General features: G+C 70.4%; 86 protein-coding genes, 1 tRNA gene and 2 pseudogenes (1 of these 89 running past the window's edge). 64 read left to right on the forward strand and 25 right to left on the reverse strand.

Annotated elements, in window-relative coordinates; translation table 11 throughout:
* The first annotated feature begins 186 nt into the window (after positions 1 to 186).
* Positions 187 to 259: transfer RNA gene (locus ACFU9P_RS29045), tRNA-Thr, on the forward strand.
* A gap of 81 nt (positions 260 to 340) precedes the next feature.
* Here ACFU9P_RS29045 and ACFU9P_RS29050 read toward each other — a convergent pair.
* On the reverse strand, positions 341 to 2,992 hold the full coding sequence (locus ACFU9P_RS29050; RefSeq protein ID WP_384086428.1) for a SpoIIE family protein phosphatase: 2,652 nt from the start codon (positions 2,990 to 2,992) through the stop codon (positions 341 to 343).
* Between the two features lie 345 nt (positions 2,993 to 3,337).
* Between ACFU9P_RS29050 and ACFU9P_RS29055 the strand changes: the two genes are divergently transcribed.
* From ACFU9P_RS29055 to ACFU9P_RS29100, 10 genes are all read left to right on the forward strand, one after another.
* On the forward strand, positions 3,338 to 8,776 hold the full coding sequence (locus ACFU9P_RS29055) for a HAMP domain-containing protein (protein ID WP_384086431.1): 5,439 nt from the start codon (positions 3,338 to 3,340) through the stop codon (positions 8,774 to 8,776).
* A 277-nt stretch (positions 8,777 to 9,053) separates the two neighbouring features.
* Positions 9,054 to 9,722, forward strand: coding sequence for a two-component system response regulator (locus ACFU9P_RS29060; RefSeq protein WP_046497340.1), 669 nt, complete (start codon positions 9,054 to 9,056; stop codon positions 9,720 to 9,722).
* Between the two features lie 178 nt (positions 9,723 to 9,900).
* Positions 9,901 to 12,774 carry a DNA translocase FtsK gene (locus tag ACFU9P_RS29065; RefSeq protein WP_384086434.1) on the forward strand — a complete coding sequence of 958 codons (2,874 nt, stop codon included), beginning with the start codon at positions 9,901 to 9,903 and terminating at the stop codon, positions 12,772 to 12,774.
* A gap of 444 nt (positions 12,775 to 13,218) precedes the next feature.
* Complete coding sequence (locus ACFU9P_RS29070; protein ID WP_376385499.1) at positions 13,219 to 14,004, forward strand: helix-turn-helix domain-containing protein; 786 nt, start codon at positions 13,219 to 13,221, stop codon at positions 14,002 to 14,004.
* Between the two features lie 49 nt (positions 14,005 to 14,053).
* Entirely contained in the window at positions 14,054 to 15,616 is a 1,563-nt protein-coding gene (gene rimO / locus ACFU9P_RS29075; RefSeq protein WP_384086437.1) for a 30S ribosomal protein S12 methylthiotransferase RimO, read from the forward strand.
* Positions 15,613 to 16,437 carry a CDP-diacylglycerol--glycerol-3-phosphate 3-phosphatidyltransferase gene (gene pgsA / locus ACFU9P_RS29080; RefSeq protein WP_384086440.1) on the forward strand — a complete coding sequence of 275 codons (825 nt, stop codon included), beginning with the start codon at positions 15,613 to 15,615 and terminating at the stop codon, positions 16,435 to 16,437. The genes rimO and pgsA overlap by 4 nt, the downstream gene beginning before the upstream one ends.
* Entirely contained in the window at positions 16,434 to 16,982 is a 549-nt protein-coding gene (locus tag ACFU9P_RS29085; RefSeq protein ID WP_384086443.1) for a CinA family protein, read from the forward strand. Before pgsA ends, ACFU9P_RS29085 begins: the two co-directional genes overlap by 4 nt.
* A 109-nt stretch (positions 16,983 to 17,091) precedes the next feature.
* On the forward strand, positions 17,092 to 17,475 hold the full coding sequence (locus tag ACFU9P_RS29090) for a helix-turn-helix domain-containing protein (protein WP_046497329.1): 384 nt from the start codon (positions 17,092 to 17,094) through the stop codon (positions 17,473 to 17,475).
* Between the two features lie 177 nt (positions 17,476 to 17,652).
* Positions 17,653 to 18,123, forward strand: a complete 471-nt coding sequence (locus ACFU9P_RS29095) for a Dps family protein (RefSeq protein WP_376385444.1) — start codon at positions 17,653 to 17,655, stop codon at positions 18,121 to 18,123.
* Positions 18,124 to 18,253: 130 nt separating this feature from the next.
* Complete coding sequence (locus ACFU9P_RS29100) at positions 18,254 to 18,478, forward strand: hypothetical protein (protein WP_384086447.1); 225 nt, start codon at positions 18,254 to 18,256, stop codon at positions 18,476 to 18,478.
* Positions 18,479 to 18,536: 58 nt separating this feature from the next.
* Here ACFU9P_RS29100 and ACFU9P_RS29105 read toward each other — a convergent pair whose 3' ends face one another.
* Both ACFU9P_RS29105 and ACFU9P_RS29110 read right to left on the reverse strand, forming a co-directional pair.
* Positions 18,537 to 19,295 carry an Fpg/Nei family DNA glycosylase gene (locus ACFU9P_RS29105; protein ID WP_384086450.1) on the reverse strand — a complete coding sequence of 253 codons (759 nt, stop codon included), beginning with the start codon at positions 19,293 to 19,295 and terminating at the stop codon, positions 18,537 to 18,539.
* An 89-nt stretch (positions 19,296 to 19,384) separates the two neighbouring features.
* A complete protein-coding gene (locus tag ACFU9P_RS29110; RefSeq protein ID WP_384086453.1) occupies positions 19,385 to 24,031 on the reverse strand; it encodes an ATP-dependent helicase in 4,647 nt (1,548 codons plus the stop codon).
* 132 nt (positions 24,032 to 24,163) lie between these two features.
* On the opposite strand from ACFU9P_RS29110, the gene ACFU9P_RS29115 reads away from it, so the two are divergent.
* Positions 24,164 to 25,000, forward strand: coding sequence for an AraC family transcriptional regulator (locus tag ACFU9P_RS29115; RefSeq protein WP_384086456.1), 837 nt, complete (start codon positions 24,164 to 24,166; stop codon positions 24,998 to 25,000).
* An 11-nt stretch (positions 25,001 to 25,011) separates the two neighbouring features.
* Here the strand turns inward: ACFU9P_RS29115 and ACFU9P_RS29120 are convergent, their stop codons facing one another.
* Positions 25,012 to 26,142 (reverse strand): aldo/keto reductase, encoded by a 1,131-nt coding sequence (locus ACFU9P_RS29120; protein ID WP_384086459.1) that lies wholly within the window; start codon positions 26,140 to 26,142, stop codon positions 25,012 to 25,014.
* A gap of 232 nt (positions 26,143 to 26,374) precedes the next feature.
* Here ACFU9P_RS29120 and ACFU9P_RS29125 point away from each other — a divergent pair, with 232 nt between their 5' ends.
* Genes ACFU9P_RS29125 through ACFU9P_RS29135 form a run of 3 tightly spaced genes read left to right on the forward strand, consistent with a single transcriptional unit; the run spans position 26,375 to position 28,483 of the window.
* A complete protein-coding gene (locus ACFU9P_RS29125) occupies positions 26,375 to 27,331 on the forward strand; it encodes a LysR family transcriptional regulator (protein WP_384086462.1) in 957 nt (318 codons plus the stop codon).
* 10 nt (positions 27,332 to 27,341) lie between these two features.
* The gene (locus ACFU9P_RS29130) at positions 27,342 to 28,178 is read left to right on the forward strand and encodes an AzlC family ABC transporter permease (RefSeq protein ID WP_376385465.1); all 837 of its coding nucleotides are present in this window, start codon (positions 27,342 to 27,344) and stop codon (positions 28,176 to 28,178) included.
* Positions 28,175 to 28,483: an AzlD domain-containing protein gene (locus ACFU9P_RS29135; RefSeq protein ID WP_376385468.1), complete on the forward strand. Its 309-nt coding sequence runs from the start codon at positions 28,175 to 28,177 to the stop codon at positions 28,481 to 28,483. Before ACFU9P_RS29130 ends, ACFU9P_RS29135 begins: the two co-directional genes overlap by 4 nt.
* A gap of 30 nt (positions 28,484 to 28,513) precedes the next feature.
* Here the strand turns inward: ACFU9P_RS29135 and ACFU9P_RS29140 are convergent, their stop codons facing one another.
* A complete protein-coding gene (locus ACFU9P_RS29140) occupies positions 28,514 to 29,464 on the reverse strand; it encodes a hypothetical protein (RefSeq protein ID WP_384086467.1) in 951 nt (316 codons plus the stop codon).
* Between the two features lie 273 nt (positions 29,465 to 29,737).
* Between ACFU9P_RS29140 and ACFU9P_RS29145 the strand changes: the two genes are divergently transcribed.
* From ACFU9P_RS29145 to recX, 4 genes and pseudogenes are all read left to right on the forward strand, one after another.
* Positions 29,738 to 29,932 carry a DUF3046 domain-containing protein gene (locus tag ACFU9P_RS29145; RefSeq protein ID WP_384086470.1) on the forward strand — a complete coding sequence of 65 codons (195 nt, stop codon included), beginning with the start codon at positions 29,738 to 29,740 and terminating at the stop codon, positions 29,930 to 29,932.
* Between the two features lie 299 nt (positions 29,933 to 30,231).
* Positions 30,232 to 31,383: an AI-2E family transporter gene (locus ACFU9P_RS29150; RefSeq protein WP_376385501.1), complete on the forward strand. Its 1,152-nt coding sequence runs from the start codon at positions 30,232 to 30,234 to the stop codon at positions 31,381 to 31,383.
* Positions 31,384 to 31,607: 224 nt separating this feature from the next.
* On the forward strand, positions 31,608 to 32,744 hold the full coding sequence (gene recA / locus ACFU9P_RS29155; RefSeq protein WP_376385475.1) for a recombinase RecA: 1,137 nt from the start codon (positions 31,608 to 31,610) through the stop codon (positions 32,742 to 32,744).
* Positions 32,648 to 33,334, forward strand: a pseudogene (recX, locus tag ACFU9P_RS29160) (recombination regulator RecX); the annotation flags it as partial. The gene recA and the pseudogene recX, both read left to right, overlap by 97 nt.
* 273 nt (positions 33,335 to 33,607) lie before the next feature.
* Here the strand turns inward: recX and ACFU9P_RS29165 are convergent.
* The 8 genes from ACFU9P_RS29165 to ACFU9P_RS29200 form a co-directional block, all read right to left on the reverse strand.
* Complete coding sequence (locus ACFU9P_RS29165) at positions 33,608 to 34,024, reverse strand: rhodanese-like domain-containing protein (protein ID WP_376385478.1); 417 nt, start codon at positions 34,022 to 34,024, stop codon at positions 33,608 to 33,610.
* Positions 34,021 to 34,587 (reverse strand): cysteine dioxygenase, encoded by a 567-nt coding sequence (locus ACFU9P_RS29170; RefSeq protein WP_376385481.1) that lies wholly within the window; start codon positions 34,585 to 34,587, stop codon positions 34,021 to 34,023. Before ACFU9P_RS29170 ends, ACFU9P_RS29165 begins: the two co-directional genes overlap by 4 nt.
* A 76-nt stretch (positions 34,588 to 34,663) precedes the next feature.
* Positions 34,664 to 34,750 carry a putative leader peptide gene (locus ACFU9P_RS29175; RefSeq protein WP_311605579.1) on the reverse strand — a complete coding sequence of 29 codons (87 nt, stop codon included), beginning with the start codon at positions 34,748 to 34,750 and terminating at the stop codon, positions 34,664 to 34,666.
* Between the two features lie 32 nt (positions 34,751 to 34,782).
* Positions 34,783 to 36,399 (reverse strand): FAD-dependent monooxygenase, encoded by a 1,617-nt coding sequence (locus tag ACFU9P_RS29180; protein WP_376385484.1) that lies wholly within the window; start codon positions 36,397 to 36,399, stop codon positions 34,783 to 34,785.
* Between the two features lie 143 nt (positions 36,400 to 36,542).
* Entirely contained in the window at positions 36,543 to 37,448 is a 906-nt protein-coding gene (locus ACFU9P_RS29185; protein WP_376385486.1) for an amino acid ABC transporter permease, read from the reverse strand.
* A complete protein-coding gene (locus tag ACFU9P_RS29190; RefSeq protein WP_093591941.1) occupies positions 37,445 to 38,119 on the reverse strand; it encodes an amino acid ABC transporter permease in 675 nt (224 codons plus the stop codon). Before ACFU9P_RS29190 ends, ACFU9P_RS29185 begins: the two co-directional genes overlap by 4 nt.
* A 114-nt stretch (positions 38,120 to 38,233) precedes the next feature.
* Entirely contained in the window at positions 38,234 to 39,073 is an 840-nt protein-coding gene (locus ACFU9P_RS29195) for a glutamate ABC transporter substrate-binding protein (RefSeq protein WP_376385489.1), read from the reverse strand.
* Positions 39,074 to 39,180: 107 nt separating this feature from the next.
* The gene (locus ACFU9P_RS29200) at positions 39,181 to 39,966 is read right to left on the reverse strand and encodes an amino acid ABC transporter ATP-binding protein (protein WP_384086477.1); all 786 of its coding nucleotides are present in this window, start codon (positions 39,964 to 39,966) and stop codon (positions 39,181 to 39,183) included.
* A 249-nt stretch (positions 39,967 to 40,215) separates the two neighbouring features.
* Here ACFU9P_RS29200 and ACFU9P_RS29205 point away from each other — a divergent pair, with 249 nt between their 5' ends.
* Positions 40,216 to 40,929, forward strand: a complete 714-nt coding sequence (locus tag ACFU9P_RS29205) for a response regulator transcription factor (RefSeq protein WP_384086479.1) — start codon at positions 40,216 to 40,218, stop codon at positions 40,927 to 40,929.
* Between the two features lie 6 nt (positions 40,930 to 40,935).
* Positions 40,936 to 42,327 carry an ATP-binding protein gene (locus ACFU9P_RS29210; protein ID WP_384086482.1) on the forward strand — a complete coding sequence of 464 codons (1,392 nt, stop codon included), beginning with the start codon at positions 40,936 to 40,938 and terminating at the stop codon, positions 42,325 to 42,327.
* 91 nt (positions 42,328 to 42,418) lie between these two features.
* Here ACFU9P_RS29210 and ACFU9P_RS29215 read toward each other — a convergent pair whose 3' ends face one another.
* The gene (locus ACFU9P_RS29215) at positions 42,419 to 43,420 is read right to left on the reverse strand and encodes a TAXI family TRAP transporter solute-binding subunit (RefSeq protein WP_384086737.1); all 1,002 of its coding nucleotides are present in this window, start codon (positions 43,418 to 43,420) and stop codon (positions 42,419 to 42,421) included.
* 121 nt (positions 43,421 to 43,541) lie between these two features.
* On the opposite strand from ACFU9P_RS29215, the gene miaB reads away from it, so the two are divergent.
* Positions 43,542 to 45,029, forward strand: coding sequence for a tRNA (N6-isopentenyl adenosine(37)-C2)-methylthiotransferase MiaB (gene miaB, locus ACFU9P_RS29220; protein ID WP_376385495.1), 1,488 nt, complete (start codon positions 43,542 to 43,544; stop codon positions 45,027 to 45,029).
* Between the two features lie 41 nt (positions 45,030 to 45,070).
* Positions 45,071 to 45,847 carry a class III extradiol dioxygenase subunit B-like domain-containing protein gene (locus ACFU9P_RS29225; protein WP_384086485.1) on the forward strand — a complete coding sequence of 259 codons (777 nt, stop codon included), beginning with the start codon at positions 45,071 to 45,073 and terminating at the stop codon, positions 45,845 to 45,847.
* Positions 45,848 to 45,960: 113 nt separating this feature from the next.
* Here ACFU9P_RS29225 and ACFU9P_RS29230 read toward each other — a convergent pair whose 3' ends face one another.
* Both ACFU9P_RS29230 and ACFU9P_RS29235 read right to left on the reverse strand, forming a co-directional pair.
* Complete coding sequence (locus ACFU9P_RS29230; RefSeq protein WP_376379804.1) at positions 45,961 to 46,209, reverse strand: antitoxin; 249 nt, start codon at positions 46,207 to 46,209, stop codon at positions 45,961 to 45,963.
* 30 nt (positions 46,210 to 46,239) lie between these two features.
* Positions 46,240 to 46,488 carry a hypothetical protein gene (locus ACFU9P_RS29235; protein ID WP_384086489.1) on the reverse strand — a complete coding sequence of 83 codons (249 nt, stop codon included), beginning with the start codon at positions 46,486 to 46,488 and terminating at the stop codon, positions 46,240 to 46,242.
* 226 nt (positions 46,489 to 46,714) lie between these two features.
* Here ACFU9P_RS29235 and miaA point away from each other — a divergent pair, with 226 nt between their 5' ends.
* From miaA to hflX, 6 genes are all read left to right on the forward strand, one after another.
* Entirely contained in the window at positions 46,715 to 47,653 is a 939-nt protein-coding gene (gene miaA, locus ACFU9P_RS29240; RefSeq protein ID WP_384086492.1) for a tRNA (adenosine(37)-N6)-dimethylallyltransferase MiaA, read from the forward strand.
* Positions 47,654 to 47,778: 125 nt separating this feature from the next.
* Positions 47,779 to 48,216 carry a hypothetical protein gene (locus ACFU9P_RS29245; RefSeq protein WP_376379816.1) on the forward strand — a complete coding sequence of 146 codons (438 nt, stop codon included), beginning with the start codon at positions 47,779 to 47,781 and terminating at the stop codon, positions 48,214 to 48,216.
* Between the two features lie 98 nt (positions 48,217 to 48,314).
* The gene (gene dapF / locus ACFU9P_RS29250) at positions 48,315 to 49,226 is read left to right on the forward strand and encodes a diaminopimelate epimerase (RefSeq protein ID WP_384086495.1); all 912 of its coding nucleotides are present in this window, start codon (positions 48,315 to 48,317) and stop codon (positions 49,224 to 49,226) included.
* Between the two features lie 179 nt (positions 49,227 to 49,405).
* On the forward strand, positions 49,406 to 51,520 hold the full coding sequence (locus ACFU9P_RS29255) for a RelA/SpoT family protein (protein ID WP_384086498.1): 2,115 nt from the start codon (positions 49,406 to 49,408) through the stop codon (positions 51,518 to 51,520).
* 103 nt (positions 51,521 to 51,623) lie between these two features.
* A complete protein-coding gene (locus ACFU9P_RS29260) occupies positions 51,624 to 53,150 on the forward strand; it encodes a M1 family metallopeptidase (protein WP_384086501.1) in 1,527 nt (508 codons plus the stop codon).
* Positions 53,151 to 53,307: 157 nt separating this feature from the next.
* Positions 53,308 to 54,798: a GTPase HflX gene (gene hflX / locus ACFU9P_RS29265; RefSeq protein WP_384086504.1), complete on the forward strand. Its 1,491-nt coding sequence runs from the start codon at positions 53,308 to 53,310 to the stop codon at positions 54,796 to 54,798.
* Between the two features lie 100 nt (positions 54,799 to 54,898).
* Here the strand turns inward: hflX and ACFU9P_RS29270 are convergent, their stop codons facing one another.
* Entirely contained in the window at positions 54,899 to 56,110 is a 1,212-nt protein-coding gene (locus ACFU9P_RS29270; protein WP_376379785.1) for a trypsin-like serine peptidase, read from the reverse strand.
* Positions 56,111 to 56,444: 334 nt separating this feature from the next.
* Here ACFU9P_RS29270 and ACFU9P_RS29275 point away from each other — a divergent pair, with 334 nt between their 5' ends.
* The 5 genes from ACFU9P_RS29275 (at position 56,445) to ACFU9P_RS29295 (ending at position 64,804) form a co-directional block, all read left to right on the forward strand.
* On the forward strand, positions 56,445 to 57,809 hold the full coding sequence (locus ACFU9P_RS29275) for a diaminobutyrate--2-oxoglutarate transaminase family protein (RefSeq protein WP_384086507.1): 1,365 nt from the start codon (positions 56,445 to 56,447) through the stop codon (positions 57,807 to 57,809).
* 147 nt (positions 57,810 to 57,956) lie between these two features.
* Positions 57,957 to 59,876: an IucA/IucC family protein gene (locus ACFU9P_RS29280; protein ID WP_384086510.1), complete on the forward strand. Its 1,920-nt coding sequence runs from the start codon at positions 57,957 to 57,959 to the stop codon at positions 59,874 to 59,876.
* Between the two features lie 139 nt (positions 59,877 to 60,015).
* Positions 60,016 to 60,756, forward strand: a complete 741-nt coding sequence (locus ACFU9P_RS29285) for a GNAT family N-acetyltransferase (RefSeq protein ID WP_384086513.1) — start codon at positions 60,016 to 60,018, stop codon at positions 60,754 to 60,756.
* 145 nt (positions 60,757 to 60,901) lie between these two features.
* Positions 60,902 to 62,794 carry an IucA/IucC family protein gene (locus ACFU9P_RS29290; protein ID WP_384086515.1) on the forward strand — a complete coding sequence of 631 codons (1,893 nt, stop codon included), beginning with the start codon at positions 60,902 to 60,904 and terminating at the stop codon, positions 62,792 to 62,794.
* Positions 62,795 to 62,833: 39 nt separating this feature from the next.
* Entirely contained in the window at positions 62,834 to 64,804 is a 1,971-nt protein-coding gene (locus ACFU9P_RS29295) for an ATP-dependent DNA helicase (protein WP_384086520.1), read from the forward strand.
* Positions 64,805 to 65,005: 201 nt separating this feature from the next.
* Here ACFU9P_RS29295 and lexA read toward each other — a convergent pair whose 3' ends face one another.
* Positions 65,006 to 65,791, reverse strand: a complete 786-nt coding sequence (lexA, locus tag ACFU9P_RS29300) for a transcriptional repressor LexA (protein WP_376379768.1) — start codon at positions 65,789 to 65,791, stop codon at positions 65,006 to 65,008.
* Positions 65,792 to 66,290: 499 nt separating this feature from the next.
* On the opposite strand from lexA, the gene nrdR reads away from it, so the two are divergent.
* Together nrdR and ACFU9P_RS29310 are read left to right on the forward strand one after the other, a co-directional pair.
* Positions 66,291 to 66,800 (forward strand): transcriptional regulator NrdR, encoded by a 510-nt coding sequence (gene nrdR, locus ACFU9P_RS29305; protein WP_384086522.1) that lies wholly within the window; start codon positions 66,291 to 66,293, stop codon positions 66,798 to 66,800.
* 143 nt (positions 66,801 to 66,943) lie between these two features.
* Entirely contained in the window at positions 66,944 to 69,850 is a 2,907-nt protein-coding gene (locus ACFU9P_RS29310) for a vitamin B12-dependent ribonucleotide reductase (protein WP_384086525.1), read from the forward strand.
* 116 nt (positions 69,851 to 69,966) lie between these two features.
* On the opposite strand, the gene ACFU9P_RS29315 is transcribed toward ACFU9P_RS29310, so the two are convergent.
* The gene (locus ACFU9P_RS29315) at positions 69,967 to 70,515 is read right to left on the reverse strand and encodes a TerD family protein (protein WP_384086528.1); all 549 of its coding nucleotides are present in this window, start codon (positions 70,513 to 70,515) and stop codon (positions 69,967 to 69,969) included.
* Positions 70,516 to 70,729: 214 nt separating this feature from the next.
* Between ACFU9P_RS29315 and ACFU9P_RS29320 the strand changes: the two genes are divergently transcribed.
* The 4 genes from ACFU9P_RS29320 (at position 70,730) to ACFU9P_RS29335 (ending at position 74,984) form a co-directional block, all read left to right on the forward strand.
* A complete protein-coding gene (locus ACFU9P_RS29320; protein ID WP_376379758.1) occupies positions 70,730 to 71,335 on the forward strand; it encodes a YdbC family protein in 606 nt (201 codons plus the stop codon).
* An 84-nt stretch (positions 71,336 to 71,419) separates the two neighbouring features.
* Complete coding sequence (locus ACFU9P_RS29325; protein ID WP_384086532.1) at positions 71,420 to 72,079, forward strand: histidine phosphatase family protein; 660 nt, start codon at positions 71,420 to 71,422, stop codon at positions 72,077 to 72,079.
* Between the two features lie 29 nt (positions 72,080 to 72,108).
* Positions 72,109 to 73,038 carry an ADP-ribosylglycohydrolase family protein gene (locus ACFU9P_RS29330; protein WP_384086535.1) on the forward strand — a complete coding sequence of 310 codons (930 nt, stop codon included), beginning with the start codon at positions 72,109 to 72,111 and terminating at the stop codon, positions 73,036 to 73,038.
* Between the two features lie 185 nt (positions 73,039 to 73,223).
* Positions 73,224 to 74,984 carry a DUF4153 domain-containing protein gene (locus ACFU9P_RS29335; protein WP_384086538.1) on the forward strand — a complete coding sequence of 587 codons (1,761 nt, stop codon included), beginning with the start codon at positions 73,224 to 73,226 and terminating at the stop codon, positions 74,982 to 74,984.
* 196 nt (positions 74,985 to 75,180) lie between these two features.
* Here ACFU9P_RS29335 and ACFU9P_RS29340 read toward each other — a convergent pair whose 3' ends face one another.
* Positions 75,181 to 76,737 carry an MFS transporter gene (locus ACFU9P_RS29340; RefSeq protein WP_384086541.1) on the reverse strand — a complete coding sequence of 519 codons (1,557 nt, stop codon included), beginning with the start codon at positions 76,735 to 76,737 and terminating at the stop codon, positions 75,181 to 75,183.
* Between the two features lie 137 nt (positions 76,738 to 76,874).
* On the opposite strand from ACFU9P_RS29340, the gene ACFU9P_RS29345 reads away from it, so the two are divergent.
* From ACFU9P_RS29345 to ACFU9P_RS29355, 3 genes are all read left to right on the forward strand, one after another.
* A complete protein-coding gene (locus ACFU9P_RS29345; protein WP_384086543.1) occupies positions 76,875 to 77,504 on the forward strand; it encodes a TetR/AcrR family transcriptional regulator in 630 nt (209 codons plus the stop codon).
* Between the two features lie 90 nt (positions 77,505 to 77,594).
* The gene (locus ACFU9P_RS29350) at positions 77,595 to 78,305 is read left to right on the forward strand and encodes a ribonuclease HII (RefSeq protein WP_384086546.1); all 711 of its coding nucleotides are present in this window, start codon (positions 77,595 to 77,597) and stop codon (positions 78,303 to 78,305) included.
* Between the two features lie 151 nt (positions 78,306 to 78,456).
* Positions 78,457 to 79,095, forward strand: coding sequence for a hypothetical protein (locus ACFU9P_RS29355; RefSeq protein WP_376379738.1), 639 nt, complete (start codon positions 78,457 to 78,459; stop codon positions 79,093 to 79,095).
* Between the two features lie 209 nt (positions 79,096 to 79,304).
* On the opposite strand, the gene ACFU9P_RS29360 is transcribed toward ACFU9P_RS29355, so the two are convergent.
* Positions 79,305 to 79,934, reverse strand: a complete 630-nt coding sequence (locus ACFU9P_RS29360) for a hypothetical protein (protein WP_376379736.1) — start codon at positions 79,932 to 79,934, stop codon at positions 79,305 to 79,307.
* Between the two features lie 236 nt (positions 79,935 to 80,170).
* Positions 80,171 to 82,342 carry a RecQ family ATP-dependent DNA helicase gene (locus tag ACFU9P_RS29365; protein ID WP_384086549.1) on the reverse strand — a complete coding sequence of 724 codons (2,172 nt, stop codon included), beginning with the start codon at positions 82,340 to 82,342 and terminating at the stop codon, positions 80,171 to 80,173.
* Positions 82,343 to 82,452: 110 nt separating this feature from the next.
* Here ACFU9P_RS29365 and ACFU9P_RS29370 point away from each other — a divergent pair, with 110 nt between their 5' ends.
* The 7 genes from ACFU9P_RS29370 to ACFU9P_RS29400 all read left to right on the forward strand — a co-directional run bounded on the left by ACFU9P_RS29370 (position 82,453) and on the right by ACFU9P_RS29400 (position 92,907).
* The gene (locus ACFU9P_RS29370) at positions 82,453 to 83,742 is read left to right on the forward strand and encodes a DUF4192 domain-containing protein (protein WP_384086552.1); all 1,290 of its coding nucleotides are present in this window, start codon (positions 82,453 to 82,455) and stop codon (positions 83,740 to 83,742) included.
* A gap of 115 nt (positions 83,743 to 83,857) precedes the next feature.
* Positions 83,858 to 85,885, forward strand: coding sequence for a glycogen debranching N-terminal domain-containing protein (locus ACFU9P_RS29375; protein ID WP_384086555.1), 2,028 nt, complete (start codon positions 83,858 to 83,860; stop codon positions 85,883 to 85,885).
* A 109-nt stretch (positions 85,886 to 85,994) separates the two neighbouring features.
* Positions 85,995 to 86,759, forward strand: coding sequence for an NUDIX domain-containing protein (locus ACFU9P_RS29380; RefSeq protein ID WP_376379727.1), 765 nt, complete (start codon positions 85,995 to 85,997; stop codon positions 86,757 to 86,759).
* A 214-nt stretch (positions 86,760 to 86,973) separates the two neighbouring features.
* Complete coding sequence (locus tag ACFU9P_RS29385; RefSeq protein ID WP_384086559.1) at positions 86,974 to 88,908, forward strand: ATP-binding cassette domain-containing protein; 1,935 nt, start codon at positions 86,974 to 86,976, stop codon at positions 88,906 to 88,908.
* A 109-nt stretch (positions 88,909 to 89,017) separates the two neighbouring features.
* Complete coding sequence (locus ACFU9P_RS29390; protein WP_376379722.1) at positions 89,018 to 89,959, forward strand: FadR/GntR family transcriptional regulator; 942 nt, start codon at positions 89,018 to 89,020, stop codon at positions 89,957 to 89,959.
* 341 nt (positions 89,960 to 90,300) lie between these two features.
* Complete coding sequence (locus ACFU9P_RS29395) at positions 90,301 to 91,851, forward strand: RNA polymerase sigma factor (RefSeq protein ID WP_376379719.1); 1,551 nt, start codon at positions 90,301 to 90,303, stop codon at positions 91,849 to 91,851.
* A gap of 207 nt (positions 91,852 to 92,058) precedes the next feature.
* On the forward strand, positions 92,059 to 92,907 hold the full coding sequence (locus tag ACFU9P_RS29400) for a serine protease (protein WP_384086563.1): 849 nt from the start codon (positions 92,059 to 92,061) through the stop codon (positions 92,905 to 92,907).
* 87 nt (positions 92,908 to 92,994) lie between these two features.
* On the opposite strand, the gene ACFU9P_RS29405 is transcribed toward ACFU9P_RS29400, so the two are convergent.
* Positions 92,995 to 93,225, reverse strand: coding sequence for a hypothetical protein (locus ACFU9P_RS29405; RefSeq protein WP_046495432.1), 231 nt, complete (start codon positions 93,223 to 93,225; stop codon positions 92,995 to 92,997).
* A 457-nt stretch (positions 93,226 to 93,682) separates the two neighbouring features.
* Here ACFU9P_RS29405 and ACFU9P_RS29410 point away from each other — a divergent pair, with 457 nt between their 5' ends.
* The 6 genes from ACFU9P_RS29410 to ACFU9P_RS29435 all read left to right on the forward strand — a co-directional run bounded on the left by ACFU9P_RS29410 (position 93,683) and on the right by ACFU9P_RS29435 (position 100,660).
* Positions 93,683 to 95,803, forward strand: coding sequence for a type IIA DNA topoisomerase subunit B (locus tag ACFU9P_RS29410; protein WP_384086566.1), 2,121 nt, complete (start codon positions 93,683 to 93,685; stop codon positions 95,801 to 95,803).
* A gap of 153 nt (positions 95,804 to 95,956) precedes the next feature.
* Positions 95,957 to 96,481, forward strand: a complete 525-nt coding sequence (locus ACFU9P_RS29415; RefSeq protein WP_384086569.1) for a DUF1453 domain-containing protein — start codon at positions 95,957 to 95,959, stop codon at positions 96,479 to 96,481.
* Positions 96,478 to 97,758 (forward strand): sensor histidine kinase, encoded by a 1,281-nt coding sequence (locus tag ACFU9P_RS29420; RefSeq protein ID WP_384086572.1) that lies wholly within the window; start codon positions 96,478 to 96,480, stop codon positions 97,756 to 97,758. Before ACFU9P_RS29415 ends, ACFU9P_RS29420 begins: the two co-directional genes overlap by 4 nt.
* On the forward strand, positions 97,755 to 98,423 hold the full coding sequence (locus ACFU9P_RS29425; RefSeq protein WP_376379706.1) for a response regulator: 669 nt from the start codon (positions 97,755 to 97,757) through the stop codon (positions 98,421 to 98,423). The genes ACFU9P_RS29420 and ACFU9P_RS29425 overlap by 4 nt, the downstream gene beginning before the upstream one ends.
* A gap of 96 nt (positions 98,424 to 98,519) precedes the next feature.
* Positions 98,520 to 99,059 carry a DUF485 domain-containing protein gene (locus tag ACFU9P_RS29430; RefSeq protein ID WP_384086575.1) on the forward strand — a complete coding sequence of 180 codons (540 nt, stop codon included), beginning with the start codon at positions 98,520 to 98,522 and terminating at the stop codon, positions 99,057 to 99,059.
* A complete protein-coding gene (locus ACFU9P_RS29435) occupies positions 99,056 to 100,660 on the forward strand; it encodes a cation acetate symporter (RefSeq protein WP_384086578.1) in 1,605 nt (534 codons plus the stop codon). Before ACFU9P_RS29430 ends, ACFU9P_RS29435 begins: the two co-directional genes overlap by 4 nt.
* Positions 100,661 to 100,719: 59 nt before the next feature.
* Here ACFU9P_RS29435 and ACFU9P_RS29440 read toward each other — a convergent pair whose 3' ends face one another.
* Together ACFU9P_RS29440 and ACFU9P_RS29445 are read right to left on the reverse strand one after the other, a co-directional pair.
* Positions 100,720 to 101,394 (reverse strand): response regulator, encoded by a 675-nt coding sequence (locus tag ACFU9P_RS29440; RefSeq protein WP_384086581.1) that lies wholly within the window; start codon positions 101,392 to 101,394, stop codon positions 100,720 to 100,722.
* The gene (locus tag ACFU9P_RS29445) at positions 101,391 to 103,064 is read right to left on the reverse strand and encodes an ATP-binding protein (RefSeq protein WP_384086584.1); all 1,674 of its coding nucleotides are present in this window, start codon (positions 103,062 to 103,064) and stop codon (positions 101,391 to 101,393) included. The genes ACFU9P_RS29440 and ACFU9P_RS29445 overlap by 4 nt, the downstream gene beginning before the upstream one ends.
* Before the next feature lie 319 nt (positions 103,065 to 103,383).
* On the opposite strand from ACFU9P_RS29445, the gene ACFU9P_RS29450 reads away from it, so the two are divergent.
* The 8 genes and pseudogenes from ACFU9P_RS29450 to ACFU9P_RS29485 form a co-directional block, all read left to right on the forward strand.
* Positions 103,384 to 107,670: a discoidin domain-containing protein gene (locus ACFU9P_RS29450; protein ID WP_376379693.1), complete on the forward strand. Its 4,287-nt coding sequence runs from the start codon at positions 103,384 to 103,386 to the stop codon at positions 107,668 to 107,670.
* Between the two features lie 212 nt (positions 107,671 to 107,882).
* Positions 107,883 to 108,932, forward strand: a complete 1,050-nt coding sequence (locus ACFU9P_RS29455; RefSeq protein ID WP_376379690.1) for a LacI family DNA-binding transcriptional regulator — start codon at positions 107,883 to 107,885, stop codon at positions 108,930 to 108,932.
* A 305-nt stretch (positions 108,933 to 109,237) separates the two neighbouring features.
* The gene (locus tag ACFU9P_RS29460) at positions 109,238 to 110,587 is read left to right on the forward strand and encodes an ABC transporter substrate-binding protein (protein WP_376379687.1); all 1,350 of its coding nucleotides are present in this window, start codon (positions 109,238 to 109,240) and stop codon (positions 110,585 to 110,587) included.
* A 13-nt stretch (positions 110,588 to 110,600) separates the two neighbouring features.
* Positions 110,601 to 111,557, forward strand: a complete 957-nt coding sequence (locus ACFU9P_RS29465) for a carbohydrate ABC transporter permease (RefSeq protein WP_376379684.1) — start codon at positions 110,601 to 110,603, stop codon at positions 111,555 to 111,557.
* Positions 111,558 to 111,572: 15 nt separating this feature from the next.
* Complete coding sequence (locus tag ACFU9P_RS29470) at positions 111,573 to 112,523, forward strand: carbohydrate ABC transporter permease (protein WP_376379681.1); 951 nt, start codon at positions 111,573 to 111,575, stop codon at positions 112,521 to 112,523.
* A 63-nt stretch (positions 112,524 to 112,586) separates the two neighbouring features.
* Positions 112,587 to 114,203 (forward strand): glycoside hydrolase family 13 protein, encoded by a 1,617-nt coding sequence (locus tag ACFU9P_RS29475; RefSeq protein WP_384086591.1) that lies wholly within the window; start codon positions 112,587 to 112,589, stop codon positions 114,201 to 114,203.
* A gap of 37 nt (positions 114,204 to 114,240) precedes the next feature.
* Positions 114,241 to 114,363, forward strand: a pseudogene (locus ACFU9P_RS29480) (citrate synthase); the annotation flags it as partial.
* A 40-nt stretch (positions 114,364 to 114,403) separates the two neighbouring features.
* Positions 114,404 to 115,343, forward strand: the 5' portion of a protein-coding gene (locus tag ACFU9P_RS29485; RefSeq protein WP_384086594.1) for a CobW family GTP-binding protein. The gene runs 197 nt beyond the window's last position; 940 of the gene's 1,137 nt are visible here — the first part of the coding sequence; it begins with the start codon at positions 114,404 to 114,406; its stop codon lies beyond the right edge, outside the window.

Raw genomic sequence — 115,343 nt, forward strand, 5'->3', positions numbered from 1 at the left:
GTACTGCAGGGGGGACCCTGTGGGAGAGTAGGACGCCGCCGAACAAACTTTATAAGGAATGCCCCGTATCGTTTACCGGTACGGGGCATTTCTGCGTTCATCACCGTTCATGACTCATTCAAGTCCCGTTCAGAGCCGAGGTTCTGAGAACCGCTCAGCATCAGGTATGCTCTACCTCGTTGCAGCGCCCCAATAGCTCAGTCGGTAGAGCGTCTCCATGGTAAGGAGAAGGTCTACGGTTCGATTCCGTATTGGGGCTCCGTACAAGAGAAGGCCCCCGCCACACGGCGGGGGCCTTTCTCGTTGCCCAACTGCCTTGAGCCCGACCGGGACTACGGGACTAGTTGTGACGGGGCTCCGGGACACGCATCGCGAGGATCGCCATGTCGTCGGAGGCCGGCTCCGCTGCGAAGCGCTCCACCGCTCGCAGCACGCGCGACGCGACCGCGCCCGCCGTCAGTCCCGTACAGGTCGTCAGAACGTCGGTGAGGCCGTCGTCGCCCAGCATGCGTGAGCCCTCTCGCCGTTCCGTGACGCCGTCGGTGACGCATAGCAGGACATCGCCCGGGTCCAGGGTGAGCGTCTGCTCGTACAGCTCCAGATCCTCTATGACGCCGAGGAGGGGCTGCGGTTCGGCGGCCGGTTCGACCGTGCCGTCCTGGCGCAGGCGCAGCGGGAGCGGATGGCCGGCGCAGACCACCTTGATGATCGCGCTGCCGTCCTCCTGCGGCCACAACTCGCCGTACAGCAGCGTGAGGAAGCGGCTGCGGGCGCCCTCGTCGAGGATCGCCGCGTTCAGCCGTTCCAGGACCGCGGGTCCGCCGAAGCCCTCGCGGGCGAGCAGCCGGAGGGCGTGCCGGGCCAGGCCGGTGACGGCCGCGGCCTCCGGACCCGTACCGCAGACATCGCCGATGGCGAAGCCGTAGGCGCCGTCCCGGATGGGGAACAAGTCGTAGAAGTCGCCGCCGACTTCGTTGCCCTCGCCCGCGGCGCGGTAGATGACATCGACCTCCACGCCCGGGACTTCGGGGAGTCCCGGTGGCAGCAGGCTGCGCTGGAGGGCCTGGCTGATGGCGGTGCGCTCGGAGTAGAGGCGGGCGTTGTCGAGGGCGAGTGCCGCCCTGCGGGAGAGATCCTCGGCGAGTTCGAGGATCTCCTGGCGGAAGTGGTCGTCCGAGGGCTTGCCGAGGGTCAGCATCCCGATGACGCGGTTGCGGGCCACCAGCGGGAGGACAACGGTCTCGCCGCCGACCGCCCCCGCCGTCGCGAAGGTGGTGTCCACTCCCGAGGAGAGCGGGGAGGACGTCCGTCCCAACTCGCGCATGGAGGTGCGCAGTGCGGCCCGGTGGGCGGCTTCTGCGGGGGCGGTCCAGATACGGGCGCCGGGGGTGGGCACGGGATCCGGCGGGTTGATCTTGGAGAGCAGGGCCTTGAGGCCGTCGATGCGTTCCTCGTCCTCGTGGAGTACGTACGAGAGGTACGGGTCGGAGGACTGGTCGGCGATGGTGTAGACGGCGCACCAGGTGGCGAGGGTGGGGACGGTCATCTGCGCCATGAGGGCCAGCGTCTGGTCGCGGTCGAGCGTTCCGGCGAGCAGATCGGACGCTTCGACGAGGAAGGAGAGCGAGCCGCGCCGGAGGCGTTCGAGTTCACCGAGGCGGGCGGACTCGACGGCCAGGGCGATACGGTCCGCGGCGAACTGGAGGCGCAGCGCCTCTTCGTTGGAGTAGCGGCCGGGACCTTCCGCGGCGACGCCCAGGGAGCCGGTGAGCCGGCCCTCCACCTTGAGCGGGACGGTGACGACGGAGCGCATCCCGGTGTCGTTGAGGAGTGGGACGGCGCCGGGGACGGCCGTGAGGTCGTCGTGGACGGCGGGCATCCTGGCGGAGCCGTACCGTCCGGTCCCGGCCTCCACGGGGACGCGTGCGAAGCGCTGGCGGGCGGAGGGGAGGCCGGTGGAGGCCCGTACCTCCAGCTCCGTCTCGTCGTCCGTGGCGAGCAGCAGGAAGGCCGAGTCCCCGTCGAGCATGTCGCGGGCGCGTTCGACCGTGCGCTGGAGGAGTCCGTCGAGATCGTCGGGGGCCGGGGAGCCGATGAAGACCTCGAAGGGGTCCATGGTGCGGTTCTCGGCGCCCGGGTCGCTCGTGGAGTTGCGCAGCGCGGTCTGGATGACGGCGCGCTCGTGGTTGCGTACGAGAAGACAGACGGTGGACGGCTCGCCGTGGGTGTCGCGGACCCGGAGGTGGGAGGCGTAGACGGGGACGACCCGGCCGTCGGCGCTGCGGATCCCGTAGCTGCCCTCCCAGCGGGAGAGCTGGAGCGCTTCGGCGATGCCACTGCCGAGGCCGGGAGTGTGTGGCCAGGCGGCGATGTCGGGCAGGGGTTTGCCGATTACCTGATCGGCCGCGTACCCGAAAATATGTTCTGCATCTTCGTTCCAGCTCACGATGGCGGCGCTGCGGTCGATCTGGATGACGGCGACCCGTACGCGTTCGTCGGTGACGGGCAGCAGGCTGGTCGGGAGGACCGGTCCGGCCAGGCGGGTGCCGACTGGGCGCTCGGGAAGGTCGAGCTGGAACCAGACCTGCTTGTACGTCGGGGTGTATTCGACACCCCAGCGTGAGGCGAGGGCGGCACAGAGCAGCAGACCCCTGCCGTTCTCGCGGTCGGCGTTGGCGAAGGACCGCCGGGTGCCCTGGATGGGGATCTCACGCTCGGGGTAGCGGTCGGCCACCTCGACACGGACGCCGTCCTCCATACGCAGGCAGAGCACATCGGCCGAGGTGCCGGCGTGGATGACGGCATTGGTGACGAGTTCGCTGGTGAGGACGACGGCGTCGTCGACGACATCGGAGTGGCCCCAGCCCTGGAGCGTGTCGCGGACAAAGGCGCGCGCGATCGCCACGGACCGTCCCACAGGGTCGAAGCTGGCCGCCGCCCGCGCGGTGATCACGGAACTCCTCGTACGCGTTTCGACGCCCGGCTCTGCCATGATCGGCCCGCCCCTCCAGGTGCCCGGTGGTAGTACCTTCGCCGCACCGCCCCTGCCGGGCGGACCGGGGCGGTTGGACAGCCGGATGCCAGGTTACTTACCTTCGCAGTCCGAGCGGATGCCGGTCGCCGCTGTTTCCGCCCCGAGAAGGCGGGGACGCTATGCGAAGCTGCCGAACTGTTATGGCCTGGTTCGGCCGTGGTGAAACACTGGGCAGGCTTCCGGAGACAGCCCGGCGGTACGGTCAACCCCTGCGGGAGGGACACGGTGGAGTCTGGCACGGCGTCGCGTGGCGCGAGTACGCGCGCGAAAGGCGGACGGTCCCGGAGCAATGGGACCACCGAGGTGGACACGGCAGAGCTGCAGAGACTGCTGGCCGCGCTGGTGTCCATGCGCGACGGCAACTTCCGCAAACGGCTGACCGTCTCCGGCGACGATGTGATGGCGGAGATCGCCGCCGTCTTCAACGAGGTCGCGGACCGCAATCTCCATCTCACGGGTGAGCTGGCCCGGGTACGGCGCATGGTAGGGCGTGAGGGAAAGCTCACCGAGCGGCTGGAGACGGGGGCCTGCGAGGGTTCCTGGGCCGCCGCCATCGACGCGTCGAACGCGCTGGTGGACGATCTGGCGCGGCCCGTCTCCGAGGTCGGGCGGGTGCTCTCCGCGGTCGCCGAGGGCGATCTGGAGCAGCGGATGGAGCTGCGCTCGTACTCCCCGGACGGTGCTGAGCGGCCGCTGCGGGGCGAGTTCCTGAAGGTGGCCCGTACCGTCAACAATCTGGTCGACCAGCTCTCCGCGTTCACCGACGAGGTGACGCGGGTGGCGCTGGAGGTCGGTACGGAGGGCAAGCTCGGCGGCCAGGCCAAGGTGCGCGGTATGTCCGGATCGTGGAAGGACCTCACGGACTCGGTCAACACGATGGCGTACCGGCTGACCGCTCAGGTACGTGACATTGCTCTCGTTACGACGGCGGTCGCCAAGGGCGATCTGTCGCGCAAGGTCACGGTCCATGTGGCCGGCGAGATGCTTCAGCTCAAGAACACCGTGAACACCATGGTGGACCAGCTCTCGTCGTTCTCCTCGGAGGTCACCCGGGTGGCCCGGGAGGTGGGCACCGAGGGCGAGCTGGGCGGTCAGGCGACCGTGCCCGGGGTGGCCGGGGTCTGGAAGGACCTCACCGACTCGGTCAACACCATGGCGGGCAATCTGACCAGCCAGGTGCGCGGTATCGCGGAGGTCACGACGGCCGTCGCCAATGGCGACCTGTCGCAGAAGGTCACGGTCAGCGCGCGGGGCGAGGTCGCGCAGCTCGCCGAGACGATCAATCAGATGACCGAGACGCTCCGTACGTTCGCGGACGAAGTGACCCGGGTGGCGAGCGAGGTCGGCGCGGAGGGGCTGCTCGGCGGCCAGGCACAGGTGCCGGGCGCCGCCGGGACCTGGAAGGACCTGACGGACTCGGTCAATACGGTCTTCCGCAATCTGACGACTCAGGTGCGGGACATCGCGCAGGTGACGACGGCGGTCGCGAACGGCGATCTGTCACAGAAGGTCACCGTCGATGTCGCAGGCGAGATGCTGGAGCTGAAGAACACCGTCAACACGATGGTGGACCAGCTCCAGTCGTTCGGTTCCGAAGTGACGCGGGTCGCGCGGGAGGTCGGTGTCGAGGGCCGGCTCGGCGGCCAGGCCGGGGTGCCGGGCGCGGCGGGCACCTGGAAGGACCTCACCGACTCGGTGAACACGGCTTTCCGCAACCTGACGGGGCAGGTGCGGGACATCGCGCAGGTGACGACCGCCGTCGCCAACGGAGATCTGACCCAGAAGGTCACGGTCGATGTGGCCGGGGAGATGCTGGAGCTGAAGAACACCGTCAACACGATGGTGGCGCAGCTCTCCTCCTTCGCCGACCAGGTCACCGTGATGGCCAGGGATGTGGGTACGGAGGGCCGGCTCGGCGGTCAAGCGCGGGTTGACGGCGTCAGCGGTACGTGGAAGGAACTCACCGACTCCGTCAACTTCATGGCCGGGAATCTGACCGATCAGGTGCGCCAGATCGCCCAGGTGACCACGGCGGTGGCGCGTGGCGACCTGTCGCAGAAGATCGACGTGGACGCCCGCGGCGAGATCCTCGAACTCAAGAACACCATCAATACGATGGTCGACCAGCTCTCGGCCTTCGCCGACCAGGTGACGAGGGTCGCGCGCGAGGTGGGTACGGACGGCCGGCTCGGTGGTCAGGCGAAGGTGCCGGGTGTGGCCGGCGTCTGGCGGGATCTGACCGATTCCGTCAACGGGATGGCCGGGAACCTCACGGATCAGGTCCGTAACATCGCGGGCGTCGCCACGGCGGTGGCGCGCGGTGACCTGTCGCAGAAGATCGACGTGGACGCCCGCGGCGAGATCCTTGAGCTGAAGAACACCCTCAACACGATGGTGGACCAGCTCTCCAACTTCGCCGAGCAGGTGACCCGGGTGGCCCGCGAAGTGGGCACCGAGGGCATGCTCGGCGGCCAGGCCGAGGTCCAGGGCGTCTCCGGCACCTGGAAGGACCTCACACAGTCCGTCAACTTCATGGCGAACAACCTGACCTCGCAGGTCCGCAATATCGCCGAGGTCACCACGGCGGTCGCCAAGGGCGATCTGTCGAAGAAGATCACCGTCGACGCCAAGGGCGAGATCCTCGACCTGGTCACCACCGTCAACACGATGGTCGATCAGCTTCTGAACTTCGCTGACGAGGTGACGCGAGTCGCCCGCGAGGTGGGTACGGAGGGCATCCTCGGCGGCCAGGCCAGGGTCCGGGGTGTCACCGGCATCTGGAAGGACCTCAGCGACAACGTCAACACCATGGCCAACAATCTGACCAGCCAGGTGCGGAACATCTCGCGGGTCTCGGCCGCGGTCGCCAACGGCGACCTCACCAAGAAGGTCACGGTGGAGGCGCGCGGCGAGGTCGCCGAACTCGCCGACACGGTCAACACGATGGTGACGACACTGTCGTCCTTCGCTGACGAGGTGACACGAGTCGCCCGTGAGGTGGGTACGGAGGGCGAACTGGGCGGCCAGGCCCGGGTGCCGGGCGTGTCGGGTACGTGGAAGGACCTCACCGAGTCCGTGAACTCGATGGCGTCCAACCTGACCGGTCAGGTCCGCCAGATCGCCACCGTCACCACCGCCATCGCGAAGGGCGATCTCACCAAGAAGATCGACATCGACGCGCGCGGTGAGATCCAGGAGCTCAAGAACACCATCAACACCATGGTCGACCAGCTCTCCTCGTTCGCCGAGGAAGTGACCCGGGTGGCCCGTGAGGTGGGTACGGACGGTCAGCTCGGCGGCCAGGCACGGGTGCGGGACGTCGACGGCACCTGGCGCGACCTCACCGAGTCGGTGAACGAGATGGCCGGCAATCTGACCCGCCAGGTGCGGGCGATCGCCGCCGTCGCCACCGCGGTGACCCGCGGCGATCTCAACCTGAAGATCGATGTCGACGCGGCGGGCGAGATCCAGGTCCTCCAGGACAACATCAATACGATGATCGCCAATCTGCGGGACACCACCCTCGCCAATGAGGAGCAGGACTGGCTCAAGGGCAACCTCGCCCGGATCTCCGGTCTGATGCAGGGCCGCCGCGATCTCGACGACGTCGCCTCGCTGATCATGAGCGAGCTGACCCCGGTGGTGTCGGCGCAGCACGGCGCGTTCTTCCTGGCGATGCGGACCGGCGCGGTGCCCCAGGTCGGTACGGACGGCGGCAAGGACGGTTCGTACGAGCTGTGCATGCGCGGCAGTTACGGCTACTCGGCCGGTTCGATGCCGACGGTCTTCCGGCCCGGCGAGACGCTCATCGGCACGGCCGCCCAGGAGAAGCGCACCATCCAGGTCAATGTGCCGCCGGGCTATCTGAAGATCGCGTCCGGGCTCGGGGAGGCGGCGCCGGCCCATGTGATCGTGCTGCCAGTGCTGTTCGAGGGGAAGGTCCTCGGAGTGATCGAGCTGGCCTCGTTCCAGCCGTTCACGCACATCCAGAAGGACTTCCTCAACCAGATCGCCGAGATGATCGCGACGAGCGTCAACACCATCAGCGTCAACTCCAAGACGGAGGTGCTGCTGAAGCAGTCGCAGGAGCTGACCGAGCAGCTCCGTGAGCGCTCGGCGGAGCTGGAGAACCGGCAGAAGGCCCTTCAGGAGTCCAACGCGGAACTGGAGGACAAGGCCGAGCTGCTGGCCCAGCAGAACCGTGACATCGAGGTGAAGAACACCGAGATCGAAGAGGCCAGGCAGGTGCTGGAGGAGCGGGCCGAGCAGCTCGCCGTCTCGATGCGCTACAAGTCGGAGTTCCTGGCGAACATGTCGCACGAGCTGCGCACCCCGCTCAACTCGCTGCTCATCCTCGCCAAACTGCTCGCCGACAATGCCGAATCGAATCTCTCGCCCAAGCAGGTCGAGTTCGCGGAAACGATCCACGGCGCTGGCTCGGATCTGCTCCAGCTCATCAACGACATCCTCGACCTGTCGAAGGTCGAGGCGGGCAAGATGGATGTCAGCCCGACCCGGATCGCGCTGGTGCAGCTCGTCGACTATGTGGAGGCGACCTTCCGGCCGCTCACCGCGGAGAAGGGGCTCGACTTCTCCGTACGGGTGTCGCCGGAGCTGCCCGCGACCCTGCACACCGATGAACAGCGCCTGTTGCAGGTGCTGCGCAATCTGCTCTCCAACGCGGTGAAGTTCACCGACAGCGGCGCGGTGGAGCTGGTGATCCGCCCGGCGGGCGCGGATGTGCCGCACGCCATCAGGGAGCAGCTCCTGGAGGCGGGTTCGCTGCGCGACGCCGACGGCGATCTGATCGCGTTCTCGGTCACCGACACCGGGATCGGTATCGCGGCCAGCAAGATGCGGGTCATCTTCGAGGCGTTCAAGCAGGCGGACGGCACGACCAGCCGCAAGTACGGCGGTACGGGCCTCGGTCTCTCCATCAGCCGCGAGATCGCCCGGCTGCTCGGCGGTGAGATCCACGCGGCGAGCGAGCCGGGGCGCGGCTCGACGTTCACGCTCTATCTGCCGCTCCATCCCAGCGAGCTGCCGCCCCAGGGCTATCCGCAGTTGACGCCCGCGGGGGTGCGGCAGGGGCGCGTGGCCGACGACGGTACGGGTTCGGGCGAGTCGGCGGGCCGGCACGCGGAGGTGTCCTCCATGGCCGGAGAGGAGCCGGGACCCGCAGCGCTGTTCCGGCGCCGCCGCAGGGGCCCCGGTGGCGGGGCGCAGCGCTCAGGTCCGCCCGGACAGGGCACTCAGGCGCCGCCGCGGGGGACCACGGCCGCGCAGGGCCGCCAGGAGTCCAGGACCTCCCGACCGGGCGGTACGGGCCGTCAGGACGCGCTCCGCGAGAGCCGTACGTTCGGCTTCGACGGCGAGAAGGTGCTGATCGTGGACGACGACATCCGCAATGTCTTCGCCCTCACCAGCGTGCTGGAGCAGCACGGACTGTCGGTGCTGTACGCGGAGAACGGCCGCGAGGGCATCGAAGTCCTGGAGCAGCACGACGATGTGACGGTCGTTCTGATGGACATCATGATGCCCGAGATGGACGGGTACGCCACGACGACGGCGATCCGCAGGATGCCGCAGTTCGCCGGGCTGCCGATCATCGCGCTCACCGCGAAGGCGATGAAGGGCGACCGGGAGAAGGCCCTCGAATCGGGTGCTTCCGACTATGTGACCAAGCCGGTCGACCCCGACCATCTCCTGACGGTCATGGAGCAATGGATGCGGGACGCATGACCGGTGGCCGGGAGAAACGTCACAATGTCCTGACGGACCGCGCCCGACGGCGTGTGAGGCGGGCATATTCGGGGAACCTTCTGGTCTCCCGCTACGTTTCTGCTTTGTGCACAGTGACATCACGGTGACAGGGTGTGGCGACAGGCGGGGTGCAGCTACCATGACCGGCACAAGGACGGACGGCGTAAGGGAGTCGTCCCCTGGGGCGGCGCCCGGTGTGACGCGGGGCGCCGTGAGCGGGGGGCGTCCCATGCCGGGGCGAGGAGGACGGGCGGCCATGGTGCAGAAGGCCAAGATCCTCCTGGTCGATGACCGGCCGGAGAATCTGCTGGCGCTGGAGGCCATTCTCTCCGCGCTCGATCAGACGCTGGTGCGGGCATCGTCCGGGGAGGAAGCGCTCAAAGCGCTGCTGACGGACGACTTCGCGGTCATCCTGCTGGATGTCCAGATGCCCGGGATGGATGGCTTCGAGACGGCCGCGCACATCAAGCGCCGTGAGCGGACGCGCGATATCCCGATCATTTTCCTCACGGCCATCAACCACGGTCCGCACCACACCTTCCGGGGATACGCGGCGGGTGCCGTGGACTACATCTCGAAGCCGTTCGACCCCTGGGTGCTGCGCGCCAAGGTCTCGGTCTTCGTCGAGCTGTACATGAAGAACTGCAAACTGAAGGAACAGGCCGAGCTGCTCAGACTCCAGTTGGCAGGAGCGGGCGAGGCCAAGGAACCGGCCGGTCTGCTCGCCGAACTCTCCGCGCGGCTCGCGGCGGTCGAGGAGCAGGCAGAAGCACTCTCCAAGCAGCTCGACGACGATTCGGCGGACGCCTCCGCCGTAGCGACGGCCGCCCATCTCGAACGTAAACTCACCGGTCTGCGGCGGGCGCTGGACGCACTGGAGCCCGGCACCGGAAGCGGTACGCCCACCCTTCCCTCCCAGAGCTGAGGACCGCGGGGAGCTTTCTCGGGGAGCCGAAATCCCTTGCGGGAGTGAAGCGCAGGGGCGGCTCACGGACAGGAACCGCTGAAACGGCGTCAGTTTCCTGCTGACTTGCGGACGACACATACGGGTGAAGCAGTAGGCACACGTGTCGACGGCCGTGCACACCGGTAACCTCACCATCATGGCCTCACGTACGTCCGGCAAGGGTTCCCAGGGCACGGCGGGCGCCGCAAAGCCGCGGGCCGGCCGTACGACCGGCGCCGCGAAGGCGGCACCCGCCAAGAAGAGCGCGGTGCAGAAATCGGCGCCCTCGAAGAAAGCACCGGCAAAGAAGGCGCCCGCGAAGAAGGCCGCCGCCAAGCCGGCACCCAAGCCCGCGCCGTCCCCCACCGGCGGTGTGTACCGGCTGGTGCGGGCCGTATGGCTCGGCATGGCGCATGGCGTCGGCGCGATGTTCCGCGGCATAGGGCGTGGCGCCAAGGGACTCGATCCGGCGCACCGCAAGGACGGGCTGGCGCTGCTGCTGCTCGGCATCGCACTGATCGTCGCGGCCGGGACCTGGTCGAATCTGCGCGGCCCGGTGGGCGATCTGGTCGAGATGCTGATCACCGGAGCCTTCGGCCGGCTCGATCTGCTGGTGCCGGTCCTGCTGGGCGCGATCGCCGTACGGCTGATCCTCTACCCGGAGCGGCCCGAGGCCAACGGGCGGATCGCGATCGGGCTCTCCGCGCTGGTCGTCGGGGTGCTCGGACTGGTGCACATCGCCTGTGGCGCCCCCGGGCGCGACGCGGGCACCGACGCGATGCAGGACGCGGGCGGGCTGATCGGCTGGGCCGCCTCCATGCCACTGATCGTCGCGATGGGCGAGGTCCTCGCCGTACCGCTGCTTCTGCTGCTCACCTTCTTCGGTCTGCTGGTCGTCACCGCCACCCCCGTCAACGCCATTCCGCAGCGGCTGCGGCTGCTCGCCACCAAACTCGGAATCCTCGCACCCGCGAACGCGCCGGAGCGCACGGACGACGAGCGGTATGACGAGGAACGGTACGAGGACGACGACGAGCGGTACGACGACCAGTGGCGCCAAGGGCTGCCCGCCGGCTCGTACCGCCCGTCCGCGAGCCGGAGCGGAACCGGGCCGTACGACCACGACCGGGCCGAGGCCGAGGCGCTCAAGAAGCGGCGCAGACCGCGCCGGGCCTCCGTACAGCCCGCCATGGACCGGCCGATGGACGCGGTGGACGTGGCCGCGGCAGCGGCGGCCGCACTGGACGGCGCTGTCCTCAACGGAATGCCGCCCTCGCCGATCGTCGCGGACCTCACCCAGGGCGTCTCCGTGGACCGGACGCGCACGGGCGAGGGGCTTCCCGGCGAACCCCCGGAGCGCGTCAAGGGCCCGGGAGGGGCGCAGGGGCCGCAGGGCGCCGACGAGGCCACGGGGGAGCGCTCCGTACCCCTGCCGGCCGCCCGTGAGCCCGGGAAGCGGGGAGCGGGCGCCGTCGCCGTCGCGGATCTGACCAAGCCCCCGCCCCCGATCGACAAACCGCTGCCCCCGCGCGCCGAACAGCTCCAGCTCCGCGGGGACATCACCTACGCACTGCCCGCGCTGGACCTGCTGGAGCGAGGCGGGCCGGGCAAGACGCGCAGCGCCGCCAATGACGCCATCGTCGCCTCGCTCACCAATGTGTTCATGGAGTTCAAGGTCGACGCGGCCGTCACCGGCTTCACCCGTGGCCCGACGGTGACCCGGTACGAGGTGGAGCTTGGCCCGGCCGTGAAGGTCGAGCGGATCACCGCGCTGACCAAGAACATCGCGTACGCCGTGGCCAGCCCCGACGTACGGATCATCTCCCCGATCCCCGGCAAGTCCGCCGTCGGTATCGAGATCCCCAACACCGACCGCGAGATGGTCAATCTCGGCGATGTGCTGCGGCTCGCGGACGCCGCCGAGGACGACCATCCGATGCTGGTCGCGCTCGGCAAGGACGTCGAGGGCGGCTATGTGATGGCCAATCTGGCGAAGATGCCGCACATGCTGGTCGCGGGCGCCACCGGCTCCGGCAAGTCGTCCTGCATCAACTGCCTGATCACCTCGGTGATGGTCCGGGCGACCCCCGAGGACGTACGGATGGTCCTCGTCGACCCCAAGCGGGTCGAGCTGACCGCGTACGAAGGCATCCCGCACCTGATCACGCCGATCATCACCAACCCCAAGCGGGCCGCCGAGGCGCTCCAGTGGGTCGTACGGGAGATGGATCTGCGCTACGACGACCTCGCCGCGTACGGCTACCGGCACATCGACGACTTCAACCGGGCCGTGCGCGACGGCAAGGTGAAGACGCCGGAGGGCAGTGAGCGCGAGCTGTCGCCGTACCCGTATCTGCTGGTGATCGTCGACGAGCTGGCCGATCTGATGATGGTCGCTCCGCGTGATGTCGAGGACGCCATCGTCCGTATCACCCAGTTGGCCCGCGCCGCCGGAATCCATCTCGTACTCGCCACGCAGCGGCCCTCGGTCGATGTGGTGACCGGTCTGATCAAGGCGAATGTGCCCTCGCGGCTCGCCTTCGCGACCTCGTCGCTGGCGGACAGCCGGGTCATCCTCGACCAGCCCGGCGCGGAGAAGCTGATCGGCAAGGGCGACGGGCTGTTCCTGCCCATGGGCGCGAACAAGCCGACGCGTATGCAGGGCGCGTTCGTCACCGAGGAAGAAGTCGCGGCGGTCGTCCAGCACTGCAAGGATCAGATGGCGCCGGTCTTCCGCGACGACGTCGTGGTCGGAACGGCCAAGAAGAAGGACATCGACGAGGACATCGGCGACGATCTGGATCTGCTCTGCCAGGCCGTCGAGCTGGTCGTCACCACGCAGTTCGGCTCGACCTCGATGCTCCAGCGGAAGCTGCGCGTCGGCTTCGCCAAGGCGGGCCGGCTGATGGACCTGATGGAGTCGAGGAACATCGTCGGACCCAGCGAGGGGTCCAAGGCACGCGACGTCCTGGTGAAGGCGGACGAAGTCGATGGAGTGCTCGCCGTGATCCGTGGGGAGTCTCAACCGTAGGAAGCGGAACCTCCCAGCGAGTCCGAGCGCGCCTGTACCAGTGCCGGAAGACCGGCCGGATCCGGCCTTGTCGCGACGCGTCCGAGCGAGTCCTGGAAGATCCGGCAGAACCCGAGCGGAATCGAAGGCAACCGTTTCCCTTCGGCAAACGTCAAGTTGGAGGGGAACAGCTCTCTGTCCCCTCGCCACGCCGTCCGGTCATTCCGATGGCGTACAAAGTGCATCCGCCCGGTTGCCCCACCCTTTCGTACCACCCATAGACTGAACGTCCAGCAGGTGGCTACACGCTCGAAAGGCGCCCCCGTGTCCATCGGCAACTCCCCCGACGGCAGTGCCCCCGACGGCAACTCCCCGGAAGACGACCGGAATCCTCCCGACGAAGACCGGATCGCCCCTGAGAACTCCCTTGAGGACGACTGGAATTCACCTGAAGAAGATCAGCCTCTGATCGAAGATGACCGCCCTTCGGTCGGCCAGACCCTTCAGCAAGCACGTACGGCCGCCGGTCTGACCGTCGACGACGTCAGCGGTTCCACGCGTGTGCGTGTCCCCATCGTGCAGGGGATCGAGCAGGACGACTTCTCGCGCTGCGGCGGCGATGTCTACGCCCGTGGCCATATCCGTGTGCTCGCCCGCGCGGTGGGGATCGATCCCGAGCCGCTCGTCGAGCAGTTCGACGCGGAGCACGGCGGGCCGCCGGTCCCCACTCCCGCGGCGCCGATGTTCGAGGCGGAGCGGATCCGGCCGGAGCGGCGCCATGCCAACTGGACGGCGGCGATGGTCGCGGCGATCGTCGCCGTGGTCGGCTTCGCCGGCTTCACGCTGATCGGCGGCGAGGAGGACACCGGCAAGGCCAAGCAGGCCGCCGAGGGCCCCAAGCCGCAGAAGAGCGGCCTCAAGCCCAGCCCCACCAAAACGGTCAACCCCAAGCCCGAGCCGTCGGACAGCGCCATCGCCGCGGCGCCGCTCGACAAGGTCACCGTGCGGCTGTCCGCCATAGACGACAAGAGCTGGATCTCGGCCAAGGCGCACGACGGCAAGCTGCTTTTCGACGGACTTCTGAACAAGGGCGACTCCAAGACCTTCCAGGACGACGAGCAGATCGATCTGATTCTCGGCAACGCCGGGGCGATCGAGCTGTTCGTGAACGGCAAGAAGGTCGAGGACGAGTTCGAGCCGGGACAGGTCGAGCGACTCTCGTACACGCAGGGCGACCCCGAGGCCGGCTGAGCAACCCTGCACGCCAGGGGCGGGTCCGGGACAAAGTAGTCTTGAGCCCATGCCCGAACGCCGTACCGTCGCCCTTGTCACACTTGGCTGCGCCCGTAACGAGGTGGACTCGGAGGAGCTCGCAGGCCGCTTGGCAGCGGACGGCTGGGAGCTCGTCGAGGACGCCTCGGACGCGGACGTCGCCGTGGTCAACACCTGCGGCTTCGTCGAAGCCGCCAAGAAGGACTCCGTCGACGCCCTGCTGGAGGCCAACGACCTCAAGGACCAGGGCAGGACCCAGGCCGTGGTCGCCGTCGGCTGCATGGCCGAGCGGTACGGCAAGGAGCTGGCCGAGGCCCTTCCGGAGGCGGACGGCGTTCTCGGCTTCGACGACTACGCCGATATCTCCGACCGCCTCCGGACCATCCTGAGCGGTGGCGTGCACGCTTCGCACACGCCCCGTGACCGGCGCAAGCTGCTGCCGCTCAGCCCGGTCGAGCGGCAGAGCACCGGAACGGGCGTCGCGCTGCCCGGTCATGGGCAGGAGCGGGCCGAAGTGGCTTCTGTCCCCGAGGATCTGCCGGAGGGGGTCGCCCCGGCCTCGGGGCCCAGAGCGCCGCTGCGACGGCGGCTCGACAACAGCCCCGTCGCCTCCGTGAAGCTCGCCTCCGGCTGCGACCGGCGCTGCTCCTTCTGCGCCATCCCGTCGTTCCGCGGCTCCTTCATCTCCCGGCGCCCCTCCGACGTACTGGGCGAGACCCGCTGGCTGGCCGAGCAGGGCGTCAAGGAGGTCATGCTCGTCTCCGAGAACAACACCTCGTACGGCAAGGACCTCGGCGACATCCGGCTGCTGGAGACCCTGCTGCCCGAGCTGGCGGCGGTCGACGGGATCGAGCGGGTACGGGTGAGTTATCTCCAGCCCGCCGAGATGCGGCCGGGGCTGATCGACGTCCTCACCTCGACGCCCAAGGTCGCGCCGTACTTCGATCTCTCCTTCCAGCACTCGGCGCCCGGTGTGCTGCGCGCGATGCGGCGGTTCGGGGACACCGAGCGGTTCCTGGAACTGCTGGAGACCATCCGCGGCAAGGCGCCGCAAGCCGGAGTGCGCTCGAACTTCATCGTCGGTTTCCCCGGTGAGTCCGAGGCGGACTTCGCCGAGCTGGAGCGCTTCCTCACGGACGCGCGGCTCGACGCCATCGGTGTGTTCGGGTACTCGGACGAGGACGGCACCGAGGCGGCGACGTACGACGGCAAGCTGCACGCGGACACCGTCGCCGAGCGGCTGGCGCACCTGTCGCGGCTGGCCGAGGAACTGACCGCGCAGCGGGCCGAGGAGCGGCTGGGCGAGAGCCTCCAGGTGCTGGTGGAGTCGGTCGGTACGGTCGGTGGCGTCGATACGGAAGAGGGCGGCCTCGGGGATTCGGCGGGCTACGGGGAACCGGCGACCGGCCGTGCGGCGCACCAGGCGCCCGAGACCGACGGCCAGGTGATCTTCACATCGCGTGCCGGGCTGCGTCCCGGCCGTATGGTCGAGGCCAAGGTGGTCGGCACCGAGGGCGTGGACCTGGTGGCCGAGTGCTACGAGCTTTCCGGGGACGACTCCAGGATCCCGGGCGAGGAGGCGGCCAGATGAGCGGAGTCCCGGCATCCGCGGCAGGCGGCGCCGGCGCGAAGCCGGCGCCCGGCAGAAAGCGGGTGGCTGTGGCGGTTCATCAGGTCAGCTTGTGGAACATCGCCAATATCCTCACCATGGTGCGGCTGGTCCTGGTGCCCGCTTTTGTACTGCTGCTGCTCCAGGAGGGCGGGTACGACCCGGTCTGGCGCGCCTGGGCCTGGGCCGCCTTCGCCGTCGCCATGATCACGGACATCTTCGACGGGCATCTCGCGCGTACGTACAACCTGGTCACGGACTTCGGGAAGATCGCCGACCCGATCGCGGACAAGGCGATCATGGGATCGGCGCTGATCTGTCTCTCCGCGCTGGGCGATCTGCCGTGGTGGGTGACGGGGGTCATTCTCTTCCGTGAACTCGGCATCACGCTGCTGCGGTTCTGGGTGATCAGACACGGGGTCATTCCGGCCAGTCGTGGCGGCAAGATGAAGACCCTGGCGCAGGGGACGGCGGCGGGGATGTACGTCCTGGCGCTGACCGGGCCGCTGGCGACCCTCCGCTTCTGGGTGATGGCGGTGGCCGTCGTGCTGACGGTGGTCACGGGGCTGGATTACGTGCGGCAGGCGGTCGTGCTGCGGCGGCAGGGGCTCGCGGCGGAGCGGGCGGCTGCGGCCGGGGCCGGTTCCGGTGCTGGGTCCGCCGCGGCTGCGCCCGGGGCCGGCGGGGCTGGTGCGGCGGCCGGGTCCGGCGGGGCCGGTGGGGCTGGTTCCGGCGCGGTCGGTGAGGCGTCGTCCGGTTCGGGAGAGTCCGGTGAGTCCGGCGCGGGGGAGTCCGCACGGTGACCGAAAGGCCGGCCGGGCCTGACGCGGTGCCCGCGCGCGAGTACGCGGCGCGGGTGCTCGCGGCCCTGGAGGCGCTCGGCGGGACGCTTGCCGCCGCGGAGTCCCTCACCGGCGGTCTGGTGGCCGCGGAGCTGACGTCCGTCCCCGGCGCCTCCCGGACCTTCCGCGGGTCCGTCACGGCATACGCGACGGCCCTCAAACGGGACGTACTGGATGTCGACGGGACCCTGCTGGCAGAGCGCGGCGCGGTCGACCCCGAGGTCGCGCGCCAGATGGCGGCCGGGGTACGACGGGTGCTGGGCGCCGGCTGGGGCGTGGCCACCACCGGCGTCGCGGGCCCGGAGCCGCAGGACGGACAGCCCGTCGGAACGGTCTATGTGGCCGTCGTGGGACCGGACGGCAAGGGGAAAGTGACCGCTTTGCGGTTGAACGGCGACCGGGCGGACATCCGTAAAGAGAGTGTACGCAGCGTGCTCGCGCTGCTCCTCAGCGAACTATCAAGGAACGGGCGGGCACAGGATACGGAACAGAACGGGGGGAATTGATGTTTGCAGCCCTGAGTGAACACGACATCGCTCCCCGCACGGCCGCAGCGCGAGGCGGTACGGTGGGGCGTGAAGGATGCGGCTACGCGGTCCGAGGAGGGAGCCACCGATGATTCTGCTCCGTCGCCTGCTTGGTGACGTGCTGCGTCGGCAGCGCCAGCGCCAGGGCCGTACTCTGCGCGAAGTCTCCTCGTCCGCCCGAGTCTCGCTCGGCTATCTCTCCGAGGTGGAGCGGGGGCAGAAGGAGGCATCCTCCGAACTGCTCTCCGCGATCTGCGACGCGCTTGACGTACGGATGTCAGAGCTCATGAGGGAAGTGAGCGACGAACTGTCGCTGGCCGAGCTGGCTGCGTCGGCGGCCGCCAGCGAGCCGGTGCCTGCGCCAGTACGCCCAATGCTCAATTCCGTCTCTGTGACGTCGGTGGCGGGAGTACCGACGGAGCGGGTGACGATCAAGGCGCCGACCGAGGCGGTGGACGTCGTCGCCGCCTGACGGTGAGTTTTTCGAAGCTTTGACTGAAGCCCTGATCGGTCGTGTTGACCGGTCGGGGCTTTCGTCGTCCAGTGCCGTCCAGGAAATGACCGTTTTGCATCATATGTGCCATGGTGGAAAGTGCCTTTGCGAGCAGACAGGGGCGAAGGACACCATGAACGGAACTGGAGGCCAGGCATGGCTATCGTGAAAGGCTCCCTGCCCGAGGAGGATCTGAAGCTCGTCGCCGAGACGCTTCAGGGCGCGCTGGTGGACCTGGTGGACGTCGCGCTGGTGTCGAAGCAGATCCACTGGAATATCGTCGGGCCGCGCTTCCGCTCCATACATCTCCAGCTCGACAAGGTCGTATCCATGGCCCGCAAGCACTCGGACACGGTGGCCGAGAGGGCCGCCGCGATCGGGGTGACACCGGACGGGCGGGCCGCGACGGTCGCTGCGACGAGCGCGTTCGGCGCGGTTCCCAATGGCTGGATCAAGGACACGGACGCCGTACGGATCATGGTGGACGGGCTTGCCTCGGTGATCCGGCAGATGCGCGAGCGCGTCGAGGTGACGGCCGACCCGGACCCGGTCACCCAGGACGTACTGATCAAGGTGACGGCGGGTCTTGAGAAGCACTCGTGGATGTTCCAGGCGGAGAACGCGTAAGAGCGCCTGACGAAGACGTGCAGGGAGACGTGCAGTACACGCGCGAAGTCGCCGCGCGCCGGGGTGTGCATCCGATGCGCCCTCGCGGCGGTTGATCGTTCGGGTTTAGCGTCGGCCGGAGGAGGCAGCCATGGCAAGGCGATGGGTCCTTCTGCCGGCGCTCGCTCTCGGCGGGCTGTGGTGGTGGGCCGTACTGCGGCTCGCGCTCGTGCCCGAGCACAGCGGTCTGGTGGAGGGCGCGGTGGCGGCGGGCGGTTGGGGGCTGAGCCTGCTGCCGGTGCATGTCGCGGCGGCGCGACGCCGAGGGCCGGAGACCGGGCGCGGAACCATCGGTGCGAGCGGGGACGGCAGTTGAGATGGCTGCTGAGATGGCTGCGCCAAGGGGTGGTCGGGCCAGCGGAGTTGACGGTTCGTCAATGTGTCGGGCCTGACTGGCAGCGGGGGCACCAGTAGGCGGGACGGTCGTCCTGGTCGGCTGTACGGATCGGAGCGCCGCAGCGGGGACATGGGCGGCCGGCCCGCCCGTACACCGAGATCGTCCGACTGCCGCCCGGGCGTGTCCGGTTGGCTTCGAGCAGCCGCTTCGCGGCCGTCACCACACGCTCCGGTGACGGGAGTTCACCGATGGGGAGCCATGGGGTCGCGCGCACCAGGAAGCAGGTCTCGGACTTGAAGATATTGCCGACCCCGGCGAGATTGCGCTGATCGATCAGGGCCTCCCCGAGTGGGCGGGCGGGATTGGCGAGGAGATTGCGCAGCGCCGTGGCGGGATCCCAGCCGGGGCCGAGCAGATCCGGGCCGAGATGGCCGACCACCCGCTCCTCCTCACTGGTGCGCAGCAGCTCCAGGACCTGGAGGCGGTAGCCGACCGCGGTCCGCTCCGCCGTGCCGAGGATCGCCCGGATCTGGTGCCCGGCGCCGCCGCGCCAGCGCTCGCCCGGGGCGTACACCTTCCAGGCCCCGTCCATGCGCAGATGCGAGTGGAGGGTGAGACCTCCCTCGATCCGGGCGAGGAGATGCTTTCCGCGCGGGGTGACATCCAGGACGGTCCGCCCGGTCAGATCGGCGGTCGCGAACCGGGGCACCCGGAGGTCGGACCGGACCAGCGTCCGGCCGGCCAGCGCGGTGTGCAGGAGTCGGGCGGTCTGCCAGACGGTGTCTCCTTCGGGCATGTACCCCATGATGCGCGCCGGGACGGACGGGCGGAGGGCGCGGGTGGGCGGGTAGGGGCGGTGGAGGTACGGGTACGGGGTCGGCGGTGTCAGGCGCGCAGCCGCAGGCCCCTGGGGGTGGCGTGGAACCCGGCCTCCTCCAGCGCGCGGCCCAAGGACGACGTCAGCGCCGCGGCGCCATTGGTCCGTTCCACGGTGACCGAGCCGAGCGCCCCCGAGCGGGCCGCGCCCGCCAGGGCCTCGGCGGCGGTCCGGAGCGCGGGGTCCTCCGGGTCGGTCGGCCAGGCCAGCAGCGTCTTGCCGCCGCGCTCCATGTACAGCGTCAGCTCACCGTCGACCAGGACGACCAGGGATCCCGCCTTGCGGCCCGGCTTGTGGCCCGCGCCGTCCGGGGGTTCCGGCCAGGGCAGCGCGGCCCCATACGCGTTGGCGGGGTCGGCCGCGGCCAGGACCACCGCGCGGGGCGTCGGATGCGCCTCGGCCCGGTCCCGGGCGGTCGCCGCCGCGCGCAGCCGGTCGACCGCGCCGTCCATCGCGAACTGGGCCGCGCCCAGGCCCTCGACGACATAACCGCGACGGGCCTGCCCGCTGTCCTCGAAGGCCGACAGCACGCGATAGACGGCGGAGAAGCCGCCCTCCACGCCCTCGGCCGCGACAGCGCCCCTGGTCACCACACCGTGGCGGTCGAGGAGCGTGCGGGCCAGGGCGTGCGCGCGATGCGTGAGGTCCGGCTCCCTGGCGGGGAGCAGTGACCAGCGGCCGCTCACCGTGGGCGGACCCGAACGGGACGCCGGTCTGGCCGCGGCCGTGAGGCTTCCGTACCGCCCGCGGGGTACGGGGCGCCGCGCCCGGTGGGCCGTGGAGCCGGCGGTACGTCCCGAGCCCAGCAGGGAGCGCAGCGGGGCCAGGGTGTCATTGGTGAGCCGGCCCGACCAGGCCAGATCCCAGACAGCGTCGGCCAGTTGAGGATCGGTCGCCTCCGGGTGGGTGGTGGCGCGGATCTGGTCGGCTATCTGCCGGAAGAACAGGCCGTAGCCCCCCGACAGGGCGGTCAGGACCGATTCATGGAGGGCGGTCAGCTCCAGCGGGTGCGGGGGAGGGAGGAGCAGTGACGCGGAGTCGGCGGGATAGAGCGCGACCCAGCCGTCCTTGCCGGGCAGCGCCCCCGCTCCGGCCCACAACACCTCGCCGGTGGTGGTCAGTTCGTCCAGCAGCGCCGGTGTGTAGCCGGAGATCCGGGACGGGAGGACCAGCTTCTCCAGCGCCGACGCGGGGACGGCCGCGCCCTGCAACTGCTCGACGGCGCGGGCGAGTCCGTCGATACCGCGCAGGCTTTGGGCGTGCAGATGCTGCCACTGCGGCAGGAATGTGGCGAGCGTGGCGGGCGCCACCGGCTCCAGCTCCTGGCGCAGCGCGGCCAGCGAGCGGCGGCGCAGCCGACGCAGCACCGTGGCGTCACACCACTCCTGGCCGATGCCGGAGGGATGGAACTCGCCCTGGACGACCCGGGAACTCGCGGCGAGGCGTTGAAGGGCGCCGTCCGTGACCGCGCTGCCGAGACCGAAGCGCTCGGCGGCCGTGTGCGAGGTGAACGGGCCGTGCGTACGGGCATAGCGGGCCAGGAGATCGCCGAGCGGGTCCTTGACCGGCTCGGTGAACGCTTCGGGGACCCCGACCGGCAGTGCTGTGCCCAGCGCGTCCCGCAGCCGTCCCGCGTCCTCGATCGCCGCCCAGTGGCCGGCTCCGCCGATCCTGACCTTGATGGCGCGTCGAGTCGCGGCAAGCTCCCCGGCCCAGCCGGGCTCCGCCCCGCGCGCGGCCAGCTCCTCGTCGGTGAGCGGCCCCAGGACCCGCAGCAGATCGGCGAGGCCCTCGACATCCTTGACGCGCCGGTCCTCCGTGAGCCACTGAAGCTCCCGCTCCAGCTCCGTGAGCACCTCCGGGTCGAGCAGCTCGCGCAGCTCGGCCTGGCCCAGCAGCTCGGCGAGCAGCCGCGAGTCCAGGGAGAGCGCGGCGGCCCGGCGCTCCGCCAGGGGCGAGTCCCCCTCGTACAGGAACTGGGCGACATAGCCGAAGAGCAGGGACCGGGCGAAGGGGGAGGGCTCCGGGGTGGTGACCTCGATCAGCCGGACGCGGCGGGACTCGATGTCGCCCATCAGTTCCGAGAGCCCCGGGACGTCGAAGACATCCTGGAGACACTCCCGCACCGCCTCCAGCACGATCGGGAACGAGCCGAATTCGCTTGCCACTTGGAGGAGCTGGGCGGCGCGCTGGCGCTGCTGCCACAGCGGGGTGCGCTTGCCGGGGCTGCGGCGCGGCAGCAGCAGCGCCCGCGCCGCGCACTCCCGGAATCGAGAGGCGAAGAGCGCGGAGCCGCCCACCTGATCGGTGACGATCCCGCGGATCTCGCCGCCGTCGAACGCGACATCCGCGGCTCCGACGGGTGCCTGCTCGCTGTCGAAGGCCGTGCCGAGGCGGTCCGGTTCGGCGTCGAGCAGATCCATGCCCATCAGATCGGCGTCGGGCAGGCGCAGCACGATGCCGTCGTCGGCGTGCATGACCTGCGCGTCCATCCCGTACCGCTCGGACAGTCTGGCACCCAGCGCCAGCGCCCAGGGGGCGTGCACCTGCGCCCCGAACGGGGAGTGGATCACCACCCGCCAGTCGCCCAGCTCGTCCCGGAACCGCTCCACCAGGATCGTCCGGTCGTCCGGGATGTGTCCGCAGGCCCGGCGTTGTTCGTCGAGATACGACAGCACATTGCCGGCCGCCCATGCGTCCAGCCCCGCCGCCAGCAGCCGCAGCCGGGCGTCCTCCTCGGAGAGGGCGCCGACCTCCCGCAGGAACGTGCCCACCGCACGGCCCAGCTCCAGCGGGCGCCCGAGCTGGTCGCCCTTCCAGAAGGGCAGCCGGCCGGGGGTGCCGGGGGCGGGCGTGACCAGGACCCGGTCACGGGTGATGTCCTCGATCCGCCAGGAGGTCGTGCCCAGCGTGAAGACATCGCCCACCCGCGACTCGTACACCATCTCCTCGTCCAGCTCCCCGACCCGGCCGCCGCCCTTCTTGGGGTCGGCCCCGGCGAGGAAGACACCGAACAGCCCGCGGTCCGGGATCGTGCCCCCCGAGGTGACGGCGAGGCGCTGGGCACCCGGGCGGCCCGTGACCGTACCGGTGACGCGGTCCCACACCACCCGGGGCCGCAGCTCCGCGAAGGCGTCGGAGGGATAGCGCCCGGCGAGCATGTCGAGGACGGCGGTGAAGGCCGACTCGGGCAGCGAGGCGAACGGCGCGGCACGGCGGGCGAGGGCCAGCAGATCGTCGGCCTGCCGGGTGTCCAGGGCGACCATGGCCACAAGCTGCTGGGCCAGCACGTCCAGCGGATTGGCCGGGATGCGCAGCGCCTCGATGAGCCCGCCCCGCATCCGCTCCGTGACCACGGCCGCCTGCACCAGATCGCCGCGGTACTTGGGGAAGACGACCCCGGTCGAGACCGCGCCCACCTGGTGGCCGGCGCGGCCCACCCGCTGAAGCCCGGAGGCGACCGAGGGCGGCGACTCGACCTGGACGACCAGATCCACCGCCCCCATGTCGATGCCCAGCTCCAGGCTGGATGTCGCGACCACGGCGGGCAGCCGGCCCGCCTTGAGGTCCTCCTCGACCTGGGCGCGCTGCTCCTTGGAGACCGAGCCATGATGCGCGCGGGCCAGCAGGGCGGGCGCGCCCTTGGCCGCGCCCGACTGGGCCATGACCTGGGCCGGGGAGTGCGACTCGGGCAGCGGCGCGGCGGGCTCCTCACCGTCGAGCACGGTCCCCGTGGCCCGTTCGTACGCGATCTCGTTGAGCCGGTTGCACAGCCGCTCGGCCAGCCGGCGGGAGTTGGCGAACACGATCGTGGAGCGGTGCGCCTGGATGAGATCGGCGATCCGCTCCTCCACATGCGGCCAGATCGACGGCCTGTCCGCGCTCTCCGTCTCCGAGGCGGGTGAGCCGCCCAGCTCACCGAGATCCTCGACCGGGACGACGACGGAGAGGTCGAACTCCTTGCCGGAGGGCGGCTGGACGATCTCCACCTTCCGCTGCGGCGACAGATAGCGGGCGACCTCCTCCACCGGACGCACCGTCGCCGACAGCCCGATCCTGCGTGCCGGGCGGGGCAGCAGCTCGTCGAGCCGCTCCAGGGACAGGGCGAGATGGGCGCCCCGCTTCGTCCCGGCGACCGCGTGCACCTCGTCCACGATCACCGTCTCGACCCCGGCGAGCGCGTCCCGCGCCGAGGACGTGAGCATCAGGAACAGCGACTCGGGGGTGGTGATCAGGATGTCCGGCGGCTTCGTGGCCATGGAGCGGCGCTCGGCCGCCGGGGTGTCGCCCGAGCGGATTCCGACCCGCACCTCCGGCTCCGGCAGCCCGCGTCGCACGGACTCCTGCCGGATCCCGGTGAGCGGGCTGCGCAGATTGCGCTCCACATCGACGGCGAGCGCCTTGAGCGGCGATACGTACAGCACCCGGCAGCGCTTGTGCGCCTCGGCGGGCGGGGGGACGGAAGCCAGCCGGTCCAGGGCGGCGAGGAAGGCGGCCAGCGTCTTGCCCGAGCCGGTCGGGGCCACGACCAGCACGTCCGAGCCCCGCCCGATGGCGCGCCAGGCCCCCTCCTGCGCCGCGGTGGGCGCGGAGAAGGCCCCCGTGAACCAGCCGCGGGTCGCGGGGGAGAAGGAGTCGAGCGCTGTCGTTGCCATGCCCCCCATCGTGCACCCGGCCACTGACAATCGCCCGGGCCTGTGGACAACGCCCGCGGACCGGCGCCGGACGGCGGACCGCGGCGGAACCGGGGCGGACGGCGGACCGCGGAGCGGCGGCAGAATGGGCGCATGGCGATACGGGAGCAGGCACGGCACTGGCACTACCCGGACCTGCCCGGTGTCGATCTCCTGCGGGCCAGCTACATCGACAAGACCTTCGCGCGCCACACCCACGAGAACTTCGTCATCGCCGCGATCACGGACGGTGTCGAGGTCTTCCACCACGGTGGCGCCAACCAGTACGCGGGCCCGGGCGCGCTCGCGCTGGTCAACCCGGAGACGCCGCACACCGGTCGTGCCCAGGGCCCGGAGGGCTGGCGGTACGGAGCCGTCTACCCGGCGGCCGGGGTCGTCGCCTCGATCGCCGCGGAGACCACCGCGATCCGCGGCACCCCCGGTTTCATCGCCCCGGTGGTGGACGACCCGTACACCGTCCGTCTCGTCCACCAGGTGCTGCGCGCCACCGACGAGGGAAACGCGCTGGCCGCCGACTCCCTGCTGAGGATCGCGGTGACCCGGCTGCTGCGGGTGAACGGCGGCCCCCTCCGGCAGCGCCCGGCGCGCGGGGCCGGAGCGAGAGCCGCCGCACGCGCGCGGGACGTGCTGGAGGAACGGATGGCCGACCCGCCCTCACTGGAACGGCTCGCCACCGACCTCGGGACCAGCCCCTTCGCGCTGCTGCGGGCCTTCAAGGCGGCGTACGGCCTGCCCCCGCACGCCTGGCTCACCGACGCGCGGGTACGGCGCGCCTGCCGGCTGCTGGACGCCGGTACGGCACCGGCGGAGGCGGCCGTGGCCGTCGGTTTCACGGATCAGCCGCACCTCCACCGGCACTTCACCCGGATCGTCGGAGTGCCGCCGGGCGCGTACCGCAGAGAGCGCGCGGGCGCTGCCTGGCCGGGCTGAGAAGAGTTTCCCTACGCCCACCAGGGGCTGCGTTTCCGCAATTCTTCTTGTGCCGTCGAGACAACTCCCGGATAGCTCTTGCCCGGATACCACGGCATCGAGCCGATCCGGTGGAACGCCGGAATCATCTCCATATGGCGCACCATCCGCTCCCGGGTGTCGGGATCGGGCAGTGGACCGCGCATGGCCGCGACATTTTCCAGCACATGCTCAGGACGCGAGGTGGCCGGCAGCGCCACGGTGACGGCGGGGTGCGAGATGACCCACTTCAGGAAGAACGCCGACCAGGTCTCGATGCCGAAGTCGGCCGCGAACGCCGGAAGGCGCAGACCCTCGACGGCCTTGTGCAGCCGGGCCTTCTCCAGAGGCATGTTCACCAGGACGGCGACTCCCCGGTCCGCCGCTGCCCTCAGCACGGTGTCCTCGGCCGCCCGGGTGTGGATCGAGTAGTGGACCTGTACGAAGTCCGGATCGCCCCGTTCGACCCAGCCCGCCAGCAGTGGGAAGTACGCGGGGTCATGGTGCGAGACGCCGAGTTGACGAATCATGCCCTCCTTCTTGAGGGCATGCAGCAGGGGCACCATCACATCGACATTGACCAGACTGTGTACCTGCACCACATCGATCGGCCGGCTTCGGCGCAGTCTCTTCCGGGACCGCCGCAGATTGCTCTCCGCGTGCGAGGTGTCCCAGAGGTACTCGCCCGTCGACCACACCTTGTCGGTGACGAACATCCTGTCGCTGATACCGAGCGAGGCCGCGGCGCCACCCAGTACGGCCTCGGCCGATCCGTACAGCGGTGAGCAGTCGAAGACCCGGCCGCCCGCCGACCAGTGCCTGCGGACCACTTCCAGGACGGCCGGCGAGGGCCGCCCGACAGGCGCGTCGAAGGTCATGAAGGAGCCGAGCCCGATCGCGGGGAGCCGCTCGCCCGTACCGGGGACGGTCTTCAGGATCACGTCCGAAGGAGCGGAGGCGGCCGACGCGGGTCCCGAAAACGCGCCTCCGGAGAGGACCGCCGCCGCGGTGGCGGCTCCGGCCGCGACGACCGTACGCCGGGTCGGCGGCGGGAGATCAGCGGTGGTGTGACCCGCGGTGGTGTGGTCCGTGGAGTCGTACGTGCTGTCCATGGTGCGGTTCATGACGGAACTTCCCCCTTCACAGAAGGATTGCCACAAAGGATTGCCGCAGAGGATCGCGCAGGAAATCAGAGGATTGCGCGGGGAATCAAAGGGATGGCGAGACGCCGGGAGTTGACGCCCGAGCTTGACGTCGAAGCCGTACCCGGCCCGTTGATCTCACCCTGACAGCCGCCCTCAGGAGGTGTCGACAGACTGGGCCCACCCGTCGGGAATGCTCGGATACCCTCCGGGTATGTCCGTGGATCTGCGGCTCATGCGGTATGTGATCGCGGTCGCCGACGCGGGCGGTTTCGAGGGCGCGGCGGAAATGCTGCATATGACCCAGCCACCGCTGAGCCGTCAGATCGCGGCGCTGGAGCGTGAGTTGGGCGTTCCGCTCTTCCACCGGCGGCCCACCAGACCGACCGAAGCGGGCCTGGTGTTCATCGAGTCGGCGCGACGCATCCTTGAGGACACGGACCGGGCGGTACGGCAGGTGCGGCTCGTCGGCGGGGCCGGGACCGGCACCCTCCGTATCGGCTACACCGTCACCACGGCATTCGACGAGATGCCCAAGCTCTTCTCCGCGATGCGCGAGGAACACCCCGGCATCCGCATCGACGCGCGCGAGGCCTGGGACGTCGAACTCAGCGCCGCCCTGCGCGACCGCGAGATCGATGTGCTTCTCGGCAGGCTCGTACGCATACCGTCCGGCCACCGCACGGCGACCCTGCGGCGCGATCCCCTGACCGCCGTGCTCGACACCGGCCACCCGCTGGCGGGGCGGGACGCGCTGGCCCTGCGCGAACTGCGCGGCCACACCCTGCGGTTCTTCCCGAGGGCCGTCGCACCGCGCTACCACGACGGGGTGCTCGCCGCGCTGCGTGTCTCGGGCGAGACCTTCGACGTCTGGGAGAACCGGCTCCCCGGACTGCGCAACCTCGGATCGGCCCTGAGCGGAGGGGACTTCATGATCCTTCCCGCCTCGCTGCGCCCGCACCTTCCGCCGACCATGGTCGGCGTGGCGTTGCTGGACGAGTTGCCGACCATCGATCTCCAGCTCGCCTGGGCACGCGACGCACCGCCGACCGTGGCCGCTCTTGTGCGTACGGCGCGGCGTCTGGCCCGTACGGAGGGCTGGCTGCCGGCCAGGACCAAGGCGCTCCGGAGCGCAAGAACGTACAAGACCGGTCAGGACCCAGCCCCGTAGCGTCCAGGACGTGTCAGATCAGACAACATCCGCATCCACACCCACGCCCGGATCCCTGGAACCCGAATTCCTGGACGCGCCGCCAGCACCCGGCCCTGGTCCCGAGCCCAAGCCCGACGCCGCCGTCGTACGCGACGCCCTCGGTGTCGGTATCGCCGTCGGACTCTCCGGCTTCGCCTTCGGCGTCACCTCGGCGGGCGCGGGCCTCTCCGTACTCCAGACCTGCGCGCTCAGCCTGCTGGTCTTCACCGGCGCCTCGCAGTTCGCCCTCGTCGGCGCGCTCGCCGCGGGCGGCAATCCGTTCACCGCCGCCGCGGGCGCCTTCTTCCTGGGCGTACGGAACGCCTTCTACGGCCTCAGACTGTCCCAGTTGCTGCGGCTGCCCGGGCCCGTACGCCCGCTGGCCGCGCAGTGGGTGATCGACGAGACCACGGCCGTGGCCCTCGCCCAGCCGACGCGCCGCGCCGCCAGGATCGGCTTCACGGTCACCGGACTGAGCCTCTATGTGCTGTGGAACCTCACCACCCTGGCCGGGGCTCTGGGCGCGGAGGCGCTCGGCGACACCGGCGCCTGGGGGCTGGACGCGGCCGGACCGGCCGTCTTCCTCGCGCTGCTCGCGCCCATGCTCCGTACCGCCACCGAGCGGATGGCCGCGGGCCTCGCGGTCGTTCTGGGACTGGGCTTTCTGCCGCTGCTGCCCGCCGGGGTCCCGGTACTGGTCGCGGCTCTTGCCGCCCCCGCCGTCCTCTGGCTCGAAGGGCGCCGCAAGTCCGCTGCCCGGACGACCGCCGCGCGGAAAGCCGCTGACCTGAAGACCGCCGCCCGCCGGAAGGGATCGGACCGTTGAACATCTGGATCGCGATCGGCGTGACCGCCGTCGGCTGCTATCTCGTCAAACTGCTGGGACTGCTGGTGCCCGCGGGGGTTCTGGAACGCCCCCTGGTCCAGCGGTTGGCGGCCCTGCTGCCCGTCGGCCTGCTTGCCGCGCTGACCGCGCAGCAGACCTTCAGCGCCAACGGCGCGCTCGTCCTGGACGCCCGGGGCGCGGGGCTTGCGGCGGCGGCGCTCGCGCTGATCCTGCGTGCCCCCTTTCTGGTGGTCGTCGCGGCCGCCGTGGCCGTCACGGCGGGGGTACGGGCGATCGGCGGCTGACGGCCGGCCGGTGGCCGTACTCCGGTACGGTCAGCCGATGGCCCGGCCGTGGGCGCGCAGGGTCCGCAGCGCCTCGATGGTCACGATCGGCCGCCATTCCAGCGCGGTCCCCGGTGCCCACTGACGCCAGGTGATCGGCCAGCCGCCGTCCTCCCGCTGCCGCGCCGCGAGGAAGTCGAGCGACCTGGCCATCTCCTCGTCCGTGAACCAGTGGCGGGCCAGCGACTCCGGCACGCGCGCGTAGTCGTGCGGAAAGTGGTGTTCGTCCGGCGCGTACCCCGGTGGTACGGGGTAGTGCGCGCGGCGCTCCGGATCGAGCACCGCCAGCCGCCGCTCCCGTACCAGCCGGCCGAGCCGGTCCGCCGCCGCCTCGGCCCGCGCCCGGTCGGGGACGCCGTCCAGAAAGGCGACCGCGGCCTCGATCTCGTACGGATGCGAGTCCTTCATCCCCTCGACGGCCGCCCAGCAGAAGTCGGTGGCCCGGAAGAGCCAGGCGTGCCACACCTCGTTCCGGTGCAGCACGCCCACGACCGGGCCCGTCGCCAGCAGTTCGCCCGGCGGGTCGTCGACGAGCGGGAGGAAGGGCGCGAACGGATAGCCCCGCAGGGAGGGGTGGAGCGCGGGCAGCGCGCCCTCCGGTGTCGACACCGCCGTCAGATAGCGGCAGATCAGCTCCGCCCGCGGCCCGTCGCAGCGGCCGATGGAGTCGAGGACGCGCAGCGCGTGTGCCGTATGGAGGGGCTGGCTGACCGGCCCGCGCAGATCGGGTTCGAGCCCATGGGCATAGCCGCCGTCCTCCCCGCGGTACGCCATGAGGGCCGTCTCGACGGCGTCCTCGCCGCGGTCCCGGCCCGTCCTGCCCGGACCGCCGTCCAGGAAGTGATAGGCGAACCGCCGCTGTTCGAGCACCCGGGCCGTGAGCCAGACGAAGCGCTCGGCGCGGGCAAGGGGGGACGCGGTCGTCGCCGCTGTACCAGCCATGCTCCGACCCTAGGGCGTGTCCGCAAAGTCTCGCCTGGCCCGCGACGCCCGGCACGCGCACTTGCTGCGTTGTCGGAGTCAGCCAAGTACGTCCAGTACGAGACTGATCCTCCGCCTTGCGATTGCACGCACCGGACGCCGCAGGCCCCGCCCTGCGGGCGGACGACGATACTTTGCGGACACGCCCTAGGGCGTGCTCAAGGCGCAGACCGAAACCGCCGGACGCCGGGCGGACCGGCCCCGTGGCACTCTCAGGGGCGCGATACTGGTGCCATGCGGTTGACGATTTTCTGGGAGCGGATGGTGGAGCACTTCGGCGCTGTCTACGCCGACTCCTTCGCCCGTGACCATGTGATGGCCGAGCTGGGCGGCCGTACGGTGCATGAGGCGCTCGACGCGGGCTGGGAGGCGAAGGATGTCTGGCGGGCGGTCTGCGCCGCCATGGGCATTCCGGCCGAGAAGCGATGACGCCCACGCCGGCGGCCGGGGGCGGCCGTGAGGGAGGACGGGACGCGGCTGCGGTGGGCGACACTGGCTCGATGGCACCGACTGACGACACCGCCGACACCGCACCGGACGTATCGGATTCGGACCTGGAACCGCCGATCCCTCCGCAGCGCCCCGAGCCGGGCGCGCCCGCCGATCCGTCGGGGGATACGGTGCCGACCGCGGCGGCCGGGGACGAGCCCGGGACCGGCGCGGATGTTCGTACGGACGCGGGCACGGGCTCGCAGGCCGCAGGTCGCCGGACCGGTGCCCAGGCCCATATGCCGCGCTGGCTGCCACGCGCCATGGTCCTCGCGCTGGCGCTCATCGCCTGTTTTCAGCTCGGTAGCTGGGCCTTCCATCAGCTCATCGGACTGCTGGTCAATGTGCTGATCGCCTTCTTCCTGGCCCTGGCGATCGAGCCGGTGGTGAGCCGGATGGCGGCGCGCGGCATACGGCGTGGATTCGCCACATTCCTGGTCTTCTTCGCAGTGGTGGGCGCGGTCGCCGGCTTTGTGACGATGCTCGGCTCGATCCTGGCCAGCCAGATCATCGACATGGTCGAGTCCTTCCCCCAGTACCTCGACTCGGTGATCAACTGGAGCAACACGACCTTCCGTACCGAGCTGTCACGGGTCGCTGTCCAGGACAGCCTGCTGCACTCCGACTGGCTCCAGAGGTACGTGCAGAACAGTGCGACCGGAGTCCTGGACATCTCCACCACCGTGCTGGGCGGGCTGTTCCGGCTGCTCACGATCTTCCTGTTCTCGTTCTACTTCGCAGCCGACGGCCCCCGGCTGCGGCGCGCGCTCTGCTCCGTACTCCCGCCGGCCAAGCAGGCCGAGGTGCTGCGTGCCTGGGAGATCGCGGTCGACAAGACCGGCGGCTACATCTACTCCCGGGGTCTGATGGCCCTGATCTCCGGGGTCGCGCACTACATCCTGCTGGAGATCCTGGGCGTGCCGTACGCGCCGGCGCTGGCGATCTGGGTGGGGCTCGTCTCCCAGTTCATCCCCACCATCGGCACCTATCTGGCGGGCGCGCTGCCGATGCTGATCGCCTTCACCATCGACCCCTGGTACGCGGTCTGGGTGCTCGGATTCGCGGTGATCTACCAGCAGTTCGAGAACTACATGCTCCAGCCGAAGCTCACGGCCAGGACCGTGGACATCCACCCCGCGGTGGCCTTCGGCTCGGTCATCGCGGGTACGGCCCTGCTGGGCGCCGTCGGTGCGCTGATCGCGATCCCGGCCGTCGCCACGCTCCAGGCGTTCCTCGGCGCCTATGTGAAGCGGTACGACGTGATGGACGACGCCCGGGTGCAGGGCGGCCGGCAGAGCGGCAGACCGCAAGGCGGCAGGCCACAGGGCGGACAGCCGGTCGCGCGGCAGCTCTGGCGTGCCCTGCGCGCCGGCAGCGGTCCGCGACCCTAAGCGCGTTGGCGCTGTGGCACGTCGAGTTGGACGCTTGACATGAAAATCGAACATCCATTCTTATGGGGTCCTGCCGGTGTTTCCCGTGACCGGCCGGGGCGGTCTGCCGCGCGGGTTTGAGCGGAGTTGTCCACAGGCCGGGAGGACGTCGGGACGCGTTGTCAGTGGCAGGGGATAGCGTCTTTGACGTGAAGCGATCGACACAAGCAAATCGGGTGGAACCCATGGCAGGAACCGACCGCGAGAAGGCGCTCGACGCCGCCCTCGCACAGATTGAACGGCAATTCGGCAAGGGCGCGGTGATGCGCCTCGGCGAGCGGCCGAACGAACCGATCGAGGTCATCCCCACCGGGTCGACCGCGCTCGACGTCGCGCTGGGCGTCGGCGGCCTGCCGCGCGGACGCGTGGTGGAGGTGTACGGGCCGGAGTCCTCCGGCAAGACGACCCTGACGCTGCACGCCGTGGCCAACGCGCAGCGGGCGGGCGGCGCGGTGGCCTTCGTGGACGCGGAGCACGCCCTCGACCCCGAGTACGCGAAGAAGCTCGGCGTCGACATCGACAATCTCATCCTGTCCCAGCCGGACAACGGTGAGCAGGCGCTCGAAATCGTGGACATGCTGGTCCGCTCCGGTGCGCTCGATCTCATCGTCATCGACTCCGTCGCCGCCCTGGTGCCGCGCGCGGAGATCGAGGGCGAGATGGGCGACTCGCATGTCGGTCTCCAGGCGCGGCTGATGAGCCAGGCGCTCCGGAAGATCACCAGTGCGCTCAACCAGTCCAAGACCACCGCGATCTTCATCAACCAGCTCCGCGAGAAGATCGGCGTGATGTTCGGCTCGCCGGAGACCACGACCGGTGGCCGGGCGCTCAAGTTCTATGCGTCGGTGCGCCTCGACATCCGCCGTATCGAGACGCTGAAGGACGGCACCGACGCGGTCGGCAACCGCACCCGCGTCAAGGTCGTGAAGAACAAGGTCGCGCCGCCCTTCAAGCAGGCCGAGTTCGACATCCTCTACGGCCAGGGCATCAGCCGCGAGGGCGGTCTGATCGACATGGGCGTGGAGCACGGCTTCGTACGGAAGGCCGGCGCCTGGTACACGTACGAGGGCGACCAGCTCGGCCAGGGCAAGGAGAACGCCCGTAACTTCCTCAAGGACAACCCCGATCTCGCCAATGAGATCGAGAAGAAGATCCTGGAGAAGCTGGGCGTCGGGGTGAGGCCGGAGGCGAAGGCCGAGCCCGGCGCGGACGCCACGGCCGCTCCCGCCAAGGCTCCTGCCGCTGCCGAGGATCCGGCGAAGCCGGCGTCCGCCGCTGCCTCCAAGGCCAAGTCGGCCAAGGCGGCAGCGGCCAAGAGCTAGTCCGTACGGTGCCGTGGGAGAAGAGGCGGCGGACGGAAGCGCCGGGCGACAGCTCCGACTCGTCGAGGGCCGAGCGGGAGCTGTCGCCCCAGGATCCGGCGGAGCGGGCGCGGGCGATCTGTCTGCGCCTGCTCACCGGGACCCCCCGCACCCGCAAGCAACTGGCGGACGCGCTGGAGAAGCGGGACATCCCCGAGGACATCGCCGAGGAGGTGCTTTCCCGCTTCGAGGATGTGGGGCTGATCGACGACGCGGCGTTTGCGGACGCCTGGGTGGAGTCGCGGCACCACGGCAGGGGGCTCGCCCGGCGCGCCCTCGCGCGGGAGCTGCGGACGAAGGGGGTGGACTCCGCGCTGATCGACGAGGCGGTCGGGCACCTGGACGCCGATCAGGAGGAGGCGACCGCCCGCGAGCTGGTCGCCCGCAAGCTGCGGGCCACCCGTGGCCTGGACCGGGACAGACGGCTGCGCAGGCTCGCGGGCATGCTGGCCCGCAAGGGGTACGGGGAGGGGATGGCGCTGCGGGTGGTCAGACAGGCCCTGGAAGAGGAGGGCGAGGACACCGAGGGACTGGACGAGAGCTTTGACTAGTGCCCCTCCCGGCAACTCCTGTCCGGCCAGGACCCTCGGCGAGCCCGGTCCGCGCATGGGCCGGTCCGGCTCGCCCGTCGGTCCAGGAACTCGCCCTTCCCGTACGGCCGTTGACGGAGGGAACGGCCGCCCGGGACAGGGCCGGGCCCAGGGGGCACCAGGCCGCGGGCCGGAATGTGTGCGCGAATGCCACCCGCATGGCGGTGGTCATGACTCCGCCCGTCGCGCTCGCCGACGGTGGGCGGTGGCCCGCCCGGCGGTGCGGTCAGGCGTTCAGTGCGTGACCGGCAGGCCCTCGGCCTTCCAGGCCTGGAAGCCGCCGACGAGGTCGGTCGCGCGGTGCAGTCCCAGCTGCCGCAGGGACGCGGCGGCCAGGCTCGACGCGTACCCCTCGTTGCAGACCACCACCACACGCAGGTCATGGCTCGTGGCCTCGGCCGCCCGGTGACTGCCCTGCGGGTCGAGCCGCCACTCCAGCTCATTGCGCTCGACGACCAGCGCTCCCGGTATCAGCCCGTCCCGCTCCCGCAGCGCCGCGTACCGGATGTCCACCAGCAGCGCGCCCTCCGCCGCGGCCTCGAAGGCCTCCCGGGGGCCGATCCGGTCCAGGTCCTCCCGGACCCGTTCCAGCAGTTCGTCTATCCCCACCCGCTCGGCCACCACCGGCTCGGTCCGTGTCCGCTCGCTCACTGCCACTCCTCGGGGCGCTCGACATGTTCGAGACGGAGCACGGCGCCCGTGCGGCTGTAGCGCCGCATCAGCGGCAGCGGCGGAAAGTACGCGTGGACGGAGATGGCGTGCTCGGCCGGGGACTCATTGCGCACCTCGTGCACATGGTGCCTGCCGAACGCCCGGCCCTCGCCCGCCGTCAGCGTCCGTTCACGGTCGACGCCCTCGGCCAGCTCCAGGGTCTTCCAGCCCTCGGTGGGCAGCCGGGCCGCCAGCGAGTCCTCCTTGAGGGTGCCCGCCGCCGTGGCGAACGCGCCGTGCGAGCCGCCGTGGTCGTGCCAGCCGGTGCCCGTGCCGGGCGGCCAGCCGATCAGCCATGCCTCGCTGCCCGCGGGGCCGTCGAGCCTGATCCAGGTACGCCCCTCGGGATCGAGGGGGAGCGAGGCGATGAGTTCGGTGTCGGCGACCGTTCCGCGGACGAAGGCGAGCAGTTCGGCGGGGGTGGGGCCGGAGCCGGCCGGCGTCGCGGTGGAGGGCCCGGCAGGGGTGGTGACCGGCGTGGGGGTACGAGCGGGAAGAGACATGGTGACCGTCCTGGAAGGTTCGCGAGCGTGTGCTGCCGCGACGAGCGCGGCGAGCGAGTGAAGACAAGGGGGCGAATCAACAGGACGGACGACACACGCAGCCCGCATAGCGGACCAGGTCCATATGGACCCTCCGCCACAGGCGCACATCGGTGTCAGTCACGTTCCGGAGTACACCATGTGCGCCCGCGTCGGTCAATTGATGTTCACAGTGCGGTCGGGCGACGGCGGCCCCGACGCCCGGGAGGAAACGGAAGGAGTGCCTCCGCGCGCCGCGTCGGCCGCCGCGTACAGATCGGCGGGGCGCACCCCGCCGAAGGCCGTGACCAGGTGCCCGTCCGGCCGTACGAGCAGCACACTGTGCGCGGCGGCGCCCGGATACGCCTCGGTGACCAGCAGCTCCGCCCGTACCGGCAGGGCCTTCACCGCGGCGGCCAGCCGGGGCATCACCCCCGCGCTCACCCAGTGCCGCCGGTCCCACACTCCGGTGCCCGGCGCGACCAGCACCACCAGGAGCCGGCCCCGCCAGAGCCGGTCCCTGAGCCGCGCGGTGGTCCCGTCCGGCGCCATGACCAGCACATCCGTGACCGGACCCCCGGGGGGCGTGCCCACGGCCGTCTGCGCCTCGGCGTACGGAGGCGCGAGGGGGGAGTGCGGATACGAGGGCGGTGCTCCCAATGGCCCGTGCCCCAGATGTCCGTCGGCGAGGAGCGTGTCGTGCCCGCGCGCGCCCGGCATGTATGTACGCAGCCCGCTGCCGCCCCGCAGTATCGGCAGCGACTGGTCGGCGGCGCGCAGCCGCGAGGCGACGGCGGTGCGCCGCTCGGCCTGATAGCTGTCGAGCAGAGTCTCCGTCGCGCCCCGGTGCCAGTCCTCGGCGATCTTCCACGCGAGGTTGGCGACATCCCGCAGCCCCTCGTCGAGCCCCTGCGTGCCCACCGCGCCCAGCAGATGGGCAGCATCCCCAGCCAGGAACGCCCTGCCCACCCGCCAGCGCCTGGCGAGCCGGTGGTGCAGCGTGTAGACGCCGGTGTCGAGCAGCTCGTACGGCGGGGTCTCACCGCACCAGCCGGCCAGGGTGTCCCGTAAACGCGTCACGAGGGCGTCGGGCGTGACCAGCTCGCCGCGTGCGGGCAGCAGCCAGTCCAGCCGCCACACGCTGTCCGCGAGGGGCCTGGCCGACACCTCCTCGCCACCGCTGGGCCAGGGCGGCTGACGGTGCAGCAGCGCCTCGTCCGGCCAGGGGAGTTCGACGCGGAGCGCGGCGACGGCGTGCCGCTCCACGGCCGTGCGCCCCGGGAAACGGATGTTGAGCAGCTTGCGGACGGTCGACCTGGCGCCGTCGCACCCCACCAGATGGCTGCCGCGCCACCAGGTCGCCCCGGGCCCGCGTGTGTGCACGGTGACCCCGCGCTCGTCCTGCTCCAGCGAGTCGAGCCGGCTGCCGGTGGCCAGCCGTACCAGCTCCTGGCCGGCGATGGCGTCCCGCAGCCCGCGCGTCAGGGCGTGCTGGGGGATGTGCAGAGGCGCCGGGGCGCCGTTCTCACCGCCGAGCGGCAACTCCCGCATGAGCTGCTTGCGCCGCATCAGGCGCCAGCCGGTCCAGTGGGTCCCCTCGTCGCCGAGGGTCGTACAGCCGAGCCGGGCCACCAGGGCGGCGGTGTCGGGCCGCAGTATGGCGGTACGGGCGGGACGCTGTTCGTCCGCGCCCGTACCCTCGTCCAGGACGACGGCCGGGACTCCCTGCGCGGCGAGGGCCAGGGAGAGCGCGAGTCCGACAGGGCCCGCGCCGGCGACGATCACCGGGTCCACGGCGCGACCCCTCCGGCCCGTGCGGTCTTGCGGTCAAGGGCGGTAGGAGCCCGGTACGTGATCACAGAACGTATGCAACCCACTGGGGGTGCTTGCGTCAAGCGACGGCCTGAGCGGCGCGTACACCCCCTGTCCCGTCCGCCTCAGGCGCCTCCGCCGTCCGGGGCACGGCCCGGAGCACTGGCCTGTTGCACATCATCGGCGGTCAGCACGACGCCCGTGCTCTTCTTGCCCCGGCGCAGCCGCTGCTCCAGCCATCCGGCGAAGGTCGTGAGCAGGAAGTTCAGCGCGATGTAGATCAGCGCGATGACGGTGAACGTGGCGATGGTGTTGGCACCGTAGTTCGCGGTGATGGTGCGGCCCTGCGAGAGCAGTTCGGAAAAACCGAGGATCGCGCCACCCAGCGCGGTGTCCTTGACGATCACCACGAGCTGGCTGACCAGGGCAGGGAGCATCGCCGTGACCGCCTGCGGCAGCAGGACGTACGACATGGTCTGGCCCTTGCGCATGCCTATGGCCTTCGCCGCGTCCGTCTGGCCGCTCGGCAGCGAGAGGATGCCCGCCCGTACGATCTCGGCCATTACCGAGGCGTTGTAGAGCACCAGGCCGGTGACCACGGCGTACAGGGGGCGCAGATCCGACGAGACATCAGTGAACTGCACATAAAGCTGAGCGGCGAACACCATCATCAGCAGCACCGGAATGGCCCGGAAGAACTCGACGACGGCACCGACCGGGACCCGGATCCAGGCGTGGTCGGAGAGCCGGCCGATACCGAGCAGCGCGCCGAGCGGCAGCGCGATCACGATGGCCAGCGCCGCGGCCCTCAGGGTCTCGCCGAGCCCCGGCAGCAGATAGGTCGTCCAGACCTTGGAGTCCGTGACGAACGGGCTCCACTTCTCGGCCGCGAGCTGCTGCTTCTCGGCCATCACGGCCAGCGCCCACCAGGCGGCGAGCGCGAGGACCGCCAGGAACACGATCGTGTAGAAGATGTTGCGCCGCTTGGCGCGAACCCCGGGGGTGTCGTACAGAACGGACGTGGCACTCATCGCTTCACCGCCACTCGCTTGCTGACCCAGCCCAGGATCAGACCGGTCGGGAGGGTGAGAACGATGAATCCGAACGCGAACACGGCGAATACCGCGAAGAGCGCGCTGGTCTCGTTCTCCAGCATTGTCTTCATCAGCGCCGAGGCCTCCGCGACACTGATCGCCGAGGCCACCGTGGTGTTCTTGGTCAGCGCGATCAGTACGTTGGCCAGCGGCGCCACCACGGAGCGGAACGCCTGTGGAAGGACTATCAGCGTCAGCACCTGGAAGAAACTGAGCCCCAGCGCACGGGCCGCCTCGGCCTGGCCGACCGGCACGGTGTTGATACCGGAGCGCAGGGACTCGCAGACGAAGGTGCCGGTGTAGGCCACCAGTCCCAGGACGGCGAGCCGGAAGCCCATGGTTTTGAAGTCCTGGCCGCCGAGCGTGATCCCGAGGGTCAGACCGAGCCCCAGTGAACAGGCCACGAGGACCAGGGTCAGGGGTGTGTTGCGGACCAGATTGACGTACGCGGTACCGAAGGCACGCATCAGCGGCACAGGACTGACGCGCATCCCGGCCAGCAGCGTTCCCCATATGAGAGAACCAACTGCGGAGTAGAGGGTGAGCTGCACCGTCACCCAGAAGGCGCCGAGCAGGTCGTACTGCCCGGAATCAAGAAAGTCGAACACGATGCTCCGCGCTCTCCCCTGGTTGGCTGGTCGGTACGCGCCGCCGGGCGGGCCGGCGGCGCGTCACTCCTGGCTGGCCCCGGCAGGGCCTGTCCGGCCCTGCCGGGCCGTGTCCTAGCTGCCCTCGGTGATCGCCGGGGCGGGCTCGTTCTTGTAGCCGGACGGGCCGAAGTTGGCGGTCACGGCCTTCTGCCAGGAGCCGTCCGACTCCATCTTCTTCAGGGCTGCGTTGATCTTGGTCTGCAGCTCGGTGTCGCCCTTCTTGAGACCGATGCCGTAGTTCTCGTCGCTGAGCTTGAGGCCCGCGAGCTTGAACTTGCCCTGGTGCTCCTGCTGCGAGGCGTACCCGGCGAGGATCGAGTCGTCCGTGGTCAGCGCGTCAACGGCCTTGTTCTCCAGGCCGGTCAGGCACTCGGAGTAGCCGCCGAACTCCTGGAGGTCGGCCTTGGGGGCGAGTTCCTCCTTGACGTTCTGCGCCGAGGTGGAACCCGTCACGGAGCAGAGCTTCTTGGAGTTGAGGTCCGCGGCCTTGGTGATGGAGCTGTCGTCCGAGCGGACCAGCAGGTCCTGGTGGGCGAGGAAGTACGGGCCCGCGAAGTCGACCTTCTGCTTGCGCTCGTCGTTGATCGAGTAGCTCGCGACGACGAACTTCACGTCTCCGTTGGAGATGAGGTTCTCGCGCTCGGCGCTGGGCGACTCCTTCCAGACGATGTCCTTGGCGTCATAACCCAGTTCCTTGGCGACATAGGTGGCGACATCGACATCGAAGCCCGCGTAGGTGCCGTCCGGCTTCTTCAGGCCGAGGCCGGGCTGGTCGAACTTGATACCGATGGTGATCTTCCCGCCACCGCTGTCGCCGCTGGAATCGTCGCTGCTGTCGCCGCCGCACGCGGTGGCGGTCAGGGAGAGGACGAGAGCCGCAGCGGCGGCCGCGCTTGCCTTGTGAAGCTTCATGCGTGAACTTCCCTCGGGTGAGACGTGGACGAACAGGTTCTGCCGAACTCGGTGCCGTAAGAGAGCCGTGTTCAGTGAAGTGAAGAGCCGTGTTCAGTGATGAACGGTCAGTGATGCAGGATCTTCGAGAGGAAGTCCTTGGCGCGGTCGCTTCGCGGATTGCTGAAGAACGCGTCGGGCGTGGCCTCTTCGACGATGCGGCCGTCGGCCATGAAGACGACCCGGTTCGCCGCGGAGCGCGCGAAGCCCATCTCATGGGTGACGACGACCATCGTCATACCGTCACGCGCGAGCTGCTGCATGACTTCGAGCACTTCATTGATCATCTCGGGGTCGAGCGCCGAGGTCGGCTCGTCGAAGAGCATGACCTTCGGATTCATCGCCAGCGCCCGCGCGATGGCGACGCGCTGCTGCTGGCCGCCGGAGAGCTGGGCGGGGTACTTGTCGGCCTGCGAACCGACGCCTACCCGGTCGAGCAGCCCGCGGGCCTTCTCCTCGGCACCCTTCTTGTCCGTCTTGCGGACCTTGATCTGGCCCAGCGTCACATTCTCCAGCACCGTCTTGTGTGCGAAGAGGTTGAACGACTGGAAGACCATGCCGACATCCGCGCGCAGCCGGGCCAGTTCACGGCCCTCCTGCGGCAGCGGCTTGCCGTCGATCGAGATCTCACCCGAATCGATGGTCTCCAGGCGGTTGATGGTGCGGCACAGTGTGGACTTGCCGGACCCGGAAGGTCCGATGACGACCACGACCTCGCCACGGGCGATGGTCAGATCGATGTCCTGGAGCACATGCAGCGCGCCGAAGTGTTTGTTCACGTTGCTCAGTACGACCAGATCGCCCGTCGCAGGCACGGCGTCCTCGGCGCCCTTGGTCACTGACACTCCGCTCATCGGCTTCTTGCTCCGTCCTCCTCGGTTGGGAGGACCCTAGTCACGCCCTGCGACCAGCGTCATCACATCTGAGCTGAAATTGAGCATAACGATCCGGCCGCAACCGGACACTCCGTGTGAAGAGGGCGGTGCGGGGAGTACCGGGTGGGTAACGGAAACCTTGGCGTAACGGGAAGACTCTTGACTGGCACGGCGGCATCGGAGTGGATGCCCAGATACGTTGTGCGATCACGACCACGAAGGGGGCCCGTGAGACTGCTGCTCGTGGAGGACGACGATCATGTCGCGGCGGCGCTGGCGGCCGTGCTCGCCAAACACGGCTTCCAGGTCGTGCACGCCAGAAGCGGCGAGGAGGCGCTCCAGGCGCTGCTGCCCGCCGTCAACGCGGGCAAGGAACCGTTCGCGGTCGTGCTTCTCGATCTCGGGCTGCCCGACCAGGACGGCTACCAGGTCTGCGGGAAGATCCGGCGGATCACCTCGACCCCGGTCATCATGGTGACCGCGCGGGCCGATGTCCGCTCCCGCATCCACGGCCTCAATCTCGGGGCCGACGACTATGTGGTCAAGCCGTACGACACCGGTGAACTCCTCGCGCGTATCCACGCGGTGAGCCGGCGGCGTACGGGCGGCGAGGAGGCGGGACCCACGGCCGAGGCGGCCCAGCGGCTCGGGCGCCTCACCCTGGAACTGCCCACGCGACGGGTCACCGTGGACGGTACGCCCGTCCAGCTCACCCGCAAGGAGTTCGATCTGCTGGCACTGCTCGCCCAGCGGCCCGGGGTGGTCTTCGGGCGCGAGCAGATCATCAGCGAGGTGTGGCGCACCAGTTGGGAGGGCACGGGGCGGACCCTCGAAGTCCATGTGGCGTCGCTGCGCGGCAAGCTCGGCATGCCCGCGGTGATCGAGACCGTCAGGGGCGTCGGCTACCGGCTGGTCGTCCCGGCCGCGCATCAAGGACCGTAACGTCCCGTGAGTTCCCGACTGCTGCCGCTGCTCATCATCCTCATGGCGGGTGTGCTCCTCGCGCTGGGCTTCCCTCTGGCGGTGAGTCTCGCCGCCGCGCAGCAGCAGCGCGTGGTCGTCGACCGGATCGACGACACCACTCGGGTCGCGGCGCTCGCGCAGTTCGTCGCCGACGGCCGTGCGGGCACCGACGAGCGGCGCGCGCTGCTTCAGGAGGAACTCACCCGCTACCACGACGTCTACGGGATCAGGGTGGGCGTCTTCTACCGCGACAACGACTTCATGGCGCGCGCCCCCAAGGACTGGACGGTGCCTGTGGAGGGGGAGGGGCGGCAGTCCTTTGAGGAGGCCCTGCTGGGCCGCCGCAGCGACGATCCCGAGCAGGTCTGGCCCTGGCAGAACAGCAGGCTCATCGTCGACTCGCCGGTGGTACGGGACGGAGACGTCGTCGCGGTCGTGGTGACCGACTCGCCCACCGGGCAGATGCGTTCACGCATCCTCAAGGGCTGGCTGGTGATCGCCGCGGGCGAGGTGCTGGCCATGCTGCTGGCCGTGGGGGCCGCGATCCGGCTGACGGGCTGGGTGCTCAGGCCCGTACGTGTACTGGACGCCGTGACGCACGACATCGCCACCGGCCGGATGAACTCCCGGGTGGCGGCGGCCGGGGGGCCGCCCGAACTGCGCCGTCTGGCCGGCTCGTTCAATGAGATGGCCGATAACGTCGAAGAGGTGCTGGAGCAGCAGCGCGCCTTTGTCGCCGACGCCTCCCACCAGTTGCGCAATCCGCTCTCCGCGCTGCTGCTCCGCATCGAGCTGCTCGCGCTCGAACTGCCCAAGGGGAACGAGGAGATCGCCTCCGTACGGACGGAGGGCAAGCGCCTCGCACAGGTGCTGGACGATCTGCTGGACCTGGCGCTGGCCGAGCACGCCGCCGCCGATCTGCGGCTCACGGACATCGGCGAGCTGACCACCGAACGGGTCGCTGCCTGGCGGGCGCTGGCCGACGAGAAGGGCGTGCGGCTGACCGAGCACTCGGCCGCGGTCACCGCCTGGGCCGATCCGATCGCGCTCTCCAGCGCCCTGGACGCGGTCATCGACAATGCCCTGAAGTTCACTCCGGCGGGTGAAGAGGTCACGGTGACGGTCGCCCGTAATGGTGAAACGTCCACGATCTCGATCAATGACGGCGGGCCCGGGCTCACGGACGACGAGATCGCCCGGATCGGCGACCGGTTCTGGCGCAGCAACCGCCATCAGAACATCAAGGGGTCGGGTCTTGGCCTGTCCATCTCCCGGGCACTGCTGGCGGCGGGCGGCGGCTCGATCTCGTACGCGCATGGCGAGCCGGGCGGGCTGCGGGTGACGCTGAGCGTTCCGCGGTCGTCCCCGATGTCCTGATGCGTCGGCCGTCCTGATACGTCGGCTGTTCTGATACCTCGGCTGTCCTGCATATGTCGGCCGTCCTGATGCGTCGGCCCTGGTGTGCGCCCTAGGGTTTCACCGACTGGTAGTAGCGCATCGCGCCTTCGTGCAGCTCCAGCGGGGCCGTGTAGATCGCCGTCCGCAGGTCCACGAGCTGCGCCGGGTGCACCTTCTTGCCGATACGGTCCCGGCTGTCGATCACCGTCCGGGTGAAGCCCTCCGTCAGCCCGGCGTCCATGCGGTCCGTGGTGACCAGCAGATTCGCCACCGCGACCGTCGGCACGGCCACCCCGCCGTTCCGCACCTTGGCATAGGCGTCGGCCGGTATCGCCGCGGAGCGGTAGTAGCGGGAAGCCGCCTCGCCCGAGGCGTGGAGCCCGGCGATGAGCTCCGGCTCCAGTGGGATCAGCCGGATGTCGAAGCGCTTCGACAGCAGGTCCACGGCTCCGGTGGGCAGCCCGCCCGACCAGAAGAAGGCGTCCAGCTCGTGCCGTTCGAGCAGGCCCGGCATGGTGTCGATGCCGGCCGGGACCGGGGTGATGTCCCGCTGCGGGTCGAGGCGCGCCGCTGTCATGACCCGGTCGGCTATCAGCCGTACCCCGGACCCCTGCTGCCCCACCCCCACCGTTCTGCCGCGCAGCCCCGCGACGGACCGGATCGGCGAGTCCTTGGCGACGACGAGCTGCACATAGTCGTCGTACAGCCGCGCGCACCCGCGCAGCCGGTCCGCGCCCGGCTTGCGGTCCTCCTGGTACTTGGCGACGGCATCGGCGGTGGCGACGGTGAAATCGGCCTTCCCGGTCGCCACCCACGCGAGGTTCTGCTGCGAGCCCTCGCTGGTCTTGAGCTGTATCGACACGTTCGGCAGATCGCGGCCGAGGTCCTCCTTGAGGAGCGTTCCGTACCGCTGGTAGACCCCGCTCGGCACGCCCGTACTGAAGGTGACCGACCCGCTGGGCGACGCCGGTCCGAAGGGCACCAGCCACCACACCAGCAGCCCGAGCACCACCAACGTGGCGGCGCCCTGGAGGACCCGGCCACGGCCGATACGGGACAGCGCCGCGAACATGCCGCGATCCTGCCAGCTCACCACCCGCGAAGACCAGGCCCGGCTGTCGTCGGCCACGATGAGCGGCCGTGCGTAAGCCAGGGGCGCCGGTCCGGAGGGACCCCGTACTCTGGTGGGCGAGATGAGCGCGAAGACTTACGAGGTGCGCACCTACGGGTGCCAGATGAATGTCCACGACTCCGAGCGGCTGTCGGGCCTGCTGGAGGGAGCCGGGTACGTCCGGGCGCCCGAAGGCTCCGACGGGGACGCCGATGTCGTCGTCTTCAACACCTGCGCGGTGCGGGAGAACGCCGACAACAAGCTGTACGGCAATCTCGGCCGGCTCGCCCCCATGAAGACCAAGCGGCCCGGGATGCAGATCGCCGTCGGCGGCTGTCTGGCACAGAAGGACCGCGACACCATCGTGCGGCGGGCGCCCTGGGTCGATGTCGTCTTCGGGACGCACAACATCGGCAAGCTGCCCGTCCTCCTGGAGCGCGCGCGCATCCAGGAAGAGGCGCAGGTCGAGATCGCCGAGTCGCTGGAGGCGTTCCCCTCCACGCTGCCGACCCGCCGCGAGTCCGCCTATGCCGCGTGGGTCTCCATCTCCGTGGGCTGCAACAACACCTGCACGTTCTGCATCGTCCCCGCGCTGCGCGGCAAGGAGAAGGACCGCCGCCCCGGCGACATCCTGGCCGAGATCGAGGCGCTGGTCGGCGAGGGCGTCTCCGAGATCACACTGCTCGGCCAGAACGTCAACGCGTACGGTTCCGACATCGGCGACCGCGAGGCGTTCTCCAAGCTGCTGCGGGCCTGCGGGACCATCGAGGGCCTGGAGCGGGTCCGCTTCACCTCACCGCACCCGCGGGACTTCACGGACGATGTGATCGCGGCGATGGCCGAGACGCCCAATGTGATGCCGCAGCTCCATATGCCGCTCCAGTCCGGCTCGGACACCGTCCTGCGGGCGATGCGCCGCTCGTACCGGCAGGACCGCTACCTCGGCATCATCGGCAAGGTACGCGCCGCCATCCCGCACGCCGCCATCTCCACCGACATCATCGTGGGCTTCCCCGGCGAGACCGAGGACGACTTCGAGCAGACCATGCGGGTGGTGCGCGAGGCGCGCTTCGCGCAGGCCTTCACCTTCCAGTACTCGAAGCGCCCCGGGACCCCGGCCGCCGAGATGGCCGGACAGATCCCCAAGGACGTCGTTCAGGACCGCTACATGCGCCTGTCCGCCCTCCAGGAGGAGATCTCCTGGGAGGAGAACAAGAAGCAGGTCGGCAGGACGCTGGAGGTCATGGTCGCCGAGGGCGAGGGGCGCAAGGACGGCGCCACCCACCGGCTCTCCGGGCGCGCCCCCGACAACCGGCTCGTGCACTTCACCAAGCCGGACGCGGAGGTGCGCCCCGGCGATGTGGTGACCGTCGGGATCACCTACGCCGCTCCGCACCATCTGCTCGCCGAGGGGCCGACCCGGGAGGTACGGCGTACCCGCGCCGGGGACGCCTGGGAGCGGCGCAACGCCGCCGAGGCCGCGAAGCCGGCGGGGGTGCTGCTGGGGCTGCCCACGGTCGGTGTACCGGCTCCGCTGCCCGCCGCGACGGGCGGCTGCGCCGCCGGCTGACGGCCGGCCCTGGGGCGGGGCACCCGCGTTAGGGTTCGATCATGCTGGTCGCCGCTGCCGTATGTCCCTGTCCACCGCTGCTCGTGCCGGAGGTGGCCGCGTCGGCGGCTCCGGAACTGGACGAGGCGCGCGCGGCGTGCGAGGACGCGTTGGGAGTGCTGGCGGCGGCGCGGCCCGATCTGCTGGTCGTCGTGGGGCCCGCGGGGCAGGAGGGCCGGGGGCCGTATCCGGAAGGGGCGACCGGCTCGTTCCGGGGGTTCGGGGTGGCGGTCGATGTCGTACTGGGCGGGGCGCACGCCGGAGCGGATGTACGGACGGACACCGGGGCGCACGCCGGAGCGGGCGCCGGGGGTGCCAGGGGTGCCGACGCTCAGCGCGAGCTGCCGACCTCGCTCGCGGTCGCGGCCTGGCTCCTGGAGCGCGTCCACTGGTCCGCCGCCCCGGTCTCGGGGCTCGGCGTCGGAGAACCACTCGCCACGGACCGGTGTGTCCAGGCGGGCAAGGAGATCGCGGGCCGCTCCGACCGGGTGGCCCTGCTGGTGATGGGCGACGGCAGCGCCTGCCGCACGCTCAAGGCGCCCGGATATCTGGAGGAGCGGGCGGCCGGTTTCGACGAGACCGTGGCACGGGCCCTGGCGGCGGCCGACGCGGCGGCGCTGAAGGCGCTGGACGCGGAGCTGGCGTACGACCTCAAGGCCGCGGGCCGTGCGCCCTGGCAGCTCCTCGCCGGCGCCGCCGACGACGCGCGCCTGAGCGGAGAGCTGCTGTACGACGCCGCCCCCTACGGCGTCGGATACTTCGTCGCGGCCTGGACGTAGGCCCGGCTGCTGCTCGTAGGCCCTGACAAGGCCGGCCCGAAGCAGGCCCGGAAACCCGGCGGCCGCGCGGCGCCCGGAGGCACCGCGCGGCCGTCCACAGCCGTTGCCGAGGATCAGGAGGCGGGCGGTGGCGGTGGCGGGGTGCTGCCGTCGTCCTTGTGGGCGAGCCGGCCCAGGGCGTCCTTCGCCTTGCCCGTCCCCGCGTCGATCTTGTCGCTGTACTTGCCCTTGGTCTTCTGATCGACCGTACGGGCAGCCTTCTCCAGCCCGTGCTCGATCTTGCCTCCGTGCTGCTGCGCGAAGTCCGAGACCTTGTCCTTGGCCGGAGCGATTCTGGCCTTCAACGTATCCATGAAGCCCATGGCCCACCTTCCCTCGGAGGAGACAACGGTCTAGGTGCGGGTGCTGTTCCCGGCCTCATTGTCCGCCGCTGCCTCAGCCGACTGCTGCTTGGGGATCTCCACGCCCTCCGCGGCCGGCGCCTCGGTCCTGTCGCTCTCGGCCGGCCCGGCCCCCGCCGCTCCGGTCTCCTTCGCCCCGACCTCGGCCCCGTCCCGCACGGCGTCCTCACCCGTGAAACCGGCCGCACTGGCCGCATCGGCCGTCGGAGTGGCGGCCTCTGCCTCCTCGGTTGACGCCACGGACGCGGCTGCTGACTTCCGGCGAAGCCGTGAAAATACACCCATATCTTCTCCATAGAATACTCGTGAGGGTGAAATTCCGCGCCGCCCGGGCGCGCCGTCCCGCCACGCGGGAGCGCCGGACGGAAAACCGGCGGCGGAACCCTCGCAACAGGCAACGAACCCGGCCGCATGCCGTCACGTAACTCATTCGGGTACGGGCCTGCGAGTTTGCAAGACTGGGGCAGTGAGAAGCGCAGCTACCGCACCGCGGGTCATCGCCGTCGTCGGTCCCACCGCGGCCGGCAAGTCCGATCTGGGCGTCCATCTCGCCCGGCAACTCGACGGTGAGGTCGTCAACGCCGACTCCATGCAGCTCTACCGGGGAATGGATATCGGGACCGCCAAGCTGACGGCGGGCGAGCGCGCCGGTATCCCGCACCACCTCCTGGACATCTGGGATGTCACCGAGGCGGCCAGCGTCGCCGAGTACCAGAAGCTGGCCAGGGCCGAGATCGACCGGCTGCTGGCGGCGGGCCGTACCCCCGTCCTGGTGGGCGGCTCGGGGCTGTACGTACGGGGAGCCATCGACGCACTCGACTTCCCCGGCACCGACCCCGAGGTGCGCGCCAGGCTGGAGACGGAGCTGACCGCGCGCGGCTCGGGCGTCCTGCACGACCGGCTTTCCGCCGCGGACCCCCAGGCCGGCCGCGCGATCCTGCCCAGCAACGGCCGCCGTATCGTCCGCGCGCTGGAGGTCATCGAGATCACCGGCAAGCCCTTCACCGCCAATCTCCCCGGCCACGACGCCGTCTACGACACCCTCCAGATCGGGGTCGATGTCGCCCGGCCCGAGCTGGACATCCGGATCGCGCAGCGCGTGGACCGGATGTGGGAGGCCGGACTCGTGGACGAGGTGCGCTCCCTGGAGCGCCAGGGGCTGCGCCGGGGGCGTACCGCCTCGCGCGCGCTGGGCTACCAGCAGGTGCTCGCGGCGCTCGCGGGGGAGTGCACCGACGAAGAGGCGCGCGCCGAGACCGTACGCGCCACCAAACGCTTCGCGCGCCGCCAGGATTCATGGTTCCGCCGCGACTCACGGGTGCACTGGCTGGGCGGCGGAACGGAGCAGCGGGAGGAACTCCCGCACCGGGCGCTGGCGTTGGTCGAACGAGCGGTCACAGCCTGATCACGTGATGGCATCGGGACGCTCCGCTCGTGCGTGCGGTCCCTCCGGGCGTGCCATCATCGAGCATCGATCGACCATCGGGCATCGATCGGCCAGTGGAGTCCGAATGGGGAGGGCGCGTGGCGATGGAGGCCGGCCCTCGTGACAGAGAACCAACCGTACCGGACACGCGGAACGACGCTCCGGGACTGAGTCCCGACGGGCCGGAGGAGCAGACCGTGACCCCCGAGGTCGAGGTCGAGCTGCGGCCCCAGCGCCGGCTGCGGATCTGGCAGCTCGCGCCCATCGTGGGGCTCGCGGCGATCGGTTCCCTGATGTTCGCCTTCCCCCTTGCCTTCGGCACCGGGGACGGCGGGGCGGTCGTCGCCATGCTGGGACTCCTGATCAGCTGCTGCGCCGCGGGCTGGGGCATGATGGCCGCCAGCCGGGTCGGCCACACCTGGCCCGGGCTGCCGTCGCGTGCCTCCGGGGAACGGCCCGACTGGCGGGTCATCGCCCTGTACGTGACCGTGGCCGCCGCCCTGGTCGCCCTCGCCGTCTGGCGGGTCGCCCGGCTGCGCTGACCACGGCGCGGGACCGGCGGGGCCGATGCGAGGCGCCGGGAGATCCCGTCGGCCGCGGAGCGGCCGCCGTTGTCGGTGGCTGCTCGTACGATGGGCCCGTGAGCACCTCGCAGACCACTCCGATCGCCTTCCTCAAGGGCCATGGGACCGAGAACGACTTCGTGATCGTCCCCGACCCGGACAACACCGTCGACCTGCCCGCCCGGGCCGTCGCCGCCCTGTGCGACCGCAGGGCCGGCATAGGTGCCGACGGGCTGCTCCATGTCGTACGGTCCGCCGCGCACCCCGAGGCACACGCCATGGCGGCCGAGGCCGAGTGGTTCATGGACTACCGCAACGCCGACGGATCGGTCGCAGAGATGTGCGGCAACGGCGTCCGGGTCTTCGCCCGCTATCTCCAGCGCGCGGGACTGGCGGAGGCGGGCGATCTGGCCGTGGCGACCCGCGCCGGAGTGAAGAAGGCGCACCTCGCCAAGAGCACGGGCCCGGCCGGAGGCCCCGTAAGGGACGGCGACATCACGGTCCACATGGGGCGCGCCGCGCTCCCCGAGCAGGGCGTCACGGTCACCGTCGGCGGCCGCGCCTGGCCCGCCCGTAACGTCAACATGGGCAATCCGCACGCGGTCGCCTTCGTCGACGACCTCGCGCACGCGGGCTCTCTGCTCACCGAGCCGCCCGTCAGCCCCTCGTCGGTCTACCCGGACGGGGTCAATGTCGAATTCGTCGTCTCCCGGGGCCCGCGCCATGTCGCCATGCGGGTGCACGAGCGCGGCTCGGGCGAGACCCGCTCATGCGGTACGGGCGCCTGCGCCGTGGCCGTCGCCGCCGCCCGCAGGGACGGCGCCGACCCGGCCGTGACCGGCGCCCCCGTCACGTACACCGTGGATCTCCCCGGCGGCCGGCTGCTCATCACGGAACGGCCCGACGGCGGGATCGAGATGACCGGGCCCGCCGTGATCGTCGCGGAGGGACACATCGACCCGCACTGGCTCGCGACCGCCCAGGCCTAGAGATTCCGTGGCCTGGGGGCTCACTACAGGTTCGCTGGAGCTTCGCTCGAATGGGTGATCCGTTTCACGCCGGGCGGGAGCGGGACTGCTCCACGTGGTGGGCTCGGTAGCATCAAGCACCGGCCCGGAGGGCGTTCCCGCTTCTTCGCACCGCCGGTCGAAGCTGCCCGGAGGCGCCCATGAGTGCAGAGGCCACCAGCCCTGGTGCCCACAGTCGCAGACGCGGCCTTCCCCGGATCGACCTCCGTCGGCTCGGCAGGGCCGCGTTACTGGGTCCCGCCTCCAGGGACCGGCTGCCGGACGCCATGGGCCATGTCGCGGACGCGCACCGCGCGCACCACCCGGACGCCGACCTCTCCGTACTGCGCAAGGCGTATGTCCTCGCGGAGAGTTCGCACCGCGGACAGTTCCGCAAGAGCGGCGAGCCGTACATCACGCATCCGCTGGCCGTGACCCTGATCCTCGCCGAACTGGGCGCCGAGACCACGACCTTGACCGCCTCGCTGCTCCACGACACCGTCGAGGACACCGAGGTGACGCTCGATCAGGTGCGCGCCGAGTTCGGCGACGAGGTCTGCTATCTGGTCGACGGCGTGACCAAGCTGGAAAAGGTCGACTACGGCGCCGCCGCCGAGCCGGAGACCTTCCGGAAGATGCTCGTCGCCACTGGCAACGATGTCCGGGTGATGTCGATCAAGCTCGCCGACCGGCTGCACAATATGCGCACCCTCGGGGTGATGCGCCCGGAGAAGCAGGCCCGTATCGCCAAGGTCACCCGGGACGTGCTCATTCCGCTCGCCGAACGCCTGGGCGTCCAGGCACTCAAGACCGAGCTGGAGGATCTGGTCTTCGCGATCCTCCATCCCGACGAGTACGCCCACACCCGCGCCCTGATCGCGGAGAACGCCACCGCGGGCGATGCCCTCGCGGCCATCTCCGAGGACGTCAGACGGGTGCTGCGCGAGGCGGGCATCGCCGCCGAAGTGCTCGTACGCCCACGGCACTTCGTCTCCGTACACCGGTCCAGGCTCAAACGCGGCGAGCTGCGCGGCACGGACTTCGGCAGGCTGCTGGTGCTGGTCGGTGAGGACGCGGACTGTTACGCGGTGCTGGGCGAGCTGCACACCTGCTTCACGCCGGTGATCTCCGAGTTCAAGGACTTCATCGCCGCGCCCAAGTTCAATCTGTACCAGTCGCTCCACACAGCCGTCGCCGGCCCGGACGGCGCGGTCGCCGAAGTCCTCATCCGTACCCACCAGATGCACAAGGTCGCCGAGGCCGGAGTCGTCGCGCTCGGCAATCCGTACGCGTCGGTGGACAGTTCGGGACCGGTGGACGGTACGGGACCGGAAGCGGGCGCGGAGACCCCGGACGGCGAGCGGACCGACCCGACCAGGCCCGGCTGGCTCTCCCGGCTCCTGGAGTGGCAGCAGGCCGCACCCGACCCGGACACCTTCTGGACGACGCTCCGCGCGGACCTCGCCCAGGACCGGGAGATCACGGTCTTCCGCGCCGAGGGCGGGCTCCTCGGGCTGCCGGCCGGGGCGACCTGTGTGGACGCCGCGTACGCGCAGTACGGCGAGGCCGCGCACCGCTGTCTGGGCGCCAGGGTCAACGGGCGTCTGGCGCCGCTGAGTACGGTCCTGAGCGACGGCGACACGGTCCAGCTCCTGCTGGCCCAGGACGCGGCCTCGGGCCCCTCTCCCGAGTGGCTGGACCACGCCCGTACGGCCGCCGCCAGGATCGCCATCACCGGATGGCTGGCCGCGCACCCCGAAGCGGTGCGGCCGCCCGATGCCGCGCCCCGCGCGTCCCACGCCCCCACCGCGGACCGGCGCTCCACCGCCAACGCCGTGGTGGACCTGCCGGGAGCGACCGTACGGCTGGCCGGCTGCTGCACCCCCGTACCCCCCGACGCCGTCACCGGCTTCCCGGTCCGCGGCGGCGTGGTCAGGGTCCACCGGCAGGAGTGCCGCGCGGTGGACCGGATGCGCGCGCTGGACCGCCGGCCGGTCGCGGTGAGCTGGGGGGACGCCTCGGAGTGCACGGTCACGCTGTACGTCGAGTCCTTCGGGCGGCCCCGGCTGCTGGCCGATCTCACGGAGACGATCGCCACGGCGGGCGCGGCGATCGTCTCGGCCACCGTGGAGCCGCCCAGCGAACAGCGCGTACGGCACACCTACACCCTCGAACTGCCCGACGCGGCGGGCCTGTCCGCCCTGATGCGCGCGATGCGCGATGTGCCGGGGGTGTACGACGTGAGCCGCGCCCAGCATCCGGTGTCAACCGCGTGACAGAACGGCATCCGGCGGGCTTCCGCGCTCTGACCTGCCCCTTTCGGGTGGGTACGGAGCGCGCCGCCGGACGGGTGAGGGCGGGCGCTGATAGCCGTACACCATGCCGTTCACCTCTCGCCGACTGCGCGCCGCCCTGCTGGCCGCCGCTGCCTCGGCCACCCTTGTCGCCGCGACACTGCCCCCGCCCGAGCCCCTCGGTATCGGCGATCCCCTCTTCCCGTATCTGGGCAACCCCGGTTACGACGTAACCGCCTATGACCTCGCCTTCACCTACAGCGGCGACAACACCAAGCCGCTGGACGCCGTCACCAAGATCGACGCCCTGACGACGGAGCGGCTGGAACGCGTCAACCTCGACTTGACCCAGGGCACCGTCAGCTCGGTCGAGGTCAATGGCGCCCCCGCCAGGTTCGTGACCGCCGGAGAGGATCTGGTGGTCACCCCGCGGGGCGCGATCGACGAAGGCGCGCGGATGCGGATCACCGTTCATCACACCAGTGAGACGGACGGCAAGGACGGCGGCTGGCTGCGCACCACCGACGGGCTGGCCATGGCCAACCAGGCCGATGCCGCGCGCCGGGTGTTCCCGAGCAACGACCACCCCGCCGACAAGGCCTACTTCACCTTCCGTATCACCACGCCCGCGCGGCTGACCGCGGTGGCCAACGGACTCCCCGTGGCGAAGACCCGCCATGGCGGAACCGTGATCTGGACCTACCGCACCCACCACCCCATGGCCACGGAACTCGCGCAGGTCTCGATCGGGGACTCGGCCGTGGTCCACCGCGAGGGGCCGCACGGACTCCCCGTACGGGATGTGGTGCCGGCCGCCGACCGCGAGAAGCTGGAGCGCTGGCTCGCCAAGACGCCGGCGCACCTCCGGTGGATGGAGCGGGAGGTGGGGCCGTACCCCTTCGAGACGTACGGCATGCTGATCGCCGGCGCGGACACGGGCTTCGAGCTGGAGACACAGACCCTCACGCTGTTCGAGCGCTCCCTGTTCACCCGTCCGGAGTACCCCGAGTGGTACGTCGACTCGATCATGGTCCATGAGCTGGCCCACCACTGGTTCGGGAACAGCGTCTCGCCGCGCGCCTGGTCGGACCTCTGGCTCAACGAAGGCCACGCGACCTGGTACGAGGCGCGGTACGCGGAGGAGCACGCCAAGAAGGCGCTGGAGACGCGGATGCGCAACGCGTACCGCAACTCCGACCGCTGGCGGGCCGCCGGCGGACCTCCCGCCAGCCCGGAACCGCCGACCCCGGGCGAGCCGATCAGCCTCTTCCGGCCGGTCGTGTACGACGGCAGCGCCCTGGTCCTCTACGCGCTGCGGCAGCGGATCGGCAATGACGCCTTCCAGCGGCTGGAGCGTGACTGGGTACGGATCCACCGGGACGGGACGGCCACCACGGCGGACTTCACCTCGCTGGCCTCACGTATCTCGGGGCGCGACCTGTCGGGATTCTTCAAGGAGTGGCTGTACGGGCGGACGACCCCGCCGATGCCGGGCCACCCCGACTGGCGGACCGACCCTCCCGTCGAACGCGATCCGGCCCGGGACGCGCGGCACCGCCCGGGAGCCGTCGCCGTGCCGCCCGGTGTGGCGCGGTCCCGCGACGGAGCGTGAGAGCGGGCAGCGGAGCCGGGGCGCAAACACGAGTGACGGCCGGGCGGAACCGTGTCACCATCGAGATGTCGGCGGCGCCGGGAATCATTCCGGATCGTCACGCGTTGTGACTGTAGCGGCCGGCATTCGATGGCCTTCCATGCGACGTAAGGATCCAATGACCTCCTCTTCTTCCCCTTCCCAGGACACGCAGAGCTTCGCGAACCACCGCACGGACAGCCTCCGGGCCGATGCCCTGATGGAAGAGGACGTCGCCTGGAGCTTCGAGATCGACGGAGAGCGGGACGGCGACCAGTTCGACCGCTCCGAGCGCGCCGCGCTACGGCGCGTGGCGGGTCTCTCTACCGAGCTGGAGGATGTCACCGAGGTCGAGTACCGCCAGCTCCGCCTTGAGCGGGTCGTGCTGGTCGGCGTGTGGACCTCGGGCACCGTGGGGGAGGCGGAGAACTCCCTCGCCGAGCTGGCGGCCCTCGCCGAGACGGCGGGCGCGCTGGTGCTCGACGGAGTGATCCAGCGGCGGGACAAGCCCGATCCGGCCACCTATATCGGCTCCGGCAAGGCCCAGGAGCTGCGGGACCTGGTGCTGGACAGCGGCGCCGACACCGTCGTCTGCGACGGAGAGCTGAGCCCCGGCCAGCTCATCCACCTCGAAGATGTCGTCAAGGTCAAGGTCGTCGACCGTACGGCCCTGATCCTGGACATCTTCGCCCAGCACGCCAAGTCCCGTGAGGGCAAGGCACAGGTCGCGCTGGCCCAGATGCAGTACATGCTGCCGAGGCTGCGCGGCTGGGGCCAGTCGCTGTCCCGGCAGATGGGTGGCGGCGGCGGTGGCGGTATGGCCACCCGAGGCCCCGGTGAGACCAAGATCGAGACGGACCGGCGGCGGATCCGCGAGAAGATGGCGAAGATGCGCCGGGAGATCGCGGAGATGAAGACCGGCCGTGAGATCAAGCGCCAGGAGCGGCGGCGCCACCGGGTGCCGTCGGTCGCCATCGCCGGATACACCAACGCGGGCAAGTCCTCGCTGCTCAACCGGCTCACCGGCGCGGGCGTGCTCGTGGAGAACGCGCTGTTCGCGACCCTCGACCCGACCGTGCGCCGGGCCGAGACCCCCAGCGGCCGGATCTACACGCTGGCCGACACCGTCGGATTCGTCCGGCATCTGCCGCACCATCTCGTCGAGGCGTTCCGCTCCACCATGGAGGAGGTCGGTGACTCCGATCTGATCCTGCATGTGGTGGACGGCTCGCACCCGGCGCCGGAGGAGCAGATCGCCGCCGTGCGTGAGGTGATCCGCGATGTGGGCGCGGTCGACGTACGCGAGGTCGTGGTGATCAACAAGGCGGACGCCGCCGATCCGCTGGTCCTCCAGCGCCTGATGCGCATGGAGCGGCACGCGATCGCCGTCTCCGCGCGTACGGGCACCGGAATCGGCGAGCTGCTCGCGCTGATCGACGCCGAACTGCCCCGGCCCGAGGTCGAGGTGGAGGTCCTCCTGCCGTACACGGAAGGCGGACTGGTCTCGCGGGTGCATGCCGAGGGCGAGGTGCTCTCCGAGGAGCACACCCCGGAGGGCACGGTGCTCAAGGCACGGGTCCATGAGGAACTGGCGGCGGCGCTCGCGCCGTATGTGCCGGTGGCACGCTGACCGTACGGACCGTACGTCCGGTGCGCACATAAGCCGATGGCCCGCCCCCTCGCGATGAGAGGGCGGGCCATCGGTCGTACGGGATGCGAGCTCGCTGCTTCTACTGCCGCACGAACTTATCGATGACGCCGTGGTAGACACCCTTGGCGACATCGCCGAGACGCGGTCCGGCCAGCCAGCCCGCGGTGACCGGGCCTATGGAGGTGTTGGAGACCAGGGCCGGCTTGCCGTCCTGGCCGGCCGCCACCCAGCCGCCGCCGGACGAGCCGCCCGTCATGGTGCAGCCGACGCGGTACATCGTCGGGTCGTCGGCGTTCAGCGACAGCCGGCCCGGCTTGTCCTCGCACTGGTAGAGCTTCTGGCCGTCGAACGGCGGCGCCGCCGGGTAGCCGGTCGCCGTCATGCTCGCGATCTGCGGCGTGGCCGGGGCGTTGAAGTCCACCGGAAGGGCCGAACCGACCGTCTCCTCCAGCGAGGTGGCGGTGCTGCCCTTCTCCGGGGTGACATGGATGACCGCGAAGTCGTACGGAGCGCCCTGGCCACCGGTCGACGCGCCCTGGGCTATCCACTGCTCGGAGGTCTGCGCCCAGTCGGCCCACCAGACTCCGTGCGGTGCGATCTGCTCCTGGGGGGCGTTCTCCGACTCGGCCATCGACAGGCCCTCGTTGTTGTACGAGGGGACGAAGGCGAGGTTGCGGTACCAGCCGCCGGCCTTGCCCGCGTGCACACAATGGCCCGCAGTCCAGACCATGTTGGACTTGCCGGGGTGGGCCGGGTCCTGGACCACGGTCGCCGAGCAGACCATCGATCCCTCGGGCCCGTCGAAGAACAGCTTGCCCGACTCGGCCGCGTTCTCCCCGTACGGAGTAGTGACCTCCTGCGCGGTGACGGGCTGCGGCGTCGGGTCGGTCACTCCCGCATCGCCGGAGATGTCCTGCTCCTTGACGGGCCGCTCCGGCGGCTGCTCCGCGTCCCGCATCCGGTCCGGGTCCCAGAGGTCCTCGATGATCGGGTTGACGAAATCCCTGGCCTCACGGAGCCACTTGTCCTTGTCCCAGTTCTTCCACTCGCCGTTGCGCCACTTGTCCGGATCGATCCCGTGCTCCTTGAGCCGGTCCTTGAGATCGTCCGGAATCGTGATCTGGCCGTCTGCCGCGGCGCTCGGCTCGGCCGCGGCGTTCTCCTCGCCCGGCCCGCAGGCGGTGGCCGTCAGCGCGAGCGTCGCGGCGACCGAGACCGCGGCCAGGGCGGGGAATCGGCGCCGGGTGCTCCTTCCACGGCGTGCGGCGAGCGTCGGGCGAATGGGTCGCATGGCGTGATCCCCCTGGGACTTCGGAACAGTTCGGAACAGTTCGTACGGAAAGCGAATGACGCGTCCCGGCTTCGGTGTTGGGGCCAGGACAAGACCCTCCACTATGCCGGTGCCGATGGGGACGGCGTACGGCAGGGCTGTGGTTCCGTGAGCGGTTTCCGGCCTGATCCCTGACCGGTTTTCAGTGGCAAGGATCTTTGGGCAGCCCGTGATCCGGGGCATTCCGCGTCGTTGGTACATACGGGGGACCGGGCAGGCTTCACCGTCGAACATTCGCCGGGCGAGCGCCGTACTGACATGTGACCGAACCGTGACAGCGGGAGGACCGACAGCCGTGGCCGTGACCGAACCAGCTCCGGCGGCGCCCACCGTCGCGCACGAGGGCATTCTCCGGCGCCAGCCCTCGCGTGAAACGGCGGCCCGTACCTACGCGCGGTCGCTGCCCATCGTGCCGGTGCGCGCCAGGGGGCTGACGATCGAAGGGGCGGACGGGCGGCGGTATCTGGACTGCGGCTCCGGGGCGGGCGCCCTCGCCCTCGGGCACAACCACCCGGTTGTCCTCGAAGCGATCAGGAAAGTCCTCGACTCGGGTGCTCCGTTACATGTCCCGGACCTCGCCACCCCGGTCAAGGACGCCTTCACCACCGAGCTGTTCGCGACCCTGCCGCGGCGGTTCGCCGAGAACGCGCGGGTGCGGTTCTGCGGTCCCGCGGGCAGTGACGCCGTCGAGGCCGCCCTCACCCTTGTCCGTACCGCCACCGGCCGCGACACCCTGCTCGCCTTCACCGGAGCGAGCCACGGAATGACGGCCGGGGCCCTCGCGGCCTCCGCCGGTGCCCGGGACGCGCGAGTGATCCGGCTGCCCTACCCGTACGACTACCGTTGCCCCTTCGGTGTCGGCGGCGACCGCGGCGCCGAACTCGCCGCGCGCTGGACCGAGGATCTGCTCGACGACCCCAGGGGCGCGGCACCGGTGCCCGCCGGAATGATCCTGGAACCCGTCCAGGGCGAGGGCGGAGTGATCCCCGCGCCCGACACCTGGCTGCGAAGAATGCGCGAACTGACGGCGGAGCGGTCCATTCCGCTCATCGCCGACGAGGTGCAGACCGGGGTGGGGCGGACCGGTGCCTTCTGGGCCGTGGAGCACAGCGGGATCGTCCCCGACGTGATGGTGCTCTCGAAGGCGATCGGCGGCTCACTTCCGCTGGCCCTGATCGTCTACCGCGCCGACCTCGACTGCTGGCCGCCCGGAACCCCCGCGGGCACCTTCCGGGGCAACCAGCTCGCGATGGCGGCGGGCGCCGCGACCCTCGCGTACGTACGGGAGAACGGGCTGGCCGGCCGCGCCGCGGTCCTCGGCGCGCGGATGCTGGCACAGCTCCAGGGGCTGGCCGCGACCCACCGCTGTGTCGGAGACGTACGCGGGCGTGGTCTCATGATCGGTGTGGAACTCGTCGCTCCGGCCTCCGGCGACCCCGCGCCGCCGGACCCCGCACTCGCCGCCGCCGTCCAGCGCGAGTGCCTGAGCCGTGGCCTCATCGTCGAACTGGGCGGCCGCCGTTCGTCGGTCGTGCGGCTGCTCCCTCCGCTCACGCTCACCGACGAACAGGCCGTCGCGGTCCTCGACCGCTTCGCCGACGCACTCGCCGTAGCCGAGCGTGCGGCGCAGCGCCGGAGCGGAACGGACCCGTGCCCATGACCCGAGGACACCGCCGACGCCGGCCCGGGACGCCCCGGACACGCCGGCCACCCAGGACGTCCCGGATCCGCCGGATCCTCAGGACACCGATCCGCCGGACGCCCCGGCCATCCAGGACACCCCGGACACCCTCACAAGGAAGCCCGCGTGAACCCCACACCCTCACCCTCACCCGAAGTGCCCGAGGCCGACAGCCGTTCCGCCGATCACCCGCGAGGACACCAGGGAGTGCGGGCCCCGGCGAGGGCCGCCCGTACCGCGGGATCCCCGACGGTGCCACGGCAGTCCGAGGGAGGCTTCGACAGTGAACCCGCCGCCCCGGCAGGCCCGTTCGCCGGCCCCGCGGCCGCCGACCAGCTCGACCACCCCGACCCGCTGAAGGCGGCCGACGCGGCCGCCACCGAGAATCTGCTGCGCTGCTGGGTCAGGGAGACCGGTCTGCCCCGCCCCGACGGCAGCGTGCTGCGGATCCCGCTCACCGCCAGCGGCACCGCCCTGCTCGTCCCCGTCCGGTACTGGTCGGCCACGGGCTGGCACCGCTTCGGCATGCCCTTCCTGGAGAACGCACCCCAGGACGCCCCGGCCGCCGAGGCCGTCACCGTCGCCGCGCTCCTCGGCCGGGAGGGGGGCCGTTACCAGGGAGCCGATCTGGTCGGCCGGGTCGCCAACTCCCTCGGCCACACCGCCGAGTTCATCGCCGACCGACGCCGGGCCCCAGAAGCCCCCGCCGGTACGGATCTCTTCCTCACCGCCGAGCAGTCGCTGCTCCTCGGCCACCCCCTGCACCCCACGCCCAAGAGCCGCGAGGGACTCTCCGAGGCCGAAGCCCGGCTCTACTCACCCGAGTTGCGCGGCTCCTTCCCGCTGCACTGGATGGCCGTCGACCGGTCCGTACTCGCCACCGACTCGGCCTGGACCGAACAGGGCCGCGTCATCCCCGCGGAACTGCTCACCACCCGCCTCATCGGGGACGTACCCCTGCCCGGCGACACCGTCCCACTGCCCCTCCACCCCTGGCAGGCCCGCGAGTTGAGGCACCGCCCCGCCGTCGCCGCGCTCCTGGAGGCCGGGCTCCTGCACGACCTGGGACCCCATGGCGCGCCCTGGCACCCCACCTCGTCGATCCGTACGGTCCACCGGTCCGGCATCCCCACCATGCTCAAGCTCTCGCTCGGGGTACGGATCACCAACTCGCGCCGTGAGAACCTCCGCAAGGAACTCCACCGGGGCGTCGAAGTGCACCGGCTGCTCCGCAGCGGCCTCGGCAAGGAGTGGCAGGCCGCGCACCCCGGCTTCGACATCGTCCGCGACCCCGCCTGGCTCGCCGTCGACACCCCGGAGGGGGAGCCGGTCGGCGGGCTCGATGTGATGGTGCGCCACAATCCGTTCGCTCCCGGGGACGACGCCGTCTGTATCGCGGGGCTGACCGCTCCGCGCCCGTATCCCGGCCGTACGGGCACCCACTCGCGGCTCGCGGAGATCGTCCGGGCGCTGGCGGCCCGTACCGGCCGGTCGCGCGCGGCCGTGTCCGCCGAGTGGTTTCTGCGCTATCTGGACCAGGTCGTACGCCCGGTGCTCTGGCTGGACGGTACGGCCGGGATCGCCCTGGAGGCCCACCAGCAGAACACCCTGGTGCTCCTGGACACCGACGGCTGGCCCGTCGGGGGCCGCTACCGCGACAACCAGGGCTACTACTTCCGCGAGTCCCACCGTGCCTCGCTGGAGCGCCGCCTGCCCGGGATCGGCTCGGCCAGCGACACGTTCGTCTCCGACGAGGTCACCGACGAGCGCTTCGCGTACTACCTCGGCATCAACAACGTCTTCGGTCTGATCGGCGCGTTCGGTGCGCAGGGACTCGCCGACGAGCGTGTCCTCCTGGCGGCCTTCAGGCAGTTCCTGGCCGGAGCGGCGGGACTCGGCTCGCCGCTGCCCGGACGGCTGCTGGAGCCCGCGACTCTGCGCTGCAAGGCCAATCTGCTGACCCGGCTGCACGGTCTCGACGAACTGGTGGGGCCTGTTGACACCCAGTCCGTGTATGTCACCATCACCAATCCGCTGCGCCAGTGATCTGATCTCTGTCCGCGACCGTCCGCGACCGACCCGCCACTGATCTGCGGCTGATCCGCGGCCGATCTGCTACTGATCCGTCACCGGTCCGGCGCCGAAGGAACGCGACCCGTCCGAACTGCTGAGAGGAGAGCGCCCCATGCCTCCCGCCGACGCGAGCACCGGCAGTGGAGCCGGCCCGACCCCGCACCCCGACGGGGGCACCGAGGACACCATCGATCTGCGGCTCACCGATGAGCTGACCGCACTGTTCGGAGAGGGCGGGCCGGCGGTCGTACTTCCGCGGCCCGCCCCCGCTCCGGCCGCCGGTGATCTGCTCGACACCCCGGGCGGCTGGGGCACCACCCTCACATCCGCGGGTGTCTTCCAGCTCGTACCCGTCTGTATCGAGCGCGATCTGTCGCTGGTCAGCCGCTGGATGAACGATCCGGCTGTGGCCGCCTTCTGGGAGCTGGCAGGGCCGGAATCCGTGACCGCCGCCCATCTGCGTCCCCAACTCGACGGCGACGGCCGCAGCGTTCCGTGCCTGGGTGTTCTGCGCGGGATTCCGATGAGCTACTGGGAGATCTACCGCGCGGACCTGGACCCGCTCGCGCGCCATTACCCGGCGCGTCCGCACGACACCGGGATCCATCTCCTGCTCGGGAGCGTCGCCGACCGCGGACGCGGGGTCGGGACCGTCCTGCTGCGAGCCGTCTCCGAGCTCATCCTCGACCACCGGCCCCGCTGCGGGCGCGTCATCGCCGAACCCGACCTGCGCAACACCCCCTCCGTCTCCGCATTCCTGAGCGCCGGCTTCCGCTTCTTCGCGGAGGCCGACCTGCCTGACAAACGAGCCGCTCTCATGGTGCGCGACCGCGCCCTGCGCGACCTGCTCTGAACGATCCCGCCGACCGCCGACCGCCGACCGCCGACCGTCTTTGCCCCTCCCGCTCCCGCCTCCCCGCCCGCCCTCGCTCTCAGCCGCTACCGGCGGCTGTGGATACACCGCTCGATCCACACCGGTTCCGTCCCGAGGAGTCCTCGTGCCGAAGTCCCCTGCCACCCACGACTCCCCTGCCAGTCACGACACCACCGCTCCTCTCCATGACTCCACGGCCGCCCGCGACTCCACCGCGCTCCCCGGCTCCGCCGTGCCTCTGTTCTCCCCGCCGGAGCTGAACCCCCAGGCCTGGGACCTGGCCGCCGGCCGGCTCCTCGCCAAACTGCTCGGGGAATTCGCGTACGAGGAGATCGTCGAACCGGCGCCCGTCCCCGGCGCCGCCGATCACTACGCACTCACCCTCGACGCCGGAGAAACGCTCCTCTTCCGTGCCACCCGCGGCGCCTACGGCCACTGGCGCGTCGACCCCGGCTCCGTCCGGTACCGGAACCGGCCCTTCTCCGACCCGCTGGGCTTTCTGCCGCTCGCCCGCCGGCTGCTCGGACTCGACGGCGAGACCCTCGGCCATCTCGTCCGCGAACTCACCACGACCCTCGCCGCCGACGTCCGGCTCGACCACACCGCCCTCAGCGCGGCACGCCTCGCGGATCTCGACTACGCCGACCTCGAAGGACACCAGACCGGCCACCCCTGGCTCGTCCTCAACAAGGGGCGCGTCGGCTTCTCCGCCACCGATGCGGCGCGCTGGGCGCCCGAGGCCCGCAGACCGGCCCCGCTGCCCTGGATCGCGGTCAGCACCGCCCTCGCCGCCTACCGGGGCGTCCCCGCGCTGGACACGCCCGACCTGCTCTACACCCGGGAACTCGACACCGCCGTCCGCGAGCGCTTCGACACCGTCCTCCGGGACCGGGGCCTGGACCCGGCCGCCTATCTCTATCTGCCCGTACACCCCTGGCAGTGGGACGAGGTCCTGCTCCCGCTCTACGCGCCCGCCATAGCCGGGGGAGCGATCGTCCCGCTCCCGACCGACGGTGATCTACGCCTGCCGCAGCAGTCCATCCGTACGTTCCTCAACATCGGACGGCCCGACCGGCACACCGTCAAACTGCCCCTGTCCATCCTGAACACCTTGGTCTGGCGCGGACTGCCCACCGAGCGCACCCTCGCCGCCCCCGCCGTCACCGCGTGGGTCCACGGCATCCGTGACGCCGACCCGTTCCTGCGCGACGAATGCGGGGTGATCCTGCTGGGCGAGGTCGCCTCGGTGACGGTCGAGCACCCGCTGTACGACCACCTTCCGGAAGTCCCGTACCAGTACAAGGAACTGCTCGGCGCGATCTGGCGGGAGCCTCTGCAGACCCGGCTCGCCCCCGGGGAGCGTGCCCGTACGCTCGCCTCCCTCATCCATACGGATCCGCAGGGGCGGACGTTCACCGCGGAACTCGTCTCCCGCTCCGGTCTCACACCGGAGGTCTGGCTCCAGCGGCTCTTCGCGGCGCTGCTCCCGCCGCTGCTGCACTTCCTCTACCGCTACGGAACCGTTTTCTCCCCGCACGGCGAGAACGCCATCGTCGTCTTCGACAGCCAGGACGTCCCGGTACGGCTGGCGATCAAGGACTTCGTGGACGATGTGAACGTCAGCGCGCGGCCGCTGCCCGAGCACAACACGATGCCCCGCGATGTGCAGGACATCCTGCTGACCGAGGAGCCGGGCTTTCTCACCCAGTTCATCCATTCAGGGCTCTTCGTCGGGGTCTTCCGCTATCTGGCACCCCTGTGCGAGGAGCAACTCGGCGTACCCGAGGACGAGTTCTGGTCCCTCGTACGGGCGGAGATCCTGCGCTACCACGTGCGGTTCCCGGAGCTGAAGGAGCGCTTCGCCACATTCGACCTGCTCACCCCCCGTATCGAGCGGCTCTGCCTCAACCGCAACCGCCTCCACCTCGACGGATACCGCGACCGGTCCGAGCGGCCGCATGCCGCCGTGCACGGTACGGTTCCCAATCCGCTGGCGGCCGGGGGCGGACGCGAGTGACCGCTGTTGTCGGTGGTGAGCCGTAGGGTGGGTCGGGCTATGACGAAGCCATCACTCCCCGAACTCCTCCACGCCGCCGTCAGCTCCGTCGGCGGCGTGGAACGGCCCGGCCAGGTCACCATGGCCGAGGCCGTCGCCGAGGCCATCGACACCTCGTCCCATCTGCTGGTCCAGGCGGGCACCGGCACCGGAAAGTCACTCGGTTATCTCGTGCCCGCCCTGGCGCACGGAGAGCGGGTCGTGGTGGCCACCGCGACCCTGGCGCTCCAGCGCCAGCTCGTGGAGCGCGACCTCCCGCGCACGGTCGAGGCGCTGCATCCGCTGCTGCGCAGACGGCCCGAGTTCGCCATGCTCAAGGGCCGGTCCAACTATCTCTGTCTGCACCGGCTGCGCGAGGGGGTGCCGCAGGACGAGGAGGACGGGCTCTTCGACCAGTTCGAGGCCGCCGCGCCGTCCAGCAAGCTGGGCATGGACCTGCTGCGGATGCGGGACTGGGCGGACGAGACCGAGACGGGCGACCGGGACGATCTGACACCCGGGGTCTCGGACCGCGCTTGGTCCCAGGTCTCTGTCTCGTCGCGGGAGTGCCTGGGGGCGACGAAATGCGCCTATGGCGCGGAGTGCTTCGCCGAGCTGGCGCGGGAGCGGGCCAAGCTCGCCGAGGTCGTCGTGACCAACCACGCCCTGCTCGCGATCGACGCCATAGAGGGCGCGCCGGTGCTGCCGCAGCACGAGGTGCTGATCGTCGACGAGGCCCATGAGCTGGTCTCCCGGGTCACCGGCGCCGCCACCGGTGAGCTGACCCCGGGGCAGGTGAACCGCGCCGTGCGCCGCTCGGCGAAGCTGGTGAACGAGAAGGCGGCGGACGCCCTCCAGACGGCGGCCGAGGGTTTCGAGCGGCTGATGGAGCTGGCCCTGCCCGGGCGGCTCGAAGAGGTCCCCGAGGATCTCGGCTATGCCCTGATGGCGCTGCGCGACGCGGCCCGTACGGTGATCTCGGCGCTGGGCTCGACCCGCGACAAGTCCGTGCAGGACGAGGACGTCGTACGGAAACAGGCGCTGGCGTCGGTCGAGTCCGTGCACGCCGTGGCGGAGCGGATCGCGAACGGGTCCGAGTACGACGTCGTCTGGTACGAGCGGCACGACCGCTTCGGAGCGTCGCTGCGGGTCGCTCCGCTCTCGGTTTCGGGGCTGCTGAGGGAGAAGCTCTTCGCCGACCGCTCCGTCGTCCTCACTTCGGCCACGCTCAAGCTCGGCGGCGACTTCAACGGCGTGGGCGCCTCGCTGGGGCTGGCGCCGGAGGGGACGGAGGGGGACGACATTCCGCAGTGGAAGGGCATCGATGTCGGCTCGCCCTTCGACTACCGCAAGCAGGGCATTCTCTATGTCGCCCGCCATCTCGCCACGCCGGGGCGCGAGGGGTCGCGCGGCGACATGATGGATGAGCTGGCGGAGCTGGTGGAGGCGGCCGGTGGCCGTACGCTCGGTCTGTTCTCCTCGATGCGGGCCGCTCAGGCCGCCGCCGAGGAGCTGCGCGGCAGGCTGGACGCGCCGATCCTGCTCCAGGGCGAGGAGACACTGGGCGAGCTGATCAAGGCCTTCGCCGCCGATCCGAAGACCTGTCTGTTCGGAACGCTGTCGCTGTGGCAGGGCGTCGATGTGCCGGGGCCCAGCTCCCAGCTTGTGGTGATGGACCGGATTCCCTTCCCGCGCCCGGACGATCCGCTGATGAGCGCACGGCAGAAGGCGGTGGAGGAGGGCGGCGGCAATGGGTTCATGGCGGTGGCCGCGACACATGCCGCCCTGCTGATGGCCCAGGGCGCGGGTCGGCTCGTACGGGCGAGCGGGGACCGCGGTGTCGTGGCCGTACTGGACCCGCGGCTGGCCAATGCGCGGTACGGCAGCTTCCTGCGCGCTTCACTGCCCGACTTCTGGTACACGACGGACCGCCAGACGGTACGGAGGTCGCTCGCGGCGATCGATGCCGCGGCGCAGGCCGCCGGGGCGTGATGATCCGGGGCGTGATGATCCGGGTCGTGATGATTCGAGGCGTGACGACCGGCGTGACGACCGGAGGGTGACCATCCCCGCCCCCGCCGCCCTCCGGCCAGGGCGGCGGGGGCGGGGCGGGGGCATCGGATTCCGGGGTAAACAGCAGGCCCCGGGACCGGCGCAGAGGGTCCCGGGGCCCGGTCGGAGCCGGTGGAGGCGTCACACCCGGCGCAGGACCGCGACCACCTTGCCGAGGATCGTCGCCTCGTCGCCAGGGATCGGTTGATACGCCACATTGTGCGGGAGCAGCCAGACATGGCCGTCCTCGCGGCGGAAGCGCTTGACCGTCGCCTCGCCGTCCAGCATCGCGGCGACGATGTCCCCGTTCTCCGCGACCGGCTGGCGGCGGACCGTCACCCAGTCCCCGTCACAGATCGCGGCTTCGATCATCGAGTCACCGACGACCTTGAGGACGAACAGCTCTCCGTCGCCCACCAACTGGCGGGGGAGCGGGAAGACGTCCTCGACCGACTCCTCGGCGAGGATCGGTCCGCCGGCGGCGATCCGGCCGACCAGCGGCACATATGACGCGGCGGGCTTGCCGGTCGTGTCCGTCGGCTGGGTGCTCGGCTGGTCCGAGCCGCGCACCTCATAGGCCCTGGGCCGGTGCGGGTCGCGGCGCAGGAAGCCCTTGCGCTCCAGAGCCATGAGCTGATGGGCGACCGACGAGGTGCTGGAGAGCCCCACGGCCTGGCCGATTTCCCGCATCGAAGGCGGGTACCCACGCCGCTGCACGGAATCCCGGATGACTTCGATGACCCTGCGCTGCCGGTCGGTGAGACCCGAGCTGTCCGCCCTGATTCCTGGAGGCCGGCCGGGCAGCGAACGGGCGGGCTTGGGCCCCTCCGGATTCATGATCGCGTCATTCATGGCATGCACCGGCTCGAGTCGGCTCTGGGAGCGGTCCTGGGCAGTGATGGTGGCACTGTCTGCGGTGGTGGTCACGTCGGCCCCTCTCGAAATGTTCTCCCTAGCTGGACAACGGTAGTAGCTTTCGAAAGGTTGCGCCAAACACACGTTCGAGTGAAAAATCGAAGAGTGACTGCCGTAAGTGACGGACTCGGTGTATGGGCCCGGTGTGTGGCCGTGGGTGGCCCGTCGTCACGGTACCGCCCGGGGCCGTGGCGCCGGGGCCCAGGGCGCGCTCCCGCCCGTCCGGCGGGCGGGATTCCGGCGGTCCCGGATCCCGGCCGCCGGGCCCTTCCCGTACGCTCATGGCCGGCCCGCGCGGCCCCGCCGCACCCGCCTCCGCGGGCGACACGCTCTGGGGCTTAGGATGCCGTCCGGCCCCAGATGTAGTGGTTGGATTGTCACAACCGCCCAGAAGTTGTGGTCCCGGTCGATCGGAGCCGAGGGCATCGCCTATGCTGGGGACTGCTTCGAGGGGCTCTTTCCGAGCCCTGACGGGGCTATTCAGTCGCGCCGTGAAGGAGGGTTGGGAGCCATGCACTGCCCCTTCTGCAGGCACCCCGACAGCCGTGTCGTCGACAGCCGCACCACCGACGACGGGACGTCGATCCGGCGCCGCCGCCAGTGCCCCGACTGCTCCCGCCGTTTCACGACGGTGGAGACCGCCTCACTGATGGTGATCAAGCGCAGCGGTGTGACCGAGCCCTTCAGCCGTACCAAGGTCATCTCCGGCGTGCGCAAGGCGTGCCAGGGACGGCCGGTCACCGAGGACGCCCTCGCCCAGCTCGGCCAGCGGGTCGAGGAAGCGGTGCGCGCCACCGGGAGCGCCGAGCTGACCACCCACGACGTGGGGCTGGCCATACTCGGCCCACTGCGGGAACTCGACCTTGTCGCGTACCTGCGCTTCGCATCCGTGTACCGGGCGTTCGATTCGCTCGAAGACTTCGAGGCCGCCATCGCGGAACTGCGTGAGCGGCCTCCCGCAGAGGAGTGCGGCGCCGACGGGACCCACGAGGACCGCGTGCCCGCCACCGCCGCGGACTGAGGGCCGGCCGCACCCGGCCGCTCCGCGGCAACCAGGACCTGTCACGGGCGCCTCAGGCGTTCCCGGGGCATTTGGACACAGACCCCGTGCCATGGGAAGAGCATGGCACTTCAGGGTGTTTTTGTACGTATATGGGAGGCGGCATGACAGAGACGACGAGCGGCCCGGCACGAGGTTCCCGAACCAAGGGGACCAAGGCCGGCAAGGGGCTGCGTATCGAGCGGATCCACACGACACCCGGCGTGCATCCGTACGACGAGGTGGTCTGGGAGCGCCGTGACGTCGTCATGACCAATTGGCGCGACGGCTCGGTCAATTTCGAGCAGCGTGGCGTCGAGTTCCCCGACTTCTGGTCGCTGAACGCGGTCAACATCGTCACCAGCAAGTACTTCCGCGGGGCCGTCGGCACCCCGCAGCGCGAGACCGGGCTCAAGCAGCTCATCGACCGGATCGTGAAGACGTACCGCAAGGCCGGCGAGGACTACCACTACTTCTCCTCGCCCGCCGACGCCGAGATCTTCGAGCACGAGCTGGCGTACGCCCTCCTGCACCAGATCTTCAGCTTCAACTCGCCCGTGTGGTTCAACGTCGGCACCCCGCAGCCCCAGCAGGTCTCGGCCTGCTTCATCCTCTCCGTCGACGACTCCATGGACTCGATCCTGGACTGGTACAAGGAAGAGGGGATGATCTTCAAGGGCGGCTCGGGCGCCGGTCTGAACCTCTCCCGTATCCGCTCCTCCAAGGAACTGCTCTCCTCCGGGGGCAATGCCTCGGGCCCGGTCTCCTTCATGCGCGGCGCCGACGCGTCCGCAGGAACGATCAAGTCCGGTGGCGCCACCCGCCGCGCGGCCAAGATGGTCATCCTCGATGTCGACCACCCGGACATCGAGGACTTCATCCAGACCAAGGTCAAGGAGGAGGAGAAGATCCGCGCCCTGCGCGACGCGGGCTTCGACATGGACCTGGGCGGCGACGACATCACCTCCGTCCAGTACCAGAACGCCAACAACTCGGTCCGGGTGAACGACGAGTTCATGAAGGCCGTCGAGAACGGCGGCAGGTTCGGGCTGCGGGCCCGGATGACCGGAGATGTCATCGAAGAGGTCGAGGCCAAGTCCCTCTTCCGCAAGATGGCCGAGGCGGCCTGGGCATGCGCCGACCCGGGCATCCAGTACGACGACACGATCAACCGCTGGCACACCTGCCCCGAGTCCGGCCGGATCAACGGCTCGAACCCGTGCAGTGAGTACATGCACCTGGACAACACCTCGTGCAATCTGGCCTCCCTGAACCTGATGAAGTTCCTCAAGGACGATGGCCAGGGCCACCAGTCCTTCGAGTCAGAGCGCTTCACCAAGGTCGTCGAGCTGGTCATCACCGCGATGGACATCTCCATCTGCTTCGCGGACTTCCCGACCCAGAAGATCGGCGAGAACACCCGCGCCTTCCGCCAGCTCGGCATCGGCTACGCCAACCTCGGCGCCCTGCTGATGGCCACGGGCCACGCGTACGACTCCGACGGCGGCCGCGCGCTGGCCGGCGCGATCACGTCACTGATGACCGGCACCTCGTACCGCCGCTCGGCCGAACTGGCCGCGGTCGTCGGTCCGTACGAGGGCTACGCCCGCAACGCCGAGCCGCACAAGCGCGTCATGCGGCAGCACTCCGACGCCAACGCCACGGCCGTCCGCATGGACGACCTGGACACCCCGGTCTGGGCCGCCGCCACGGAGGCATGGCAGGACGTCCTGCGCCTCGGCGAGAAGAACGGCTTCCGCAACGCCCAGGCCTCGGTCATCGCGCCCACCGGCACCATCGGTCTCGCGATGTCCTGTGACACCACCGGTCTGGAGCCCGACCTCGCTCTGGTCAAGTTCAAGAAGCTGGTCGGCGGCGGCTCGATGCAGATCGTCAACGGCACGGTGCCGCAGGCGCTGCGCCGTCTCGGCTACCAGCCCGAGCAGGCGGAGGCGATCGTCGCGCACATCGCCGAGCACGGCAATGTGATCGACGCGCCCGGACTGAAGCCCGAGCACTACGAGGTCTTCGACTGCGCGATGGGCGAGCGCTCCATCTCCGCCATGGGCCATGTCCGGATGATGGCGGCCATCCAGCCGTGGATCAGCGGCGCGCTGTCCAAGACGGTGAACCTGCCGGAGAGCGCCACCGTCGAGGACGTCGAAGAGGTCTACTTCGAGGCGTGGAAGATGGGCATCAAGGCCCTCGCCATCTACCGCGACAACTGCAAGGTCGGCCAGCCCCTCTCCGCCAAGAAGAAGGAGGAGAAGGTCACGGAGAAGGTCGCCGAGAAGACCGAGGAGACCATCCGCCAGGCGGTGGAGAAGGTCATCGAGTACCGCCCGGTCCGCAAGCGCCTTCCCAAGGGCCGTCCCGGCCTGACCACCTCCTTCACGGTGGGCGGCGCCGAAGGCTATATGACCGCCAACTCCTACCCCGACGACGGTCTCGGCGAGGTCTTCCTCAAGATGTCCAAGCAGGGCTCGACCCTCGCGGGCATGATGGACGCCTTCTCCATCGCCGTCTCGGTGGGCCTCCAGTACGGCGTGCCGCTGGAGACGTACGTCTCCAAGTTCACCAATATGCGGTTCGAGCCGGCCGGGATGACGGACGACCCGGATGTCCGGATGGCGCAGTCGATCGTCGACTACATCTTCCGTCGGCTCGCCCTGGACTTCCTGCCCTTCGAGACCCGCTCGGCTCTCGGGATCCACTCCGCGGAGGAGCGTCAGCGCCACCTGGACACCGGTTCGTACGAGCCGTCCCTGGACGACGAGACCCTGGACACCGAGAGTCTCGTCCAGTCCACTCCGCGTCCGGCGGAGACACTGAAGGCGGTCTCCGCAGCCGAAGTCGCGGGCCCGGCCGCGATCCCGGCCCCCAAGGAGGCACACACCTCCGCCGAACTGGTCGAGATGCAGCTCGGCATCAGCGCCGACGCGCCGCTGTGCTTCTCCTGCGGTACGAAGATGCAGCGGGCGGGGTCCTGCTACATCTGCGAGGGCTGCGGTTCGACCAGCGGCTGCAGTTGAGCCGTGGCCGTGGCGGTGCCGTAGCGGTGTGCCGCTGAACGCGGTGCGGTGCTGAACTCCGAGGGGCGGTGGGCCGGTTGGCCGCCGCCCCTTCGGGGTGCAGGGGGTCCAGGGCGTCAGACGGTGCCGGTGGTACTGGTGGTGCCCATCAGGGTGCCGAAGGACTGGGGGTCGGTGTCAAAACCGCGGACGGCCGTACGGAACTGCCACGCGCCCGAGGCGTCCCGGGTGAACTCCGCGAAGGTCGCCGCGGTGGCGGAGGGGACGCCGACGAAGTCGTGCTGCGCCAGCTCGGTGTATCCCTCCAGGACACGCGCCCGGGCATTGGTTATGTCCCCGAACGTCCGCCGCCCGTCGCGCTGTTGGATGGCCACCCCCACCACCACCCGGTGATACGCGGGCGACAGCCGGTCCAGCTCCAGCGTCATCTCCTCGTCGGCGCCGAAGCCCTGGCCGGTCCTGCTCTCCCGGTCCAGCGTGATCGTGCCGTCCGGCGAGCGGCTTCCGAAGTAGACCAGATAGGCCGGCTTTCCGTTCGGGTCCTTGGCCGTATAGGTCGCGGCGACGAGGTCGAGATCGTGCGGGGGCGCGCCCAGGGGGCTGGGGTCCCACTTCAGCGTGACCTCGATCTTCGCCACTCCTCGGTTGAGACTGCTGCTGCTCACCGGTCCTCCCCCTCGTCCTCATCGGAACCGGGCCGGTCTGAGGCCCACGTACTGCAAGGCTAGACCGGGGCACCGACAACAGGCGCCGCCATCAGTCCGGTTGACGCCACGTTGGCCGATACTCGCCTCGGACCCGTGTGCATACCGCCGGGCCGGTGCCACGCACTCCGCCGGAGCGTGACCCGCGCCACGCTCCGCGCCGTACGATGGCGCGGTGCTGGTCAAGTGGACACGCTGCACCGTGGTCGACCGACGAGGGTTTGAACGCGGGCAGCGCAAATGGGCGGGGTTGCTCGGTGAACCGGGGTTCCGGGGGCAGAGCGGGGGATGGAGCCGGACGAAGCCGGGCGTCGCCCATGTCTTCGCGTTCTGGGAGAGCCGCGCGTTCTACGACTCCTTCATGGCCCGCTCGCACGACCGGCTGGCCACCGCGCAGTCGGGGACGTACCGGGACGTCCAGGCGAAACTATTCGATTACCGCTTCGATGTGAAGACCGGCTTCGAGCCACGGTTCACCGACGCGGATGTGGTCCGGGTCGCGCACTGCAAGGTCCACGAGGACCGTGTCGAGCACTTCGCGCTGATGCAGGAGAAGGTGTGGAACCCGGCGATGGCCGGATCGCCCGGGATGGTGCGCGGACTGTTCGGGGAGGCGCCCGGACATGAGTTCATCGTGCTCTCGATGTGGCAGTCCGCGGCCGAGCACGGAAAGTACCGGGTCGAACGGGTCGAGCGGCTGACCCTGCGCGCGCAGACGGCCGCGGATGTGGCGGCGCTGGCCGGGGATGTCGTCGACCTCGAAGCGAGCTGGACGGTGTGACACCGCGCGCACGTCGGCGGTGCGCGCGCCCCGGTGGTGCGCCCCGGGCGGGACTCGCTTTCCTGGCCGCTCTAGGGTCATGGCATGGCACGACCGCGGCGCATTGTCCTTGTCCGGCACGGGGAGTCGGAAGGCAACGCAGATGACTCGGTGTACGAACGCCGGCCCGACCACGCCCTGAGGCTCACCGAGAGGGGCAGACGGCAGGCCGAGGAGACCGGCGCGCGGCTGCGCGAGCTGTTCGGCCACGAGCAGGTCAGCGTCTATGTCTCCCCGTACCGCCGTACGCACGAGACGTTCCAGGCCTTCGGCCTTGATCCGGAACTGGTGCGGATACGGGAGGAGCCGCGGCTGCGCGAGCAGGACTGGGGCAACTGGCAGGACCACGACGACGTACAGCTCCAGAAGGCCTACCGCGACGCGTACGGGCACTTCTTCTACCGCTTCGCACAGGGGGAGTCCGGCGCGGATGTGTACGACCGGGTCGGCTCGTTCCTGGAGTCCCTCCACCGGAGCTTCGAGGCGCCCGACTCTCCGGAGAATGTGCTCCTGGTCACCCATGGGTTGACGATGCGGCTGTTCTGTATGCGCTGGTTCCACTGGTCGGTCGCCGAGTTCGAGTCCCTGTCGAACCCCTGCAACGCGGAAACCCGGACACTGCTGCTCGGCACGGACGGCAGATACACCCTGGACCGCCCGTTCGACCGCTGGCGCACCCCGGAACCGTACGGCCGCACCGGATAGCACGACCGTGCGACTAAAGTGTCAGCGCGATGACTGCTGACTTCACACTCGCGGGTGACTTCGCACCCGACGGGCGTTTCGAACGCGCTCTGGCCAGCCTGCGCGGACTCTCCGTGGGCGACGCCCTCGGCTCCCAGTTCTTCGTACCGTCCAACTATCCCCTGCTGAAGCGGCGGGAGCTGCCGCCCGGACTCTGGCAGTGGACCGACGACACCGAAATGGGTGCGTCGGTCCTCGCCGTGCTGGCCGCGCTCGGCCGTATCGACCAGGACGCGCTCGCGCGCTCCTTCGCCGAGCGCCATGACTTCGACCGCGGTTACGGCCCCGCCGTCAACCGGATGCTCCGGCTGGTCCGGGAGGGCGGCGACTGGCGGGAGCTGGCCGCCGGGCTCTTCGACGGGCAGGGCTCATGGGGCAACGGAGCCGCCATGCGCATCGCGCCCCTCGGCGCGTGGTACGCCGACGACCCGGAACAGGCCACGCACCAGGCCGAGATCTCCGCGTACACGACGCATCAGCACCCCGAGGCCGTGGCCGGCGCCATGGCGGTGGCGGCTGCCGCGGCCCTCGCCGCCGACCCGGCGGGACCGCCCTCGCGGGAGGCCCTGCTCGACGGTGTGGTGGCGCTCGTACCGCGCAGCGCGGTAGGGATGGGCCTGCGCAAGGCGCGGGACATGCTCGACTACGACGACGCGGGCACCGTCGCCGCCGTCCTCGGCTGTGGACGGCGCACCAGCGCGCAGGACACCGTGCCGTTCGCCCTCTGGTCGGCGGCGCGCGCCCTCGGCGATTTCGAACGGGGCTTCTGGGCAACGGCGCAGGTGGGCGGAGATGTCGATACGAACTGCGCCATCGTCGGCGGAGTGATCGCCGCGAGCGGCGCGGGGGCGCCGCCGGAGCGTTGGCGGGAGTGTACGGAAGAGCTTCCCGGGTGGCTGTCCTCGGGCGTAACCGGGTGACCACCGGGGGCATGCGTTTGTCACGGTCCTGCCACAGGCGACCCTGAGGAGTACGGGACCGCCTCGGGTCCATGGTTACTCTGTCCGCCACGCCGCCTTGATGATCTTCGACGGGCGCATGCCGACGAGACACCGGGTCGTACGCGCCACTCCACTGCGACGGGACCCGGTCGGGAGGGGGTCCCGTGACAGATACACCGTCCATACCCGTGCCGGCCGAGGAGCCGGACGACCGGGGGACAGCGGGCAGCGAACAGGAGCCGAAGGACCTGGTCGCCCAGGCCGCCGGTGCGAAACCCGAGGCAAGAGCCGAGGCGGCGAGCGCTGCCTCCGAAGCCGCCCGGCCGGGCGCGGCAGCGCGGGCATCCGCCGCTTCGCCGCCGTACCGCAAGCAGCCCCCGGGCCCGGCGCCGGCGCCCGACTGGCAGCAGTGGCAGCCGCAGCGCCCCGAGCCGCCCGCCTGGCTCACCGCGATCAGTCCCGCGGCCCCGGCCCGTATCCGCGTCGCCTCACTCTGGTCGGTTCTGGCGACCGCCCTGCTCAGCGCCCTGCTGCTGGGCGAGGGAGCCGGGCTGAATCTGCTGATCGTCACGGTCCCCGCCGCCCTCGCCGCCTACTTCGCCGCGCAGGCGGCCGGCCGGCGCCCGCGCCCCTGGACGCTGGTCTGGGCCCTCGGCGGTGTGGCACTGCTGATCGTCCCCGCCCTGAGCGACGCCGGTCTGCCCGCCTTCCTCTCGATCGTCTCCGCGATGGCGCTGGGGTCGCTGGCGCTGCACGGCGCCCGCACCTGGCCGGGCGTGGTGTTCGGTCCGCTCGGCCTGCTCGGTTCGATCGGCAGCGCCATGGCCTGGGGCCTGCGCGGTCTGCGCGAGCGCGCCGGACAGTCGCCGCGGCACTGGCTGCCCGTGTTCCGCGCGCTCGTCGTCGCGGCCGTGCTGCTGGTCGTGTTCGGTTCGCTCTTCGCGGGTGCCGACGCGGCGTTCGCCGATCTGCTCGGCGGTCTGACCCCGGAGGTCTCGGTCGAGGACGGCCCCTGGCGCTTCCTGCTGTTCGGCGTCGGACTCCTCGGCGCCCTCGCCACCGCGCACACCGCCGCCGCGCCGCTGCGCTGGGACCGCATCACCGTACGGCCCGGCAAGGCCCGCGCCCGGATGGAGTGGGCGCTTCCGCTGATCGTCCTGAACCTGCTCTTCGCGGCGTTCATCGCCGTCCAGCTCGCCGTGCTCTTCGGCGGTTACCGCAAGGTCTTCGAGCAGACCGGACTCACGCGTTCCGAGTACGCGCGCCAGGGCTTCTGGCAGCTTCTGTGGGTCACCGTCCTCGTCCTGCTCGTCATCGGGCTGGCCCGTCGCTGGGCCCCGCGCGACGGTGCCCGCGACCGTGCCCTGGTCCGCGCCGTGCTCGGCGTCCTCTGTGTGCTGACGCTGGTCGTGACCGCCTCCGCGCTGCGCCGGATGGACCTGTATGTCGAGGCGTACGGACTGACGCGGCTGCGTGTCACGGTGGCGGCGATGGAGCTGTGGCTCGCTCTGGTGATCGTACTGATCCTGGTGGCGGGCGCCGTGGGCGGACGCTGGCTGCCGCGCGCCGTCGCCGCGAGCGCCGCGGCGGCCGTCCTCGCGTACGGGCTGCTCTCGCCGGACGCGCTGGTCGCGGAGCAGAACGTACAGCGGTACGAGCGTACGGAGAAGATCGACGTCCAGTACTTCCAGGAGCTGTCCGCCGATGCGGTGCCGGCCCTGGACCGGCTGCCCGAGCCGCTGCGCTCATGCGCTCTGGCCGGTATTGACCGGAATCTGTCGGAGGGCGACAAACCCTGGTACGCGACGAGCCTGGCCGAGCAACGGGCCCGCGACATCCTGGCGGAGCGGCCGGTCGACCACTCCGCCACCTGCGCCGGACAGGGCTACTGGGACGGTTTCCGGGGCGACCTCGACGGGCTGTGACGGTTCCGTACGGCCCGACTGCGGGCCGTACGACCGGACTGCGGGCCGTACGGGCGGAGCGCTTCCGGGCGTACGAAGCGGCCACGGCCGGGCGGCACCGTACGGAGCCGTACAGCGGTTCCGTACGGCCGGGATCCGGGTCCGGTCCCCCGCCCCCGACCCGGATCCCGGCCCCCGGCCCTGCCCAGCCGTGGTCCTAGGCGACCGGACCCGCCGCCTCCGCCTTGCCGCTGAGCGCCTCCAGATCGCTCTTGCGCACCCGGATCACCAGCGCCGCCGTCAGCAGCGCGACCCCCACCATGACCACCGCAGCGACGAACGCCGTCGAGATGCCCTGGGTCAGCACCTCGTGGCCCCAGCGCCCCGGCAGCTCCTGCGTCCTGGCCAGCTCCGCCTTCTGCTCCGGGCTCGCCTCCGCCATGAAGGACGGCAGTTGCCGCTCCGCCTCGTTGCGGCTGGCCGTACCGAACACCGTGACCAGGATGGAGAGCCCCAGCGAACCGCCCACCTGCTGGCTCGCGTTGAGCAGCCCGGAAGCCGCGCCCGCCTCGTGCTGCGCGACTCCGGAGACCGCGGTGAGCGTGAGCGTCACGAAGTTCAGCCCCATGCCGAAGCCGAAGAGCAGCAGTGGCCCGAGCACCCCGCTCACGTACGAGCTGTCCGGGTTGATCAGCGTCAGCCAGAACAGACCGAGGCCGGTGATGGCGGAACCGGTCACCATGAACGGCTTCGGCCCGAGCACCGGCAGGAACCGCTGGGACAGTCCCGCACCCACGATGATCGCGACCGTCACCGGAAGGAAGGCCAGACCGGACTTGATCGGGCTGTACCCGAGCACGTTCTGTACGAAAAGTACGATGAAGAAGAACATTCCGAACATCGCGGCGGCCAGGCTCAGCATGATGACGTACGTGCCCGAACGGTTCCGGTCGGCGAACATCCTGAGCGGGGTGATGGGCTCCTTCGCCCGCGACTCGATCACCGCGAACATCGCGAGCAGCACCACCGACGCGGCGAACGCCGACACGGTCAGCGTGTCCCGCCAGCCCTCCTCGGAGGCCCGGATGAATCCGTACACCAGCGACGCCATGCCGAGCGTGGAGGTCGCGGCACCGGCGAGGTCGAAGCGGCCCGGATGGCGCTCGGACTCGTTGATGTACCTCGGCGCGAGGACCGCGATCAGCACACCGATCGGTACGTTGACGAAGAACACCCAGCGCCAGTCGAGCCACTCGGTGAGCATGCCGCCCGCCAGCAGGCCTATGGCGCCACCGCCCGCGGAGACCGCGGCGAAGACACCGAACGCCCTGTTCCGCTCAGGTCCCTCGGCGAAGGTGGTGGTGATCAGGGCGAGCGAGGTGGGCGAGGCGATCGCGCCGCCGACCCCCTGGAGTGCCCGGGCGGCGAGCAACTGCCAGGGCTCCTGGGCGAAGCCGCCGAGGAGGGACGCCAGGGTGAAGAGCAGGATGCCGGCCATGAACACCCGGCGGCGGCCCAGGATGTCGCCGGCCCGGCCGCCGAGCAGCAGCAGACCGCCGAAGGTCAGCGTGTACGCGCTCAGTACCCAGGAGAGGTCCGTGGTCGAGAAGCTGAGAGCGTTCTGGATATGTGGAAGCGCGATATTCACAATCGTCGCGTCGAGTACGACCATGAGCTGGCAGGCGGCGATGACGGTGAGGGCGATCCCTGGGCGCCCTGTGCGACGGGCCGCGCCCCGTGGTCCGCTCTGTTTTTCGAGTTGAGAGGTTGTCACTGTTGGATCCCCCACGAGTGAATTAGTGAACGCATCCGTTCACTGTCGCGTCCACGGTAGTGAGTCCCCTTCAGTGAACGCAAGCGTTCACTGAACGCTGCCGCCCCGGAGTGTCAGCCAACGATGGAGAGTTACCGATGATGTCTTCGCGCTCCGCGGCCACCGCTCGGTCGCAGCCGGCGTCCTTGCGCCGCCGTGGTCCCGTACTGGAACGGGCCATCCTCGATGCCGCGCTGGAGCAGTTGAGTACGGTCGGCTGGAGCGGCCTGACCATGGAGGGCGTCGCCGCCGGAGCCCAGACGGGCAAGGCCGCGGTGTACCGCCGCTGGCCGTCCAAGGAGGACCTGGTCGCCGACGCGCTCCTGGCGGGGCTGCCGTCGTTCGACGAGGCGGCCGACCACGGGAGCGCCCGCGAGGACCTCTACCAGCTCTGCCGGCGCGTGCGGGACGCGATGTTCTCGCAGCCCGGATTCGCACTCCGTGCGGTCCTTCACGAATGCGATCCGGCGAGCGCCGAGCGCTTCCAGGAACTCATCAACCACACCTTCATCGAGCCCTCCAACCGGCTTCTCGGCCAGGTGGTGAGCCGCGGAATCCAACGTGGTGACGTACGGCCCGACGCCACCGGCGAACTCCTCTTCCAGGTGATACCGGCGCTGATGATGTTCCGCTCCAAGGTGTGCGGGAGCGAATGGGAGGATGACGAGATCGCCGAGATGATCGATCAGATCATGGTGCCGCTGCTCCGGCCGTCCGCAACCCGGTGAACCCGGGGAAGCGGGCCGGACACGGCTGTTGAGGACGGCCGGTACCCGGTCTGTCGCACGGCGTTCCGGCGGCGTAACCTTGCAGGTGCCATGCCGTACGAACCACCCACGCACACCGTTGAGCGCTCGCTGCGCGCCACCACCGACGCCAGAGTCATCGCAGGCGTCGACGAAGTCGGACGCGGAGCGTGGGCCGGGCCGGTCACGGTGTGCGCGGCCATCACCGGACTGCGCAGACCTCCGGCCGGTCTCACCGACTCCAAGCTGATCAGCCCCAAGCGCCGTACGGAGCTGGCCGGTGAGCTGGAGAGGTGGGTCACCTCGCATGCGCTCGGGCACGCCTCTCCGGAGGAGATCGACGCCCTGGGGATGACCGCGGCGCTGAGGCTCGCCGCCGTACGCGCCCTTGAGGCGCTGCCGGTACGGCCCGACGCGGTGATCCTCGACGGCAAGCACGACTATCTGGGAGGGTCCTGGCAGGTGCGTACGGTCATCAAGGGCGACCAGACCTGTGTTCCGGTGGCGGCCGCCTCGGTCATCGCCAAGGTGCGCAGGGACGCGATGATGGCCGAACTGGGCGAGGGGTCCGAGGAGTACGTACCGTTCGCCTTCGGCGCCAACGCCGGCTATCCCTCGCCGGTGCACAAGGCGGCGCTGGAGGAGCGGGGGCCGACACCGCACCACCGGCTCTCGTGGTCCTATCTCGACGCGCTGCCCCGGTGGCGGCACCTGAAGAAGATCCGGATCCCCGCGGAGGCCGCGGCCATGGAAAGCGGGGGCCAACTCGGCTTCGACTTCTGACCGTTCGAACCCGGCACGTCCGACGACCGATCCGCTCGATTTCCGGAACACCCGGTGACCTCCCGCCCGCGCGCCCGCAGGCCGCGGGCCAGGGCGCGAATGCGCCCACCCGCCGATGCCCCTGGCGTCGGCGTTTGATAGACATCCAGCCATGCCTCTCATCCCTCAGGAGCCTCAGATTCACGAGAGAGCCCAGGGTTCCGGCGCCACCCCGGCCACCGGCCGTACGGCGCCGACCCCACGTCCTGTACCCGGTCCGCGTCCCGTTCCCGGGCCGCGCTCCGCGGCCACGCCGCGTCCCGGTCGCCCGGGGCCCGGTACCGCGAAGCCCGCGCCGCCGGCGCAGCGCTCGCACAGCTCCGCCGGGCAGCCCAAGGCGTCCGGGCCCACTACTCCGTCCGCTCCTCAGATCCAGCTCATCCCGGCTCCTGAGGACGGGGCGCTCGACGCCGCCGAGGAGGCGGTGGACCTGCTGCTCGACTCGGGCCGGGCGCCGGGCGAGATCCTCGTCCTCACCACCGGGGAACAGCATCCGTGGGCCACCCATGAGCTGTCCTTCGGCGAAGCCTCCTACTGGGCCCAGCATGACGCCCGCGAAGACGTGTTCTTCGCCGGTGCCGCCGCCGTGACCCGTGCGCAGTCCCGGCCCGTCGTGGTCGTGGCGGTCAACGGAGGCGGGGACGAGGTCGCCGCCCGGGTCCTGCCGCTGGCCCGGCAGCGTGCCACCGCGCTGCTGGTCGTGTGCGGTGACGCCGCACGGATCAACGCCGCGCTCGGCGCGGGGGTCTGAGCCGCACGACAGCCGTACGGCGCGGGGTGCGCGGGCGTGGACAAGCGCCCGCCGTCGTACGCCGTACGACCCGGTCGCGACCCGGCCGCCCGTTCAGGGGGTGGCCGGGCCGTTGAGCTGTCCGTGCGTGCCCGTGGTGCCCTGCGCGCGGAAGCCGCCGGGGCCGCTCGACTCGTCGCCGCCCGGCACCGCCGTTCCGTTCCGGCAGCTCAGCGGGCGGCCGTGTGCCGCAGTGCTTCGACGGTGCCACCGCCGCCGCGTACCAGGGACGAGGCGGCCTCCAGCACCGTCTCCGCCAGATCGGCGGGCGGGGACCCGGAGTCCGGCCGACGGCCCCCACGGCCCTCGCCCAGCACCTGCCAGCCGCCGCGCGTCAGGGTGATGTAGGCGCCGCACCGCAGGCCGTGCAGGGTGCAGGCGTCCCGCAGCCCCCACATCCAGGCTCCGTCCTCCTCCGTCCAGCGCTCGTCGCCCTCACGGCAGTAGAGCAGTACGGCGGTACGCACGGGGGTGCGACGGCGCAGATCGTGCGGGATGACCCTGCGCAGATGGGCCAGCAGCGCGTTACGGAACTCCCAGCCGTCCACCGGCGCCGCCCGCGGGGTGAACGACGCGCTGGCGGTCAGCCGTTCCTCATGGTCCAGGACGGCCACCACCGCGGTCGCCGGTTTCGGCCGGTGCCTGCTGTGCAGTCCGCTGACCACCTCGCGGGGATTGCGGAGCAGCGGAATCCCCGCGTCCGCCCATTCGTCCAGTTCGAGCATCCTGGCGAGGCGGTTGGCGGAGTCGGCCGGTCTGCTGAGCGAAGTGGCTGCGGACGGAGCGAATCCGAAGGTCACGATCCTCCCTTCGCATACGCGCCCACAGTGCGGGCAGGGGCGGACGGGGGCGTACCACGGCACGGCCCTTGCGGACCGCGAGCGGACCGTGCGGGGGTCGTTCAATTCTCGCTGGCACGGGGGCGCGCGGCAACGAGCAATTGGCGCCGTTGACGGGAATGGGCGGGTATGGCGGTCATATCCCTGGCCAGAGCTGCGCGGTCGATGTCCCGTATCAGGCCTGAACGGCGAAGACATCAGGCCTGAACGGCGAGGACCAGCGGAAACACCCCCTCTGCTCCGGCTTTCCGCAGCAGCCGGGCGGCCACCGCGAGAGTCCAGCCGCTGTCGGAGAGGTCGTCGACCAGCAGAACGGGCCCGCCCGCCGACGCCAGCGCCCCGGCCAGTTCGGCGGGTACGGTCAGCGCCTCGTGCAGCGCGCGCACCCGCTGCGCGCTGTTGGTACGGGAGATACGGGTGTCGGCCGCCTCCGGCGCATACTCGACGGTACCCAGCAGCGGCATCCTGCCTGCCTGTGCGATTCGACTGCCGAGCGAACCGATGAGCCGGGGCCTGCCGTGCGAGGCCACGGTGACGACCCCGACCGGCCGGGGCGGCGCGTCGGCGGCGCCGGAGGCCCAACCGCCCGGCCCCTTGGCCCAGTCGGCGAGCACACTCACCACAGCGGTCACCACATCGTCGGGCACCGGACCGTCCGGGGCATGCGAGGCAAGCATCGGCCGCAGTCTGTTGCCCCAGCCGATGTCGGACAGCCGCCCCAACGCCCGCCCCGCGAAGGACTGTTCGCCCGGCGGAATACGCCCCTTCAGCGCCACACCGACCGCCGGCAGCCCGGTCGGCCACATCCTGCGCGGCTCCACCTCCACACCCGGCCTGCCCAGCTCACCGCGCGCGGCGTCGAGGGCGGCGGCGGTCACTTTGTCCTCGAAGCGCACCCCGGCGCAGTTGTCGCAGCGCCCGCACGGGGCGGCCTCCTCGTCGTCCAACTGCCGCCGCAGGAACTCCATCCGGCAGCCGGCCGCCGACGCGTAGTCCCGCATCGCCTGCTGTTCGGCCTCCCGCTGCCGCGACACCCAGGCGTACCGCTCGGTGTCGTACACCCATGGGCGGCCCGTCGAGGTCCAGCCGCCCTTCACCCGGTGCACCGCGCCGTCCACATCGAGGACCTTGAGCATCGTCTCCAGACGCGTACGCCGCAGCTCGACCAGGGGCTCCAGCGCGGGCAGCGACAGCGGCCGCCCGGCCTGGCCCAGGACATCGAGCGTGTGCCGGACCAGCTCCTCGGGCGGGAAGGCCACCGACGCGAAGTACTGCCAGATCGCCTCGTCCTCCTTGCCGGGCAGCAGCAGCACCTCGGCGTGCTCCACCCCACGGCCCGCTCGGCCCACCTGCTGGTAGTAGGCGATGGGGGAGGAAGGCGAGCCGAGATGCACCACGAATCCCAGATCCGGCTTGTCGAAGCCCATGCCCAGCGCGGAGGTGGCGACCAGTGCCTTCACCCTGTTCGCCAGCAGATCGTCCTCGGCCTGCTGCCGGTCCGCGTTCTCCGTGCGCCCTGTGTACGAGGCGACCGTGTGCCCGCACTGCCGCAGATACGCGGTGACCTCCTCGGCCGCGGCGACCGTCAGCGTATAGATGATCCCGGAGCCGGGCAGCTCGCCGAGATGGTCGGCCAGCCACGCCAGCCGGTGCGCCGCGTCCGGCAGCCGGAGCACATGCAGACTGAGACTCTCCCGGTCCAGCGGACCGCGCAGCACCAGCGCGTCCGTACCCGCCCCCGTGCCCAACTGCTCGGCGACATCGGCGGTCACCCGGGAATTCGCCGTGGCCGTGGTGGCGAGGACCGGAACCCCGGACGGCAGCTCCGCGAGCATCGTGCGCAGCCGCCGGTAGTCGGGGCGGAAGTCATGGCCCCAGTCGGAGATGCAGTGCGCCTCGTCCACCACCAGCAGCCCGGTGGCCGCGGCGAGCCGGGGCAGGACCTGGTCCCGGAAGTCCGGATTGTTCAGCCGCTCCGGGCTGACCAGCAGGACATCGACCTCGCCCGCCGCCACCTCGTCCTGGACCGTGTCCCACTCCTCCACATTCGACGAATTGATCGTCCGCGCGCGGATCCCGGCGCGGGCGGCGGCCTCCACCTGATTGCGCATCAGCGCGAGCAGCGGCGAGACGATCACGGTCGGGCCCGCGCCGCGCTCCCGCAGCAGCGAGGTCGCCACGAAATACACCGCGGACTTGCCCCACCCCGTCCGCTGGACGACCAGCGCTCTGCGCTTGTCGGCGACAAGCGCCTCGATGGCCCGCCACTGGTCCTCGCGCAGCGTGGCGGCGCCGGTGGCGTCACCGACGAGTCGGGCGAGTACGGAATCGGCGGAGGCCCGGAGAGCCGTGCGGTCTGCGTTGGTCATGCCCCCATGCAACCCGATGGCTCGGACAGAGCGCGAACACGGCCGCCGGCCTGTGGACAAAGTTATCCACAGGGGTCGCGGGATCCGGCCCGGCACGGGACGGTCGTGCCATGAACAATCACCACGAACCGACCACGTCCACCGGTCGGCCGCAGATGACCCTGCGCAGCGCCGCCGAACTCGCCGACGCACTGCCGTACTTGTTCGGCTTCCACCCCACCGATTCCGTCGTCATGGTCGCGCTCCACGGCGAGCACGGAAGTTTCGGCGGGCGGCTCAGGCTGGGCATCCCGCGCTCACCGAAGGAGTGGCCGCCGGTGGCCGAGCAGCTCGCCGACTGTCTGATCGAGGGAAGCGCGCGGCGGGGCGCCCGGCCGGACGGGGTCGTCGCCTTTCTCTGCCAGGACCCGACGGATGGGGAGACGGGCCGGCAGGTGATGGAGCGGCTCCGCCCCCTCGCGCAGCGGCTGCGCACCGCTTGCGGGAGCCTCGATGTGCCCGTGTACGAAGTGCTCTGTGTCTCCGACGGCCGTTTCTGGTCCTATTGCTGCCCCGACGTCCGCTGCTGTCCGCCCGAGGGCACCGGACTGGCCCTGCCCGGCACGTCGGTGATGGCCGCGGCCGCCACGTACGCCGGGGTCCATGTCCGCGGCTCGCTCAGGGAGATGGAAGCCCGCCTGACCTCCTGGGGGACACCGGCTGCCGAGGAGCAGGAGCGCGCGCTCGACGAGGCGAGCGCGGCTCTCGTGCCCAGGATCCTGGTCGAACGGAGCCAGGAGAAGGTCGGCGCTGAGACCTTGCGTACCGCGCGCGAGCTGATGAAGCGGCTCGCGGAGGCACCACGGGCGGGACGGGCGGCCATGGACGCCGAGGACGACCGGCTCATCAGCCACCAGGAGGCGGCCGCCGTCATTCTCGGACTCCAGGACCGCACGACACGGGACCGGGCCGCCGAGTGGATGGAAGGCCCGCAGGCCGAGCCCGCGCTGCGGCTCTGGCGCGCCCTCTCCCGGCGCTGCATCGGCCCCTACAGCGAATTCGCCACCGCACCGTTGACCCTGGCCGGCTGGGTCGCGTGGTCCACCGGCGACGAACCCAGCGCCCGGGTAGCGCTCGGGCTCGCCCTGCGCCTCGACCCGCAGTATGTCTTCGCCCAGTTGCTCCACCAGGCCTGCAACGAAGGGCTCGACCCCGAGGCACTGCGCCGCTGTCTGCGCGAGCAGCGTGTCGCACGAGCCCTGCCGGGCACACGCGGCGCTGCCGGACGGCCCGCGTCCCGGTCCGCGCGTCCGCCCGAGCGGCGCAGGACACTCCAGGCCGCACGGCGCCCCGACGGGATGGGGGCACGGGGCCGGGCCGGTCGGCGTGACGGCAGGCGCGGGACAAGGCGCGGGCGATGACGGCCGTGACCCGGTCGGCCGGGCGGGCGTTCACCTCTGTGGCGAAGTCGTACGAGCCGCACCGCCGCGGCGACGGCCGCCCTCCGGAGCGCACAGAAGGCAGAACTGACCACCCATGGCCCTCACCGCCCCCTCCCCGAACAGCGAGCCGCCGCGTACCACCCCCGCCGGGGCCGGGCGGAGGCGGGCCGTGCCGCCCGCAGAGCCGCCCGCCGTGCACCACGCCCTGCTGTGCGTCGCGCTGCCCTGCCTCGCAATCTCGGCCGAGCACGGACAGCTCACCGGCGAGGGGATCGAGGGCTTCTACCAGTCGGGCCGGCGCCTGCTCTCCCGGTGTCGGCTGCGGATCGCGGGACGGGACCCGGTCCCGCTCCAGGGCAGGCTCGTCGCCGCCGACCGGGCGCGGTTCCGGGCGGTGGTCCGTACCCCCGAGGACGCCGGGCCCGATCCGGAGATCAGTGTCGAACGGCTGCGGGACGCCGACGGCACCGAACGGATCACCCTGCACAGCTCCGCCCGGAGGCCGCGCAGGATTTCGGTGGAGATCTCCTTCGGCACCGACCTCGCGGAGCTGGCCGCGATCGGAGCCGGCCGGGCGGGCCCAGAACTGCCCGCAGGTGTCCACGCGGCGGGCCTGCGCTGGTCAGCGCCGGACGGACGGTATGCCGTCGTCACCGCGTCCCCGGCGCCGCAGGACTCGCTGGCCTCGGCGGGACTGCTGCGCTGGGAAGTGGAGCTGGGGCCCGGCGCCGCCCACACCATCGAACTGCGGATCCGCTCCGACCGGCCGGTGCGGCCCACGGGCCGGACGGGGAGCGATCCCCTGCCCCTGGCGGCGGCCGAGGCGGACGACCCCCGGGTGCGGCCGCTGTTCGCCGCGAGCCTCGGCGATCTGCGGGGGCTGCTGCTCCGCGGTCCCGGCGGCCCCGGGGAACTCCACCCCGCGGCGGGCGTGCCCTGGCGCTGCGGACCGCCCGCCGCGGAAGCGCTGTGGGCCGTACGGATGGCGCTCCCGCTCGGCACCCGGCTGGCGGCGGCCACGCTCCGCACGCTCGCCCGCACACAGTTCAGGGAGAAGGGACGGGACTTCGGGCGGCTCCCCGGGCCGCTGCGCGACGCCGGTCCTCATCTGCCGCCGAGCTGCACCGGCGTCGAGGCGACACTGGCCTTTCCCGTCGTCCTTGCTGAGGCACGCCGCTGGGGGCTTCCCGAAAAGGAGCTGGCCGAGCTGCTTCCGGCCGCGGAGCGCTGTCTCCAGTGGCTGCGCGCCGCCTCGGGCGACGGCGAGCTGCTGGGGGAGCCGGGCCCCACCGGGCCCCAGCGCGTCGAGACTCAGGCCCACGCACACCGGGCGGCCCTGCTCGGGGCGGATCTGCTGGACGCCTGCGGCCGGGCGGGGGCCGATGGATGGCGGGAGTGGGCGGGGGCGCTGCGGCGGCGGTTCGCCGAGACGTTCTGGATCGACGACCGCGCGGGGGGCCGGCCGGCCGCGGCGCGTCTCTCCGACGGACGGCTCCTTCCGTATCCGAGCGGCAGCTCCGCGCACCTCCTTGACACCGGGCTGCTCGGCGAGGGGAGAGCGGCCCCGGGGCTCCTGGACGGTGCCAGGACCGAGCAGGTGGCCCGGGTGCTCGGCAGCCCCGCGCTCGACACCGGCTGGGGGCTGCGCGGACTCGCGGCCAAGGAACCGGGACACAATCCGTTCGGCCACCGCGCCGGGGCGGTGCGGGTGCATGAGACGGCCGTGGCGGTCGCAGGTCTGGCGGCGGCCGGGTACGAGAAGGAAGCCGTCTCGCTGCTCCGCGGGCTGCTGGACGCGGCGGAGGCTTTCGGCCACCGGCTGCCGGAGATGTACGCGGGGGAGCAGCGGACCGCCGGGGGCGCGCCCGTACCGCACCCGGCCGCGTGCCGGCCCGCCGCGGTGGCCGCGGCGGCGGGGATCCATGTGCTCACCGCGCTCGTCGGTATCCGTCCCGACGCTCCCGGTGGCACGGTCGCGCTGCACCCGATGCGCTCGGCCCCGCTCGGAGCGGTCCAGGTCAGCGGGTTACGGGTCGCGGGGGAGCCCTTCTCCGTACGGGTCAGCCGGCTCGGGCTCGGCATGGTCGAGGAGGCGGCCGACGGGCTTCAGCTCGGGGTGTGAGCCAGCCCGGCGGGCCATGGACATGAAGATCGGAGGGACGGCGAAGAAGTGACCGCGGGTTAATGACACAAGGAGTGTTTATCGTCAAGCAGACGACTATGATCATCGCATGTCGCCCTACGACCCGTCGGCTTTCCCGGCTTTCGCTGTCACCGTCGACCTGGTCGTGCTCACCGTCCGGCGCCACGCGCTCTGCGCGCTGGTTGTACGGCGCGGAGAGCCGCCGTTCCAGGGGCGGTGGGCGCTGCCCGGCGGTTTTGTCAGGGTCGACGAGGATCTCGGCGAGGCGGCGGCACGGGAACTCTCCGAGGAGACCGGGCTCTGCGCGCACGATCCGCTCTCCCCGGAACCCGGCAACGGAGCCCATCTCGAACAGCTCGCGACCTACGGCGAGCCCGGGAGGGATCCCCGGATGCGGGTGGTCAGCGTGGCGCATCTCGCGCTCTCGCCCGACCTTCCCGCGCCCCGGGCGGGCGGCGACGCCAACAGCGCGCGCTGGGCGCCGGTCGAGGCGCTGCTCAACCAGGAGGGTGGTTTCGCCCGCGAGGACGAGCAGCCCGCCCAGCTCGCCTTCGACCATGCTCGGATCCTCGCGGACGGGGTGGAGCGGGCCCGCTCCAAGATCGAGTACTCCTCGCTCGCCACCGCGTTCTGCCCGCCCGAGTTCACCGTCGGCGAGCTGCGCAGGGTGTACGAGGCGGTGTGGGGCGTGGCGCTGGACCCCCGTAACTTCCACCGCAAGGTGACGGGCACCCCGGGGTTCCTGGTCCCGTCCGGGGGCACCACGACCCGGCAGGGCGGCAGGCCGGCCCAGCTCTTCCGGGCCGGCGGGGCGACCGTACTCAACCCGCCGATGCTGCGCCCCGAGGTCTGACCCGCGGTACGGCCGGTACGGACAGCGCAGCAGCCAGGACATCGGCCTGACGACCCGTCAATCCCGGGTCCGGTGGACCGGATGTGTGGGCGCCTCGCCCGGACACCGGGACACCTGAGCGTGTTCCCTGCGCCACAAGTCGGACATGTCGCGTTATCTTGCTGCGGTACCCGCCCCTGCCGCCGAGCGGTCTCACCTCCCCGCGAGAGAAGCGATGCTCCAGGCCATCGGACTGACCAGCACCCCCCGTCGAGACCTCACCTCCGCCGTGGACGATCTGACCTTCGAGGCCCGGTCCGGCTCCGTCACCGCGCTGCTCGGTGCCTCCGGCGCGGGCAAGACCACCGCCCTCAGGCTGATGCTCGAACTCCAACCCGGCCGTGGGATCACCTACTTCCGCGGCCTGCCGCTCCATCGCGTCGCCCGCCCGGCGCGCGAGGTCGGGGTGCTCCTGGGCGATGTGCCCGGCCATCCCGGGCGGACCGTCAGAGGCCAGCTCAGAATGCTCGGCGCCGCGGCGGGCGTCCCCGCGTCGCGCGCCGACGAACTCCTCGGTGCCGTGGGCCTCGACGGACTGCGCGACGAACGGCTCGGCACGCTCTCGCGCGGCATGGACCGCAGACTCGGGCTCGCCACCGCGCTGTTGGGCGACCCGCACGCGCTGCTGCTCGACGCGCCGTCCGCGGGTCTCTCGCTGCGCGAGAGCACCTGGCTGTTCGGACTGCTCCGCGCCCATGCCGCCCGGGGCGGCACCGTTCTCTACACGACCAGCGACCCCAAGGAGGCCGCCCGTACCGCCGATCACGTCGTCACCATCGACGACGGCCGCCTGGTCGCGGACCAGGACGGGGCCGAGTTCGCGCGTACCAGACTGCGTCCGCGCGTCGCGGTCAGGACACCGCACGCCGCGCGCCTCGCCGACGCACTGAGCCGCGAGGCCCGCGCCGAGCGGCGCTCGGTCGAAGTGGTCGCCGAGGCGGGCAGCCGGCTCACCGTCTACGGCAGCAGCTGCCCCGAGATCGGCGAGACCGCCTTCCGCCACGGTGTCCTCGTCCATCAGCTCGCCGACGAGTTCGGGGACACAGGGCCGGAGCCCGTTCACCACCCCGCCCTCACCGCCGCCCTCGCGCCCATTCCGCTTCCCCGCCCCGTCTCGCTGCCCGCGGGGGGGCAGGGCAGCGGCACCGTTCCCGCTCCGGCCTCCGAGGCGGACACGGCACCGACCCGGGCCGTGATCGCCCCGCCCGCCGAGCGACGGGCCGCCCCCCGGACCAACCCGGTCACCAGCCCCGGGACCGCCCCCAGATCCACGCCCGGACCCACATTCGACGGCCGCGGTCCGCTGCCGCGCCCGGTGCCGCCGCTGTCGCCGCGTCCGGTCCGCAGTCCGCTCAGACCGGTGCGCTACGAACTCCACCGCATGTTCGGGATCCGTACGACCCTCCTGATCGTGGCCGCGGTCGTCCTCGTATCCGTTCTGCTCGCCCTGTTCCTCGCCCGCACCGGCGGGACTCCGCCGCACAGACTGCTGGTGGCCTGGCCCGCGATCCTGCCGCTGCCGCCCGCCGTGCTCGGCGCGGGACTGCTCGGGGCGTTCTCCTTCGGCGATGAATTCCGTTATCCCGCGCTCGCCGGCGCCCGGGGCACCGTCCCCCGCCGTCTCGCCCTGCTCCTCGCCAAGCTCGCGGTGACCGCGGCCTCGGCCCTGCTCCTCGCCCTCCTGGTGGTGGCGGTCGACGGCGCCGCGCTGCGCCTCGCGTACGGCCATGCCGCCGCGCCCGTACCGGACAACTGGCCCGCGCTGGGGGCCCGCTGGGCCTGGCTGGCCGTCGGCTGCGCCTGGGCCGGGCTGTTGGGGGCCGGGGTCTTCCGGGTCACCGTCGCCGGAGTGGCCGCCGTCGTCGCCGTACCGACCCTGGTCGTACCGGTGTTGCAGACGGCGTTCGCGGGCCCGTCCGCGCGTTCGACGGCCGGACTCCCGGCCAGGCTCCGTGAACTGGCGTGGCTCCAGTGGCCCACCCGTGCCGACCACTGGCTGACGGCCGTGGCGGGGCTTGTCGCCCAGCCGGTCGCCGCCGCGCTGGTCCTGTCGGTGTCGGTCCTACTCTGCGCGTATGTGCTCACCGGCCTTCGCCGCAGGGCCCGTTGATGACCGCGGAGAGACCGGAGCGTGCCTTCCTGCTCACAACTCCCCTGAGAAAGCCCGCTTCTTTCCGATAAGGCGTCAATCGAGGGGCGGGCGCCGATCACCCTTTCGTGTGCTTTTCACCAAAGACCTCAAGGCTCATGGAAGCAACGCCGACAAAGGATGCGTGAGTACCCTTGCGCACACCATGATGACCGCCGCCCGTTCCGTCGAGCCGGGCCTCGCCGACCCGGGTGAACTCGACCGCTACCCCTTCGCGGAGGCGCCAGGCGCCGACCGCGCGGCTGCCCCCGTCTGGGAGGGCGCCGACACCGATCTGGGCCGGGTGGGACGGCGTACGACGAGCAGCCGCGGCCGCGGACTGCACGGCCAACTCGTCCAGCAGCTCGGCCAGATGATCGTCTCCGGAGACCTGGGCGCCGACCGGCCGCTCGTACCGGAGGAGATCGGCCAGCGCTTCGAGGTCTCCCGCACGGTGGTGCGGGAGTCGCTGCGCGTTCTTGAGGCCAAGGGCCTCGTGAGCGCCCGGCCCAATGTGGGTACGCGCGTCCGCCCGGTGAGCGACTGGAATCTGCTGGACCCCGACATCATCGAGTGGCGCGCTTTCGGACCGCAGCGCGACGACCAGCGCCGTGAGCTGAGCGAGCTGCGCTGGACGATCGAGCCCCTCGCCGCGCGGCTTGCCGCCGGCCACGGCCGGGCGGAGGTGCAGCAGCGGCTCGCCGAGATGGTCGAGATCATGGGCCACTCCCTCGCCCAGGGCGACTCGATCACCTTCGCCCGCGCGGACGCCGAATATCACTCCCTGCTGATCCAGCTCGCCGGCAACCGCATGCTGGAGCACCTCTCCGGCATCGTCTCCGCCGCCCTCCAGGTCTCCGGCGGCCCGGTCACCGGATGCGACCGCCCCACCGAGGCCTCGCTCGCCCACCATGCCCGGATCACCGACGCCCTCGCCTCCGGCGACGCGCACGCCGCGGAATCGGCCATGCGCCAACTGCTCACGGTCCAGCCGGAAGTGGAGCGCGTCGTGCCCGCGCCGCGCGAGCACTGACCGCCGCCAGGACCAGGACGTACGGGGATGTACGCATCGTGTGTCGCCGGACCCGGGGGGTCCGGCGATGCGATTGTGGGGCCTTAGATCCCGCTTCTGTGCGCTTTGTCGCAAATGGGGTGTGACTCGGGCCACGTGGAATGGGCGTAACACTCCTTGAGGCAGGGCGATGACCTAAGAGGTGACAGCCGAGGAGGGAATACGACCGCCGTGCGTGGCGCTGTATTCACCCTCTGAGGTCCTAGCCCGCGCCGTCGGCACATCCCCAGCCGACGGTCGTCGGCTCCGGCCCGATCCTGGGCGGGGCCGGAAGCCGTTTCCATCGTTCCGAGAGGTTGTTCGTGTCGGCCAGCACATCCCGTACGCTCCCGCCGGAGATCGCCGAGTCCGAGTCTGTGATGGCGCTCATCGAGCGGGGAAAGGCTGATGGGCAGATCGCCGGCGATGACGTGCGTCGGGCCTTCGAGGCCGACCAGATTCCGCCAACCCAGTGGAAGAATGTTCTGCGCAGCCTCAACCAGATCCTCGAGGAAGAGGGTGTGACGCTGATGGTCAGTGCCGCGGAGTCGCCCAAGCGCACCCGTAAGAGCGTCGCAGCGAAGAGCCCGGTCAAGCGCACCGCCACCAAGACTGTCGCGACCAAGACGGCCACGGCGAAGACCGTCGCGGCAGCCACCGCCGCTCCCGTGGTGGAGAGCGTGGACACGGCGGCCGACGAGGCCGTCGTACCCGCGAAGAAGACCGCCGCGAAGAAGACCGTGGCCAAGAAGGCGACGGTCAAGAAGACCGCCGCGAAGAAGACGACCGCCAAGAAGGCCACGGGCAAGAAGGACGCCGACGAGGCCCCGGACGGCGAAGAGCCGACCGACGAGATCCAGGGCGGCAAGGTCGAGGAGGAGGAGACCGAGGGCGAGAACAAGGGCTTCGTCCTCTCCGACGACGACGAGGACGACGCGCCGGCCCAGCAGGTCGCCGTCGCCGGTGCCACCGCCGACCCGGTCAAGGACTATCTGAAGCAGATCGGCAAGGTCCCGCTCCTCAACGCCGAGCAGGAGGTCGAACTCGCCAAGCGCATCGAGGCCGGGCTCTTCGCCGAGGACAAGCTGGCCAACTCCGACAAGCTCGCGCCCAAGCTCAAGCGTGAGCTGGAGATCATCGCCGAGGACGGCCGCCGCGCCAAGAACCATCTGCTGGAGGCCAACCTCCGGCTCGTGGTCTCGCTGGCCAAGCGGTACACCGGCCGCGGCATGCTCTTCCTGGACCTGATCCAGGAGGGCAATCTCGGTCTGATCCGCGCGGTCGAGAAGTTCGACTACACCAAGGGCTACAAGTTCTCCACGTACGCCACCTGGTGGATCCGGCAGGCGATCACCCGCGCCATGGCCGACCAGGCACGCACCATCCGTATCCCGGTGCACATGGTCGAGGTCATCAACAAGCTCGCGCGTGTGCAGCGCCAGATGCTCCAGGACCTGGGCCGCGAGCCCACCCCGGAGGAGCTGGCCAAGGAGCTCGACATGACCCCCGAGAAGGTCATCGAGGTCCAGAAGTACGGCCGTGAGCCGATCTCGCTGCACACCCCGCTGGGCGAGGACGGCGACAGCGAGTTCGGAGACCTGATCGAGGACTCCGAGGCGGTCGTCCCGGCCGACGCGGTGAGCTTCACGCTCCTCCAGGAGCAGTTGCACTCGGTCCTCGACACCCTCTCCGAGCGTGAGGCGGGCGTGGTCTCCATGCGCTTCGGCCTCACGGACGGCCAGCCCAAGACGCTGGACGAGATCGGCAAGGTCTACGGCGTGACGCGGGAGCGGATCCGGCAGATCGAGTCCAAGACCATGTCGAAGCTGCGCCACCCGTCGCGTTCGCAGGTCCTGCGCGACTATCTCGACTAGACCCTCGACCTGCTGGAGCCCGACCCACTCGGTCGGCACCTGATCCGCCCGGTCTCGATCGGGTCACTTTCAGGGGCGCACTGAAGCACGTTCGAAGGCCCGGATGCCTCCAGGGATCCGGGCCTTCACTCTGCGCGCGGGGTGCGGGAGGCGCGTCGGGGGCTGACTCTGGGTAGATACATCTTCACCGGAGAGTCAGGAGCCCGTATGCGCCGTTCCCTTGCCCGCGTGCTGACGGGAGGAGTGGCCGTGATCGCGGCGGGGGCGCTGCCGCTGCTCGTCTCACCCCTGCCCGCGGCCGCCGAGAGTGTGGTCATCGGGGGCGAGCCGGTACGGGCCGCCGACAGCCCCTGGGTCGTGGCCGTGTCCAGCCGTGACCGTTTCGGCGGTACGCGGGCGGGCCAGTTCTGCGGAGGCGTGGTGGTGGCTCCGACGAAAGTGCTGACGGCCGCGCACTGTATGAGCCCGGATGTGCTCGGAGGGCCTCCGGGACGGGTGCGCGACCTGAGTGTCATCGCGGGGCGCGACCGGCTGCGCGGCAGGGGCGGGCGTGTCGTATCCGTACGGTCCGTACAGGTGGATCCGGGGTACGACCCGGCGACCAATGCGGCGGATCTGGCCGTGCTGACCCTGGAGCGGTCGCTGCCGGGGCGGTACACGATCCGGCCCGCGGAGCAGGGCGATTCCGCCGCGACGCCCGGTACAGCCGCGGCCGTCTACGGCTGGGGCGACACTTCGGGGAACGGGGACTACGCCAGTACGCTGCGCTCGGCGCCGGTGACGGTGCTGCCGGACGGGAAGTGCGAGAAGGCCTACCCGGGCGGCTCAGGGGGCCGCTACGACCCCGCCACGATGCTCTGTGCGGGCGATCCCCAGGGCGGGCATGACGCGTGCCAGGGGGACAGCGGGGGGCCGCTGGTGGCCCAGGGACGGCTTATCGGGCTGGTCTCCTGGGGCAGCGGCTGCGGGCGCCAGGACAGTCCCGGTGTCTACACCAGGATCACCACGGGGAACAGGTCGGTCGCGGCCGCGGTGGGAGTGCCCGTACCGCGCTGAAGAGAACGGGCGGCCATCCCGCAGTACCGGGATGGCCGCCCGTCGGCCGGTGTGCGCCGGCCCCTGGCTCGTCGTGGATGCGAGGTGTCAGCGCTCCTCTTCACCGCCGCCGGCCGGAACAGCCGTCAGCCGGTCGGTCTCATCCTGTATTTCCGCGGCGATCTTCTTGAGTTCCGGCTCGAACTTACGTCCGTGGTGGGCGCAGAAGAGCAGTTCACCACCGCTGATCAGGACGACGCGCAGATAGGCCTGCGCGCCGCAGCGGTCGCAGCGGTCAGCCGCGGTCAGCGGGCTCGCGGGGGTCAGAACAGTAGTCACGTCGCCTCTTCTCTAGCTCGACGAGCTGTCGTACCAGGGTCAACATCCAACCAGGCCGAAAACGTTCCCGCTCTCGGCTTTTCCTCGAAAACTTCTTTCCGTGCTGGCCGGCTGCTGGTGGTTGGCGGCGAATGAGCCGTATTGCTGGCTGGGCTTCGCTCTACGGGTTTCGCTTCGCTTGACAGTGCTTGTCAGTGGGGAGCGCCCTCACCGGCTGGCTTGCCGGTTGTTGATGAGGACGTGCCCGGAGCCTAAATGGTTCATGCCTGGAAGGGAACGTGATGTGTGCTTCACCCTGGCGAGGGATCGAACACCTATACGACCTTGGACTAGCATGAGAAATCGCGAGGGTGGCGTGACAACGGCTCTACCAGGCCTCTGTACCCTCTGACCGGTGACAGACGCCGGGCCTTTACCCCACGGGGCCACATCTCAAATTCAGCGAGGAGCGAACCGCGTGACCGCCGAGACGTCCGTGCCGTCCACTGCGCTGCTGACCGCAGACCGTGACGGCTCCAACTACACCGCGCGGCACCTGCTCGTCCTTGAGGGGCTCGAAGCGGTCCGCAAGCGCCCCGGAATGTATATCGGCTCGACCGACAGCCGTGGCCTGATGCACTGCCTCTGGGAGATCATCGACAACTCCGTCGACGAGGCCCTGGGGGGGTACTGCGACCACATCGAGGTGATCCTCCATGAGGACGGCTCGGTCGAGGTCAAGGACAACGGCCGGGGCATCCCGGTCGATGTCGAGCCCAAGACCGGCCTGTCCGGCATCGAGGTCGTGATGACCAAGCTGCACGCCGGCGGCAAGTTCGGAGGTGGCTCGTACGCGGCCTCCGGCGGTCTGCACGGCGTGGGCGCCTCCGTGGTGAACGCGCTCTCGGCCCGCCTCGATGTCGAGGTGGACCGCAACAGCGCCACGCACTCGATCAGCTTCCGGCGCGGGGTCCCCGGCATCTTCACCGAGCCGGGCCCGGACAGCCCCTTCGATCCGGCGAACGGGCTGATCAAGGGCAAGCGGGTGCCCCGTACCCGTACCGGCACGCGCGTGCGCTACTGGGCGGACCGGCAGATCTTCCTCAAGGACGCCAAGCTCTCCCTGGAGACGCTCCACCAGCGCGCCCGCCAGACCGCCTTCCTGGTGCCCGGACTGACCATCGTCGTCAGGGATGAGCGCGCGGGCGCCGAGGGCGGGGGCCCGTCCGAGGAGATCTTCCGCTTCGACGGCGGGATCAGCGAATTCTGCGAATATCTGGCGCAGGACAAGGCCGTCTGCGACGTACTGAGGCTGACCGGGCAGGGCACCTTCAAGGAGACCGTGCCGGTCCTGGACGACCGCGGGCACATGACCCCCACCGAGGTCACCCGCGAGCTGGGCGTCGACATCGCCCTGCGCTGGGGCACCGGGTATGAGACCACGGTCAGGTCGTTCGTCAACATCATCGCGACGCCCAAGGGCGGCACCCATGTGAGCGGCTTCGAGCGCTCCCTGACCCGGACGGTCAACGAGGCGCTGCGCTCGGCCAAGATGCTGCGCGTAGCCGAGGACGACATCGTCAAGGACGACGCCCTGGAGGGTCTCACCGCCGTGGTCACGGTGCGGCTCGCCGAGCCGCAGTTCGAGGGCCAGACCAAGGAGGTCCTCGGCACCTCTGCGGCCAACAGGATCGTCTCCAATGTCGTCGCCAAGGAGCTGAAGGAGTTCCTGACCTCGACGAAACGCGATGCCAAGGCGCAGGCCAGGGCCGTGCTGGAGAAGGCCGTCGCGGCTGCCCGTACGAGGATCGCGGCCCGTCAGCACAAGGAGGCGCAGCGCAGGAAGACCGCGCTGGAGACCTCCTCGCTGCCGGCCAAGCTCGCCGACTGCCGCAGTGACGACGTGGACCGCAGCGAGCTGTTCATCGTGGAGGGGGACTCCGCGCTCGGTACGGCCAAGCTCGCCAGGAACAGCGAGTTCCAGGCGCTGCTCCCGATCCGCGGCAAGATCCTCAATGTCCAGAAGTCATCGGTCTCGGACATGCTCAAGAACGCCGAGTGCGGGGCGATCATCCAGGTCATAGGGGCGGGCTCCGGCCGTACGTTCGACATCGACGCGGCCCGTTACGGCAAGATCGTGCTGCTGGTCGACGCCGATGTCGACGGCGCCCATATCCGCTGTCTGCTGCTCACGCTCTTCCAGCGCTATATGCGGCCCATGGTGGAGGCGGGCCGGGTCTTCGCCGCCGTACCGCCGCTGCACCGGATCGAGCTGGTGCAGCCCAAGCGCGGCCAGGACAAGTACGTGTACACCTACTCGGACAACGAGCTGCGCCAGACGCTGCTGGAGTACCAGCGCAAGAACATCCGGTTCAAGGACTCCATCCAGCGCTACAAGGGCCTCGGCGAGATGGACGCCGACCAGCTCGCGGAGACCACGATGGACCCGCGCCACCGCACGCTGCGGCGGATCAACATCGGGGACCTGGAGTCGTCCGAGCAGATCTTCGATCTGCTGATGGGCAATGAGGTGGCGCCCCGCAAGGAGTTCATCACCAGCTCGGCGGCGACGCTGGACCGCTCGCGCATCGACGCCTGACGCGCTGTCCGGAGCCGTGGTCTCCACCCCAGGGTGGAGACCACGGCTCCACCTCTGATCAACCCGTACGCCGATGCTCCGACCTGGGCTTTCTCCGTACTGTCGACGGCGCCGACCTTCCGTGTCGGCCTTCCCCGTCCCCGGAGGCACTCCATGTCCGCGCTCGTCAATGTCCTGGTGATCATCGCCGCTGTCGCCCTGATCGCCGCACGCCAGCTCAGGCCGCAGCGGATCACCGCCGACGGGCGGCGCTGGCTGGTGCTGCCGGTGATCCTGGTGGTCCTGGCCCTGCGTGAGCCGGGTCTTCTCGACCAGCACCACCGGTCTCTGTCGGTGCTGCTGCTCGGAGCCGAGCTGCTGGTCGGTCTGGTGATGGGAGTCGGCTGGGCCAGGACCAGCAAGCTGTGGACCGGCCAGGACGGCACGCTGTGGAGCCGGGGCACCAAGGCCACGATCGCGGTCTGGATCGGCGGGATCGCGCTGCGGGTCGGCCTGATGGGCATCGGCGCGCTGGCCGGCGTTCACCAGGGGACCGGAGCACTGCTCCTCGCGCTCGCCGCCTCCGTACTGGTCCGCAGGGGCATGCTGGTGATGCGGGCGCGTACCGCCCGTCCGCCGTACGGTGACGGCTCGGCCGCCGCCGGGGCGGCAGCCGAGCCCTGGAAGGATCGTGTGTGACAGCCGAGGTCTGGACGAGCTGGCCCTCCCGGGAGGCCCTCTCCCGGCAGGGCCGTACCGAGGCCCGGCGCTGGCTGGCCCGTACGATACGGACGGTCGTCCTGGTGAGTCTGCTCTGGGCGACCCTCAGCCGGCGCCATGTGGACGGCTGGACGGCGGTGGCGGTTGTGGTGGTCATACTCGCCGCCGTCGGCTGCGCCTGGGCCTTCTTCCGCACCACCCTGCGGCATCAGCTCTGGCCGTCGGTCGGCCTGCTGGTCGTGCTGATGGGCGGGGCCATCGTCTCGAACCAGGCCGGGTTCGAGGTTCCCGCGGTCGTGATCTGGTGCGGCTGCGGCGTCTCCGCCATGGAACGGCTGCCGCTCGCCGCCGCCCTGCCCGTCGCCTTCGCCGCTCTCGGTGGATTCGCCGCGGTCAACCACGAGTCCTGGCCGGGCGCGGCGATCACGACCGCGGGTCTGCTCCTCGGCGGGTATGTGCTGCGGCTCGACGCGGAGGCGCGCGGCAGCGCCCAGCGGCTGCTGGCCCAGGAGCGGGCGGCCCGTGCCGCCGAGGCCGAGTCGGCCGCCCTCGCCGAGCGGGCCAGGATCGCCCGCGACATCCATGACGTCCTCGCGCACAGCCTCTCCGCGCAGCTCGTGCACTTGGAGGCGGCCCGGCTGCGGATCGAGAAGGAACCCCCGGGTCCGTTCCGCGACCAGATCCTGGAGCGGGTGGTGGCCGCGCGCTCCATGGCGCGCGAAGGGCTCGCCGAGACCCGGCAGGCGCTCTCCGCGCTGCGCGGGGAGATGCCCCCGCTCGGTGAGTATCTGCGGGAGCTGGCCGCGGTGGACGGTGCCGAGGCGGTGGTCGAGGGGACTCCGAGGCCGCTGCCAGCGGAGGCCTCGCAGACGGTACGGAGGGTGGCGCAGGAGGCGCTCACCAACGTACGGAAACACGCGCCGGGGGCGCGCGTGCGGATGGTGCTCACGTACGGGACGGACGAGGTCACGCTGGATGTACGGGACTCCGGCGGGAAGGGCGCGGGCCCGGCCGGGCTGGGGGCCTCGGGCTCCGGGTACGGTCTGCTGGGGATGAGGGAGCGCGCCGAACTGCTCGGCGGGAGCCTGGAGGCCGGACCGCACGGCATCCGGGGCTCCGGTCCCGAGCACACGGAGGGTCCGGAAGGGCCGGAGGGCTCCGAGGTCTCTGAGGGTTCCGAGCGTCCTCAGGAGCGCGAAGGTCTCAAAGGCCCCCGAGCGAAAGGTTTCACCGTGCGTCTGCGAGTGCCCGCGTGACGGCCAGGGTGATCGTGGCCGACGATCAGGCCGTGGTGCGCGAGGGCATTGTGATGCTGCTCGGGCTGCTGCCCGGTATCGAGGTCGTCGGCGCCGCGAAGGACGGCGAGGAGGCCGTGTCCCTGGTCGCCGAACTCGCTCCCGATGTCGTCCTGATGGATCTGCGGATGCCGCGCTGCGACGGGGTGGAGGCGACGCGCCGTATCCGTACCGAACACCCGGGCACACAGGTGGTGGTCCTCACGACCTACGCCGACGACGACTCGCTCTTCGCCGCGCTCCGGGCCGGTGCGCGCGGCTATCTCACCAAGGACGCGCAGGGCGAGGAGATCGTACGGGCCGTCGAGGACGTACTGGCGGGTCAGGCCGGGCTGGCACCCGCCGTACAGCGCAGACTTCTGGAGCGGGTCACCGCCCCGCACGAGCCTCCGGCGCCCGTGGAACTGCCCGACGGGCTCACCGCCCGGGAGGCCGAAGTGCTCTCCCTGGTCGCGGAGGGGCTCTCCAACAGGGAGATCGCACAGCGGCTGCACATCGGCGCGGCCACGGTGAAGACCCATATCAACAATCTCTTCGCCAAGGCCGGGGTGCGCGATCGCGCACAGGCCGTGCGATACGCCTATCAACGGGGACTCATCCCGCCACCCGGGACAACTATCACCTGATGGGGTGAAGCCGGGGCGACCGGACTCCCGGGCGCCACCGTGCCGACCATCCTTGCTACGCGGCCGAAACGGTTCGCCGACAAGGAGAGTTGACCGGTGGAGAAGCAGGATGGGCGGGAGACCGCGGCGGTGCGGCTGGACGACCCGTGGTACGAAGCGCTGGCCTCGGACTGGGGCGAGCCCGACGGCTCCGGCCCGCCGCCGGCACCTGTCCCGCCAGGAAGCGCCGCCGACGGCGACACGGACTCCGACATCTATCTGCGGGTGCAGCGCAGCGCCGCCTTCCAGGAGGTGCGCGGCCGCTACCGGCGCTTTGTGATCCCCGCGTCGCTCGCCTTCTTCCTGTGGTACTTCGCGTATGTCGTGGCAGCGACGACCGCGCCGGAGCTGATGGCGAAACCGGTGGTCGGAGCGGTGAATGTCGCGATGGTGGCGGGCCTCGGCCAGTTCCTCTCCACCTTTCTGCTGGCCTGGGCGTACGCACGCCATGCCCGGCTGCGCAGGGACCGGGCGGCGCTCGAACTGCGCTGGGCCGTCTTCGACCAGGAGCAGGCACGGGAGCAGGCGGAGAAGCGGCCCGGGCCGACGTCGGCCACGATGCCCACGGCACCGACGACTCCGGGGCGTGCCCGGTGAGCGGCGATCATCAGACTCTGGCGCTGCTGCTGTTCAGCGCGTTCGTCGCGGTCACCCTCGGGATCACCACATGGGTGAGCCGCCATCGGCAGGGCTCGGCGGAGGAGTTCTACGCCGGCGGGCGGCTGTTCTCACCCATGGAGAACGGTTTCGCCATCGCCGGGGACTATATGTCCGCCGCCTCCTTCCTCGGCATCTCCGGCCTGATCGCCCTCTTCGGCTACGACGGCGTGCTCTACTCGGTCGGCTTCCTCGTCGCCTGGCTGGTCGTCCTCTTCCTGGTCGCCGAACTCGTCCGTAACTGCGGCCGGTTCACCCTCGCCGATGTGGTCGCCGCCCGGATGCGCGAGCGGCCGGTCAGGGTCGCGGCGGGCATCTCCTCGGTCACCGTGTCGGTGCTCTATCTCGTCGCGCAGATGGTCGGGGCGGGCAGTCTGGTCGCTCTTCTGCTCGGCGGTACGAGCGCGTCGGCGCGCACCTGGACCGTGATCGGTGTCGGCGCGCTGATGGTCGCCCATGTGACGCTCGGCGGGATGCGGGCCACCACCTGGATCCAGATCGTCAAGGCCGTCCTGCTGATGGCCGGGGCGGTCGCGCTGACCACGCTCGTCCTGGTCCGCTTCCACGGCGATGTCAATGGACTGCTGAACACCGCCGTGGCGCACAGCGGCCATGGCGGGGAGTTCCTCGCGCCCGGTCTCAAGTACGGCGGGGACTGGACCGCGCGGTTCGACTTCATCAGCCTGGGGCTGGCGCTCGTCCTGGGCACGGCGGGGCTGCCGCACATCCTGTCCCGCTTCTACACCGTGCCGACGGCGCGGGCCGCTCGGCGCTCGGTGGTCTGGGCCATCGGACTCATCGGCGGCTTCTATCTGATGACGATCGTGCTCGGGTTCGGGGCGGCGGCGCTGGTCGGCTCGGATGCCGTACGGGCGTCGAACGCGGCCGGGAACACGGCGGTTCCACTGCTGGCGCTCGATCTCGGGGGAGGGGCGGGATCCACCGGCGGAACGGTTCTCTTCGCGGTTGTCGCGGCGATCGCGTTCGCCACCATCCTGGCCGTCGTCGCGGGCATCACGCTCGCGTCTTCGGCCTCCGTCGCGCATGACCTGTACGCGTCGCTCCGGCGTCGGCGTACCCACCGAAGGGGCGGGCGGCGGGGCGAGGTCGCGGTGGCCCGGCTGGCGGCGGCCGGGATCGGCGCGATGGCCATCGCGCTGAGCCTGCTGGCCCAGGAGCTGAATGTGGCCTTCCTGGTCGGACTCGCCTTCGCGGTCGCCGCCTCGGCCAATCTGCCCGCCCTGCTGTACTCCCTGTTCTGGCGGAGCTTCACCACGCGGGGCGCGGTCTGGGCCGTCTACGGGGGACTGGTTCCGGCCGTGGTGCTGGTGGCGCTCTCGCCGGTGGTCTCGGGGAGCCCGGAGGCGGTGTTCCCCGGCCTGGACTTCCAGGTGTTCCCGTTGCAGAACCCGGGCGTGGTCTCCATTCCGCTGGGCTTCCTCGCGGGCTGGATCGGTACGGTCACCTCGCCGGAGCGGCCGGACGCGGCCAAGCACGCGCAGACGGAGGTGCGTTCGCTGACGGGCGCGGGCGCGGTGTGACCGTACCGCGCTGTACGGTTCTGCGGCGTACGGTCGTGCTCAGCCCCCGACCAGTCCGGTCAGCCCCTCGACCAGGTGAACCGGTGCTCGGGGCGGCCCGTCTCGCCGTACCGCAGCGTGAGTTCCACCCGTCCGGCCCGCTCCAGCAGTTTGAGATAGCGCTGCGCGGTCTGCCGGCTCATTCCCGCGCGCTCCGCGATCTCGTGTGCCGACAGCGGCCCGTCCGCGCCCATCAGCACCTGGCGCACCAGCTCCGCGGTGGTGGGGGAGTGGCCCTTGGGCAGGGCGGGGGCGCTCGCGGCGGAGAGCGCCCCGAACATCCGGTCCACCTCCGACTGTTCCGCCTCGCCGCCGCCGTCCAGGGTGCGGCGCAGCGTCGCGTACGCCTCCAGCTTGGCGCGCAGCCCGGCGAAATTGAACGGTTTGACCAGGTATTGGAGCGCTCCATGGCGCATCGCGGCCTGGACGGTGGCGACATCGCGTGCCGCCGTCACCATGATCACATCGGTCTGATGGCCCAGCCGCCGCAACTCCCGAACCACCGCGAGCCCGTTCTCGTCCGGCAGATAGTGGTCCAGGAGGATCAGATCGACGGCCTGCTCGGAGATCCGGCCGAGCGCCTCGGCGGCCGAGTGCGCCTGGGCCACCACCCGGAAGCCCGCCACCTTGGCCACATAGGCCGTATTGATCTCCGCGACCCGGATGTCGTCGTCCACGACCAGTACGTCGATCATCGTGTCTCCCCGGCCGGGCTCATCGGGCCATCAACGACTGCCGGTTCCGCTTCCGCCTCGGCGGTCAGGGCCTCCGGGAGCACGACGGTGAACTCGGCGCCGCCGCCCGCCGATTCGCCGACCCGGGCGCTGCCGCCCTGCCGCTCGGCGAGTCTGCGTACCAGGGCCAGACCCAGACCGCGCTTGCCGTGGGCCGGGGGCTCCTTGGTCGACCAGCCCTCGGAGAAGACCAGTTCGCGATGGGCTGCGGGGACACCGGGACCGCTGTCGGAGATCACAAGGACGACCGTACGGCCTTCCGCCCGCAGTTCCACCTCGATCCTCGGGTCCTCGGAGCCGGCCGCCGCGTCCAGCGCGTTGTCGACCAGATTGCCGACGACCGTGACCAGGCCCTGCGGGTCCACCAGCCGGTCGGGCAGCAGGCTGCCGGGCGAGAGCCGCAGCGAGACCCCGCGCTCGGCGGCGACGGTGGCCTTGCCGACCAGCAGCGCGGCGGGCAGCGGGTCATGGATCCGCTCGGTGATCTGCTCGGCGGTGGCCCGGTGCACCCCGACGACCTCGGTGACGAACTCCACGGCCTCCTCGTGCATGTCCAGCTCCAGCAGCCCGAGCAGGGTGTGCATCCGGTTGGCGTGCTCATGGTCCTGGGCGCGCAGGGCGTCGATCAGCCCGCGGGTGGCGTCCAGTTCACGGCCCAGCCGCTCCAGCTCGGTGCGGTCGCGGAGGGTGACGACCGCGCCGCCGTCGTCGGTGGGCATCCGGTTGGCGACCAGGACACGGCTGCCCCGGACGGCGAGCAGATCCTCGCCCAGCACCCGCCCCGCCAGCACCTCGGTGGTGCGTCCGCCGCCCAGCACCTCGTCCAGCGGGCGGCCTATGGCGTCGGGGCCCAGGCCGAGCAACCGCTGCGCCTCGTCGTTGATCAGCCGTATCCGGCCGCTCCCGTTCAGCGCCACCACGCCCTCCCGCAGGCTGTGCAGCATGGCCTCGCGCTCGGTGAGCAGCGCTGAGATATCGGAGAAGGCCAGGTCATGGGTCTGCCGCTGGAGCCGCCTGGAGATCAGATACGCGGCGAGCGCCCCCGCGGCCAGCGCTCCTCCGGCATAGGCGAGCAGCCCCGGGATCGCGGCGAGCAGCCGGTCACGGACGCTGTCGTACGCGATGCCGACCGAGACGGCTCCGACGATCTCGCCCGTACGGTCGCGCAGCGGGACCTTGCCCCGGGCGGAGCGGCCGAGCGTACCGCTGTCGATCTCCATGACATGCGCGCCCGCGAGGGGCGCGCTGGGGTCGGTGGAGACGACCCTGCCGATCTGGCTCGTGTCGGTGTGCGACCAGCGGACCCCGCGTCTGTCCATGATCACCACATACTCGGCGCCGGTGGCCCGCCGGATGCGCTCGGCCTCGGCCTGTACGGGCCCGCCGGGCGTCGGCCGCGAGGACACCAGATCGGCGGCGATCTCCGCGGAGGCGGCGGTCTCGGCGATCGCCAGCGCGCGGCTCATCGCCTGGTCGTCCAGCTCATGGCTGAAGGGCGCCAGAAAGAGGCCGGTGGCCAGCACGGTGACGCCCGCGGCGATGGCGAGCTGCATCAGCAGCACCTGCGAGAAGACCCGGCGCGGCCAGCCGAATCGCCGGCGTCTCTCCTCGGTGCCCGGTCCGGCACTCATGTGTACGAACGGTAGAGGGCCGGGCGGGCTTTCTGAAATTTCCATGGTTCCGCAAATTGCTTGCAAGGTTTGCAGATCGCTTACGTTTGCCTGATGAGCGGCCAAAAACTGCCTGGTGTGGGGTCGCGGGGGTCAACTCAGGAGGCGAACCAGTGGATTTGGTTCTGTCTGAGCAGTGGACGGACTGGCAGTTCTCTGCAACTCTCTGACCGCAAAACGCAAAAGACCCTGCTCATCAGTGCACAAATGCTTGCCATTCGGCAGGCAGTCAGAGCCGCGCCCTCGCCGCCCCCGCGCCGAGGCCGAAGATCGGGGATCCATGAGATCGCTACGCCGGAGATGGCGGGTCCTCTCCGCCGCCATAGCCACCAGTCTTGTGATGATCGGCTGGCCGTCGCTGACCGCTGCCGCGGCCGACGGCCCCAACGTCGCCGCGGGGCGGACCGCGGCGTCGAGCACCAGTACGGGCGGCACGGGAGCCCGTAACGCGACGGACGGAAACCAGTCGACGTACTGGGAGGGCAACGGCAAGGGCCCTCAGTGGGTACAGACGGACCTGGGCTCCAGCAAGCGCGTCGACGAGGTCGTGCTGAAGCTCCCCGCAGGGTGGGAGAGCCGCAAGCAGACCCTGTCCCTCCAGGGCAGCGCCGACGGGACCAGCTTCGCGACGCTGAAGACCTCGGCCACGTACAGCTTCAGCAAGGGCCAGGGCAACACGGTGAAGGTCGCCTTCCCGGCCACCAAGGCGCGGTTCGTGCGGGCGAACTTCACCGCCAACACGGCGGGGAAGAAGGCCCAGCTCGCCGAGCTGGAGGTGCACGCCGCGGCGGCCGCCTCGGTGAACCTCGCCCTCGGCAAGACGCTGACCGCGAGCAGCTTCACCGAGGTCTACGGGCCCGGCAACGCCAATGACGGCAACAAGGCCACCTACTGGGAGAGCAGGAACAACGCCTTCCCGCAGTGGATCCAGGCCGACCTCGGCTCCTCCGTCCGCGTCAACCAGGTGGTCCTGCGGCTGCCGGACGGCTGGGGAGCCAGGGACCAGACGCTCAAGATCCAGGGCAGCACCGACAACAACAACTTCACCGATCTGACGGCGTCCAAGGCCTACACCTTCAGCCCCGCGACCGCGCAGACGGTGACGATCTCCTTCGACGCCACCACCACGCGCTATGTCCGGGCGCTGATCACGGCCAACACCGGGCAGCCCGGCGGCCAGGTCTCCGAGCTGGAGGTCTACGGCCCCGAGACCGGTGACACCCAGGCCCCCACCGCCCCCACGGAGCTGGCCTACACCGAGCCGGCCACCGGCCAGATCCGGCTGAGCTGGAAGGCGTCGACCGACGACACCGGTGTCACGGGCTACGACATCTACGCCAACAACGAGCTGCGCACCAGCGTCGCGGGCAATGTCACGTCCTTCACCGACACGCAGCCGACCGGGACGACCGTCTCGTACTTCGTACGGGCCAAGGACGCGGCCGGCAATGTCTCCGGCAACAGCAACACGGTCACCCGCCAGGGGGACACCGGTGACACCCAGGCGCCGACCGTGCCCACGAACCTCGCCTACACCGAGCCGTCCTCCGGCCAGATCAGGCTGACCTGGGGCGCCTCCACGGACAACCGGGGCGTGACGGGCTACGACATCTACGCCAACAATGTGCTGCGCGCGAGCGTGGCGGGCAATGTCACCACCTACACGGACACCCAGTCCGCGGGCACCACGGTCTCGTACTTCGTACGGGCCAAGGACGCGGCGGGCAACCAGTCCGGCAACAGCAACACGGTGACCAGGAACGGCAGTTCCGGTACGGCGTCGAACCTGGCCGTCGGCAAGCCGATCACCGCGTCCTCGACGGTCTTCACCTTCGTCGCGGAGAACGCCAACGACAACAGCCTCACCACCTACTGGGAGGGCGCGGGCGGCAGCTACCCCAACACCCTCACCGTGAAGCTGGGCGCCAACGCCGACACCCAGAGCGTGGTCGTCAAGCTCAACCCGGACAGCAGCTGGGGCCCGCGCACCCAGAACATCCAGGTGCTGGGCCGTGAGCAGAACGCCACCGGCTTCACCAGCCTGGTGGCCGCCAGGGACTACGCCTTCACCCCGGCCAGCGGCAATCTGGTGACCATCCCGGTCACCGCGCGCGTCGCCGACGTCCAGCTGCGGTTCACGTCCAACACCGGCGCCGGCGCGGGCCAGGTGGCGGAGTTCCAGGTCCTCGGTGACCCGGCGCCCAACCCGGACCTGGAGGTCACCGCGCTGAGCGCGTCCCCGGCCTCCCCGGTCGAGTCCGACCCGATCACCCTGTCGGCGACCGTGCGCAACTCCGGAGCGCTCGCCTCCCCGGCCGGTTCGGTCGAGTTCCGGCTCGGCGGTACGAAGGTGGGCACCGGTTCCGTGGGCGCGCTCGCGGCCGGGGCCTCGGCCACCGTCACCGCGAACATCGGTGCGCGGGACGCCGGTTCGTACCAGCTCAGCGCGGTCGCCGACCCGGCCAACGCGATCATCGAGCAGAACGAGACCAACAACACCTACACGGCGGCGAGCCCGCTGGTGGTGCGGCCGGTCGCCAGCTCGGACCTGATCGCGGCCACGGTCTCCACCTCGCCCTCCTCGCCGTCGGCCGGGGACACCGTCTCCTTCTCGGTGGCGATCAGGAACCAGGGCACGGTGGCCTCCGCGGCGGGCGCCCACGGCATCACGCTGTCGCTGCTGAACTCGTCCGGAGCCACGGTCCAGACCCTGACCGGCTCGTACAACGGCACCATCGCCGCGGGCGCGACCTCGGGCCCGGTGGGCCTGGGCACCTGGACGGCCGCCAACGGCTCGTACCAGATGAAGGTCGTCATCGCCGACGACGCCAATGAGCTGCCGGTCAAGCGCGCCAACAACACCAGCACCCAGCCGCTCTTCGTCGGTCGCGGCGCCAACATGCCGTACGACATGTACGAGGCGGAGGACGGGGTCGCGGGCGGCGGCGCCCAGGTCGTCGGTCCCAACAGGACCGTCGGCGACATCGCGGGCGAGGCGTCGGGCCGCAAGGCCGTCACCCTCAACGGCAACGGCAACTATGTCGAGTTCACCACCAGGGCCAGCACCAACACCCTGGTCACCCGGTTCTCCATCCCCGACTCGGCGGGCGGCGGAGGCACCAACTCCAACCTGAACATCTATGTCGACGGCACGTTCGTCAAGGCCATCGACCTCACCTCGAAGTACGCCTGGCTGTACGGGAACGAGACGGCGCCCGGCAACTCCCCGGGCTCCGGCGCGCCCCGTCACATCTACGACGAGGCCAACGTCATGCTGGGCAGGACCGTCCCGGCGGGCAGCAAGATCAGGCTCCAGAAGGACGCGGCCAACGCGGGCACCTTCGCGATCGACTTCATCAACCTGGAGCAGGTCGCGCCGACCGCCAACCCGGACCCGGCGACGTACACCGTCCCGACCGGATTCACCCACCAGGACGTGCAGAACGCGCTGGACCGGGTCCGTATGGACACCACCGGCAAGCTGGTCGGTGTCTATCTGCCGGCCGGTGACTACCAGACGTCCAGCAAGTTCCAGGTGTACGGAAAGCCGGTCCAGGTCCTCGGCGCGGGTCCCTGGTACACCAGGTTCTTCGCTCCGTCGACGCAGGAGAACACCGATGTCGGCTTCCGCGCGGAGGCGGCGGCGAAGGGCTCGTCCTTCACCGGCTTCGCGTACTTCGGCAACTACACCTCGCGCATCGACGGTCCCGGCAAGGTGTTCGACTTCGCCAATGTCTCGGACATCACGATCGACAACATCTGGAACGAGCACATGGTCTGCCTCTACTGGGGCGCCAACGCGGACCGGATCACGATCAAGAACTCCCGGATCCGGAACATGTTCGCCGACGGCATCAACATGACCAACGGCTCCACCGACAACCACGTGGTCAACAACGACGCGCGGGCGACCGGCGACGACAGCTTCGCGCTGTTCTCGGCGATCGACGCCGGTGGCGCGGACATGTTCAACAACGTGTACGAGAACCTGTCCTCCACGCTGACCTGGCGGGCGGCGGGTCTCGCGGTGTACGGCGGCTACCGCAACACCTTCCGGAACATCCATATCGCGGACACCCTGGTCTACTCGGGCATCACGGTCAGCTCGCTGGACTTCGGCTACGCGATGAACGGATTCGGGACCGAGCCCACGACGATCGAGAATGTCTCGATCATCCGGGCCGGCGGTCACTTCTGGGGCAGCCAGACCTTCCCCGGAATCTGGCTGTTCTCGGCGTCGAAGGTGTTCCAGGGGATCCGGATCAACAATGTCGACATCGTCGATCCGACCTACAGCGGCGTCATGTTCCAGACCAACTACGTGGGCGGCCAGCCGCAGTTCCCGATCAAGGACACCATCCTCAGCGACATCTCGATCACCGGCGCCCGCAAGAGCGGTGACGCCTTCGACGCCAAGTCCGGCTTCGGACTGTGGGCGAACGAGATGCCCGAGGCGGGTCAGGGACCGGCTGTCGGTGAGGTCACCTTCAACGGTCTGACGCTCAACAACAACGCGGTGGACATCAGGAACACGACGTCCACCTTCAGGATCAACGTCAATCCGTGAGTGATCCGCAATCCGTGAGTGATCCAGAGGGCTGAGAGCGGGACTGTGGCGGGTTGGCGATCCGTAGCAAATTGGCGGCAACCCGTCACATGTCCGTAATCGGGCCCAGGCAGTGTGGTGTCGGCCGGATCCGTCCGGCCGGCACCGTGCTTGTCAGCGTCTTTTACGCTCGTGAGCAAGTAGCTTGCATGTCTTGCGATAGTCTTGCGTGTATGACGCGACGACTTGCTCAGGTGGCGAAGAAGGTTGGGGTCAGCGAGGCCACGGTCAGCCGGGTGCTCAACGGCAAGCCCGGAGTCTCGGAGGCCACGCGGCAGTCGGTGCTGACCGCGCTGGACGTCCTCGGCTATGAGCGGCCGACGCAGTTGCGCGGGGAGCGGGCCCGGCTCGTCGGGCTGGTGCTGCCGGAGCTGCAGAATCCTATCTTCCCCGCGTTCGCCGAGGTGATCGGCGGAGCGCTGGCCCAGCAGGGCCTCACGCCCGTGCTCTGTACCCAGACCAAGGGCGGGGTCTCCGAGGCGGACTATGTGGAACTGCTGCTCCAGCAGCAGGTGTCCGGAGTGGTCTTCGCGGGCGGTCTGTTCGCGCAGGCGGACGCGCCGCACGACCACTACCGCCAGCTCGCCGAGCGCAAGATTCCGGTCGTCCTGATCAACGCGCCGATCGAGAACCTCGACTTCCCCTGTATCTCCTGCGACGACGCCGTCGCCGTCGAGCAGGCCTGGCGCCATCTCGCCTCGCTCGGCCACGAGCGCATTGGCCTGGTGCTCGGCCCCTCCGACCATGTGCCGTCCCGGCGCAAGCTGGCGGCGGCCCTCGCGGCGGCGCGGGCGGCCGGGACCCGGCTCCCCGACGAGTACATCGAGCGGACCATGTTCTCCCTGGAGGGCGGCCAGGCGGCGACGTCGCGCCTGCTGGACCGGGGCGTCACCGGGATCATCTGTGCCAGTGACCCGCTGGCCCTGGGGGCGGTACGGGCCGCTCGCCGGCGCGGTCTGGACGTACCCCGGGAGGTGTCGGTGGTCGGCTTCGACGACTCCGCGTTCATGAACTGCACCGAGCCGCCGCTGACCACCGTGCGGCAGCCCATCGAGGCCATGGGCCGCGCGGCGGTCGAGATGCTCAACGCGCAGATCCAGGGCGGTGCCGTACCGCCCGGTGAGCTGCTGTTCGAGCCGGAGCTGGTGGTACGGGGCTCCACGGCGCAGGCGCCCCGGCAGCCGGCCGGGCAGACCTCCGCGGAGGCGGCCGCGGGCGCCTGAGCGACCGGCCTCAGGGCCGGGCGAGCGCTGTCCGGGCACGATCCGGGCGCTGTCCCAACGACGTTTGTACGGGGCCCCGTTGAGGGCCCCTTCGTCGTTTCCGCGCCCCGTCGGCACCGTATCCGCACGTCGCGAAGGGCGTGTGGCCCCCTGCGGGATCAAACCGGCCCATGCAGCGCACTGTCAAGTATTTGCGAAATCGGGGCGACATATTGCGGACATCAGTAGTTAGTGGTTGAGTGAGCGCCGCCACACAGCGAGAAGCTGTGGGTTTCCCACGCTCCTGCCCAAGAGGGGTCCCACCGATGAGAAGCTCCGGGTTCCGCCGTACCTGTACCGCAGCCATAGCCTCCGCGCTCGCCCTCACTGGACTGGCCGCGTGCGGCTCGGACAGCGAGGACGCCGCGGGGGGCAAGACGCAAGTCACCGTGAACTGCATGCCCCCGAAGAGCGCCAAGATCGACCGGCAGAGCTTCGAGGACGACATCAAGGCGTTCGAGAAGGCGAACCCGGAGATCGACATCGTCGGCCACGACGCCTTCCCCTGCCAGGACCCCAAGACCTTCGACGCCAAGCTCGCCGGCGGCCAGATGGAAGACGTCTTCTACACGTACTTCACGGACGCCAAGCATGTCGTCGACATCAACCAGGCCGCGGACATCACCTCGTACGTCAAGGACGTGAAGGGCTACACCGACATCCAGCAGTCGCTGCGCGATGTCTACACGGTCGACGGCAAGGTCTACGGCGTTCCGCGTACCAACTACTCGATGGGCCTCCTCTACAACAAGAAGCTCTTCGAGCAGGCCGGCCTCGACCCCGACAAGCCCCCGGCCACCTGGGACGAGGTCCGCGCCGCCGCCAAGAAGATCGCGGGCCTGGGCAAGGGCTATGTGGGATACGCCGACTACAGCGCGCAGAACCAGGGCGGCTGGCACTTCACCGCGGAGATGTACTCGCAGGGCGGCGATGTCGTCAGCCCCGACGGCAAGTCGGCGGCCGTCGACAGCCCGGAGGGCAAGGCCGTGCTCCAGACGCTCAAGGACATGCGCTGGACCGACAACTCCATGGGCAGCAAGCAGCTCCTGATCCTCAACGACGTCCAGCAGATGATGGGCTCCGGCAAGCTCGGCATGTACATCTCCGCCCCGGACAACATCCCGATCCTGGTCAAGGAGAAGGGCGGCAAGTACGAGGACCTCGCGCTCGCCCCGATGCCCGGCGGCAAGGGCACGCTCATCGGCGGCGACGGCTACATGTTCAACAAGAAGGCCACCCCGGAGCAGATCAAGGCCGGTCTGAAGTGGCTCGAATACCAGACCATCGGCCCCGGCACCGGCCTCAACAACTGGAAGCGCGCCGCCGATCTGAAGGCCCCGGTCGGGCTGCCCGAGCCCCGGCTCTGGACCGGCGGGACCGACGCCAAGGACCAGGCGCTGAAGAAGCAGTACGCCAATGTGCCGGTGGAGAACTACCAGGCGTTCCTCGACGGGAGCCAGCAGCTCACCGCGAAGCTGGAGCCGCCGAAGGCCCAGCAGATCTACTCCGTCCTCGACGGAGCGGTCTCCGCGGTCCTCACCAAGAAGGACGCCGACATCGACGGACTGCTGAAGGACGCGCAGTCCAAGATCGACGGAATTCTGGCCCGGGGCTGAGGCTGACGCACCGATGAAGACTGTCCAGGCCCCCCACCGGTCCGCCGGCGCGCCGCCCGTCACCCCGGGGCCGCGCCCGGCGGGCCGCCGGTCCGCGAGCCCCCTCGCGCGCCGGCTCTCCCACCAGGCCCGCGCCTACGGCTTCCTGATCGGCGGCCTGATCTGCTTCGCGCTGTTCTCCTGGTATCCGGCGATCCGCGCGGTGATCATCGCCTTCCAGAAGTACACGCCCGGATCGGCCCCCGAGTGGGTCGGGACCGACAACTTCACCCAGGTCTTCCACGACCCGGAGTTCGGAGCGGCCTGGCGCAACACCCTCACCTTCACCCTGCTCGCCCTGCTCATCGGCTTCGCGGTGCCGTTCGTGATGGCGCTCGTCCTCAATGAACTGCGGCACGCCCGGTCGTTCTTCCGCGTGGTCGTCTATCTCCCGGTGATGATCCCGCCGGTGGTCAGCGCCCTGCTGTGGAAGTGGTTCTACGATCCGGGCGCCGGCCTCGCCAACGAGGCACTGCGCTTCCTCCACCTGCCCACCTCGAACTGGACCAACGGCGCGGACACCGCGCTGCTCTCCCTGGTCATCGTCGCCACCTGGGCGAACATGGGCGGCACGGTCCTGATCTACCTCGCCGCGCTCCAGGGCATCCCGGGGGAGCTGTACGAGGCGGCGGAGCTGGACGGCGCGAACATCTGGCAGCGCGTACGCCATGTGACCATCCCGCAGACGCGCTTCATCATCCTGATGCTGATGCTCCTCCAGATCATCGCCACCATGCAGGTGTTCACCGAGCCCTTCGTGATCACCGGCGGCGGTCCTGAGAACTCCACCGTCACCATCCTGTACCTGATCTACAAGTACGCCTTCCTCTACAACGACTTCGGCGGGGCCTGCGCCCTGAGCGTGATGCTGCTCGTCGTGCTCAGTCTCTTCTCCGCCCTCTATCTGCGGCTCACCCGCACCGACGACTGAGAGGAGCGCAGCGCCATGACCCAGATCGCGCCGCCTCCCCGGCAGGCACCCCCCTCGGTGGCCGGGACCGCCGGACGCAAGACCCAGAGCCCGGCCGTACGGACGCTGGTCTCCCCGCTCGCGCTCGGCAGCACCCGCGGCAGGATCCTGTACTGGACCGTCTTCTGCGCGGTCGTTCTCGGCTTCGCGCTGGCCTTCCTGTTCCCGGTGTACTGGATGGCCTCCGGCGCCATGAAGACCCCCGACGAGGTGGTCCAGACACCGCCGACCCTGTTCCCCGAGTCCCTGACCTTCACCGCGTACACCGACGCCTGGGAGCAGATGCAGCTTCCGACGCATCTGTGGAACACGGTGGTGCAGGCGGCCGGGGCCTGGATCCTCCAGCTCGTGTTCTGTACGGCGGCGGCCTATGCGCTGTCCAAGCTCAAGCCGGCGTTCGGGAAGATCATCCTGGGCGGCATCCTGGCCACCCTGATGGTTCCGGCCCAGGCCCTGCTCGTACCGAAGTACCTGACCGTCGCCGATCTGCCGCTCATCCACACCAGTCTGCTCAACGACCCGCTCGGCATCTGGCTGCCGGCCGTCGCCAACGCCTTCAACCTCTATCTCCTCAAGCGGTTCTTCGACCAGATCCCGCGCGATGTGCTGGAGGCGGCGGAGATCGACGGCGCGGGAAAGCTCCGTACCCTCTGGTCGATCCTGCTGCCCATGTCCAGGCCGGTGCTCGGCGTGGTGTCGATCTTCGCGCTGGTCGCCGTCTGGCAGGACTTCCTCTGGCCTCTGATGGTCTTCTCGGACACCGAGCAGCAGCCCATCAGCGTGGCGCTCGTCCAGCTCTCCCAGAACATCCCGCTGTCGGTGCTGATCGCCGCCATGGTGATCGCCAGTATTCCGATGGTCCTGATGTTCCTGGTGTTCCAGCGCCACATCATCGCCGGCATCAGTGCCGGCAGTACCAAGGGCTGACCAGCTCCAGCCCCGACCGTGCCACCCCCCTCACCTTCACCTCGACGCAGAAGGCTTCGCACTGTGAGACAGCCCTCCCCTGCCCCTCTGGAGCCCGCCGACAAGAACTGGTGGCGCGATGCCGCCATCTACCAGATCTACGTACGCAGCTTCGCCGACGGTGACGGAGACGGCACCGGTGATCTCGCGGGTGTACGGGCGAGACTGCCGTATCTCGTGGAACTGGGCGTGGACGCCATCTGGTTCACGCCGTGGTATCTGTCCCCGCTCGCCGACGGCGGCTACGACGTGGCGGACTACCGCACCATCGACCCGGCGTTCGGCACCCTCGCCGAGGCCGAGAAGCTCATCGCCGAGGCACGTGAGCGGGGCATCCGTACGATCATCGATGTGGTGCCCAACCATGTGTCCGACCAGCATGCCTGGTTCAAGGCGGCGCTGGCGGCGGGCCCCGGCAGCCCCGAGCGCAAACTGTTCCACTTCAGGACCGGCCGCGGCGAGCACGGCGAGATCCCGCCGAACGACTGGATCTCCGAGTTCGGCGGCACGCCCTGGACCCGGCTCGACGACGGCGAGTGGTATCTGCATCTCTTCGCGACCGAGCAGCCCGACCTCAACTGGGCCCATCCCGCGGTGCGCCAGGAGCACGAGGACGTGCTGCGCTTCTGGTTCGAGCGCGGGGTCGCGGGCGTACGGATCGACTCGGCGGCGCTGCTCGCCAAGGACCCGGCGCTGCCGGACTTCACGGTCGGCCGTGACCCGCATCCCTTTGTCGACCGGGACGAGCTGCACGACATCTACCGGTCGTGGCGTGCCATCGCCAATGAGTACGACGCGGTCTTCGTCGGCGAGGTGTGGCTGCCCGACACCGAGCGGTTTATCCGCTATCTGCGTCCGGACGAGCTGCACACCGCGTTCAACTTCACGTTCCTGGCCTGTCCTTGGGACGCGGAGCTGCTGCGGACCGCGATCGACGACACCGTCGCCGAGCACGCGCCGGTCGGCGCCCCCGCCACCTGGGTGCTCTGCAACCACGATGTGACCCGCACGGTCACGCGGTACGGGCGTGAGGCCACCGGCTTCGACTTCGCGGCCAAGGCCTTCGGCACCCCGACCGACACGGAGCTGGGCACCCGCCGCGCGCGGGCCGCCGCGCTGCTCTCGCTGGCGCTGCCGGGCGCCGTCTATCTCTACCAGGGCGAGGAGCTGGGCCTGCCGGAGGTGGAGATTCCGCTCGACCGGATCCAGGACCCGATGCACTTCCGCTCCGGCGGTACGGATCCGGGCCGCGACGGCTGCCGGGTGCCGCTGCCCTGGACGGCGGACGCGCCGTACGCGGGCTTCGGCTCGGACACCGAACCGTGGCTGCCGCAGCCGGAGTCGTGGTCCTCGTACGCGGCCGATCTCCAGTCGGGCGACCCGGACTCGATGCTCACGCTCTACCGCGAGGCGCTGCGGCTGCGCCGTACCGGACCGGGCTTCGGGGACGGGCCGATGAGCTGGCTGGAGACGGGTCCCGGAGTGCTGGCGTTCAGCCGGGAGGACGGGCTGGTCTGCGTGGTCAACTTCGGCGAGGAACCGGCCGAACTCCCGGCCCACACCGGGGTTCTGCAGGTCAGCGGCCCACTGGACGCCGAGGGACGGCTGCCCCGCGACACGGCGGCCTGGCTCCGCACCTGACACCCGCGCCCCCCGCCCTGCTCAGTGCCCTCCCCGCTCCGGGCGGGTCACCGGGCGGGCGGGGGCCAATATCCTGGAGCGGGCGGAGGACTCCGAGATCATCCGTCCGGCGGCCCGTTACGCGGGGCCGCCTCCGCCGCAGCCGGTTCCGGCGGGCTGAGCGGGAGGGCAGAGGTACGGCGCGGTACGGAGGGGTGTTCGTGAGCGGGAAGCAGATCCCGGTGGTGGTCCTGACGGGCTTTCTGGGATCGGGAAAGACGACCTTGCTCAACCATCTCCTGCGCCGCCGCGCGGGCCGGCGCATCGCCGTGGTCGTCAATGACTTCGGAGCCATCGAGATCGACGCCATGACGGTCGCCGGGCAGGTCGGTTCGACGGTCTCGCTCGGCGACGGCTGTCTGTGCTGCGCCGTCGACGCGAGCGAACTTGACGGCTATCTGGAGCAGTTGACCAGGCCCGCCGCCCGGATCGACGTCATCGTCATCGAGGCGAGCGGACTGGCCGAGCCCCGGGAACTCGTCCGGATGCTCCTCGCCGGGAACCATCCGGGCACGGTGTACGGGGGACTCGTCCAGGTCGTCGACGCGGCCGAGTTCGACGCCACCCGGGAGCGCCACCCCGAGACCGACCGGCATCTCGCGATCGCTGATCTGGTGGTCCTGAACAAGACCGACCGGGTGGCGGAGCCGGAGCGGCGGCGCGTGCTGGCCGCCGTCGGCGAGCTCGCGCCCGGGACGCCGGTGGTCTGCGCCTCGTACGGACGGATAGACCCTGAGCTGCTGTTCGACCCGGCTGTCGCACCGGCCGAGGAGGAGAAGGTCCGGCAGCTCACCTTCGAGGACCTGTACGCGGAGGACGCGCACGCCCACGGTGAAGACGGTGCACGCGGGGGACATGAGGGCCATCTCCACGCGGCCTACGAGAGCGTCTCGTACACCGCGCGGGCCCCGATGGACCCGCGCCGGCTCATGCAGTTCCTCGACTCCCGGCCCGAAGGGCTCTACCGGATCAAGGGATTTGTCGACTTCGGGGCGTACGACCCGGCCAACCGCTACGCCGTGCACGCGGTCGGCCGGTTCCTGCGCTTCTACCCGGCGCTCTGGCCGCGTGGCGAGGAGCGGCTCACCGAGCTGGTGCTGA

Origin of the sequence: Streptomyces sp. NPDC057617 (genome assembly GCF_042800555.1) — a bacterium.
Taxonomy (GTDB): Bacteria; Actinomycetota; Actinomycetes; order Streptomycetales; family Streptomycetaceae; genus Streptomyces.

What these genes read in the sequence shown, in the direction of transcription:
- ACFU9P_RS29095 (WP_376385444.1), top strand. Translation starts at nt 17,653, where the DNA reads ATGGCTATCGTGAAAGGCTCCCTGCCCGAGGAGGATCTGAAGCTCGTC.
- ACFU9P_RS29125 (WP_384086462.1), top strand. Translation starts at nt 26,375, where the DNA reads ATGTCCGTGGATCTGCGGCTCATGCGGTATGTGATCGCGGTCGCCGAC.
- hflX (WP_384086504.1), top strand. Translation starts at nt 53,308, where the DNA reads ATGACCTCCTCTTCTTCCCCTTCCCAGGACACGCAGAGCTTCGCGAAC.
- ACFU9P_RS29170 (WP_376385481.1), bottom strand. Translation starts at nt 34,587, where the DNA reads ATGTCTCTTCCCGCTCGTACCCCCACGCCGGTCACCACCCCTGCCGGG.
- ACFU9P_RS29185 (WP_376385486.1), bottom strand. Translation starts at nt 37,448, where the DNA reads ATGAGTGCCACGTCCGTTCTGTACGACACCCCCGGGGTTCGCGCCAAG.
- ACFU9P_RS29260 (WP_384086501.1), top strand. Translation starts at nt 51,624, where the DNA reads ATGCCGTTCACCTCTCGCCGACTGCGCGCCGCCCTGCTGGCCGCCGCT.
- ACFU9P_RS29270 (WP_376379785.1), bottom strand. Translation starts at nt 56,110, where the DNA reads ATGCGACCCATTCGCCCGACGCTCGCCGCACGCCGTGGAAGGAGCACC.
- ACFU9P_RS29090 (WP_046497329.1), top strand. Translation starts at nt 17,092, where the DNA reads ATGATTCTGCTCCGTCGCCTGCTTGGTGACGTGCTGCGTCGGCAGCGC.
- ACFU9P_RS29365 (WP_384086549.1), bottom strand. Translation starts at nt 82,342, where the DNA reads ATGACCAACGCAGACCGCACGGCTCTCCGGGCCTCCGCCGATTCCGTA.
- ACFU9P_RS29355 (WP_376379738.1), top strand. Translation starts at nt 78,457, where the DNA reads ATGCCTCTCATCCCTCAGGAGCCTCAGATTCACGAGAGAGCCCAGGGT.
- ACFU9P_RS29375 (WP_384086555.1), top strand. Translation starts at nt 83,858, where the DNA reads ATGGCCCTCACCGCCCCCTCCCCGAACAGCGAGCCGCCGCGTACCACC.
- ACFU9P_RS29330 (WP_384086535.1), top strand. Translation starts at nt 72,109, where the DNA reads ATGACTGCTGACTTCACACTCGCGGGTGACTTCGCACCCGACGGGCGT.
- ACFU9P_RS29060 (WP_046497340.1), top strand. Translation starts at nt 9,054, where the DNA reads ATGGTGCAGAAGGCCAAGATCCTCCTGGTCGATGACCGGCCGGAGAAT.
- ACFU9P_RS29445 (WP_384086584.1), bottom strand. Translation starts at nt 103,064, where the DNA reads ATGAGTGCCGGACCGGGCACCGAGGAGAGACGCCGGCGATTCGGCTGG.
- ACFU9P_RS29370 (WP_384086552.1), top strand. Translation starts at nt 82,453, where the DNA reads ATGAACAATCACCACGAACCGACCACGTCCACCGGTCGGCCGCAGATG.
- ACFU9P_RS29325 (WP_384086532.1), top strand. Translation starts at nt 71,420, where the DNA reads ATGGCACGACCGCGGCGCATTGTCCTTGTCCGGCACGGGGAGTCGGAA.
- ACFU9P_RS29230 (WP_376379804.1), bottom strand. Translation starts at nt 46,209, where the DNA reads ATGGGCTTCATGGATACGTTGAAGGCCAGAATCGCTCCGGCCAAGGAC.
- ACFU9P_RS29295 (WP_384086520.1), top strand. Translation starts at nt 62,834, where the DNA reads ATGACGAAGCCATCACTCCCCGAACTCCTCCACGCCGCCGTCAGCTCC.
- ACFU9P_RS29105 (WP_384086450.1), bottom strand. Translation starts at nt 19,295, where the DNA reads ATGCCCGAAGGAGACACCGTCTGGCAGACCGCCCGACTCCTGCACACC.
- ACFU9P_RS29140 (WP_384086467.1), bottom strand. Translation starts at nt 29,464, where the DNA reads ATGGCTGGTACAGCGGCGACGACCGCGTCCCCCCTTGCCCGCGCCGAG.
- ACFU9P_RS29400 (WP_384086563.1), top strand. Translation starts at nt 92,059, where the DNA reads ATGCGCCGTTCCCTTGCCCGCGTGCTGACGGGAGGAGTGGCCGTGATC.
- ACFU9P_RS29285 (WP_384086513.1), top strand. Translation starts at nt 60,016, where the DNA reads ATGCCTCCCGCCGACGCGAGCACCGGCAGTGGAGCCGGCCCGACCCCG.
- ACFU9P_RS29450 (WP_376379693.1), top strand. Translation starts at nt 103,384, where the DNA reads ATGAGATCGCTACGCCGGAGATGGCGGGTCCTCTCCGCCGCCATAGCC.
- pgsA (WP_384086440.1), top strand. Translation starts at nt 15,613, where the DNA reads ATGAGCGGAGTCCCGGCATCCGCGGCAGGCGGCGCCGGCGCGAAGCCG.
- ACFU9P_RS29415 (WP_384086569.1), top strand. Translation starts at nt 95,957, where the DNA reads ATGTCCGCGCTCGTCAATGTCCTGGTGATCATCGCCGCTGTCGCCCTG.
- ACFU9P_RS29110 (WP_384086453.1), bottom strand. Translation starts at nt 24,031, where the DNA reads ATGGCAACGACAGCGCTCGACTCCTTCTCCCCCGCGACCCGCGGCTGG.
- rimO (WP_384086437.1), top strand. Translation starts at nt 14,054, where the DNA reads ATGCCCGAACGCCGTACCGTCGCCCTTGTCACACTTGGCTGCGCCCGT.
- ACFU9P_RS29385 (WP_384086559.1), top strand. Translation starts at nt 86,974, where the DNA reads ATGCTCCAGGCCATCGGACTGACCAGCACCCCCCGTCGAGACCTCACC.
- ACFU9P_RS29065 (WP_384086434.1), top strand. Translation starts at nt 9,901, where the DNA reads ATGGCCTCACGTACGTCCGGCAAGGGTTCCCAGGGCACGGCGGGCGCC.
- ACFU9P_RS29195 (WP_376385489.1), bottom strand. Translation starts at nt 39,073, where the DNA reads ATGAAGCTTCACAAGGCAAGCGCGGCCGCCGCTGCGGCTCTCGTCCTC.
- ACFU9P_RS29380 (WP_376379727.1), top strand. Translation starts at nt 85,995, where the DNA reads ATGTCGCCCTACGACCCGTCGGCTTTCCCGGCTTTCGCTGTCACCGTC.
- ACFU9P_RS29460 (WP_376379687.1), top strand. Translation starts at nt 109,238, where the DNA reads ATGAGAAGCTCCGGGTTCCGCCGTACCTGTACCGCAGCCATAGCCTCC.
- ACFU9P_RS29215 (WP_384086737.1), bottom strand. Translation starts at nt 43,420, where the DNA reads ATGTTCGCGGCGCTGTCCCGTATCGGCCGTGGCCGGGTCCTCCAGGGC.
- recA (WP_376385475.1), top strand. Translation starts at nt 31,608, where the DNA reads ATGGCAGGAACCGACCGCGAGAAGGCGCTCGACGCCGCCCTCGCACAG.
- ACFU9P_RS29245 (WP_376379816.1), top strand. Translation starts at nt 47,779, where the DNA reads ATGGAGGCCGGCCCTCGTGACAGAGAACCAACCGTACCGGACACGCGG.
- ACFU9P_RS29310 (WP_384086525.1), top strand. Translation starts at nt 66,944, where the DNA reads ATGACAGAGACGACGAGCGGCCCGGCACGAGGTTCCCGAACCAAGGGG.
- ACFU9P_RS29465 (WP_376379684.1), top strand. Translation starts at nt 110,601, where the DNA reads ATGAAGACTGTCCAGGCCCCCCACCGGTCCGCCGGCGCGCCGCCCGTC.
- ACFU9P_RS29200 (WP_384086477.1), bottom strand. Translation starts at nt 39,966, where the DNA reads ATGAGCGGAGTGTCAGTGACCAAGGGCGCCGAGGACGCCGTGCCTGCG.
- ACFU9P_RS29050 (WP_384086428.1), bottom strand. Translation starts at nt 2,992, where the DNA reads ATGGCAGAGCCGGGCGTCGAAACGCGTACGAGGAGTTCCGTGATCACC.
- ACFU9P_RS29145 (WP_384086470.1), top strand. Translation starts at nt 29,738, where the DNA reads ATGCGGTTGACGATTTTCTGGGAGCGGATGGTGGAGCACTTCGGCGCT.
- ACFU9P_RS29100 (WP_384086447.1), top strand. Translation starts at nt 18,254, where the DNA reads ATGGCAAGGCGATGGGTCCTTCTGCCGGCGCTCGCTCTCGGCGGGCTG.
- ACFU9P_RS29345 (WP_384086543.1), top strand. Translation starts at nt 76,875, where the DNA reads ATGATGTCTTCGCGCTCCGCGGCCACCGCTCGGTCGCAGCCGGCGTCC.
- ACFU9P_RS29255 (WP_384086498.1), top strand. Translation starts at nt 49,406, where the DNA reads ATGAGTGCAGAGGCCACCAGCCCTGGTGCCCACAGTCGCAGACGCGGC.
- ACFU9P_RS29225 (WP_384086485.1), top strand. Translation starts at nt 45,071, where the DNA reads ATGCTGGTCGCCGCTGCCGTATGTCCCTGTCCACCGCTGCTCGTGCCG.
- ACFU9P_RS29470 (WP_376379681.1), top strand. Translation starts at nt 111,573, where the DNA reads ATGACCCAGATCGCGCCGCCTCCCCGGCAGGCACCCCCCTCGGTGGCC.
- ACFU9P_RS29150 (WP_376385501.1), top strand. Translation starts at nt 30,232, where the DNA reads ATGCCGCGCTGGCTGCCACGCGCCATGGTCCTCGCGCTGGCGCTCATC.
- miaB (WP_376385495.1), top strand. Translation starts at nt 43,542, where the DNA reads ATGAGCGCGAAGACTTACGAGGTGCGCACCTACGGGTGCCAGATGAAT.
- ACFU9P_RS29120 (WP_384086459.1), bottom strand. Translation starts at nt 26,142, where the DNA reads ATGAACCGCACCATGGACAGCACGTACGACTCCACGGACCACACCACC.
- nrdR (WP_384086522.1), top strand. Translation starts at nt 66,291, where the DNA reads ATGCACTGCCCCTTCTGCAGGCACCCCGACAGCCGTGTCGTCGACAGC.
- ACFU9P_RS29350 (WP_384086546.1), top strand. Translation starts at nt 77,595, where the DNA reads ATGCCGTACGAACCACCCACGCACACCGTTGAGCGCTCGCTGCGCGCC.
- ACFU9P_RS29455 (WP_376379690.1), top strand. Translation starts at nt 107,883, where the DNA reads ATGACGCGACGACTTGCTCAGGTGGCGAAGAAGGTTGGGGTCAGCGAG.
- ACFU9P_RS29440 (WP_384086581.1), bottom strand. Translation starts at nt 101,394, where the DNA reads ATGATCGACGTACTGGTCGTGGACGACGACATCCGGGTCGCGGAGATC.
- ACFU9P_RS29115 (WP_384086456.1), top strand. Translation starts at nt 24,164, where the DNA reads ATGGCGATACGGGAGCAGGCACGGCACTGGCACTACCCGGACCTGCCC.